Source organism: Streptomyces sp. NPDC088915, assembly GCF_044749825.1.
Lineage (GTDB): Bacteria > Actinomycetota > Actinomycetes > Streptomycetales > Streptomycetaceae > Streptomyces.
The window spans coordinates 1-113,418 of sequence record NZ_JBIVIR010000001.1 but is presented as its reverse complement, the minus strand read 5'-3'; the positions used below and the strand labels follow the sequence as shown (position 1 = coordinate 113,418).

General features: G+C 71.6%; 98 protein-coding genes, 10 tRNA genes, 1 other RNA gene, 1 pseudogene and 1 riboswitch. Of the genes and pseudogenes, 75 read left to right on the top strand and 35 right to left on the bottom strand.

Annotation, left to right across the window (positions count from 1 at the left end):
* Window position 1: 1 nt before the first annotated feature.
* Window positions 2-418, bottom strand: a complete 417-nt coding sequence (locus ACIP5O_RS00550; protein WP_401286783.1) for a hypothetical protein — start codon at window positions 416-418, stop codon at window positions 2-4.
* Window positions 419-1,247: 829 nt separating this feature from the next.
* Here ACIP5O_RS00550 and ACIP5O_RS00545 point away from each other — a divergent pair.
* Complete coding sequence (locus tag ACIP5O_RS00545) at window positions 1,248-2,093, top strand: HNH endonuclease (protein ID WP_401288074.1); 846 nt, start codon at window positions 1,248-1,250, stop codon at window positions 2,091-2,093.
* Window positions 2,094-2,190: 97 nt separating this feature from the next.
* Here ACIP5O_RS00545 and ACIP5O_RS00540 read toward each other — a convergent pair whose 3' ends face one another.
* On the bottom strand, window positions 2,191-3,405 hold the full coding sequence (locus tag ACIP5O_RS00540) for a restriction endonuclease (RefSeq protein ID WP_401286780.1): 1,215 nt from the start codon (window positions 3,403-3,405) through the stop codon (window positions 2,191-2,193).
* Between the two features lie 536 nt (window positions 3,406-3,941).
* Between ACIP5O_RS00540 and ACIP5O_RS00535 the strand changes: the two genes are divergently transcribed.
* Together ACIP5O_RS00535 and ACIP5O_RS00530 are read left to right on the top strand one after the other, a co-directional pair.
* Window positions 3,942-5,120 carry a Fic family protein gene (locus ACIP5O_RS00535; protein WP_401286777.1) on the top strand — a complete coding sequence of 393 codons (1,179 nt, stop codon included), beginning with the start codon at window positions 3,942-3,944 and terminating at the stop codon, window positions 5,118-5,120.
* A gap of 854 nt (window positions 5,121-5,974) precedes the next feature.
* Window positions 5,975-6,619, top strand: coding sequence for an HAD family hydrolase (locus tag ACIP5O_RS00530; protein ID WP_401286775.1), 645 nt, complete (start codon window positions 5,975-5,977; stop codon window positions 6,617-6,619).
* On the opposite strand, the gene ACIP5O_RS00525 is transcribed toward ACIP5O_RS00530, so the two are convergent.
* The 4 genes from ACIP5O_RS00525 to ACIP5O_RS00510 form a co-directional block, all read right to left on the bottom strand.
* Window positions 6,602-7,471 (bottom strand): DUF1932 domain-containing protein, encoded by an 870-nt coding sequence (locus ACIP5O_RS00525; RefSeq protein ID WP_401286772.1) that lies wholly within the window; start codon window positions 7,469-7,471, stop codon window positions 6,602-6,604. The two genes, ACIP5O_RS00530 and ACIP5O_RS00525, sit on opposite strands and share 18 nt — an antisense overlap.
* On the bottom strand, window positions 7,468-8,058 hold the full coding sequence (locus tag ACIP5O_RS00520) for an AAA family ATPase (protein ID WP_401286770.1): 591 nt from the start codon (window positions 8,056-8,058) through the stop codon (window positions 7,468-7,470). Before ACIP5O_RS00520 ends, ACIP5O_RS00525 begins: the two co-directional genes overlap by 4 nt.
* Window positions 8,055-9,071 (bottom strand): AAA family ATPase, encoded by a 1,017-nt coding sequence (locus ACIP5O_RS00515; protein ID WP_401286768.1) that lies wholly within the window; start codon window positions 9,069-9,071, stop codon window positions 8,055-8,057. The genes ACIP5O_RS00520 and ACIP5O_RS00515 overlap by 4 nt, the downstream gene beginning before the upstream one ends.
* A gap of 231 nt (window positions 9,072-9,302) precedes the next feature.
* Window positions 9,303-9,653: a winged helix-turn-helix domain-containing protein gene (locus ACIP5O_RS00510; RefSeq protein WP_260606637.1), complete on the bottom strand. Its 351-nt coding sequence runs from the start codon at window positions 9,651-9,653 to the stop codon at window positions 9,303-9,305.
* Between the two features lie 693 nt (window positions 9,654-10,346).
* Between ACIP5O_RS00510 and ACIP5O_RS00505 the strand changes: the two genes are divergently transcribed.
* Genes ACIP5O_RS00505 through ACIP5O_RS00485 form a run of 5 tightly spaced genes read left to right on the top strand, consistent with a single transcriptional unit; the run spans window position 10,347 to window position 12,883 of the window.
* Complete coding sequence (locus tag ACIP5O_RS00505; RefSeq protein ID WP_401286765.1) at window positions 10,347-10,613, top strand: DUF6284 family protein; 267 nt, start codon at window positions 10,347-10,349, stop codon at window positions 10,611-10,613.
* Window positions 10,610-10,948, top strand: a complete 339-nt coding sequence (locus ACIP5O_RS00500) for a hypothetical protein (RefSeq protein WP_401286762.1) — start codon at window positions 10,610-10,612, stop codon at window positions 10,946-10,948. The genes ACIP5O_RS00505 and ACIP5O_RS00500 overlap by 4 nt, the downstream gene beginning before the upstream one ends.
* Window positions 10,945-11,943, top strand: coding sequence for a DUF2637 domain-containing protein (locus ACIP5O_RS00495; RefSeq protein ID WP_401286759.1), 999 nt, complete (start codon window positions 10,945-10,947; stop codon window positions 11,941-11,943). Before ACIP5O_RS00500 ends, ACIP5O_RS00495 begins: the two co-directional genes overlap by 4 nt.
* Window positions 11,940-12,560, top strand: coding sequence for a GGDEF domain-containing protein (locus ACIP5O_RS00490; protein WP_401286757.1), 621 nt, complete (start codon window positions 11,940-11,942; stop codon window positions 12,558-12,560). The genes ACIP5O_RS00495 and ACIP5O_RS00490 overlap by 4 nt, the downstream gene beginning before the upstream one ends.
* Window positions 12,557-12,883 (top strand): RRQRL motif-containing zinc-binding protein, encoded by a 327-nt coding sequence (locus tag ACIP5O_RS00485; RefSeq protein ID WP_401286754.1) that lies wholly within the window; start codon window positions 12,557-12,559, stop codon window positions 12,881-12,883. The genes ACIP5O_RS00490 and ACIP5O_RS00485 overlap by 4 nt, the downstream gene beginning before the upstream one ends.
* Before the next feature lie 12 nt (window positions 12,884-12,895).
* Here the strand turns inward: ACIP5O_RS00485 and ACIP5O_RS00480 are convergent, their stop codons facing one another.
* Complete coding sequence (locus ACIP5O_RS00480; protein WP_401286752.1) at window positions 12,896-13,141, bottom strand: hypothetical protein; 246 nt, start codon at window positions 13,139-13,141, stop codon at window positions 12,896-12,898.
* 243 nt (window positions 13,142-13,384) lie between these two features.
* Here ACIP5O_RS00480 and ACIP5O_RS00475 point away from each other — a divergent pair, with 243 nt between their 5' ends.
* The 10 genes from ACIP5O_RS00475 (at window position 13,385) to ACIP5O_RS00430 (ending at window position 22,093) form a co-directional block, all read left to right on the top strand.
* Complete coding sequence (locus ACIP5O_RS00475; protein ID WP_401286749.1) at window positions 13,385-13,762, top strand: DUF6251 family protein; 378 nt, start codon at window positions 13,385-13,387, stop codon at window positions 13,760-13,762.
* A gap of 78 nt (window positions 13,763-13,840) precedes the next feature.
* Window positions 13,841-14,050 (top strand): DUF6257 family protein, encoded by a 210-nt coding sequence (locus ACIP5O_RS00470; protein WP_401286746.1) that lies wholly within the window; start codon window positions 13,841-13,843, stop codon window positions 14,048-14,050.
* Window positions 14,051-14,138: 88 nt separating this feature from the next.
* Window positions 14,139-16,331 (top strand): cell division protein FtsK, encoded by a 2,193-nt coding sequence (locus ACIP5O_RS00465; RefSeq protein ID WP_401286743.1) that lies wholly within the window; start codon window positions 14,139-14,141, stop codon window positions 16,329-16,331.
* Window positions 16,332-16,472: 141 nt separating this feature from the next.
* Window positions 16,473-16,724, top strand: a complete 252-nt coding sequence (locus ACIP5O_RS00460; RefSeq protein ID WP_401286740.1) for a hypothetical protein — start codon at window positions 16,473-16,475, stop codon at window positions 16,722-16,724.
* 115 nt (window positions 16,725-16,839) lie between these two features.
* On the top strand, window positions 16,840-17,028 hold the full coding sequence (locus ACIP5O_RS00455) for a hypothetical protein (protein WP_401286739.1): 189 nt from the start codon (window positions 16,840-16,842) through the stop codon (window positions 17,026-17,028).
* A gap of 91 nt (window positions 17,029-17,119) precedes the next feature.
* Window positions 17,120-17,797 carry an SAM-dependent methyltransferase gene (locus ACIP5O_RS00450; protein ID WP_401286736.1) on the top strand — a complete coding sequence of 226 codons (678 nt, stop codon included), beginning with the start codon at window positions 17,120-17,122 and terminating at the stop codon, window positions 17,795-17,797.
* Complete coding sequence (locus ACIP5O_RS00445; RefSeq protein WP_401286734.1) at window positions 17,794-18,630, top strand: DNA primase; 837 nt, start codon at window positions 17,794-17,796, stop codon at window positions 18,628-18,630. Before ACIP5O_RS00450 ends, ACIP5O_RS00445 begins: the two co-directional genes overlap by 4 nt.
* Window position 18,631: 1 nt before the next feature.
* Window positions 18,632-20,107, top strand: coding sequence for an ATP-binding protein (locus ACIP5O_RS00440; RefSeq protein ID WP_401286731.1), 1,476 nt, complete (start codon window positions 18,632-18,634; stop codon window positions 20,105-20,107).
* A gap of 473 nt (window positions 20,108-20,580) precedes the next feature.
* Window positions 20,581-20,802, top strand: coding sequence for a helix-turn-helix domain-containing protein (locus ACIP5O_RS00435; RefSeq protein ID WP_401286729.1), 222 nt, complete (start codon window positions 20,581-20,583; stop codon window positions 20,800-20,802).
* A 10-nt stretch (window positions 20,803-20,812) separates the two neighbouring features.
* Window positions 20,813-22,093: a tyrosine-type recombinase/integrase gene (locus ACIP5O_RS00430; RefSeq protein WP_401286726.1), complete on the top strand. Its 1,281-nt coding sequence runs from the start codon at window positions 20,813-20,815 to the stop codon at window positions 22,091-22,093.
* A 62-nt stretch (window positions 22,094-22,155) separates the two neighbouring features.
* Here the strand turns inward: ACIP5O_RS00430 and ACIP5O_RS00425 are convergent.
* A tRNA-Ser gene (locus ACIP5O_RS00425) sits at window positions 22,156-22,243 on the bottom strand.
* Between the two features lie 118 nt (window positions 22,244-22,361).
* On the opposite strand from ACIP5O_RS00425, the gene ffs reads away from it, so the two are divergent.
* From ffs to ACIP5O_RS00395, 6 genes are all read left to right on the top strand, one after another.
* Window positions 22,362-22,460: signal recognition particle sRNA small type (gene ffs, locus ACIP5O_RS00420), an RNA gene on the top strand.
* A gap of 151 nt (window positions 22,461-22,611) precedes the next feature.
* On the top strand, window positions 22,612-24,777 hold the full coding sequence (locus ACIP5O_RS00415) for a DNA polymerase III subunit gamma and tau (RefSeq protein WP_401286724.1): 2,166 nt from the start codon (window positions 22,612-22,614) through the stop codon (window positions 24,775-24,777).
* A 61-nt stretch (window positions 24,778-24,838) separates the two neighbouring features.
* Window positions 24,839-26,089, top strand: a complete 1,251-nt coding sequence (gene purD, locus ACIP5O_RS00410; RefSeq protein ID WP_401286721.1) for a phosphoribosylamine--glycine ligase — start codon at window positions 24,839-24,841, stop codon at window positions 26,087-26,089.
* Window positions 26,090-26,352: 263 nt separating this feature from the next.
* Window positions 26,353-28,314 carry a hypothetical protein gene (locus ACIP5O_RS00405; protein WP_401286718.1) on the top strand — a complete coding sequence of 654 codons (1,962 nt, stop codon included), beginning with the start codon at window positions 26,353-26,355 and terminating at the stop codon, window positions 28,312-28,314.
* Window positions 28,315-28,518: 204 nt separating this feature from the next.
* Window positions 28,519-29,979: a N,N-dimethylformamidase beta subunit family domain-containing protein gene (locus ACIP5O_RS00400; RefSeq protein WP_401286715.1), complete on the top strand. Its 1,461-nt coding sequence runs from the start codon at window positions 28,519-28,521 to the stop codon at window positions 29,977-29,979.
* Window positions 29,980-30,095: 116 nt separating this feature from the next.
* Complete coding sequence (locus tag ACIP5O_RS00395; protein ID WP_401286712.1) at window positions 30,096-31,007, top strand: phosphoribosylaminoimidazolesuccinocarboxamide synthase; 912 nt, start codon at window positions 30,096-30,098, stop codon at window positions 31,005-31,007.
* 47 nt (window positions 31,008-31,054) lie between these two features.
* On the opposite strand, the gene ACIP5O_RS00390 is transcribed toward ACIP5O_RS00395, so the two are convergent.
* The 8 genes from ACIP5O_RS00390 to ACIP5O_RS00355 form a co-directional block, all read right to left on the bottom strand.
* Window positions 31,055-31,130: transfer RNA gene (locus ACIP5O_RS00390), tRNA-Gly, on the bottom strand.
* 22 nt (window positions 31,131-31,152) lie between these two features.
* Window positions 31,153-31,761 carry a response regulator gene (locus tag ACIP5O_RS00385; protein ID WP_401286709.1) on the bottom strand — a complete coding sequence of 203 codons (609 nt, stop codon included), beginning with the start codon at window positions 31,759-31,761 and terminating at the stop codon, window positions 31,153-31,155.
* Window positions 31,758-33,278, bottom strand: coding sequence for a sensor histidine kinase (locus ACIP5O_RS00380; protein WP_401286706.1), 1,521 nt, complete (start codon window positions 33,276-33,278; stop codon window positions 31,758-31,760). Before ACIP5O_RS00380 ends, ACIP5O_RS00385 begins: the two co-directional genes overlap by 4 nt.
* 18 nt (window positions 33,279-33,296) lie before the next feature.
* The gene (locus tag ACIP5O_RS00375) at window positions 33,297-34,103 is read right to left on the bottom strand and encodes an ABC transporter permease (RefSeq protein ID WP_401286703.1); all 807 of its coding nucleotides are present in this window, start codon (window positions 34,101-34,103) and stop codon (window positions 33,297-33,299) included.
* A complete protein-coding gene (locus tag ACIP5O_RS00370) occupies window positions 34,100-35,074 on the bottom strand; it encodes an ABC transporter ATP-binding protein (RefSeq protein ID WP_401286700.1) in 975 nt (324 codons plus the stop codon). Before ACIP5O_RS00370 ends, ACIP5O_RS00375 begins: the two co-directional genes overlap by 4 nt.
* 143 nt (window positions 35,075-35,217) lie before the next feature.
* A tRNA-Gly gene (locus ACIP5O_RS00365) sits at window positions 35,218-35,290 on the bottom strand.
* 80 nt (window positions 35,291-35,370) lie between these two features.
* Window positions 35,371-35,442: transfer RNA gene (locus ACIP5O_RS00360), tRNA-Gly, on the bottom strand.
* A 284-nt stretch (window positions 35,443-35,726) separates the two neighbouring features.
* A complete protein-coding gene (locus ACIP5O_RS00355) occupies window positions 35,727-36,089 on the bottom strand; it encodes an Lsr2 family protein (protein WP_401286697.1) in 363 nt (120 codons plus the stop codon).
* Between the two features lie 355 nt (window positions 36,090-36,444).
* On the opposite strand from ACIP5O_RS00355, the gene purS reads away from it, so the two are divergent.
* The 9 genes from purS to purM all read left to right on the top strand — a co-directional run bounded on the left by purS (window position 36,445) and on the right by purM (window position 45,870).
* Window positions 36,445-36,690: a phosphoribosylformylglycinamidine synthase subunit PurS gene (gene purS, locus ACIP5O_RS00350; protein ID WP_015035032.1), complete on the top strand. Its 246-nt coding sequence runs from the start codon at window positions 36,445-36,447 to the stop codon at window positions 36,688-36,690.
* Entirely contained in the window at window positions 36,687-37,367 is a 681-nt protein-coding gene (gene purQ / locus ACIP5O_RS00345; RefSeq protein ID WP_401286694.1) for a phosphoribosylformylglycinamidine synthase subunit PurQ, read from the top strand. The genes purS and purQ overlap by 4 nt, the downstream gene beginning before the upstream one ends.
* On the top strand, window positions 37,367-39,652 hold the full coding sequence (gene purL, locus ACIP5O_RS00340; protein ID WP_401286688.1) for a phosphoribosylformylglycinamidine synthase subunit PurL: 2,286 nt from the start codon (window positions 37,367-37,369) through the stop codon (window positions 39,650-39,652). Before purQ ends, purL begins: the two co-directional genes overlap by 1 nt.
* A 149-nt stretch (window positions 39,653-39,801) precedes the next feature.
* Window positions 39,802-40,311, top strand: coding sequence for an ArsR/SmtB family transcription factor (locus tag ACIP5O_RS00335; RefSeq protein WP_401286686.1), 510 nt, complete (start codon window positions 39,802-39,804; stop codon window positions 40,309-40,311).
* 67 nt (window positions 40,312-40,378) lie between these two features.
* Window positions 40,379-41,218 carry a M23 family metallopeptidase gene (locus ACIP5O_RS00330; protein WP_401286683.1) on the top strand — a complete coding sequence of 280 codons (840 nt, stop codon included), beginning with the start codon at window positions 40,379-40,381 and terminating at the stop codon, window positions 41,216-41,218.
* Window positions 41,219-41,259: 41 nt separating this feature from the next.
* Window positions 41,260-42,048 carry a sterol carrier family protein gene (locus ACIP5O_RS00325; protein WP_401286680.1) on the top strand — a complete coding sequence of 263 codons (789 nt, stop codon included), beginning with the start codon at window positions 41,260-41,262 and terminating at the stop codon, window positions 42,046-42,048.
* Between the two features lie 98 nt (window positions 42,049-42,146).
* Entirely contained in the window at window positions 42,147-42,974 is an 828-nt protein-coding gene (locus ACIP5O_RS00320; RefSeq protein ID WP_401286679.1) for an META domain-containing protein, read from the top strand.
* Window positions 42,975-43,204: 230 nt separating this feature from the next.
* Window positions 43,205-44,731, top strand: a complete 1,527-nt coding sequence (gene purF, locus ACIP5O_RS00315) for an amidophosphoribosyltransferase (protein WP_356548641.1) — start codon at window positions 43,205-43,207, stop codon at window positions 44,729-44,731.
* 59 nt (window positions 44,732-44,790) lie between these two features.
* Entirely contained in the window at window positions 44,791-45,870 is a 1,080-nt protein-coding gene (purM, locus tag ACIP5O_RS00310) for a phosphoribosylformylglycinamidine cyclo-ligase (RefSeq protein WP_401286675.1), read from the top strand.
* A gap of 147 nt (window positions 45,871-46,017) precedes the next feature.
* On the opposite strand, the gene ACIP5O_RS00305 is transcribed toward purM, so the two are convergent.
* Window positions 46,018-46,272, bottom strand: coding sequence for a DUF3073 domain-containing protein (locus tag ACIP5O_RS00305; RefSeq protein ID WP_053648317.1), 255 nt, complete (start codon window positions 46,270-46,272; stop codon window positions 46,018-46,020).
* 288 nt (window positions 46,273-46,560) lie between these two features.
* A complete protein-coding gene (locus ACIP5O_RS00300) occupies window positions 46,561-47,661 on the bottom strand; it encodes a Leu/Phe/Val dehydrogenase (protein ID WP_401286672.1) in 1,101 nt (366 codons plus the stop codon).
* A gap of 155 nt (window positions 47,662-47,816) precedes the next feature.
* Here ACIP5O_RS00300 and ACIP5O_RS00295 point away from each other — a divergent pair, with 155 nt between their 5' ends.
* Both ACIP5O_RS00295 and bldC read left to right on the top strand, forming a co-directional pair.
* Window positions 47,817-48,695 (top strand): hypothetical protein, encoded by an 879-nt coding sequence (locus ACIP5O_RS00295; protein WP_356548638.1) that lies wholly within the window; start codon window positions 47,817-47,819, stop codon window positions 48,693-48,695.
* 660 nt (window positions 48,696-49,355) lie between these two features.
* Window positions 49,356-49,562 (top strand): developmental transcriptional regulator BldC, encoded by a 207-nt coding sequence (gene bldC / locus ACIP5O_RS00290; RefSeq protein ID WP_003949541.1) that lies wholly within the window; start codon window positions 49,356-49,358, stop codon window positions 49,560-49,562.
* 329 nt (window positions 49,563-49,891) lie between these two features.
* On the opposite strand, the gene ACIP5O_RS00285 is transcribed toward bldC, so the two are convergent.
* The 3 genes from ACIP5O_RS00285 to hrpA form a co-directional block, all read right to left on the bottom strand.
* On the bottom strand, window positions 49,892-50,119 hold the full coding sequence (locus tag ACIP5O_RS00285; protein WP_401286669.1) for a DUF6274 family protein: 228 nt from the start codon (window positions 50,117-50,119) through the stop codon (window positions 49,892-49,894).
* A gap of 128 nt (window positions 50,120-50,247) precedes the next feature.
* Window positions 50,248-50,321, bottom strand: a tRNA-Asp gene (locus tag ACIP5O_RS00280).
* Between the two features lie 89 nt (window positions 50,322-50,410).
* Window positions 50,411-54,361: an ATP-dependent RNA helicase HrpA gene (hrpA, locus tag ACIP5O_RS00275; protein WP_401286666.1), complete on the bottom strand. Its 3,951-nt coding sequence runs from the start codon at window positions 54,359-54,361 to the stop codon at window positions 50,411-50,413.
* Between the two features lie 186 nt (window positions 54,362-54,547).
* Here hrpA and ACIP5O_RS00270 point away from each other — a divergent pair, with 186 nt between their 5' ends.
* The 3 genes from ACIP5O_RS00270 (at window position 54,548) to ACIP5O_RS00260 (ending at window position 56,778) form a co-directional block, all read left to right on the top strand.
* Window positions 54,548-54,925: a hypothetical protein gene (locus tag ACIP5O_RS00270; RefSeq protein ID WP_401286664.1), complete on the top strand. Its 378-nt coding sequence runs from the start codon at window positions 54,548-54,550 to the stop codon at window positions 54,923-54,925.
* A gap of 63 nt (window positions 54,926-54,988) precedes the next feature.
* Complete coding sequence (locus tag ACIP5O_RS00265) at window positions 54,989-55,939, top strand: DsbA family protein (protein ID WP_401286662.1); 951 nt, start codon at window positions 54,989-54,991, stop codon at window positions 55,937-55,939.
* Window positions 55,936-56,778, top strand: a complete 843-nt coding sequence (locus ACIP5O_RS00260) for a cytochrome c biogenesis CcdA family protein (RefSeq protein ID WP_401286659.1) — start codon at window positions 55,936-55,938, stop codon at window positions 56,776-56,778. The genes ACIP5O_RS00265 and ACIP5O_RS00260 overlap by 4 nt, the downstream gene beginning before the upstream one ends.
* A gap of 129 nt (window positions 56,779-56,907) precedes the next feature.
* On the opposite strand, the gene ACIP5O_RS00255 is transcribed toward ACIP5O_RS00260, so the two are convergent.
* The 3 genes from ACIP5O_RS00255 to ACIP5O_RS00245 form a co-directional block, all read right to left on the bottom strand.
* Window positions 56,908-56,981: transfer RNA gene (locus tag ACIP5O_RS00255), tRNA-Phe, on the bottom strand.
* Between the two features lie 22 nt (window positions 56,982-57,003).
* Window positions 57,004-57,077, bottom strand: a tRNA-Asp gene (locus ACIP5O_RS00250).
* Window positions 57,078-57,116: 39 nt separating this feature from the next.
* Window positions 57,117-57,189: transfer RNA gene (locus tag ACIP5O_RS00245), tRNA-Glu, on the bottom strand.
* 105 nt (window positions 57,190-57,294) lie between these two features.
* On the opposite strand from ACIP5O_RS00245, the gene ACIP5O_RS00240 reads away from it, so the two are divergent.
* The 19 genes and pseudogenes from ACIP5O_RS00240 to ACIP5O_RS00150 all read left to right on the top strand — a co-directional run bounded on the left by ACIP5O_RS00240 (window position 57,295) and on the right by ACIP5O_RS00150 (window position 76,729).
* On the top strand, window positions 57,295-57,645 hold the full coding sequence (locus tag ACIP5O_RS00240) for a metallopeptidase family protein (RefSeq protein ID WP_053648331.1): 351 nt from the start codon (window positions 57,295-57,297) through the stop codon (window positions 57,643-57,645).
* A gap of 146 nt (window positions 57,646-57,791) precedes the next feature.
* Window positions 57,792-58,508, top strand: coding sequence for a hypothetical protein (locus ACIP5O_RS00235; protein ID WP_401286656.1), 717 nt, complete (start codon window positions 57,792-57,794; stop codon window positions 58,506-58,508).
* Between the two features lie 199 nt (window positions 58,509-58,707).
* Window positions 58,708-60,978: a DEAD/DEAH box helicase gene (locus ACIP5O_RS00230; protein WP_401286653.1), complete on the top strand. Its 2,271-nt coding sequence runs from the start codon at window positions 58,708-58,710 to the stop codon at window positions 60,976-60,978.
* A gap of 222 nt (window positions 60,979-61,200) precedes the next feature.
* Complete coding sequence (locus tag ACIP5O_RS00225; RefSeq protein WP_401286650.1) at window positions 61,201-63,396, top strand: FG-GAP repeat domain-containing protein; 2,196 nt, start codon at window positions 61,201-61,203, stop codon at window positions 63,394-63,396.
* Window positions 63,397-63,536: 140 nt separating this feature from the next.
* Window positions 63,537-63,610, top strand: a tRNA-Lys gene (locus ACIP5O_RS00220).
* A gap of 212 nt (window positions 63,611-63,822) precedes the next feature.
* Entirely contained in the window at window positions 63,823-65,052 is a 1,230-nt protein-coding gene (locus ACIP5O_RS00215; protein ID WP_401286648.1) for a helix-turn-helix domain-containing protein, read from the top strand.
* 76 nt (window positions 65,053-65,128) lie between these two features.
* On the top strand, window positions 65,129-65,575 hold the full coding sequence (locus ACIP5O_RS00210) for a hypothetical protein (RefSeq protein ID WP_401286646.1): 447 nt from the start codon (window positions 65,129-65,131) through the stop codon (window positions 65,573-65,575).
* The gene (locus tag ACIP5O_RS00205; protein ID WP_401286643.1) at window positions 65,572-65,787 is read left to right on the top strand and encodes a hypothetical protein; all 216 of its coding nucleotides are present in this window, start codon (window positions 65,572-65,574) and stop codon (window positions 65,785-65,787) included. The genes ACIP5O_RS00210 and ACIP5O_RS00205 overlap by 4 nt, the downstream gene beginning before the upstream one ends.
* 213 nt (window positions 65,788-66,000) lie before the next feature.
* Window positions 66,001-67,233, top strand: coding sequence for a hypothetical protein (locus ACIP5O_RS00200; RefSeq protein ID WP_401288070.1), 1,233 nt, complete (start codon window positions 66,001-66,003; stop codon window positions 67,231-67,233).
* A 106-nt stretch (window positions 67,234-67,339) separates the two neighbouring features.
* Window positions 67,340-68,662, top strand: coding sequence for a UDP-glucose dehydrogenase family protein (locus ACIP5O_RS00195; RefSeq protein ID WP_401286641.1), 1,323 nt, complete (start codon window positions 67,340-67,342; stop codon window positions 68,660-68,662).
* Between the two features lie 25 nt (window positions 68,663-68,687).
* Window positions 68,688-69,014, top strand: coding sequence for a MazG-like family protein (locus ACIP5O_RS00190; protein WP_401286638.1), 327 nt, complete (start codon window positions 68,688-68,690; stop codon window positions 69,012-69,014).
* Window positions 69,015-69,278: 264 nt separating this feature from the next.
* Window positions 69,279-70,055, top strand: coding sequence for a DUF3761 domain-containing protein (locus ACIP5O_RS00185; RefSeq protein ID WP_401286635.1), 777 nt, complete (start codon window positions 69,279-69,281; stop codon window positions 70,053-70,055).
* Between the two features lie 1,273 nt (window positions 70,056-71,328).
* Entirely contained in the window at window positions 71,329-71,868 is a 540-nt protein-coding gene (locus ACIP5O_RS00180) for a winged helix-turn-helix domain-containing protein (RefSeq protein ID WP_401286632.1), read from the top strand.
* Complete coding sequence (locus tag ACIP5O_RS00175; RefSeq protein WP_401286629.1) at window positions 71,865-72,434, top strand: transposase; 570 nt, start codon at window positions 71,865-71,867, stop codon at window positions 72,432-72,434. The genes ACIP5O_RS00180 and ACIP5O_RS00175 overlap by 4 nt, the downstream gene beginning before the upstream one ends.
* Window positions 72,435-72,688: 254 nt before the next feature.
* Window positions 72,689-72,904, top strand: a complete 216-nt coding sequence (locus ACIP5O_RS00170) for a hypothetical protein (protein WP_217171192.1) — start codon at window positions 72,689-72,691, stop codon at window positions 72,902-72,904.
* A gap of 131 nt (window positions 72,905-73,035) precedes the next feature.
* Window positions 73,036-73,398, top strand: coding sequence for a hypothetical protein (locus ACIP5O_RS00165; protein ID WP_401286625.1), 363 nt, complete (start codon window positions 73,036-73,038; stop codon window positions 73,396-73,398).
* A 393-nt stretch (window positions 73,399-73,791) separates the two neighbouring features.
* Window positions 73,792-74,106: pseudogene (locus ACIP5O_RS00160) on the top strand (helix-turn-helix domain-containing protein); the annotation flags it as partial.
* A gap of 566 nt (window positions 74,107-74,672) precedes the next feature.
* Window positions 74,673-75,134, top strand: coding sequence for a hypothetical protein (locus ACIP5O_RS00155; RefSeq protein WP_401286622.1), 462 nt, complete (start codon window positions 74,673-74,675; stop codon window positions 75,132-75,134).
* Between the two features lie 68 nt (window positions 75,135-75,202).
* Window positions 75,203-76,729 carry an RICIN domain-containing protein gene (locus ACIP5O_RS00150; protein ID WP_401286619.1) on the top strand — a complete coding sequence of 509 codons (1,527 nt, stop codon included), beginning with the start codon at window positions 75,203-75,205 and terminating at the stop codon, window positions 76,727-76,729.
* A 58-nt stretch (window positions 76,730-76,787) separates the two neighbouring features.
* On the opposite strand, the gene ACIP5O_RS00145 is transcribed toward ACIP5O_RS00150, so the two are convergent.
* Window positions 76,788-77,294 (bottom strand): hypothetical protein, encoded by a 507-nt coding sequence (locus ACIP5O_RS00145; protein WP_401286617.1) that lies wholly within the window; start codon window positions 77,292-77,294, stop codon window positions 76,788-76,790.
* Between the two features lie 43 nt (window positions 77,295-77,337).
* Complete coding sequence (locus ACIP5O_RS00140; RefSeq protein ID WP_401286614.1) at window positions 77,338-78,432, bottom strand: hypothetical protein; 1,095 nt, start codon at window positions 78,430-78,432, stop codon at window positions 77,338-77,340.
* Between the two features lie 59 nt (window positions 78,433-78,491).
* Between ACIP5O_RS00140 and ACIP5O_RS00135 the strand changes: the two genes are divergently transcribed.
* The 4 genes from ACIP5O_RS00135 to ACIP5O_RS00120 all read left to right on the top strand — a co-directional run bounded on the left by ACIP5O_RS00135 (window position 78,492) and on the right by ACIP5O_RS00120 (window position 81,883).
* Complete coding sequence (locus ACIP5O_RS00135) at window positions 78,492-78,791, top strand: hypothetical protein (RefSeq protein WP_401286611.1); 300 nt, start codon at window positions 78,492-78,494, stop codon at window positions 78,789-78,791.
* 48 nt (window positions 78,792-78,839) lie between these two features.
* On the top strand, window positions 78,840-79,562 hold the full coding sequence (locus ACIP5O_RS00130) for a hypothetical protein (RefSeq protein WP_401286609.1): 723 nt from the start codon (window positions 78,840-78,842) through the stop codon (window positions 79,560-79,562).
* 67 nt (window positions 79,563-79,629) lie between these two features.
* Complete coding sequence (locus ACIP5O_RS00125; RefSeq protein ID WP_401286606.1) at window positions 79,630-81,531, top strand: FG-GAP-like repeat-containing protein; 1,902 nt, start codon at window positions 79,630-79,632, stop codon at window positions 81,529-81,531.
* A 94-nt stretch (window positions 81,532-81,625) separates the two neighbouring features.
* Complete coding sequence (locus ACIP5O_RS00120; protein ID WP_401288067.1) at window positions 81,626-81,883, top strand: hypothetical protein; 258 nt, start codon at window positions 81,626-81,628, stop codon at window positions 81,881-81,883.
* Between the two features lie 532 nt (window positions 81,884-82,415).
* Here the strand turns inward: ACIP5O_RS00120 and ACIP5O_RS00115 are convergent.
* The gene (locus ACIP5O_RS00115; RefSeq protein WP_401286603.1) at window positions 82,416-83,012 is read right to left on the bottom strand and encodes a dihydrofolate reductase family protein; all 597 of its coding nucleotides are present in this window, start codon (window positions 83,010-83,012) and stop codon (window positions 82,416-82,418) included.
* 393 nt (window positions 83,013-83,405) lie between these two features.
* Between ACIP5O_RS00115 and ACIP5O_RS00110 the strand changes: the two genes are divergently transcribed.
* Complete coding sequence (locus ACIP5O_RS00110) at window positions 83,406-84,773, top strand: diacylglycerol/lipid kinase family protein (RefSeq protein ID WP_401286600.1); 1,368 nt, start codon at window positions 83,406-83,408, stop codon at window positions 84,771-84,773.
* On the top strand, window positions 84,770-85,357 hold the full coding sequence (locus ACIP5O_RS00105; RefSeq protein WP_356549102.1) for a phosphatase PAP2 family protein: 588 nt from the start codon (window positions 84,770-84,772) through the stop codon (window positions 85,355-85,357). Before ACIP5O_RS00110 ends, ACIP5O_RS00105 begins: the two co-directional genes overlap by 4 nt.
* Window positions 85,358-85,428: 71 nt before the next feature.
* Here the strand turns inward: ACIP5O_RS00105 and ACIP5O_RS00100 are convergent, their stop codons facing one another.
* Window positions 85,429-86,403: a sigma-70 family RNA polymerase sigma factor gene (locus tag ACIP5O_RS00100; protein ID WP_401288065.1), complete on the bottom strand. Its 975-nt coding sequence runs from the start codon at window positions 86,401-86,403 to the stop codon at window positions 85,429-85,431.
* 255 nt (window positions 86,404-86,658) lie between these two features.
* Between ACIP5O_RS00100 and ACIP5O_RS00095 the strand changes: the two genes are divergently transcribed.
* The 6 genes from ACIP5O_RS00095 to ACIP5O_RS00070 all read left to right on the top strand — a co-directional run bounded on the left by ACIP5O_RS00095 (window position 86,659) and on the right by ACIP5O_RS00070 (window position 92,265).
* Complete coding sequence (locus tag ACIP5O_RS00095) at window positions 86,659-87,150, top strand: rhodanese-like domain-containing protein (protein ID WP_401286597.1); 492 nt, start codon at window positions 86,659-86,661, stop codon at window positions 87,148-87,150.
* 76 nt (window positions 87,151-87,226) lie between these two features.
* A tRNA-Met gene (locus tag ACIP5O_RS00090) sits at window positions 87,227-87,300 on the top strand.
* 167 nt (window positions 87,301-87,467) lie between these two features.
* On the top strand, window positions 87,468-88,208 hold the full coding sequence (locus ACIP5O_RS00085) for a MerR family transcriptional regulator (RefSeq protein ID WP_401286594.1): 741 nt from the start codon (window positions 87,468-87,470) through the stop codon (window positions 88,206-88,208).
* Between the two features lie 202 nt (window positions 88,209-88,410).
* Window positions 88,411-89,616 (top strand): PP2C family protein-serine/threonine phosphatase, encoded by a 1,206-nt coding sequence (locus ACIP5O_RS00080; protein ID WP_401286592.1) that lies wholly within the window; start codon window positions 88,411-88,413, stop codon window positions 89,614-89,616.
* Between the two features lie 344 nt (window positions 89,617-89,960).
* Window positions 89,961-90,111: riboswitch (cyclic di-AMP (ydaO/yuaA leader) on the top strand.
* A gap of 11 nt (window positions 90,112-90,122) precedes the next feature.
* Window positions 90,123-91,238: a M23 family metallopeptidase gene (locus ACIP5O_RS00075; RefSeq protein WP_401286589.1), complete on the top strand. Its 1,116-nt coding sequence runs from the start codon at window positions 90,123-90,125 to the stop codon at window positions 91,236-91,238.
* A 73-nt stretch (window positions 91,239-91,311) separates the two neighbouring features.
* Complete coding sequence (locus tag ACIP5O_RS00070) at window positions 91,312-92,265, top strand: aldo/keto reductase (RefSeq protein WP_401286586.1); 954 nt, start codon at window positions 91,312-91,314, stop codon at window positions 92,263-92,265.
* A gap of 39 nt (window positions 92,266-92,304) precedes the next feature.
* Here the strand turns inward: ACIP5O_RS00070 and ACIP5O_RS00065 are convergent, their stop codons facing one another.
* The 4 genes from ACIP5O_RS00065 to ACIP5O_RS00050 form a co-directional block, all read right to left on the bottom strand.
* Window positions 92,305-93,633 (bottom strand): PrsW family intramembrane metalloprotease, encoded by a 1,329-nt coding sequence (locus ACIP5O_RS00065; RefSeq protein ID WP_401286583.1) that lies wholly within the window; start codon window positions 93,631-93,633, stop codon window positions 92,305-92,307.
* 66 nt (window positions 93,634-93,699) lie between these two features.
* Window positions 93,700-94,419 carry a tRNA (guanosine(46)-N7)-methyltransferase TrmB gene (gene trmB / locus ACIP5O_RS00060; protein ID WP_356549116.1) on the bottom strand — a complete coding sequence of 240 codons (720 nt, stop codon included), beginning with the start codon at window positions 94,417-94,419 and terminating at the stop codon, window positions 93,700-93,702.
* A 214-nt stretch (window positions 94,420-94,633) separates the two neighbouring features.
* Window positions 94,634-95,818 carry an L-2-hydroxyglutarate oxidase gene (lhgO, locus tag ACIP5O_RS00055; protein WP_383323161.1) on the bottom strand — a complete coding sequence of 395 codons (1,185 nt, stop codon included), beginning with the start codon at window positions 95,816-95,818 and terminating at the stop codon, window positions 94,634-94,636.
* Window positions 95,819-96,027: 209 nt separating this feature from the next.
* Window positions 96,028-97,470, bottom strand: coding sequence for an MFS transporter (locus ACIP5O_RS00050; protein WP_356549094.1), 1,443 nt, complete (start codon window positions 97,468-97,470; stop codon window positions 96,028-96,030).
* Window positions 97,471-98,039: 569 nt separating this feature from the next.
* On the opposite strand from ACIP5O_RS00050, the gene ACIP5O_RS00045 reads away from it, so the two are divergent.
* The 3 genes from ACIP5O_RS00045 to ACIP5O_RS00035 all read left to right on the top strand — a co-directional run bounded on the left by ACIP5O_RS00045 (window position 98,040) and on the right by ACIP5O_RS00035 (window position 104,376).
* A complete protein-coding gene (locus ACIP5O_RS00045) occupies window positions 98,040-100,226 on the top strand; it encodes an asparagine synthase-related protein (protein WP_401288063.1) in 2,187 nt (728 codons plus the stop codon).
* Between the two features lie 27 nt (window positions 100,227-100,253).
* Window positions 100,254-100,889, top strand: a complete 636-nt coding sequence (locus ACIP5O_RS00040) for a Uma2 family endonuclease (protein WP_401286580.1) — start codon at window positions 100,254-100,256, stop codon at window positions 100,887-100,889.
* A gap of 73 nt (window positions 100,890-100,962) precedes the next feature.
* Window positions 100,963-104,376 (top strand): AfsR/SARP family transcriptional regulator, encoded by a 3,414-nt coding sequence (locus ACIP5O_RS00035; RefSeq protein WP_401286578.1) that lies wholly within the window; start codon window positions 100,963-100,965, stop codon window positions 104,374-104,376.
* On the opposite strand, the gene ACIP5O_RS00030 is transcribed toward ACIP5O_RS00035, so the two are convergent.
* Window positions 104,363-106,630, bottom strand: coding sequence for a sigma-70 family RNA polymerase sigma factor (locus tag ACIP5O_RS00030; RefSeq protein ID WP_401286575.1), 2,268 nt, complete (start codon window positions 106,628-106,630; stop codon window positions 104,363-104,365). The genes ACIP5O_RS00035 and ACIP5O_RS00030 overlap by 14 nt on opposite strands.
* Window positions 106,631-106,835: 205 nt before the next feature.
* Window positions 106,836-107,624: a TetR/AcrR family transcriptional regulator gene (locus ACIP5O_RS00025; RefSeq protein ID WP_401286572.1), complete on the bottom strand. Its 789-nt coding sequence runs from the start codon at window positions 107,622-107,624 to the stop codon at window positions 106,836-106,838.
* A gap of 353 nt (window positions 107,625-107,977) precedes the next feature.
* On the opposite strand from ACIP5O_RS00025, the gene ACIP5O_RS00020 reads away from it, so the two are divergent.
* Both ACIP5O_RS00020 and ACIP5O_RS00015 read left to right on the top strand, forming a co-directional pair.
* Complete coding sequence (locus tag ACIP5O_RS00020; protein WP_401286569.1) at window positions 107,978-109,342, top strand: NAD(P)/FAD-dependent oxidoreductase; 1,365 nt, start codon at window positions 107,978-107,980, stop codon at window positions 109,340-109,342.
* A 106-nt stretch (window positions 109,343-109,448) separates the two neighbouring features.
* Entirely contained in the window at window positions 109,449-111,113 is a 1,665-nt protein-coding gene (locus ACIP5O_RS00015) for a SpoIIE family protein phosphatase (RefSeq protein ID WP_401286566.1), read from the top strand.
* On the opposite strand, the gene ACIP5O_RS00010 is transcribed toward ACIP5O_RS00015, so the two are convergent.
* A complete protein-coding gene (locus ACIP5O_RS00010; RefSeq protein WP_401286563.1) occupies window positions 111,100-112,377 on the bottom strand; it encodes an MFS transporter in 1,278 nt (425 codons plus the stop codon). The two genes, ACIP5O_RS00015 and ACIP5O_RS00010, sit on opposite strands and share 14 nt — an antisense overlap.
* A 154-nt stretch (window positions 112,378-112,531) precedes the next feature.
* On the opposite strand from ACIP5O_RS00010, the gene ACIP5O_RS00005 reads away from it, so the two are divergent.
* Window positions 112,532-113,098 (top strand): MarR family transcriptional regulator, encoded by a 567-nt coding sequence (locus ACIP5O_RS00005; protein WP_356549087.1) that lies wholly within the window; start codon window positions 112,532-112,534, stop codon window positions 113,096-113,098.
* Window positions 113,099-113,418 lie beyond the last annotated feature (320 nt).

The window sequence follows — 113,418 nt, the reverse complement described above, 5'->3', positions numbered from 1 at the left end:
GTCAGGGGCGTTCGAAAGGCCTCGGGAAGGAGCAGTTGTCAGGACGGAGGGAGCCGCGGTTCTGGCACACACGGACCTCAGCCGACCTCGTGTACCGAGTGGCTCCGTCGTAGACGATCTTGTCGATCCAGACACTCTTCTTCTGCGTGCCGTTGAAACGGTTCCACCCGTAGCCGTGAACCTTCACCTGCAGATAGACGTTGTGGTTGTCCCTAAAGCCGGCGTCGACCAGCCTTCCTTTGATGTGGAATGCGCCGTGCATCTGCCCCGGCTCCTCCCACTTGTACTTCGCTTCTTCGAACCGTGCTCCGCCCGTCACGAAGTCCTTCGTGCCGTGCCACGCGGAGTCGGCCACGGCCGCCCCCACCCCTCCGAAGAACAATCCGGCGGTAAGCACCGCTGCGGTAATCTTCCTCATCAGTACCCCTGTTGATCGAGTGTCGACTGACCGTCACAGAACGTATCGGCATAATTGCGTGCCGGATGCCGCAGGAACGTGCCTTCCGCTCTTAAACCCTCGATCAAGTGAAGGGGGCCTCTTCTGCTCCTCCTCACCCTGTAGGAGTGGTTCTCGGCACGTCCGGGCAGGGAGGGGCAGGGTGTCGTGGCTGACGAAAAGATTCAGAGTTGACGGCCAGGGTCAACAAGGGAAAGCGCATCGGAAACCGACCGATATGCGGAATCGTTTCTGGGGAAGACGCTGGCAACCGTGGTGGACGTCACAGGTGCACAGCCGGCTTCCCAGAGGGTCTGAGAACGTCGAAGGGCCCCACCGCGAACGGTGGGGCCCTTCAACATCGTGCCCGGTGAGGCACTGGCGGAGGATACGAGATTCGAACTCGTGAGGGGTTGCCCCCAACACGCTTTCCAACTGTGCGCACAGTCGTGCGCGGGGGTTCGCGGGGGTACGCCCAGCAGCTCGGAAGCGGTGTGTGCACGTCGGTATACCGCGGCGTTCGGCTGCGTACTGGACAAAGACCAGAACAACAGCTTGCCAGTGCTAAGCCACCTCGTGACGTGCTTGCCCATAGCTGAGGATCACAGTTCTCGCCGCCGGAAACGAGGTGCGGAGAGGCGATTTTCGACGCCGGAGGAATCGGTAAACATGCAGGTCAGAGCGCTATAGTGAGTTTCGAGCGCCAAGGCGGCATGGGTGTAGTCGCTTGATGAACGTGATGCCGCCCTCTATGGTCTGGTCTGTCAGCCGTCAGGGCTGACGTTCGCTAGGGGAGGCACGAGTGGTGACGATGGGCGAGACGGCGGAACGGGCCCTGCCGGCCTGGGACAGTACGGAGATCGACACGCTGTTTTCGAGCCGCGAGACGGCAGAGGCATGCCGTTTTCTACTGAAGCGGCGCGAGGACCCGCCGACCATGGACGAGTGGATCGAGCGGTCCCGGGAGGTCTTCGGGAAGGGGAACGTGCACACACAGCGCCGTCTGCGGGAAGTGCGTAACCACTTCAAGGTGGATTCTTACCGGCGGGAGGGGGACGCGAAGTGGGTCTACCGGCTTGAGGGGTGGAGCGAGACGCCCGTCAGTGACGCTGGGAAGATCAGCCCGAAGCTTCAGGCGGAGGTGTTCACTGTCAAGGGACGGTTCTGCGCGATGTGCGGTGCCGGGCCGAAGGAAGCACGGCTCCAGATCGACCACATCATTCCGCACTCCTGGGGAGGCGAGACAGAGCTGGACAACCTTGAACCACTCTGCCAGCCGCACAACAACGGCAAGCGCGCCTTCTTCAAGTCGCTCAACCCCTACGGTGACGCACTCGGCCAGGCCATCCGCCGGACGAACCCCTGGGAGCGGATCGGAGAGCTTCTCAAGGCGTTCGCTGACAAGGGGGAGCCGACCCCGGCAGAACTCATCCAGATCGTGGCTCGCGATACCCACAAGGGAGATCCGAAGAAGCGGTTGCGAGAGCTGCGGTTCGTCCTGGGATGGGACATCGCCGCGCACCGGGTCAAGGAGAACGGAGTAACCGCGGTGACCTACGAGCTGCGTGCCTGGAAGCCTTGGCCGACTGAAGGAGCGCCGGAAGCAGTCAAGGCTTACGAGCGGGAGCGCAAGCGCCGTAAGGACACCGAGGACTGACTCCTCTCACAGACCCCTATTCCTGAGAGCCCTTGAAGGCCCGGGCCGACTTTGTGTCGGGCCGGGCCTCCGGCGCAGAGACGATCAGAGAGCCTATCTACCGCTCAGGGAAACTCTGCTGCAGCCAGTCACGCACCGCGGGAACACCGGTCCGGCCGTGCTGCCGGAGTGCTTCGATGATGTCGCGGCCGCAGACAAGCGCGATCGGGTGCCCGTCCTCCTGTACCTCGCTCTGCACCTGCCGGTTGAAGTAGGACGTGCTGACCAGCACGCCGAAGTTGCGGTGCCGGATGCGGGAGATGAGACGCGAGACTTCACGGACTCCGACGCCGTTGTCCGGGCTGTAGCACTTGGCCTCAAGTGCGAAGTCGATGCTGATCGGGCTGGCCGGCGGACCGAGCACGTACGCCCCGACAGCATCGCGTCCTCCATCGCGACTCGGGCGGGTCACATCGACTGCGCCGGTGGACGGAGCGATCAGGCGCCATATGGCCACAGCGCAGGCCTCGAAGTCAGACTCCCGCCCCAGGAAGTGCTGGCGGATCTCTTCCAGCATCGCCTTGCCCGTCTTGTCTGCGGGCAACTGGTCCGCGGTGGAGCGGATAGTGGTTGTGGCAGGAGCCAGCAACGACCGGTAGACGCGGCTTTGCACCCAGGTCTTCCAGACCTCGGGACATCCTCCTTCGAGCACATTGCCACCGCCGAGGACATGGCTGATCCATCTGCGGGAGACCCGCTCGACGTCCAGCACGGTGAAGCGCGAGCGGTAGTTCTGGAACCTCTTCCCCTCGGTTGACCGCCAGATGGCTGCCAGCTCATCGTCTGAGGTCAGCGTGGGCCCACCGGGAGCAAGCAAGCCCCGAAAGCGCACGGCCCGTCCTTTGGCCCGGGCCTTCTCGAAGAGCAGAAAAGGAGGCACTTTGGTACCGCGGTCACCAGCCGTGCCGTGAGAGTGCTCGAAGGCATCCCGCAGAAGGACGTTGCCGTTGCGCGGCGTCTTGTGCAGACCTTTGCCAGGCGTCTTGTTGTCGCCGTAGTAGGTGAACGTCCCCGTTTCGGTGTCCAGGTAGTCAGGCCAGTCCACCTCGCCGCCGCTGGTGTACAGGACAGCGAGCCGGACTGTCCCCTTGGTCGGCGAGCCGGCATACCGGAACCCTCCCTGGTTCCCAGTCCCCGGCAGCAGCCGAGCCAGTGCATCGTCTCCAGAGTGTCCTGACGAGCCACCGGCATAGACGGCATCCAGCACTAGATCAGCCTCGCTGAGCTGATCGAAGGGAACGTCCTGCCCAGGTGCTTGCGAAGGAAGAGCCATACCGCTACTCCTATCAACCTCCGCTGACAGGACCACACGTCGGCCACCGGGGTGCCCCCTGCGTTCGAACGCCGCGGTGGGCCTACTGCCACTACCTCCCTCTTCGGCAACGACCGTGACGGCTTTCAAGACCGACAAGCGAGTGTCTCTATATGTCCGCTCAGCGGCCATTTTGGTTTACAAGCGGAACTCCATGGCCCACGCATGGCCCATGGACCTCTGGAATCTACCTAACGCGGGGATGCTCACAGGCCCTACCCAGCATCTGCTCTTCCGCGGGCGCCTGCCCGGCCCGACATGTGGCGCCCTACCCGCCCGCCCGTACCGACTAGCGGATGAGCGACTCTAGGGACGCTTGCCGCGCCCTCAGGGCGCACAGGCAGCCTGACGGAGATGGCATGTGGACCCACCCTTCCCAACTGGCCGAGTGCTGTATTGCCACCTAAGCGGTGAACAGTAGACTGGACAGAAAGAGGTGCTTAAATCTGTGCATGCGCGCTTGACCTGCACAGATACAACAGAATCAGAGGTCAGTCATGCGGTCATACGAAGAGTCACACCCGTGGATCAACTTCGAGCTGAACCTAGAGAAGCTCAACCACAAGTGCTGGATGCTCGTCGGTGAAGCCGTATCCAAGCTGGACCACATCGCCGGCGTCCCCCTCCAGCCCTCGGTTGCCAGCGAGCTGAACCAGATCTACCTATCCAAGGGCGCTCATGCGACCACCCAGATCGAGGGCAACACGCTCTCTGAAAGGCAGGTGCGACAGCGGGTCGATCACGAGCTGAACCTCCCCCCGTCGCAGGAGTACCTCGGCCAAGAGATCGACAACGTGATCACTGGCTACAACCTGATCGTCGAGGATGTGCTAGAGCGCCATCCCCTGAGCTTGACGGTCGACCGCATTGAAGAGTTCAACCGGATCGTCCTCGAAGGCCTCACTGATGCCGACGCCACGCCGGGGCGGATCCGCACGACGAGCGTGCTTGTCGGTTCCCACTACCGCGGCGCGCCGGCTGAAGACTGCGCGTACCTACTCGACCATCTCTGCAGTTGGTTGGAAGCTATGCGGAAGCGGACCATCGGCACTGAGTACGAGAAGCCCGTCGCAGTCCTGTCTGCCATCCTCGCTCACCTGTACATCGCCTGGATCCATCCCTTCGAGGACGGCAACGGTCGAACGGCACGACTCGTTGAGTTCCAGCTCTTGGTGCGCTCCGGTGCGCCGACAGTCGCAGCGCACGTTCTCGCTGATCACTACAACAAGACGCGCAGCGTGTACTACCGGGAGCTGCGCCGCACGAGCGAATTGAAGCCTCACAGCACAAGCGATTTCATCGCATACGCGCTGCAAGGTCTTGTCGACGGCCTGCGCCAGCAGATCGAAGAGATCCAAAGTCAGCAGCTAGGCGTGACTTGGGTGAACTTCGTCCATGATGCCTTCCGTGACAAGCACACTCCTGCCTGCACACGCCAGCGTCTCCTCATCCTGAGCCTGCCGCCCGGGGAGTGGACGACCAAGGCTTCGATCCGCGAATTGACCCCTCAGCTTGCACTCGCATACGCGGATAAACAGGACAAGTCGGTGACTCGTGACGTCAATGCGCTTGAAACAATGGGTTTGCTCGCCAAGCACAAGCGTGGCACCGTCACGACAGTCCAGCCGCGCCTTGATCGCTTGCGCGCCTTCATGCCACTGGTAGCCAACGACTGACCGCGATGATTGCTTAACGAGCCTCCGCCTAACAGGGTGGGGCTTGTTCGCTTGCGCCGAGCACAGTTAACAAGCTTCAGAACCGGTCAGGACCCAGCAGCTACTAGGGCGCTGACCTGCTCAAGTACTCCTCTGAGGCGCTAGGTCCCTGGTCATGGTCCACGTATGGCCCATGAAGTCTGCAGCGATCCCCAGATCTCCAGCTCAGTTTGCTGACGCACTGAGCAGTACGCTGGGGTGTTGTGACGGCCCGCATAACAAGGGCTCTTCCCGTGGGTAAGACGGGAAGGGCCCTCCCCGTGGGTAAGACGGGGAGGGCCCTCACGCGCAGTACCGAGCCCGGCCGTCTTACATCCGGCCGGGCTCGACTGCTCCCGGCACGGCCGTCTCGGTTCTCGTCACGTTGGAGCTACCGCGCAAGTTCCAACGCCAAGGCGATCACCGCCACAAGCACCCCCAGCGCTGCCAGTGCGACCTGCCACCTCTCCGGACTGGTCCACTGCTTCCTGGGGTCACCTGCTTCGGGACTCACCATCGAACCTCCTGTTCCTCGTACCGGCTCCTCCGATCGGGCCGGGGCACATGGACTCGCGCCTGAACCGCGAGTTCCTGAAGCAACAGGAGCTACGCCTACAAGCATAGGTATTACCGGTGCGATAACTGGTCTACTGTCCACAGGCGTTGTGGATAAGTGCCCTCCCGGTGAGTCAGCCTTACAGTTCGCCTTCGCTGTGACCAGCGGGAACCTGATCCCTCGTGGTTCCTTCTCTGGTTGATCTACATAGCTAGCTACGGATCTCGATCCTTCACCTGTTTTCGGCCGCCCCTCTGGCGGGCTCGCTTACGGTTGCTCTGTGTTCGCACTCTTCGACCTCGACAACACGCTGATCAACAGGCAGAGCGGCTTGGAGAGGTGGGCCCGCCGCTTCGCGTGGTCGCGCTCTCTGCCGCCCGCTGCCGCTCTGATGATCAGCGAGCGGCTGCAGGCGCGGGCGTACCCGGCCGACCTTGCTGCCGTGGGGGCAACGTTTGGGCTGAGTGATCGTGAAGAGGATCTCTGGCAGGAGTATGTGGAAGGGATGACCAGTACCGTCCATTGCTATCCCGGCGTAGAGGATGGACTGCGTGAGCTGCGACGGATGGGCTGGACGCTTGGGGTGGCCACGAACGGCGCGGGCGACATACAGCGTGTCAAGCTCATGAATGCCGGTCTCGTGTCCCTGTTCGACGCGATCTGTGTCTCAGGTGAAGCAGGAGTCCGTAAACCTGCGCGCCAATTCTTCGAGACGGCGGCCTCGCTGTGCGGCATCAATCTGAGCGCTGGCGGCTGGATGGTCGGGGACAACCCCGAGACGGACATCGAGGGCGGGAGAGCTGCGGGGCTGCACACCATGTGGATTGCCGCCGGACGGCAGTGGCCCAAGAATGTGCGCAGCCCCGATGTGGTGGTGGCGGATGTCGCCGAGGCGACGGCAGCACTTTCAGCCCTTGCTCTCTAGCTCCACTCCTTCGACGCTCATCGGTGTATGCAAGGTGGTAAGGGCCTGTTCGACGGTCATGGGCTTGTCCCTGAGCGCGCCCCACCGCTCCATCACGGCGGCGGCGGCCGTCGCCAGTTCCGAGGGCAGCTCCGCCTCATCGAGAGCGCGGGCCACCTCCTCCATCTCGGGAGCCCAGCGCCACGCGCGCGCTGCGGTCTTCGGGAAGTACTCCGTCTCCGCGAGGTAGCTGCTCGCCCGCCCCCTCGCAATGTCGAGTAGCTCTTCCTCGACGCCATGCTCAGCAGCGAGTGCGTACGAGACCGCGGCCAACGCCCGGCTCGCTTTCTGGTAGCTGCTGTAGGACAGCTTGAGTGCGGAAGCCTGGCCGACGGCCCCCGGCAGTTCGTGCACCCGGACCGTTGATCCCTTGAAGAGGGCCGTGACTCGGGCCAGCGCGTCACCGGGACCGGCCGCGTACAGGCGGGGGGACTTCGAGCCCGTCGGAGGGGAGCCGACCACGGCACCATCAACCACGGTCGCGCCGGCGCGCGAGATTGTTTCGGCAATGCGGCGCATGGCGGCCGGGGAGACTGCGTTGCCGTCGACGTAGAGCCCTGAGAAGGACTGGGCAGCAACCGCCGCCGCGACCTCTTCCGCATGGGCAGGGGGACAGATACTCAGGACGATGTCGGCCTGCTCGCTCAGCTCCCGCAGCGCAGCGACTGGTTCGAGCCCGTACTCCTCCGCGCGTTTCCTGCTCGCCGCGCTGCGGCCCGTGGGACACCAGAGCACACGGGCCCCTCTGCTCTTCGCCTGGGCCGCGACCGCCGCCCCCATGCTGCCGGGGTGCAGGATGCCGAGAACGGTCATCCGACAAGCTCCCGGATGTCGCCGCGTACCTTGCTGGCGGAACCGGACGCCCTGGCAAAGTCGATGACCTGGGCAGCCTCGACCGGGCCAACCTCATCGGTTCGGATCACAAGCGTCCATGGTTCTGTCGCATGGTCCAGCAGATCTTGCCGCGTCTCGTGCCAGACCTTGAGACGGGCGTCGACGTCCTTGTCCCCGCGCGCGATGCAACGTTCCCGGGTTGTCTCCTCGGAACACCAGAGCAGCACCTTGACCCAATGCGTGGGGAACGCCTCAACCGCGCGCGCCCCCTCGACCTGCCCCATGTGCAGGACGGGGATGCGGTCCGCTGCCAGGAGAGACCTCACCTCGGCACGATCGATCGCGTACTCGGCTCCGTACCTGGCGTTCCGGTACAGCAGCTCCCCCGCCAGCGCGAGATCGTTGATGTGGTCGGCGGTGGTGAGCCGGTACCCCGTAGTCCGGCCCGGCCCGGCCTTAAGGCGCTGGAAGAGAGTGAAGGCCGGGTTGAGGTGGGAGAGTTCAGCCGACACCGTGTCCTTCCCGGCGCCGGGAGGCCCGTACAGGATCACGCCGGAGGGGGTCACAGTCCTCCCCCGCTCAGGACATCCTTCGCTTCGTCCACCATGGCGACGGCGGCGCCAAGCCGGTTGTCCACCACGAAGTGAGGGCCCTGAGGGCGCATCGAGAAGTCGAGCCCCTTCAGGTACTCATCCCACTCCTGCATCTTCCAAGCGTCCCGGGCTGCACCACGGAACTCGATGTACTCACGCATCGAGTCGGGGTCGCATTCGACCCAGATCGCCGCAACGGAAACTCGCTTCGACCGGCACCGGTTCTGGAATCGCTGCATCCATTCGACCTGGGAGAATTCCGAGATGAAAGGTGCATCGAGAATTGTCGAGATTCCACAGTCGACGTTGTCCCATGCCGCCTCCATGAGGCAGCGATACTCAAGGGGGCGAACCTTCTCCCGGTACAGCTCCGAACTGCGGTCGTTCGCCTCTCCGCCGAGTGCGATCAGGAGCTGATCCACCAATGGGCGGGTAAGCGAATCCTTGTCGAGAATCGGCCAACCGGTGAGGCTGCCCAGAAACTTCGCGAACTCCGATTTTCCGGACCCGGCGTACCCTCCGACCAGGATCACGGACGGTCCGCCCGAGCCTCCGTCCGAGTGGCGACGCCCCCAGGCGTCCATCACGCGATCGATCAGGGCTTCACTGTCGGCGTCCTGGGTTCCCCCCCGAATGCTGCTGAGGGCTTGGCGTACAGCTTGTGGCTGATCAGGAAGGCCTTGGGTTCGGGGTGCGGGTACGGGGACTGAATCCATGGGAGATTCCTCTCCTGGCAGCGCTCGACGGAACCCGAGCTGGGCTTCGTTCCGGCGATAGAGGCGGCAGTAAGCCCGGCGATAGTGCGGGCCGGGGTACACCGCCCCCTTTTCGTGCCCCCAGATGGTTTGGAAGTTGGCCGCAATATTGAAGCCGTGCCGCTCCGCGATTTCTCGGAGCTTTTCCCCCGTGTCTTCCAGCGTGAGTCCAATCTCCTCCCTGTGCTGACGCAGGAGATCAGGATTCCAGTCTGGGCGCTTGCGAGCCATCTACCCCTCCTAGATAGCTAGCCGGAGCCGCGAGTGTAGCTCTCCGGTTAGGTCCATGGAAAACAGTGATAGTGCATGTGTAAGCGGATGTATAAAAGACCTGGCGCTCAATCGAGTAGAGGAACGTGATAACGCCCCGAGGGCCCCTGAGGTGAAAATGGCACACCTACAAGAGAGGTGTCCATGTCTCAGCTCAGCGGCCCGTACAGATCGGCGCGAACCCTACGGAGGTCAGTTGCCTTCGAGCACGGCGACGCGCTCTCGCAGGTCTCCGACCTCACTGCGAAGCTTGGCCACTTCCTCCCGCAGTTCTTCGATCGCCGCGCTCGGGTCGGCCAGCCTGGCCGCAGCCGCGGCATCGCGGGTGAGGAACGCTCCCTTGCCCTGGTGGCTCACGGCGAGCCCGTCGGTCTTGAGCTGACGGATCGCGTCGCGGGCCACGGTGACCGTGGCTCCGTACGCGTCCTGGAGCTCGGAGAGCGACGGCAGCTTCTCCGACTGCGCGAACTCGCCGGCCGCGATCCTCCGCCGAAGGTCGTCGGCCACCTGCTGATAGGCGGGCTTGCCGGTCCACTCGACCATCTTCACCTCGGGTTCTCTCCGTCCCACGCAACGTGGCCTCTGCCTCATAGTGCCGAAGCAGCAGAGAGAGAACCAGCGGCGCGGCCCGCCTTGTTCCCAGACGGGTTGACGAACTCTGCCTCACAGTGCACTCTGAGGCATAGACGCAAGGCCGCTTCCTCCGCCCGAGGGAGCGGACTAACGGCCCTGTTTGACCTGTACATATGACGCCCGGAGAGCCCCGTGTAGGCGGGTCGGCTCGATGGAAGCGCCTGTCACGGTTGAGAACTGAACAGAGAGCTACAGGCATCTGCGACAAGCCGTAGGCCCTGCCGCGCGAGCAGCAAGCACCTTTTCCCAGGCCGCCCTTGTGGGGCGGACAAGTGATCCATGCGTGCGGTGAGACAAGGGCAGAGATCGCGAGCTACACCACGTACCCATGTCCGCCCCTCTCTGGAGGCCGACGTGAAGCGCTTAAGACCCTGGGCGCCATCTCCGCTGGACCGGCGGAGCGGCTACGCCCACCGCGTCACCTGACCACCGGCGTCCCACGGGCGCCGGCCGGTTGCCTCCTCCGCCCGTCCGGGCCCCATTCGCGGGGTGCCGTACGGGCGGGGTTGAGGGGAGCCGGATGGTTCCAAACGGCGAGACCCCCCGGTGCTCGAACACCGGGGGGTCGGTTCGGGCCGTTCCTGTCTGAGAGGAACACACCCAATGTTGTCCATCGCTGCACTTCAGGCCGTTGTTACGGCCACCCCGTTCGACGGTGAACCGTCGGACGCGGAGCTGGACGCGATCGAGACCGAGATGCCGCTGATCCTGGCGGAGGTCGACCTGCTCGACGCGCAGATCATGACCCTGGACCGCCCGGCCACGGTGCTGGACGAGCGGCGGATCCGCCGGGCCCGCAACCGGGTGATGGCGGCCCGCCGGGACCTGACCAACCGCGCCGGTACGGTGCAGTCGGGCGGTGCCGCGTGAGCGGGCTGACGCTGGCGGACCTGTCCGTCCCGCTGTCGGCGCTGCGGCTGCTCGCGGTCGACTTCCCGCATCTGCCGGCGCCGTGCGTGGACGTCACCACGGTCTACCCGGAGCGGCTGTCGCTGTCGTTCCACGACGACTTCGCCGCGTTCGAGGCGTGGCGCGAGGCGCTGAACATCGCCCCGGAGTCGGTCGTTCACCGCGTTCAGCGCGACGGCCGGACCCAGGTCCTGAAAGCCCTCATGGTGTTCGCCGGGGCCGATCTGGAGCTGACCGGCTACACCTCGGTACCGGAGCCGGAGCGGGTGCTTGCGGGTTCGGGGGCGGCGGCGTGAACAGTGTTCAGATCCGTTCGGCCGACCGCGCTCTGTCGGTCGGCACGTGGCTGATCGTGGCCGGAGCGATGCTGTACTCGGTCCTGACCGTCACCCCGCTCGCGTCCCGGCACACCCCGGAAGGCTGGGGCTGGACCGCACCGATTCTGCCCGTGGTCGTGGACGCGGCGGTCGTCATCGTGGTCCGCCTCGACTCGGTCCTGGCCCGCCTGGGCGGGGACGGCGGCCGGTGGCCCATCGTGCTGCGGTGGATGACCGGCGGCATGACGCTCGCCCTGAACGTGGCCGACAGCGCGCTGAAGAAAGACCTGGTCGGCGTCGCGGTCCACTCGGTCGCTCCGCTGCTGCTGATCGTCACCGCAGAGACCGGCCTCGCTTACCGGCGCGCCATCGCTGCTGCTCTGGCCGAGCTGAAAACCAGGGAGCAGGCGGAGCGGGAAGCCCGCGAGAAGGCGGCGGTGGAACGGCGGGAAGCGGCCGAGCGCCGCGAGCGGGAGCGGCGTGAGTACGAAGCCGCGCAGGCCCGTGAACAGCGCGACCACGAAGCCCGGATCGCCCGCGAGCAGGCCGAGCGGGAAGAGCGTGCCCGACGTGAGGAGCAGGAGCGGCGTGAGGCCCGGGAGCGGGCGGAGCGGGAAGGCCGTGAACGCGCTGAGCGGGAGCGTGAACAGCAGGAGCGCGAGCGTGAACGCCGTGAGCGTGAGGCCGTCCAACGCCGCGAGGCCGAGCGGCTGGAGCGGGAGACGACGGCCCGCCGGGAGCGGGAAGAGCGTGAGGAGCGGGCGGCTCGTGAACGGGCCGCGCTGCTGTCCGGCGGGCCGGTGAACGAGAAGCTGCCCGAGAACCGCGCCCGCGCCATCGTGCACGCCGCGTTCGGCGAGGGCCTGCCGGTACGGGCGGCGGCAGAGCTGTGCGGCTGGTCGGTCGGCTGGGTCTCCACCCGCTACCAGGAACACCGCGACGGCGACCTCCTCCTCGAAGGGACCCCGGCATGAGCGCCCTCTTCACCTCCCTCACCGCCGCCGGTCCGCTGGCGGTCGGATGGTCGGTCCACACGGTGTGGCTGCGCCGCTCCTTACGCCGCGCTCGCCGTGACCCGCTCACCGGGCTGCGCACCCGCGACGGCTTCACCCGCCGCGCCACCGCCCTGCTGAAAGACCCGAGAGCGGTGGTAGTCCTCGCCGACGTCGACCGCTTCAAGCAGATCAACGACACCCACGGCCACGCCGCCGGGGACGCGCTGCTCGCCGCGGTCGCCGCCCGCCTCGCCCACGCCGTCACCCCCGGCGGGGTGGCGGGACGGCTGGGCGGGGATGAGTTCGCCGCCGTCGTCATCGACCGCGACGGCACCATGGCCGACCGGCTGCACACCCTCGCCCACGTCCTGGCCCGCCCGGTCGCCACCCACCCCGCCGTGCACACCACGGTGTCCCTGGGATGGGTACGGGCCGCCGACCACCCCGGCGAGGACCTGTCGGTGCTGCTGCGCCGCGCGGATGAGGCCATGTATACGGCTAAGCGCTCCGGCCGCCCCGGGCCCTACCGGGCCCGTCTCGGGCGGCTGCTCGGATCGGTGGCCGGCCGCCGCCCCGGACGGCGCGGCGCGGCATGAGCACCCTGCCCGTCTACCGCTGGCGCCTCGCGCCGGAGGGCCTGGCCACCTTCCGCCAGCTCCGCGCCCTCGGGCTCCGCCCGGCCGGTCAGCCGGTCGTCGCCCAGCTCGAACGCCCCCGCCGTCGGCGCAGGCCGCTGGTCGCCTACCTCTACCGCGTCGACCTTGCCCGCCCGGTCCGGCCCATGACCCCGGCCAAACGGGCGGCTCTGGAGCGGGCGAACGCGGCCCGGCGGGTCTGCCCGGAGTGCGGGCGGGATGCCGGATACCGCATCCCCGCCTCGCTCGGCATGTGCACTCCCTGTGCCTACCCCGGTGGATGAACGGGCCGGGTTTTAGGACGCTTCACGCCCGAGCCACCGGAACTGTTCGTCCGGTTCTTCCCGCCGCTCCAGCACCCCTGCCGCAGCCAACTGCAAGAGCACCTCATGCAGAGCGTTCCCCAGCGGGTTGTCCGTCCAGAACACCCGCTTGACCTGCGTGAACTTCTCGGCCTCGCTGAAGATCCCCAGTGAGCGGCCCACTTCGAAGGCGGCACCGTCCCAGTCATTCCACTCAGCCAAGCCTTCGGAAAGACCCATGAAGCGATCTTTCCAGCACGTGGTCGGACACGGCAAACATTTTCATCCGCAGCGCTAGCCGAAGAAGAGCTCTGCGGCCTCTCCCAGCCAGTACCGCAGGCGATGCCAACGGCTACAGAACCGCTTCGGGCGCCGCCACCGGCTTCGCTCATCGAGCGGTCGCCCGCATTCCCTGCACTGCCTCACACGTCTCTGGTCCCCCATGGGCCGCGACTCTAGCGGTCCCTTGAACAGGGAGAACACGTGAACCACCTCCCCGAACCCGCCCCCGTCGTCCGCCTCCCGGACGGCACCTACGTCTACGCCGACCACCTGCCCGCGCCGGTTCAGCCGGTCGCCCCGCAGGTGGTGCACCAGCACATCCACCAGGCGCCCCCGGACCGCACGGTTCAGCGGATCGCACTCGGCTCCGGCATCGGCGCCGGCACGGTCGCGGCCGGGGTCTACTTCGGCCCGCTGCTGGTCGGCGCATTGACCGCGATCGCGGCGAACCTGGCCCTGCTCGCGTTCCTGGCCGCCGTCCTGGCCTGGGGCGTCGTCACGGTCGTGAAGTCGGTCGGCGGCCCGGACGGCAAGGCCGCCGCCAAGATCCTCACGAAGTCCCGCAAGCGCCGCCGCTGACCGGCTGCCCGCGGCTCCCGTCTCGTACGGGGGCCAAGGGGAGTCGGGACAGCCCCGGCCCCGGAAGGGATCGCGACCGTGGCCAGCAAGAAGGACACCGAGTACGACCCGGACTACCCGCCGCTCACCGCCCGCGAGCACGCCCGGATCGCGTGGAACGTGGGCCGGATGGCGAAGCGGTCGATCAGCCGCCCGGACGCTCGTCACACCGACCTGGAGAGCAACGTGAACCGGGTCATCGACAAGGCCCGCGAGCGCGCCGAGAACAACGCTCGCAAGGGCAAGTAGCTGTGTCCCGGGACGGCCGACAGCCGCCAAGCACCCCGACCGCCCCGGGCCTTTCTCTGTCCCCCTCGGTGTTGGAGAGGACGTTTCAGTGAAGCACCCCGATGACGACAGCGAGCTGTTCGACCGGCTCGAAGCGGAGATGGCCGACGACCGGTCGGCCGGGGCCGAGGTGGTCGACCTCGACAAGGCCCGCGCCGCCCGCGAGACGGCCCCGACCACCGACCCGACCGACCTGGAGGACGAGGAGGCGGCCGGTCGGGTGGTGGTCGACCGGCCGACCCCGGCCGCGACCGGCCCCGGCTACCTCGGTCGGTTGGCCGCGGCCAAGCGCCGGGACGTGGTCCCGCTCTGGCTGCGGTCGGCCTCTGAACTGCGCACCGCGACCGGGTGGGTGGCCCGCCACTACACCCACACGGTCGGCTACCACGCGCTGCGCGCCCCGGTCTACGTCCTGCGCTTCGCACTCCAGTCGCCCGCCGGCACCGCCCGGTTCGTCGGCGGCGTGATGCGCTGGATGGCCGACCGCGAGGGCGAGGCGGTCCGCCTCGCGGCCGTGCGGCGCGAGGACGCGGCCGAGTACCTGCGCCTGTCCTCGCAGCGCGACGCCCGGGTGCGGCTGCGCGGCACCATCGCCGCCCTCGCCCTGTTCACCGGCCTGATCACCGCGTTCGCCCTGTACGTGCTGGCGCCCGGATGGGTCCAAGCAGTCTCCGTGAGCACGGTCCTGATCGCCCTCGGTGCGGCCGGCCGCAAGGCAGACGACCCGGTCGTCCACCGTGCCGTCGAACTGCCGAAGGCGATGAAGCTGACGTCCGACATCGTGCTGCGCGCGCTGGGTGCCCTCGGTATCCCGGCGATCAACCAGGCGCAGGGCAAGGGGCGGGACGGGTTCGAGTTCACCGCCCCGATCACCCGCGACGGCCCCGGCTGGCGCGCGGAGGGCAACCTGCCCTTCGGCGTGACCGTGACCGACATCATCGAGCGCCGCGAACGCCTCGCCTCCGGCCTGCGCCGCCCCCTCGGCTGCGTGTGGCCCGAGGCGGTGCCCAACGAGCACACCGGACGCCTCGTGCTGTGGGTGGGCGATCAGGACATGAACCAGGCCAAGAAGCCCGCCTGGCCGCTGGCGAAGTCGGGCGGGGTGGATCTGTTCAAGCCGGTCGCCTACGGCACCGACCAGCGCGGACGCTGGGTCGACGTCACCCTGATGTACATCGCCGGGGTGATCGGGGCGATCCCGCGCATGGGCAAGACGTTCCTGCTGCGCCTGCTGCTGCTCATCGCCGCCCTCGACCCGCGCGCGGAGCTGCACACCTACGACATGAAGGGCACCGGCGACCTCGACCCGGTCGGCAACGCCGTCTCCCACCGCCACGCCGCCGGCGACGACGATGAGTCGATCGGCTACGTGCTCGCCGACTTCCGCGAGCTGCGTGAGGAACTGCGGCGCCGGACCAAGGCGATCCGGTCCCTGCCCCGGGACATCTGCCCCGAGTCGAAGGTCACCTCCCAGCTCGCGGACAAGGCGTCGCTGCGGCTGCACCCGATCGTGGTCGGGGTAGATGAGTGCCAGGTCCTCTTCGAGCACCCCGAGCACGGCAAGGAGTTCGAGGAGATTGCCACCGACCTGGTCAAGCGCGGCCCCGCGACCGGGATCGTGCTGCTGCTGGCCACCCAGCGCCCCGACGCCAAGTCCCTCCCCACCGGCATCAGCGCGAACGCCGGCGCCCGCTGGTGTCTGAAGGTCATGGGCCAGACCGAGAACGACATGGTCCTGGGCACCTCCTCCTACAAGCGCGGGGTGCGGGCGACGATGTTCGCCTGGGGCGACAAGGGCATCCACTACTTCGTCGGCGAAGGCTCCGACGCCCGGATCGTCGCCTCCGTCTACGTCGACGCCCCCGGCGCCGAGGCGATCGCCGCCCGGGCCCGCACCGCCCGCGAGAAGGCCGGACTGCTCTCCGGCTACGCGGCCGGGGAAGCCGCGGAGGTGGTGACCGGCCCGGCCTACGACCTGCTCGCCGACATCCTCGCCGTCGTCCCCGCCGCCGAGGCCAAGGTGTGGTCCGAGACCGTCGTCGCCCGCCTCGCCGAGCTGCGCCCGGAGGTCTATGGCGGATGGGAGCCCGAGGCGCTGGCCCCGGCCCTCAAGCCGCACGGCATCGCCACCGTCCAGGTCGGCCGCCGGGTGGAGGGCAAGGTCGTCAACCGGCGCGGCATCACCCGCGCCCACATTACCGCCGCCGTCACAGATCGTGACGGAAAGCAGGACGCGGGATAGGGCTTTGGGGCCGCTGTCGCTAGCGGTAGTCCCCGCTAACGTTAGCGGCCCCGCTAGCGCCCCATACGTGTCCTGATCTGGACGCTAGCGGATAGCGGCCCACCTGCGAAAACCCCTGGAAACCGCCTGGGAGGGCCCCGCATGACCCCTGCCCTGCTCGCTATCGCCTGCCTGCTCGCCGTCACCCTCGGTTACGTCGCTACGTGTGCGGTGTCGCCGTTCGGGGACTGCCGCAAGTGCCACGGACTGGGCCACCTGCTCAAGGCCGATCGCAAGGGACGGCCCAAGCGCGGCAAGGACTGCCGCCGCTGCCACGCCACCGGCAAGCGCATCCGCCTCGGCCGCTGGCTCTACAACCGCGCCTCGCGCACCTACCACGCCGGTGCCCGCTGATGCGCCGCACCGCCTGCCTCTCCCTGGCCGGACTACTGCTCGCCTTCACCCTCACGAGCTGCCCGGCCGCCGACCCCGCCCCCTCGCCCGTCACCACCGGAACGGAGCACCACCCATGGCCATAACCGTCTCCCTGGTCGCGCTCTTCGGGCTCGTCCTGTTCTTCCTGCTCCGCTCCAAGACCCTCGGTGCCGGATCGGCGTTCATCGCCGTGATGTTCGGCTTCTTCCTCGCCTCCACCGGCGCCGCCACCACCATCAACCAGCTCACCCAGAGCCTCATCGCCGCCCTCCCCGACCTCTGATCCTCGACAGCACGAAGGGCGGCCCCCGTCTCGGCAAAGTCCGGGGCCGCCCTCGCATCCAGACCGCTACAACGAACTGGAGACACCCAGCATGACTCATCCGATCCTGTTCCGGCGAGAGAGCCGTCGGCCGTTACTCCTGGACGCGTTCTGCTGCCAGGGTGGCGCCGCCGCCGGATACGCGGCTGCCGGGTTCGATGTCGTCGGCGTCGACCTTGCCCCGCAGCCCCGCTACCCGTTCACCTTCATCCAGGCTGACGCGGTCGCCTTCATCCGCGAGTACGGATCCCGGTTCGCCTTCATCCACACCTCGCCCCCGTGCCAGCACGACTCCGAGTGCCAGCGCCTTCAGGGCAACACCCACCCCGACCTGATCGCCCCCACCCGCGCCGCGCTGGAGTCGACCGGGCGGCCGTGGGTGATCGAGAACGTCGGCGGCGCCGTACCCAAACTGCGCGAGCCGGTGATGCTGTGCGGGGCGATGTTCTCCCTGAAGACCTACCGGCACCGCTACTTCGAGACCGGCGGATGGACCCTCACCCCGCCCGGCCACCCGGTACACGTGGCGCCGCAGGCGAAGATGGGCCGCCCCATCCCGCCCGGGCACTACGGCCAGTTCGTCGGCAACTTCTCCGGCGTCGACCACGCCCGCCGCGTCATGGGCGTGCCCTGGATGAACCGCGACGGCATCCGCGAATGCATCCCCCCGGCCTACACCCGCCACGTCGGCACTCACGCCCTGACCGCCCTTACGGGGGTGGTCGCGTGAACAGCATCCCCACCACCGCCCTCGGCCTCGCCGGACAAGGCCTGCCGGTGCTGCCCCTGCGGGCCGACAAGCGCCCCTTTGGCAACTGCCGCGCCTGCGACGACCTCGCCTGCGGCGGACGGCCGAATATGCGGGTCCCCGGCCCGTGCGTGTGCCCGTGGCCGTGCCACGGCTGGGCGGCGGCCACCACCGACCCAAACGTCGTCGGCTCCCCGCAGTGGGCGGCGGCGTGGCGGCGGGCGCGGGCGATCGGCTACCACCCCGGCGGCGCCGGTGTGACCGTGGTCGACCTCGACAACCCGGCCGCCGTCGACTGGGCCCGCACCGCCCTTCCGCCCACCACGACCGTGGCCACCACGCGCGGGCAGCACTGGATCTACCGGGGCACCGTCCGATCGGTGAACGGTGTCCGCGACGGCGTCGACATCAAGTCGCTGATGTCCTACGCCCGGTGGCTCGGATCCGGCACCGGCCCCATGACCGACGTCCCGGCCGCCGTGCACGAGCTGATGAAGGACAGGCCCGCCACCCGGCCCGCACCCCGCGCCGTCGCGGTGCCTGCCCCGGCCGGGGGTGGGCGGTGCCCGCACCGCTCGCCCGTCTACCTGGAGCGCGGGATCGCCATGGCCGAGCAGCGGATCAGCACCGCCACCAGCGGGGTGCACGCGGCGGTGTACCGGACGTTCCTGGCGGTCCTCGCGGCCCATGGCCGGTGCGGTTGCCTGACCGAGGCGCACATCGGCCGCCTTTTCACCGCTGCCCAGGCCCGGGGTGAATCGGCCCGGCACTGCACCGACGCGTGGGCCAACGCCTCCGCTGCTTTGGGGATGTGACATGTCCGAGGACGAGAAGAACCCGGCCCGCCAGATCATCAGCGACTACGCGCGGGAGCACTTCCGCTACTTCCGCACGGTCGACGGCACCGTCTACGCCCAGAAGAACGGCCACCCCGTCGCCCGCCCGATCCGCTCGCAGGGAACGACCGGGAGCCACCGGCAGGAACTCATGGTCGGTCTGTTCCACGACGGGCTCGGCGTCTTCAACGGAACCGCCTTGAAGGAGGCACTGGACTTGATCGAAGCACTCGCGCTCACCGAGGACGTCCAGCCCGTCCACATCCGCGTCGCCCCCGGATTCGACGGCGCCACCTGGCTCGACCTGGGCCGCGACGACGGCCAGTCCGTCCGCATCCACCCCAACGGCTGGGAGATCCGCACTCCCGACCCGCGCGAGGTGTGCTGGCGGCGCACCCAGCTCACCGGGGAACTGCCCCTGCCGGTCAAGGGCACCGATGGCAAGGGCATCGATCTGTTGATGCGGCTGTGCAACTTCGCCAGCGTCCAGGGCGAGGCCCTGGCCCTCGCCTGGCTCGTCGGCTGCCTCGGCCCCGACGCGCCGGTCCCCGCGCCGTTCCTCACCGGCCCGCAGGGCGCGGGAAAGTCCACGGCCGGGAAGATGCTGGTGCGGATCATCGAGGGGATGAGCGGTGACCTGCGCCGGGCTCCGAAGGACGAGGAGAACCTGATCACCGCCGTCGCGGCCGGGTGGATCACCGGCCTGGACAACCTGAGCCACCTCGGCCCGGACCTCTCCGACCTGATGTGCTGCATCGTCACTGGAGCGGAGAACATCAAGCGGGCCCTGTTCACCGACGGCGACGTCGTCCGTTCCCGTTACCGCCGGCCGATGCTGCTCACCGGCATCGACGTCGGTGTTATCCGGCCCGACCTCGCCGAACGCCTCCTGCCGCTGCGCCTGGAGCGGCCGAGGGTGCGGCGGACTGAGGCGGAGCTGTGGGGCGAGTTCGCCGAGGCCCTGCCGGTGATCCTCGGCTCCGTCCTCGACCTGGCCGTCGAGGTTCGCGCCGCTCAGGCCGACATCCCCACCGACCTGCGCATGGCCGACTTCGCCCACCTGTGCGCGCAGCTCGATGCCGCCCGGAACTTCGGGGCGCTGGACGCCTACCGGGCCAGCCTGGACGACCTCAACGACGACGTCATCGAGGGCGACATCCTCGCCCAGACCGTCCTCAAGCGCGCCGCCGACATCGAACCCGGCAGCGAGGTACGGATGACGTCGGCCGAGTGGCTCCACGCCCTCACCCAGCTCTACACCGACGAGGGAGAGTTCCGGCCCCTGCCCAAGGGCTGGCCCACCACCGGCAAAGTCCTCTCCGACCGCCTCAAGCGCCTCCAACCCGTCCTCGCCGCACGCGGCCTCCTGGTCGACTGGGGACGCACCAAGACGGCCCGCTACATCGAGATGACCCGCCCCACGCCGCCGGCCGACGAACAGCAAACGGCGTTCTAGCCCGCACCGCCGCGGCTGCTCGCGCACAAGCAAGAGGAGCACGCCTCGCCCCGGCGCCGGGGTGCTCCTCTTGCTCTTCGGCGGCTTGCCGCCGCCCAAAGGGCGTGCCGCTCCGCGGCTCCCTCTTCACGCCCGAAGGCGCGCACAACAACAGAGACAACCCCCGTCTTTTTCCTAAGTGGAAAGACGCTGCGTCACCCGCGTCACCACACCCCCGGAAACCGCACCTGACCTGCACGGACGAGGGTGACGCAGAGCCCGAATCTCTGCGTCATCCTGCGTCATCCGCGTCACCCCGGTGACGGACGCCTGCGTCACGGATGACACACGCCTCCAATCCCTGCGTCACCTGAAACCACAGGTCAGGCCCCCGAATGACGCAGATGACGCGATGACGCAGAAATTCCCACCTCGGACACACACGCCACCTGCACCCCGCAGGCCGTCCCCTCTCGCCCGGAGGAGTGCACCGAATGAATGACCGAGACCTCGACTCGCGAGAAGACCACACGCTCGTCCTGCTGAAGGTCGAGGAGGCCGCCCGCCGCCTCCAGATCGGCCGAACCCTCTGCTACCGCTACATCCGCACCGGAGAGCTGGAGTCCGTACCCGTCGGCCGACTCCGCCGGGTCCCCGCCGACGCCGTCATCGAATTCGCCGCCCAGCTTCGCCGTGCCCACCGGCCGGCCGCCTAAAGGGAACACGATGGAAGAACAGAAGAGGCGAACGCGCCGAGCCAATGGCGAATCGGCTATCTACTTCGGCAAGGACGAGCGTTGGCACGCCCGAGTGCCGATGGGCTACAAGGACGACGGAACGCCTTACCGCCGTCACCTGACCCGCCCGACGCGCAAGGAATTGGTGGACGAGGTCCGCCGATTGGAGAAGCAGCGCGACGAAGGTTCGGCGCGCCAGCCCGGTAAGCCGTGGACCGTCGAGAAGTGGCTTCTCCACTGGATCGAGAACATCGCCAAGCCGGTCGTGAGCGAGAACACCTACGACGGCTACGAAGTCGCTGTCCGCGTGCACCTCGTCCCCGGCGTGGGAAAGCACCGCATCGACCGCCTGGAGCCCGAACACCTGGAAAGCCTGTACCGCCGGATGCAGAAGGCCGGCAGCAAGGCAGGCACCGCCCACCAGGCGCACCGCACGGCCCGCACCGCGCTGGGCGAGGCGGTGCGGCGCGGCCACGCGAGCAAGAACGCGGCCGCGCTCGCCAAGCCCCCGCGGATGGAGGAGGACGAGGCGGAGGTGGAGCCGTACTCCGTGGAGGAGGTCCAGCGCCTGTTGCTCGAAGTGAATAAGCGGCGGAACAGCGCCCGCTGGATGCTCGCCCTGGCCCTCGGCCTGCGGCAGGGCGAGACGCTGGGCCTGCGCTGGGAGGACGTCGACCTGGACAACGAGTACCTGAAGCTGCGCCGGAACCGGCTTCGCCCGAAGTACGCCCACGGCTGCTCCGACTCCGCCCCCTGCGGGCGGAAGGCAGGCTACTGCCCGGATCGGGTGCAGACCCGGCGTGAGACCAAGAACACAAAGTCGAAGGCGGGCCGTCGGGCGGTGCCTCTTCCCGGGCCGCTGGTCGCGATGCTTCGCTCCCACCAGGGCGAGCAGAAACACGAGCGGAAGATCGCCGGTGACCTGTGGTCGAAGTCGGACTACGTGTTCACCAAGCCCCTGGGCGGGCCTCTGAGCCCGAACACGGACTACCACGACTGGAAGCGCCTCCTGGAGGACGCGGCGGTCCGTGAGGGCCGCCTGCACGACGCCCGGCACACCGCCGGCACGGTGCTGATGCTGCTGGGCGTTCCCGATCGGGTGATCGATCAGATCATGGGGTGGGAGCCGGGCGGGGCCGCGCGGATGCGGGCGCGGTACCTCCACGTCCCCGACCACCTTCTGAAGGAAGTGGCCCGGAAGATCGGCGCGGCGATCTGGGGAGCCCCGGAAACAACCGCTGTGGACAAAAACCAGGACAACGGGAGTTGAGAAACGTCGAAGGGCCCCACCGCGAACAGTGGGGCCCTTCGACATCGTGCCCGGTGAGGCACTGGCGGAGGATACGAGATTCGAACTCGTGAGGGGTTGCCCCCAACACGCTTTCCAAGCGTGCGCCCTAGGCCTCTAGGCGAATCCTCCGCCGGGAACATTACATGACCGAGGGGGGTGCTCGCGAACTCGATCCCGGACGGGGCCGGCGGGGGGTTCCGGGCGGGGGAGGCGGGGTCCCCGTGCCGTCGGCATCGGGTAGTCTGGGCGCAGCCCCTCACGCGGCGCTATCTGACTGAACTCCCCCAGGGCCGGAAGGCAGCAAGGGTAGGTCGGCTCTGGCGGGTGCGTGGGGGGCGCTTGCGTTCCCGGGAGCGGTGGTCGGCAGCCGGCCCCGTCGGCAGCCGGAGCTCGGTCCTCGCCCAAGAGCCGAGGAGCCCAGGAACCCAGGAGCCCGCGAGACCCCGCCCCCGGCCGTTTTTCCCGGGTTGTCGGTGCACGCCTATAACCTCGTACACGTGTCGTCTCTCGCGCTCTACCGCCGCTATCGCCCCGAGTCCTTCGCCGAGGTCATCGGGCAGGAGCATGTCACCGACCCGTTGCAGCAGGCCCTGCGGAACAACCGGGTCAATCACGCGTACCTGTTCAGCGGACCCCGTGGCTGCGGCAAGACGACCAGCGCGCGCATCCTCGCCCGCTGCCTGAACTGCGAGCAGGGCCCGACCCCCACCCCCTGCGGCGAGTGCCAGTCCTGTCGGGACCTCGCGCGGAACGGGCCCGGGTCGATCGACGTCATCGAGATCGACGCCGCCTCCCACGGTGGCGTGGACGACGCCCGTGACCTGCGGGAGAAGGCCTTCTTCGGGCCCGCCTCCAGCCGGTACAAGATCTACATCATCGACGAGGCCCACATGGTCACCTCGGCGGGCTTCAACGCCCTCCTGAAGGTGGTCGAGGAGCCCCCGGAGCACCTGAAGTTCATCTTCGCCACCACCGAGCCCGAGAAGGTCATCGGGACCATCCGGTCGCGGACCCACCACTACCCCTTCCGGCTCGTGCCGCCCGGCACCCTCCGGGACTACCTCGGCGAGGTCTGCGGGCGCGAGGGCATCCCCGTCGAGGACGGCGTGCTGCCGCTCGTCGTGCGCGCCGGCGCCGGGTCCGTGCGTGACTCCATGTCCGTCATGGACCAGCTCCTGGCCGGTGCCGCCGACGACGGCGTGACCTACGCCATGGCCACCTCCCTCCTCGGCTACACCGACGGCTCGCTGCTCGACTCCGTCGTCGACGCCTTCGCCGCCGGCGACGGCGCCGCCGCCTTCGAGGTCGTCGACCGCGTCATCGAGGGCGGCAACGATCCCCGCCGCTTCGTCGCCGACCTCCTGGAGCGGCTGCGCGACCTGGTGATCCTGGCCGCCGTGCCGGACGCCGCCGAGAAGGGGCTCATCGACGCCCCGGTCGACGTGGTCGAGCGCATGCAGGCGCAGGCATCCGTCTTCGGGGCCGCCGAACTCAGCCGGGCCGCCGACCTCGTGAACGCCGGGCTCACCGAGATGCGGGGCGCCACCTCGCCCCGGCTCCAGCTGGAGCTGATCTGCGCGCGCGTCCTGCTGCCCGCCGCCTTCGACGACGAGCGCTCCCTCCAGGCGCGCCTGGACCGGCTGGAGCGCGGCGTCACGACGGCCGCCGCGTCCGCGCCCGCGCCCGTCTTCACCCCCGGGCCTTCCGGGCCCCCCGCGCCCGCCATGGGGTACGTCCCCGGGCCCGACGCCCACACCCCCATGGCCCCGCCCCCGCCCGTACAGCAGCCCCAGCAGGCCCCGCAGGCGGCCCGGCCCGCCCCCGTACAGCACGTGGAACCGCAGTCCCCGGCGCCCGCCGGGCCCCGGCCCGGTGCCTGGCCCGGAGCGGCCGCGCCCGGCGGCGGCAGCGCCCCCGGCGCCTGGCCCGGCGCCGCCACGTCCGCCCCCGCACACGCCCCGCACGCCCCGCAGGCCCCACCGGCCCCGCAGGCCCCCGCCCCCACCCCCGCTCCCTCCGGCGGCGACACCTCCCAGGTGCGGAACCTCTGGCCGCAGATCCTCGACGCCGTCAAGAACCGGCGCCGCTTCACCTGGATCCTGCTCAGTCAGAACGCGCAGGTGGCCGGGTTCGACGGCACCACCCTCCAGCTCGGCTTCCTCAACGCCGGCGCCCGGGACAACTTCGCCAGCAGCGGCAGCGAGGACGTCCTGAAGCAGGCCCTCGCCGAGCAGTTCAACGTCCAGTGGAAGATCGAGGCGATCATCGATCCCTCGGGCGGTGCCGCCCCGCCGCCCGCCGCCGCCAACTTCGGCGGCCGTCCGGTGGCCCCCGCCCCGGCGCCCTCCTTCCATCAGGCCCCTCCGGCCCCGTCCCCGTCGCCCGTACAGCAGGCGCAGCACGCACAGCACGCGCCACAGCCCGCGCAGTCGGCCCCCGCCCCCGCACAGGCGCAGCCGTCCGGGCCCGCGAAGGCGTCGGCCGCATCCTCGTACGCCCCGTCCGCGCCCGCGTACTCCCCGCCCGCGCCGCAGCCCGTGGCGCCGGAGGACGACGTTCCGGAGGAGGACGACCCCGACCTCGTCGACTCGGCCCTCTCCGGGCACGACCTGATCGTGCGCGAGCTCGGCGCCACGGTCGTGGAGGAATACACGAACGAGTAGGGGCGTCTCGCTCGGTGGCCCGTACGAAGGGCATCCCGTTCCGCGGGCTACTCTGGCTGGCGTGAAGGTCCTCGTCATCGGCGGCGGCGCCCGCGAACACGCCCTGTGCCGCTCTCTCTCCCTCGATCCCGACGTCACCGCTCTGCACTGCGCGCCCGGCAACGCCGGAATCGCGGAGGTCGCCGAGCTGCACGCCGTCGACCAGCTGGACGGCGACGCCGTCGCGCGCCTCGCCACGGAACTCGGCGCCGAGCTGGTCGTCGTCGGCCCGGAGGCCCCGCTCGTCGCCGGCGTCGCCGACGCCGTGCGCGCGGCCGGCATCCCCGTCTTCGGCCCCTCGCGGGAGGCAGCGGAGCTGGAGGGCTCCAAGGCCTTCGCCAAGGACGTCATGGCCGGCGCCGGCGTGCCCACCGCCCGCAGCTACGTCTGCACCACCCCCGAGGAGATCGACGAGGCGCTCGACGCCTTCGGCGCCCCGTACGTGGTGAAGGACGACGGCCTCGCCGCCGGCAAGGGCGTCGTCGTCACCGACGACCTCGACCGGGCCCGGACGCACGCGCTCGCGTGCGACCGCGTGGTCATCGAGGAGTACCTGGACGGCCCCGAGGTCTCCCTCTTCGCGATCACCGACGGCACCACCGTCCTGCCGCTCCAGCCCGCGCAGGACTTCAAGCGCGCGCTCGACGGCGACGAGGGCCCCAACACCGGCGGCATGGGCGCCTACTCACCGCTGCCCTGGGCCGACCCGAAGCTGGTCGACGAGGTCCTGGAGACCGTCCTCCAGCCGACCGTCGACGAGCTGCGCCGCCGCGGCACCCCCTTCTCCGGCCTGCTGTACGCCGGTCTGGCGATCACGAGCCGCGGCGTCCGGGTCATCGAGTTCAACGCCCGCTTCGGCGACCCCGAGACCCAGGTCGTCCTGGCCCGGCTCGCGACCCCGCTCGCCGGCGTCCTGCTGAACGCCGCCGACGGCACCCTCGCCGACCAGGCCCCGCTCCGCTGGCGGGACGACGCCGCCGTCACCGTGGTCGTCGCCTCCCACAACTACCCGGACACGCCGCGCACCGGCGACCCGATCACGGGCCTGGAGGAGATCGCGGAGCAGGACGCCCCGCACGCGTACGTGCTGCACGCCGGTACGAAGCGGGACGGCGACGCCGTGGTGAGCGCGGGCGGCCGCGTCCTCTCGGTCACCGCCACCGGAACGGACCTGGCGCAGGCCCGCGAACGCGCCTACGCGGCGGTCGGCCGCATCCGGCTCGACGGCTCCCAGCACCGCACGGACATCGCGCGCAAGGCCGCCGAGGCCTGATCCCTCACCGGGCCCTTCCGGGATTTCCTCGCGCGGCCGTGCGGTGGACCGTACGGCCGCGCGAGCGCCATCACCTTTGCCCAAAGCCATTCCATCGAGTGACGGATGAGCCATCCGGATGACGCCCGCCACCACCCCAACTAGGGTGCGGCGCAGGCGTTCCGGCACTTGGCCCACCGGCATTGCGATGTCAGTGACGGGTGCCACAGTGGGGGAGTGACCAACACCGCCACAGGCAGTCCCGACCAGGGCAGGAGGGGATGATGAGCGGCGTGTCCGGCACCGGTTCCGCCGTCGGCGAGGAGTGGGGTGCGCGCGCCGCGCGCTCCCGGGCCCTCGCCGTCCTCCGCGTCCGCGGCAGGGCGCTGGGCCTCGCGGTGCTCCCCGCCGCCGTGGCCGTCGTGCTGTACGCGGGCGAGGTCACCGGCCACTTCTCGGGTACGGGATGGGGCACGGCCCGCTGGATCGTGACCGCCCTCGCGGTCGTCGTCCTCCTCGCCTCCGCGGCCGTCGCCCTCGTCGTCGCCCGCGCCCGCCCGGCCGCCACGCCGACGGTGGAGCTGGCCGAGACCGCCGCCCCCGACCTGTACCGGCTCGTGCGGGACCTGGCCGACCGGCTCGGCGTCCCGGCGCCCGCCGCGATAGCCCTGACCCCGGACTGCGACAGCTGGCTGGAGGACCGGACCCACCGCACCCATCGCACCCACCGCTCTTCCGGGACCGGCGGCGACGGCGCCCCCGTCCTGGTCATAGGCTCGCCCTTCCTCTGGTGGATGCGGGTCGGCGAACTGCGGGCGGTCCTCGCCCCCGTGGTCGCCGGCACGGGACCGGCCGCCCACCCCGACATAGCCGCCGCCCGCCGCTTCGTCCGCGGTCTGGACGCCGCGATCGCCGTGCCCCGGGACCCCGGCCTCGACCCGGTCCGCCGCCTCGGCGCCCACGGCGTCGGGCAGGTCGCCCGCGTCCTGCTGCGCGCCTGTCGCGGACACGCCGCCGAGATGGAGCGCGGGGTCGCCGCCGCGGGCTCGGAGCGCGCCCAGGAGGTCGACTACGGCGTACGGATCGTGGCGCAGGAGCAGGTCGGCCTGGCGTACGCGGGCTGGGACCGCCTCCTGACCCGGGTCGCGCTGCCCGCCTGGCGCATGGGCCGCTGGCCCGCCAAGCTCGACGCGGGCGTGGTCTCCGCCCTGACCGAGCTGTCCCGTCGCGACCGGCTCGCGGACGGCTTCTCCTCCCGCCTCGGCGAGCGGCCCGCCTGCGACCTCCTGGAGGAGCCGGGCGCGGTCGACGAGGCCGCCTCGCTGCTCGCCGCCCGCCTCTTCCACGGCGGCCCGGCCGCGCCCGGCCCCGACTGGTCGCCGGTGGAGTGGAGCCAGTACCCGGAAGAGGTCGTGGACCGGAAGTGGCGCACGGACGCGGCCCGCCTCCACCGGGTCCTCGACGGCATCGACGCGGCCGCCGCCACCCCCGGCGCCCCGCCCCCGGCCGACGGCCCGACCCTGACCCGCGTGATCGACCGCCTGACGGCGGCGCCGGCCCCCGGGGCGAACGCCGGATCCGGCACCGGCACCGGCACCGGTACGGACACCGGTGACGGCGCGGGCGTCCGTACGCCCGGCGGTCCCGGCCCGGGCGGCACCGACCCTGACGCCCCCGGCGACCCTGACGCCCCCGGCGCCCCCAGCGACCTCTCCGACCCGGACCACTCCGCCCGTCTCGACGACCCCGACGTCCCCGACGATCTCGACGACCCCCTCGACGACCCCGACGACGACCCCCCGGCCAACCCCGCCGCCGACGCCCTCGCCGGGGCGCTCAGCGCCCTGCTCGCCCGTGAGGAGGCCGCGCGGGAGGCCCGGGTCGCCGCGGAGAGCGCCCGGGGACGGACGCCGGCCGACTCCGCGGCGGATCCGGCCGCCGCGTACGGAGGCGTCAGCGGCCCCGACGGCCCCCTGCCGCTCTTCCCGCTCCAGCCGCCCCGCAGCGGCCGCGACCTGCTCGCCGACCACGTCACCGCGATGGTCTGCTGCGCGGCCGTGGACACGGCCGAGGCGGCCCCCGGGCTCGACTGGCTCGACGGCCCCGCCCTGCTGCTCGGCGGCGAGCGGACGACGGACCTCGGTCCCCGCGTCCTCTCCCTCGTCGAGGACGGCGACCCCGAGCCCCTGCGGGACTGGCTCGCACGCACCGGCGTGCGCCCCGAGAAGCCCGTACGGCTCGTCTGACCCACCATCGGAGCGCGCCCCCGGGCGCGGGCCTCCGGCATAGACCGACGGCACATGCGGAGGCCCGCCTTCCACTCTCGTCAATTCACGACGAACGGTGACGGAGTGCGTGCGTTATGTGATGTGCTGGAGGCCATCACTGACAGAAGCACGAATCCACGGGCACTGACCGGCCGACCGGGGGAGTCGAGGGAGGGGCGCAGCATGGGGGCGGATCAGATCAGGCGGTGGGAGTCGGGTGCGCTCGCGCACGCCGTCTCCGACCCCTTCGGCCAGGGCCCGCTGCCCTGGCTGCGCGGCTCGGAGAACTACTTCGACGACACCGGCCAGATGGTCCCCTGGTACGCGGACGAGGTCCTGGCCCGGGGCGGCAGCGGCGGCCCCCGCACGGCCGACGACGTCCGGCGCCAGATCAAGGGCTTCGCGTCCGGCGGCGCCGTCACGCCGGGCGATTCGATCGACTTCCACATCACGGTGGACCCGCCGCAGCAGTTCTCGGTCGACATCTACCGGATCGGCCACTACGGCGGTCACGGCGCCGCGAAGATCACCACCAGCCCGCGCCTCTCCGGGATCGTCCAGCCCGCCCCGCTCGTCGTCGACCGCACGGTCTCCTGCCACAACTGGTGGCAGTCCTGGCGCCTCCAGGTCCCGAGCTACTGGGCGCTCGGCGCGTACGTCGCCGTCCTCACCACCGCCGACGGGCACCGCTCCCACGTCCCCTTCACGGTCCGCGACGACCATCCGGCGGATCTGCTCCTCGTCCTGCCGGACGTGACCTGGCAGGCGTACAACCTCTATCCGGAGGACGGGCGCACCGGCGCCAGCCTCTACCACGCCTGGGACGAGGACGGCCGACTGCTCGGCGAGGAGGAGGCGGCCGTCACGGTCTCCTTCGACCGCCCCTACGCGGGCGCGGGGCTGCCGCTGCACGTCGGGCACGCCTACGACTTCATCCGCTGGGCCGAGCGCTACGGCTACGACCTGGCGTACGCCGAGACCCGCGACCTGCACGCGGGCCGCGTCGATCCGAGCCGCTACCGGGGCCTGATCTTCCCCGGCCACGACGAGTACTGGTCGGCGCCGATGCGCCGGGCCGCCGAACGCGCCCGCGACCTGGGCACCTCGCTCGTCTTCCTCTCCGCCAACACCATGTACTGGCAGGTGGAGCTGGGCCCCTCGGCCTCCGGCGTGCCCGACCGCCTCCTCACCTGCCGCAAGCGCCAGGGACCCGGCCGGCCGGCGCTCTGGCGCGAGGTCGACCGCCCCGAGCAGCAGCTCCTCGGCATCCAGTACGCGGGCCGGGTGCCCGAACCGCACCCGCTGGTCGTGCGCAACGCCGAGCACTGGCTCTGGGAGGCCACCGGCGCCGGGGACGGCGACGAGATCCCGGGCCTGGTCGCGGGCGAGGCCGACCGGTACTTCCCGCGCACCGCGCTCCCCGAGCACGAGAGCCGCATCCTGCTCGCCCACTCGCCCTACCGGGACGGCGACGGGGTGCTGCGCCACCAGGAGACCTCGCTCTACCGGTCCCCGTCCGGCGCCTGGGTCTTCGCCTCCGGCACCTTCGCCTGGTCACCCGCCCTCGACCGGCCGGGCCACGTGGACTCCCGGATCCAGCGCGCCACCGCGAACCTCCTCGACCGCATCTGCAAGAGGGACTGACCGCGTACGGGGGCCTCGTACAGGGGGAGGGCCCCGTCCGGAGAGGCCGCCCGCCGGTGATCCACGCCCGTGCGAGAGAATCGAAGGGCTCCTGGATCAACCTACGCGGAGGAACCGTGTCCGGATTCGTAGAAAAGCCCGAGCCCGTCCAGGTCCCGGGCCTCACCCATCTCCACACGGGCAAGGTGCGCGACCTGTACCGGAACGAGGCCGGTGACCTCGTGATGGTGGCGAGCGACCGCATGTCCGCGTACGACTGGGTCCTGCCCACCGAGATCCCCGACAAGGGCCGGGTCCTCACCCGGCTCTCCCTGTGGTGGTTCGACCGGCTCTCCGACCTGGTCCCGCACCACGTCCTCTCCACCGAGCTTCCGGCCGGCGCCCCCGCCGACTGGGCGGGCCGCACCCTGGTCTGCAAGTCGCTGAACATGGTCCCGGTCGAGTGCGTCGCCCGCGGCTACCTCACCGGCTCCGGCCTCGTCGAGTACGACGAGTCCCGCACGGTCTGCGGCCTCGCCCTTCCCGAGGGCCTGAGCGACGGCTCGGAGCTGCCCGCCCCGATCTTCACCCCGGCCACCAAGGCCGCCGTGGGCGACCACGACGAGAACGTGTCGTACGAGGAGGTCGCCCGCCAGGTCGGCGCCGAGACGGCCGCGCTGCTGCGCCAGACGACCCTCGCCGTGTACTCCCGGGCCCGGGACATCGCCCGCGAGCGCGGGATCATCCTGGCCGACACCAAGTTCGAGTTCGGCTTCGAGAGCACCCCGGACGGCGACCGGCTCGTCCTCGCCGACGAGGTCCTCACCCCGGACTCCTCGCGCTTCTGGCCGGCCGACCAGTGGCAGCCGGGCCGCGCCCAGCCCTCGTACGACAAGCAGTTCGTACGGGACTGGCTGACCTCCCCGGCCTCCGGCTGGGACCGCAAGAGCGAGCAGCCGCCGCCGGCGCTCCCGCAGGAGGTCGTGGACGCGACCCGCGCCAAGTACATCGAGGCGTACGAGCTCCTCACCGGCACCACCTGGAGCTAGCCGAGGAACGAGAAAGCCCCCGGTCGGATCGACCGGGGGCTTCTTCGTGGAGCGGACGACGAGATTCGAACTCGCGACCCTCACCTTGGCAAGGTGATGCTCTACCAACTGAGCCACGTCCGCATGCGCCGTAGCGCGGAGCCCACTATACCCAACCTTTCTCCCGCGCGAGGCGCACCGCCGCATGACGGTTCTCGGCACCGACCTTCGCGGCGGCCGAGGAGAGGTAGTTCCGGACGGTCCCGGGGGAGAGCGAGGCGCGCCGGGCGATCTCCGCGACGGGGGCCCCGTCGGCGGCGAGTTCGAGCACCTCGGCCTCCCGCACGGTCAGCGGCGAGTCCCCGGACGCTATGGCATCGGCGGCCAACTCCGGGTCCACGTAACGGTTTCCGGCGTGCACGGTACGGATGAGCTCGGCGAGCCGCTGGGCGCTGACGGTCTTCGGCGCGAAGCCGCGGACGCCCGCCGCGAGGGCCCGCTTCAGGTGCCCGGGGCGCCCGTGGCTGGTCACGATCATGGCGCGGCAGTCGGGGAGTTCGTCCCGCAGGGCAGTGGCGACCCTCACACCGTCCATGCCCGGCATCTGGAGATCGAGCACGGCGACGTCGGGGCGGTGGGCGCGGGCCATGGCGAGCGCCTCGGGCCCGGTCGCGGCCTCGGCGACCACCACGAGGTCGTCCTCCAGGGCGAGCAGGGCGGCGAGCGCACCCCGGATCAGATGCTCGTCGTCGGCGAGCAGCACGCGTACGGTCACGCGACCGTCCCCTCCTTCTCATGGCTCTCGCGGTTCTCGCGACTCTCGTACGTCTCACACAGCTCGGGCAGCTCACGCAGCGCGTGCGGCTCGTGCTCCTCGTACGTCTGGCACGCCTCGCGCTCTTCATGCGTCCCGCGCTCCTCGGGCGACTCGTGCAGGCCGTGCGGCTCGTACAGGCCGTACGCCTCGCGCACCTCGCGCACCTCGCGCTTCTCGGGTACGGGGCGCACCGAGGCCACCGGCGTCCGCGCGGGCCCGTTCCGCCCCGTGCGGGGCAGCGGGACGCGGGCGGTCACGCGGAACGAGTGCGGGGCCGACGGTCCCGCGTCCAGGGTGCCGTCCACCGCGCCGAGCCGTTCCCGCAGCCCGGCGAGTCCGGACCCGGGCCCACGTCCCGCCCGGTTCGAGGCGTCGGTCGCCCCGGCCGTGGCGTCCCTCTCCTCCGCCCCGTCGTTCTCGACGGTGAGCAGCACCGCCCCCGGCTCGGTCCGGAGCACGATCGCGCACCGGCGCGCGTCCCCGTGGCGCAGGACGTTCGTCGTGGTCTCCCGGACCACCCAGCCCAGGGCCGACTGGACCTCGGGCGGCAGGTCGAGCGCCGGGGCGTCCACGGCACAGGCGATCCCGGCGGCCCCGAGCACTCCGCGCGCGCCCTCCAGCTCGACCCGCAGGTCGGCCTCGCGGTAGCCGCGTACGACCTCGCGCACCTCCCGCTGCGACTCCTGGGCGATCCGCTGCACCTCGACCATCTGGTCCACGGCCTCCGGGCGCCCGCGCCGGGAGAGCTGCACCGCGAGCTCGCTCTTGAGCGCGATCACCGACAGGTTCCGTCCCATGACGTCGTGCAGGTCCCGTCCGAAGCGGAGCCGCTCCTCGGCGACGGCCAGCCGGGCCTTGAGGTCCCGGGAACGCTCCAGCTCCTGCACGATCCGCAGCAGCCAGGAGGAGAAGCCGCTGGTCGCGGAGATGAAGACGCCGCCGATGAGGATGCCGACCGCGGAACCGGCCGCCACGTCCACCCCGTTGCCGGCCACCGCCATCGGGACGCCGGTGGCGAAGGCGGTGCCGAGCACCGCGTACGCCATGTGCCGGACCGGGCCGAGACAGAGGACGAGCGCGCAGAGCGTGAAGATCGAGGTCCCCGCGATGACGCCCACGTTCACTCCCGGGTCGGGCAGCACTCCGCCCGCCCACAGGAGGTTCAGGAAGAGGTCGGCACAGAAGGTGGTGCCGACCACCGTGGCCGCGAGCCGGACCGGTCGTTCCCGCTTCCCGGTCGTGTGGTCCAGGGCCCGGGAGGCGAGGAAGGCGCAGAGCACGGAGTGGACCCCGACCCACAGGACCAGTCCGGCCGCGGCCTCCGTGGAGAAGGAGCCGTGTTCACCGCGGCTGAACGGACTGCCGCCGAGCACGAACAGCTCGATCGGCACGAAGAGGTGGAAGGTCCACCGCGTGTACAACTCGACCTTGCCGGCACTGCTGCGCCGGGACCACCATCCCGTCAGCCTGGACATCAGGCCCCCTCCCGATCTCTAGCGCCGCGGTTCCCAGCGGAACCACCGGCGGACCGCCCACCCCGTCAGGACGCCCCAGGCCACTGTATTGAGCCCGGCACCCAGCAGGCTCTCCGCTTGCCCGGTGCCGAGCCAGCCCGCCCGTACGAACTCCATCACGCCGCTGAGCGGCAGCAGCCCGCAGAGGTCGGCGGCGAGCGGGGGCAGGGCGTCGCGGGGCACGAAGAGACCCGAGCCGAAGCAGGAGATCAGGAAGAGCGGCAGGGTCGTCAGTCCGGCGCTCTCGACGGACCGGGTGATCACGGTGGTGAGCGCGGCGAGCCCGGCGAGCAGGGCGATCGCGATGGCGACGCCGAGCAGCAGCAGGTCGGGACGGACGGGGGCGGGCACGTCGAGGACGGCGACCCCGCCGGCCGTGAGGACGGCGCACTGCACGAGCGTGATGGCGGTGGCGGGCAGGGCGCAGCCGGTGAGTATCTCCGCGTCGCTCGCCTCGCCGGTCCGCAGCCGCTTGAGGACGAGTTCCTCGCGGCGGGCGACGAGCGCGGAGACGAGGCTCATGTAGGCGACGAGGAGCAGGACCATGCCGGTGCCGCCGATGAGGGTGGCCGCCCCGGCGCCCATCGGCAGGGCGTCCCTGTCGAGCTGGGTGAGCGAGGAACGCAGCAGGAAGACCATCAGCAGCGGCATGAGCAGCGCGATGAAGAGGTTGTTCCGGTTGCGCAGGAGGAGGGTCAGCTCGGCCCGGCCGAGGGCGGTGAGCCTGCTCCGGACGGTGGAGGCGGGCCCGGTGGCCCCGGGCGTGAGGGTGGTGGTGCTGCTCATCGGGCGTCGGCCTCCTGCCGGTCGGTACGGACTGCGGTGCCGTGGGGCGGGACGCCCTGCGAGGCGATGTCGAGGAACGCCTCTTCGAGGGAGGCGGACCGGGCGTCGAGCCCGTCGAGCCGTATGCCGCCGTCCCCGGCCCAGGCGAGGAGCACGGCGAGGTCCTCCTGGAGGTCACGGGTGCGGATCTCCACGCGGCCGCCGGTCTCCGCGGCCCGCAGGCGCAGCGGGAGGTGTGCGGCCAGGACGCCCTCGGGGAGGGTGAAGCGGATCCGGGCGGGGCGGGCGGCGGTGACCTCGGCCGGCGTGCCGGAGAGGACGATCTCGCCCCGGTGCATGATCGCGAGGCGGTCGGCGAGGGCTTCGGCCTCTTCCAGGTAGTGCGTGGTGAGGAGCACGGTGGTGCCACCGTCCCGCAGTTGCCGGACGAGGTCCCAGGTGTCCCGGCGGCCCTCTGCGTCGAGACCGGTGGTGGGCTCGTCGAGGAAGAGCACCTCGGGTCGGCCGAGCAGCGCGAGCGCCAGGTCGAGTCTGCGCCGCTCACCGCCGGAGAGCTGCTTGATCCGGACGCGCTCGCGCCCGGCGAGGCCGGTGGCGGCGAGCGCCTCTCCGACGGGGCGGGCGCCGCTGGTGCAGCCCGCCCACATCCGTACGGTCTCGGCCACGCTGAGGTCGGAGGGGAAGCCGCCCTCCTGGAGCATGATGCCGATCCGGGGGCGGACGGCGGACCGCTCGCGGTACGGGTCGTGGCCGAGGACGCGGGCGGTGCCGGCGCTGGGGGCGGCGAGGCCCTCCAGGAGTTCGACGGTGGAGGTCTTGCCGGCGCCGTTGGTCCCGAGGAGGGCGAAGATCTCGCCCCGGGGGACGGCGAAGGAGATTCCGCGCACGGCCTCGAAGCCGCCGCCGGCTCTCCGGCCGGATCCCTCGGCGTACGTACGGCGCAGGTCGGTCGCCTCGATCGCTGGTGTCATGCGTCCAGACTCCCGGCGGTCCTCGCCCGTCGGCAGTGCGCGCTGTCATGATCCCTGCTGACAAATGTCATGAGGAAGCGGGACGGTTGAAGGGAAGCACGACGAAGGCCCCGGTTCCTGAGAACCGGGGCCTTCAATCCCTGAGCGGACGACGAGATTCGAACTCGCGACCCTCACCTTGGCAAGGTGATGCTCTACCAACTGAGCCACGTCCGCATTGCTCCCGACCGGCTTTCACCGGGCGGTGCGAGCACCACTGTACCTGATCCACAAGAGTGACCGGTAATGCGATGCAGAGCGGGTGACAGGAATTGCACACTGCGCCTTCCCCCTGGAAGGGGGCTGTTCTGCTACTGAACTACACCCGCACGCTGCTCGGGTCGGTGCCTTTCGGCCTCGCCCCTCGGCGTGATCCAGACTCTAGCCGATCACCCGGGGTGCAATGCAAATCGGCTCGGCCCGCGGCGGCGGACGTCCCGTCTCCGTAGCGACGGACACCCCGCCCTCGCGGCGGCGGACACCCTGCCCTCGCGGCGGCGGACACCCTGCCCTCACGGCGATGGACGCCCTGCCCTCGCGGTGGCGGACGCCCCCACCTCGCGACGACGGGCGCCCCGCCCCGGAGCGCCCCGCCCCACCCCGGAACCCCGGTTCAGCTCGCCTCGCGGAACGCCTCGTAGACCCGCTTGGGGATCCGGCCCCGGGCGGGCACGTCCATCTTGTTGGACTGGGCCCAGGCACGGACCGCCGCCGGGTCGGGGGCGAGGTCGGTGTGCGTGTAGGCCGCGGCCGAGGTCCCGCCCCGGCCGCCACCGGCGCCGGCACCCGCGCCGATCCGCGCGGGGATCTTGCGCCCGGCCGCGAGGTAGGGCGCGAGGGCCTTGCGGAGTTTCTTTGCATTGGCAGCATTCAGGTCGATCTCGTACATCTTCCCGTCGAGGCCGAACGCGACCGTTTCCGCTGCTTCTCCGCCCTCGATGTCATCGGAGAGGGTGACCACCACACGCTGAGCCACGGATATCGGTCCTTTCCTGCGGCCGCCGGGGTCGTCCGGGGTGCTTGTGGCGCCCCTGACGTGCGACGATGCCGACCGTTCGGCTGTGCCGGAACAATGCTGCTTTCTTCTGGAAACCTTTCTACAGCGGCAGGCGTCGCATTGTGAAGCCCTGCCAATTGTTTCAGCGTGTCCCGGTGCAATGCGGTCCGCAATATTTCACGTGAATTTTGCCCGGGAGGGTTCGGCGGGGGCGCGGTCGCGGAGGCCTCCGAGAACCCGCCTTTTGTAGGATCCTTCAGATCTCTACCCGCGTAGAATTTGGAGGCAGGTACGCTGAAGGAACCGCCCACGCAACACACCACCGGGAGTGCCAGTGGCACGCGTCGTAGTCGACGTCATGCTCAAGCCGGAGATCCTCGACCCCCAGGGGCAGGCGGTGCAGCGTGCACTGCCCCGCCTGGGATTCGCCGGAATCGCCGACGTCCGTCAGGGGAAGCGCTTCGAGCTGGAGGTGGAGGGACCGGTCGACGACGCCGCCCTCGCCCGCATCCATGAGATGGCCGAAACCTTCCTCGCCAACACCGTGATCGAAGACTTCGTCGTGAAGGTGGAGTCGTGACCGCACGCATCGGCGTCGTCACGTTCCCCGGAACGCTCGACGACCGGGACGCGCTGCGTGCCGCCCGCCTGGCGGGCGCCGAGCCCGTCTCGCTCTGGCACCGCGACAAGGACCTCAAGCAGGTCGACGCCGTGGTCCTGGCCGGCGGCTTCTCCTACGGCGACTACCTGCGGGCCGGAGCCATCTCCCGCTTCTCGCCGGTGATGGAGACGGTCATCGAGCAGGCGAAGGCGGGCATGCCCGTCCTCGGCATCTGCAACGGCTTCCAGATCCTCACCGAGGCCCATCTGCTGCCGGGCGCGATGCTGCGCAACAACCACCTCCACTTCATCTGCCGCGACCAGAAGCTGCGGGTGGAGAACGCGGAGACCGCCTGGACCTCGGACTACACCGAGGGCCAGGAGATCGAGGTCCCGCTCAAGAACATGGACGGCCGGTACGTCGCCGACGAGCGCGTGCTCGACGAGCTGGAGGCCGAGGGGCGGGTGGCCTTCCGCTACCTGGACGTCAACCCCAACGGCTCGCTGCGCGACATCGCGGGCGTCACCAACGCCGCCGGCAACGTGGTCGGCCTCATGCCGCACCCCGAGCACGCCGTCGAGCCGCTGGTCGGCACCGGCAAGACGGACGGCCTCGGTTTCTTCACCTCGATCCTCAAGAAGCTGGTCAACGCCTGATGCTGTCTTCTTCCGGGGGACGACCCCCGCACCCCCGCGCCTTCGACACCGTCAAGCACGCGAGCGAGACGCCGGACAGCGAGCAGCCCTGGAAGGAGCTCGGCCTCAAGGAGGACGAGTACGCGCGCATCCGCGAGATCCTCGGCCGCCGTCCCACCGGCGCCGAGCTCGCCATGTACTCCGTCATGTGGTCGGAGCACTGCTCGTACAAGAGCAGCAAGGTCCACCTGAAGCAGTTCGGCGAGAAGGTCCCCGCCAACGACGCCATGCTCGTCGGCATCGGTGAGAACGCGGGCGTCGTCGACGTCGGCCAGGGGTACGCGGTCACCTTCAAGGTCGAGTCGCACAACCACCCCTCGTACATCGAGCCCTACCAGGGCGCGGCCACCGGCGTCGGCGGCATCGTCCGCGACATCCTCGCCATGGGCGCCCGCCCGGTCGCGGTCGTCGACCCGCTGCGCTTCGGCGCGGCCGACCACCCCGACACCAAGCGCGTGCTGCCCGGTGTCGTCGCCGGCATCGGCGGCTACGGCAACTGCCTCGGCCTGCCCAACATCGGCGGCGAGGTCGTCTTCGACTCCTGCTACCAGGGCAACCCCCTGGTCAACGCCGGCTGCATCGGCGTGATGAAGCACGAGGACATCCACCTCGCCAAGGCCTCCGGTCCCGGCAACAAGGTGATCCTGTACGGCGCCCGCACGGGCGGCGACGGCATCGGCGGCGTCTCGGTCCTCGCGTCCGAGACCTTCGACGACACGAAGCCCACCAAGCGCCCCGCCGTCCAGGTCGGCGACCCCTTCCAGGAGAAGCTCCTCATCGAGTGCACCCTGGAGATCTTCCAGGAGAAGCTGGTCGCGGGCATCCAGGACCTCGGCGGCGCCGGGCTCTCCTGCGCCACCTCCGAGCTGGCCTCCGCCGGTTCCGGCGGCATGCGGGTCGACCTCGACCTGGTGCACCTGCGCGACGCGACGCTCTCGCCCGAGGAGATCCTCATGAGCGAGTCGCAGGAGCGCATGTGCGCGATCGTCGAGCCCGAGCACGTCGAGCGCTTCCTGGAGATCTGCGAGAAGTGGGACGTCATCGCCACCGTCATCGGTGAGGTGACCGAGGGCGAGCGCCTGGAGATCTTCTGGCACGGCGAGCAGATCGTCGACGTGCCGCCGCGTTCCGTCGCCCACGAGGGCCCGACCTACCACCGGCCGTTCGCGCGCCCGGACTGGCAGGACGCCCTCCAGGCCGACGACGCGGGCAAGCTGCCCCGGCCGCAGAACGGCGAGGAGCTGAAGGACCAGGTCCTCAAGCTCGTCTCCTCCCCGAACCAGGCCTCGAAGTCCTGGATCACGGACCAGTACGACCGGTTCGTGCAGGGCAACACCGTCCTGGCGCAGCCCGAGGACGCGGGCATGGTCCGCATCGACGAGGAGACCAACCTCGGCGTGGCCATGGCGACCGACGGCAACGGCCGGTACGCCAAGCTCGACCCGTACGCGGGCGCGCAGCTCGCGCTCGCGGAGGCGTACCGCAACGTCGCCGCCTCCGGCGCCAAGCCGCTCGCCATCTCGGACTGCCTGAACTTCGGTTCGCCCGAGGACCCGGCCGTGATGTGGCAGTTCGCCGAGGCCACCCGTGGTCTCGCGGACGGCTGCCTCCAGCTCGGCACCCCGGTGACCGGCGGCAACGTCTCGCTCTACAACCAGACCGGTGACGTGGCGATCCACCCGACGCCCGTCGTCGCCGTCCTCGGCGTGATCGACGACGTCAACCGCCGCACCCCGATCGCCTTCGCGGAAGAGGGCCAGCTCCTCTACCTGCTCGGCGACACCAAGGAGGAGTTCGGCGGCTCGGCCTGGTCCGAGGTGATCCACCAGCACCTCGGCGGTCTGCCGCCGGCCGTGGACCTCGACCGGGAGAAGCTGCTCGGCGAGATCCTGATCTCGGCCTCCCGCGACGGCATGGTCGACGCGGCGCACGACCTCTCCGACGGCGGTCTCGTGCAGGCGGTCGTCGAGTCCTGCCTGCGCGGCGGCAAGGGCGCCCGTCTGGTCGTCCCCGAGGGCCTGGACGCCTTCACCTTCCTCTTCAGCGAGTCGGCGGGCCGCGCGGTCGTCGCCGTCCCGCGCAGCGAGGAGCTCCGCTTCACCGACATGTGCGGTGCGCGGGGTCTGCCGGCGGCCCGGATCGGCGTCGTCGACGGCGACGCGGTCGACGTGCAGGGCGAGTTCGCGCTCTCCCTGGAGGAGCTGCGGACGGCCCACGAGGCGACGATCCCGGGCCTGCTGGCCTGATCGCCTCGAAGGAGCGGCAGTACGTACGGGAGCCCCCGTCCGGACCATCGGGTCCGGACGGGGGCTTCGTCGTTCCCTTCCGAGCCCCCTTCGAAGTCCCCCTCCGATTCACCCTTGCACGGAGTTACGTAGTTACGTAATCTGTACCCATGGAGCTGGAAGAGCGGTTCACCGAGCTGGAGCGGCGCATCGCGGCGCTGGAGGGCATGGAGGCCCCCGAGCGCCCCGAGACCGCCGGAGGGGATTTCTGGGCCCTGGAGGGGTTCAAGGCCGAGCTGGCCGAGGCGGGCCCGCGGGGCGCCGACGGCGGAGTGCTGTTCACGGGCTCGGTCCGACTGCCCACCGAGGAGCGGTACGAGTGGCAGTTCGGCGCGTTCACCGAGCGGCTGCTCGACGACGACTGGACCGAGACCGCGGACTCCTTCGCCGCCCTCGGCCATCCCGTACGGCTGCGGCTGCTGCGGGAGATACTCGGCGGCCGCCGCACCGCCGCCGAGCTGGCCGAGCTCCCGGAGACGGGCACGACCGGCCAGATCTACCACCACCTGCGCCAACTGACCGCCGCGGGCTGGCTCCACACGACCGGACGCGGCCGTTACGAGGTTCCGGCGGCCCGGGTCGTTCCGCTCCTGGTGGCCTTCACGGCGGCCCACCCGTAGCCCTTCGACCACAGCCGTCGGTCCTCCGACCACAGCCGTCGACCACGATCGTTCAGGGGGAACGCTCATGTTCACGCGCAAGTCCGCGGTGGTGCTCCACCGCACGCTCTGGCTGCTGTTCTTCGTCCAGGTGATCGTCTCGTTCACCGCCGGACTGCCCTACTCGTACGCCGTGAGCTGGCTGCCGCTGGTCGCCGCCACGGCGGTCGGGATCGCGCTCGCCCGGCACACCGGAAAGCAGGTCGGGGCGGCGGCGCGGCCCCCGGTCGAGGTGGACCCGCCGGTCGCGGGGCGCTGGTCGGCGCTCAACAGCCCGGCGGACCGGACGCCCAGCTACGGCACCCACCAGTACGGCCAGACGTACGCCATCGACATCCTGGTGGAGACGGGAGACGGGGAGCGGCCCCGTCCCTCCTTCGCGTGGCTGTGGCCGGTGGCCCGCCGGAGCGAGGACTTCCCGGCCTTCGGCGCCCCGTTGTTCGCGGTCGCCGACGCGACCGTCGTGCACGCCGAGGACGGCCAGCGCGACCACCTCAGCCGCAACTCGCTGCCCGCCTTCCTCTATCTGCTGGTCTTCGAGGGCGTCGCCCGCGTCCTCGCGGGAGCCCGGCGGATCGTCGGGAACCACCTGATACTCGACCTCGGGGACGGCACCCACGCGGTGTACGCCCACCTCCGGCAGGGTTCGCTCGCCGTCCGGGCGGGCGACCGGGTGACGGCCGGCCAGGAGCTCGCCCGGTGCGGAAACTCCGGCAACTCCACCGAACCGCACCTGCACTTCCAGCTCATGAACGGCCCCGACCTGGACACGGCCAGGGGCGTGCCCTTCACCTGGCGAGGTGTCGGCGTCCCGAAGAACAAGGAGGCGTTCGAGGCGATACCGGGCACGGCCCGCCCGGCGGCCTGAGCTCCGGCCCCGACGCACCCGCCGCCGACTACCCTCGCCCCATGCCACCGGCCAAGAAGCGCACCCGCAGCTACGACCCGGTCAAGACCCGGGCCGCCGTCCTCACCCAGTTCCGGCACGTACGGGACGCCGTCGAGGCGTTCACGCCCGTGCAGCTCGACGGGCCGACCCGGCTCGGGGAGTGGACCGTACGGGACCTGGCGGCGCACGTCGCGTGGATGCTCGACTCCGTGCCGCAGCTGCTCGCCACGCCCGCGCCGGCCGCGCGCGAACTGGCCCTGCTCGACTGGCCGTCCAGGACCGCGTCGGCAGCCGAACGGATCGACGCGCACACGCGCGGGATCGACGCCACCGACCTGCACGGGCTCTACGCACGCGTACAGGACGAGTACGAGGAGGCGGTGGCGGGCGCGGCCGACGAGCGGCTCCTGCCGCTGAGCTTCGGGGCCATGACGCTCGGGGACTTCCTCGTCACCCGGACCGTCGAACTCGTCGTCCACACCGACGACCTGAACGAGGCGACCGGCGCCGGCATCCCGTACGACCGGCAGGCCCTCGCCGCCTGCACCCGTCTGCTCGCGGACGCGCTCGCGGCGAAGGCACCGGGCGGGGCGGTCGAGGTCCGGGTCCCGCCGTACGCCGTCGTCCAGTGCGTGGAGGGCCCCCGGCACACCCGGGGCACCCCGCCCAACGTGGTCGAGACGGATCCCCTGACCTGGATCCGGCTCGCGACCGGGCGCGTGGAGTGGGCGGCGGAGCTGGACGCGGCCCTGGTGAGCGCGAGCGGCGAGCGCGCCGACCTGGCGGACCTGCTGCCCCTGATGGGCTGACCGCCGGCCGCCGACCACCGGCCGCGGGCCACCGCAGGACCGTACGGGGGCGGGAGGGGCCCGTGGAACCGACTCGTCCGGTCGTCCGTCCCATCTCCATGTCGAAGCCACGAGCACTCGTCGCCCTGGTCCCGCTCCTCCCCGCCCTGCTGCTCACCGCCTGCGGTACGGAGGGAGGTCGGGGATCCGGGTCCGGTGCGGGCACGGTCTCCCCGGACCTCCCGCTCACCGGCACGCACTGGACCGTCGACAAGGTCACCGTCGGCGGGAGCGCGTCCGACGCCCCGGACGACGCCGGCGTCACGTTCGAGAAGGACGGCCGGGTCGTCGGCCGCGGCGGCTGCAACACCTTCAACGCCACCGTCGCCGTGAAGGGCGACACCCTCACCGCCACTCCGGGCCCGATGACCGAGATCGCCTGTTCCGAGGACCGGATGCGCTTCGAGAAGGAGCTGGTCAAGGCCTTCTCCGGGGAGCTGAAGGGCACGCTGGAGAACGACAGGCTGACCCTGACCTCGCCCGACGGGCAAAACGTCCTCGCGCTCACCGCCGAGCGGCCCGCCCCGCTGCGCGGCACCGCGTGGAAGGTCGACGGCCTGCTCTCCGGGAAGACGGCCTCCTCCCTGCCCGCCGGCAGCGAGGGCAAGGCGCGGATCGTCCTGGGCGAGGACGGCAAGGTCACCGGCAACCTGGGCTGCAACAACTTCTCCGCGACCGCGAAGGCCGACGCCACGACCCTCACCGTCGAGGGCCCGGCGGCCACCACCCGGATGATGTGCACGGGCCCGCAGATGAAGCTGGAGACCAGGCTGTACGAGCTCCTCGACGGACCGCTCACCTACCGGATCGACCACCGGACCCTGACGCTCACCGACTCCTCGGGCGAGGGCCTCACCGCCATCGCCGAACCGGCCGGACGCGCGTAGCGTCCGGCGGCCGGACCCGCTCCGGTTGCGAACTCCGTCACATCGCGGGACGGCTCCGGGCCTGGTACGAGCGTCCGCTCGCCACGGCTCCGGAGCCGGAATCCCTTCCCCCGCCTGGTTTGTAGCCCTCTCCAAGCACGAGATGATCATTTCGTGCGATCGCACGAGGGGAGCCGACCCCGGATTTCCTCAATTCGGACCAGTGGTCGAGCCCGTCTACACTCGGAAACGTGCCACGTGGTGACGGTCGACTCAATCACGACCTGCTTCCCGGCGAGAAGGGCCCTCAGGACGCTTGCGGCGTCTTCGGGGTCTGGGCTCCGGGTGAAGAGGTCGCAAAGCTCACGTACTTCGGGCTCTACGCCCTCCAGCATCGGGGCCAGGAATCCGCGGGAATCGCGGTCAGCAACGGCTCCCAGATCCTCGTCTTCAAGGACATGGGCCTCGTGTCCCAGGTCTTCGACGAGACCTCTCTCGGTTCCCTCCAAGGTCACATCGCGGTCGGTCACGCCCGCTACTCGACCACCGGGGCCTCCGTGTGGGAGAACGCGCAGCCGACGTTCCGGGCGACCGCCCGCGGCTCGATCGCGCTCGGCCACAACGGCAACCTGGTGAACACGGCGCAGCTCGCCGAGATGGTCGCCGACCTGCCCAAGAAGGAAGGGCGCGCGACCCAGGTCGCCGCCACCAACGACACCGACCTGGTCACCGCGCTCCTCGCGGGCCAGGTGGACGAGGACGGCGCGCCGCTCACCATCGAGCAGGCCGCCGCGAAGGTCCTCCCCGAGGTCCGGGGCGCCTTCTCCCTCGTCTTCATGGACGAGCACACGCTCTACGCGGCCCGCGACCCGCAGGGCATCCGCCCGCTGGTCCTCGGCCGTCTGGAGCGCGGCTGGGTGGTCGCCTCCGAGTCCGCCGCCCTCGACATCTGCGGCGCCAGCTACGTCCGCGAGGTCGAGCCGGGCGAGCTGATCGCGATCGACGAGAACGGCATCCGTACCTCTCGATTCGCGGAAGCGAAGCCCAAGGGCTGTGTCTTCGAGTACGTGTACCTGGCCCGCCCGGACACCGACATCGCCGGCCGGAACGTGTACCTCTCCCGCGTGGAGATGGGCCGCCGCCTCGCGAAGGAGGCGCCCGTCGAGGCCGACCTGGTGATAGCGACCCCGGAGTCCGGCACCCCGGCCGCCATCGGCTACGCCGAGGCCTCGGGCATCCCCTTCGGCGCCGGCCTGGTGAAGAACGCCTACGTCGGGCGCACCTTCATCCAGCCCTCCCAGACCATCCGCCAGCTGGGCATCCGGCTGAAGCTGAATCCCCTCAAGGAAGTCATCAAGGGGAAGAAGCTCGTGGTCGTCGACGACTCGATCGTCCGCGGCAACACCCAGCGGGCCCTGGTCCGGATGCTCCGCGAGGCCGGTGCCGCCGAGGTCCACATCCGGATCTCCTCCCCGCCGGTCAAGTGGCCCTGCTTCTTCGGCATCGACTTCGCGACCCGCGCGGAGCTGATCGCCAACGGCATGTCGGTCGACGAGATCGGCAAGTCGCTGGGCGCGGACTCGCTCTCGTACATCTCCCTGGAGGGGATGGTCGAGGCGACCACGATCCAGAAGCCGAACCTCTGCCGCGCCTGCTTCGACGGCGAGTACCCGATGGAGCTGCCGGACCCCGAGCTGCTCGGCAAGCAGCTCCTGGAGACCGAGCTGGCCGCCGGCCCGGCCGCCACCGCGGCCTCCGACGCGCTCCGTCGCCCGTAAGACCCCGCCGCAAACCGCCGCAACCGCTGCAACCGCGGTACGACACGAAAGTTCCCAGCATGTCTGAGTCCCTCAGTGCCGAAGGCGGCGCCAGCTACGCGTCCGCGGGCGTCGACATCGAGGCGGGCGACCGCGCGGTCGAGCTGATGAAGGAGTGGGTGAGGAAGACGCGGCGCCCCGAGGTCCTCGGCGGCCTCGGCGGCTTCGCCGGCCTCTTCGACGCCTCCGCCCTCAAGCGCTACGAGCGTCCGCTGCTCGCCTCCGCGACCGACGGCGTCGGCACGAAGGTCGACATCGCCCGCCAGATGGGCGTGTACGACACCATCGGCCACGACCTGGTCGCGATGGTCATGGACGACATCGTCGTCTGCGGCGCCGAGCCGCTCTTCATGACCGACTACATCTGCGTGGGCAAGGTCCACCCGGAGCGGGTCGCGGCGATCGTCAAGGGCATCGCCGAGGGCTGCGTCCTGGCCGGCTGCGCCCTGGTCGGCGGCGAGACCGCGGAGCACCCGGGCCTCCTCGGCCCGGACGACTTCGACGTCGCCGGTGCGGGCACGGGCGTCGTGGAGTACGACCGGCTGCTCGGCGCGGACCGCATCCGTACGGGCGACGCGGTCATCGCCATGGCCTCCTCCGGCCTTCACTCCAACGGGTACTCGCTCGTGCGGCACGTGGTCTTCGACCGCGCCGGCATGACCCTCGACCAGCGGGTCGAGGAGCTCGGCCGGACCCTGGGCGAGGAGCTCCTGGAGCCCACGAAGATCTACTCGCTCGACTGCCTGGCCCTCACCCGGACCACGGACGTGCACGCCTTCAGCCACATCACGGGCGGCGGACTCGCGGCCAACCTGGCCCGGGTGATCCCGGACGGCCTGCACGCCACCGTCGACCGGTCGACCTGGGCGCCGGGCGCGATCTTCGACCTGGTCGGCAGGGCCGGACGGGTGGAGCGCCTGGAGCTGGAGAAGACCCTGAACATGGGCGTCGGCATGATGGCCGTCGTGCCGGCCGAGTCCGTGGACGCGGCCCTGGCCACCCTGGCGGACCGCGGGGTCGAGTCCTGGGTCGCGGGCGAGATCACCGAGCGCGGCGACCGCGCCACGGGCGCCGAGCTGGTCGGGGACTACGCGAACTGACCGCAGGAGTCATGGATCGGGGGCGTCCTCAGGGGCGCCCCCGATCGCCGTCTCCGCCGCCGTTTCCATACGCGTACGGCCGTGCGTACGCGGACAGCACAGAAACCCGGCCGGGTGTACCGGACCGGGTTTCGGTGGTTCAGAAGGTCAAGCGCGACGCGGAGACGAGGAGGGACCGGACTGGTCGTCCTCGTCCTCGTCGTCCGTGTTGTAGAGATCCGCGTACTGGGCGTACGGGTCGTCTTCCTCGTCGTCGTCCTCGAACGGCTCGCCATTCGGCGGCTGGCTCGAAGTCGAAGCGCCCAGCTCATTGGCCAGACGCGTCAGGTCCGTCCCGCCGCTGCTGTACTTCAGCTGGCGGGCGACCTTGGTCTGCTTGGCCTTTGCCCGGCCGCGCCCCATGGCTCGACCCCCTCGGTGACGGGGCTCGATGGCCCCAGAGTCTTGACACGCGTTCATGATGCGGAACGGACTCTCGACAGAGAGACCGGCCCGTAGGGCTTCAACGGTACCTGTTTCCGTGGGTCTACGGTACGCCGCGCGCATCACATACCCCGGTACAGAACCTTCGAGGTGCCCTTTCCTCGCTGGTCAGTCGCGATTTTAACCTCTTCTGGGGGTACGACCCGCCGAGAAGGGTGAGGGAAGTCTCCCCGCGCCCCTTTCGCGGCGGGCCGTTCCCGGCCCGGCTCAGCCGCGCCGCGCCTCCGCCATCCGCTGCTCGGCGATCCGGTCGGCCGCCGCGGCCGGCGGGATCCCGTCCTCCTTCGCACGTGCGAAGATCGCGAGGGTGGTGTCGAAGATCTTCGTCGCCTTCGCCTTGCACCGGTCGAAGTCGAAGCCGTGCAGCTCGTCCGCGACCTGGATCACGCCACCGGCGTTGACCACGTAGTCGGGCGCGTAGAGGATCCCGCGCTCCTCCAGGTCCTTCTCGACGCCGAGGTGGGCGAGCTGGTTGTTGGCCGCGCCGCAGACGATCTTCGCGGTGAGGGCCGCCACGGTGTCGTCGTTCAGGGCGCCGCCGAGCGCGCAGGGCGCGTAGACGTCCAGGCCCTCGACGCGGATCAGCGCGTCGGTGTCGGCGACCACCTTCACCTGGGGGTGCCTGTCGGTGATCCGGCGCACCGACTCCTCGCGCACGTCGGTCACGTACACCTCGGCGCCGTCCTCCAGGAGGTGCTCGACGAGGTAGTGGCCGACCTTGCCGACCCCGGCGACGCCGACCTTGCGGCCGCGCAGCGTGGGGTCGCCCCACAGGGTCTGCGCGGAGGCGCGCATGCCCTGGAAGACGCCGAAGGCGGTGAGGACGGAGGAGTCGCCGGCGCCGCCGTTCTCGGGGGAGCGGCCGGTGGTCCACCGGTTCTCGCGGGCGACGACGTCCATGTCGGCGACGTAGGTGCCGACGTCGCAGGCCGTGACGTACCGGCCGCCGAGGGAGGCGACGAAGCGCCCGTAGGCGAGGAGGAGCTCCTCCGTCTTGATCTGCTCCGGGTCGCCGATGATGACGGCCTTGCCGCCGCCGTGGTCGAGGCCGGCCAGGGCGTTCTTGTACGACATGCCGCGCGCCAGGTTGAGCGCGTCGGCGATCGCCTCGGCCTCGGTGGCGTACGGGTAGAAGCGGGTGCCGCCGAGGGCCGGGCCCAGGGCGGTGTCGTGGAGGGCGATGACGGCCTTGAGGCCGGTGGCGCGGTCCTGGCAGAGCACGACTTGCTCGTGGCCACCCTGTTCCGAGCGGAAGAGGGTGTGCAGCACGTCTGCGGGATCGACAGGAACGCCGGTCACATCGGTCACGGTGGTGACTCCCAAGTACGAAGCGGCGGGTTCGGACCTCCCTGCGGGTGGGGGAGGGACCGGTTCGGCAAGAGGGTAAGCGCTACCAGGGCGTAGATCAGCCGCAGTGCGCAGGATCACCCCCCGGGGGAGTACCGCCGTGGAAGGATCGCGACATGTCGGTCGCCTCCTCGGTCCTCGTCCCCTACGCGTCCTATCTGCGGGTGTACGAGCCGCTGGCCGCGTTCCCCGAGCCGGAGCGGTCCCACTGGGCCCGGTACGCGCGGCGGCCCCGCACCCCGGGGGCGCAGGAGGAACTGCGCCGGTCGCTCGCGGACCTGCTGCCGACGCCCCCGGTCCCGGTGCCGGTCCACGAGAGCGGCGAGGCGTTCGTCGCGCACCTGGACGGGGCGGTGGTGATCTGCCCGTGGCGGACCCGGCTGCGCGGCTGGCTGGCCCTGGAGGAGCTGGTGGCGGAGGGGTATCCGGGGCCGGTGCTCGACGCGATGCTGCCGCCGGTGGTGCGCGCCCAGGTGGCGGCGGACCACGAGCGCTGGCTGGCGCGGAACCCGGACGCGCGGCCGTGGATCCGTACGGCGGTCTGGCAGGTGCCGGTGCGCTGGTTCGCCCTCTTCGGTGACGAGGACCGGCAGTACGAGCCGGGCGCCCCGGAGGAGGGGGCCGGAACGGAGGGCGCCGGGGCGGGGCGGGCGCCGGTGCTGCGGTACCGGACGACGATGGCCCAGGCGCGGCGCCGGCTCGCGCGGGCCCTGCGGGCGCTGCGGGAGTCGATCGACGACGGTCCCATGACGGAGGGTCTGATCGAGGTGGGGCGCTGGCTGGAGGAGTTCCATCCGCGCGCCCTGGTGGAGCTGGACTTCGGCGGCCTGGTGCACGTGGTGTCGGAGGAGTGGCTGGCGGAGGAGCGGTCGGCGGCCGAGCTGGCGGCGGGGCTCGCCGCGCTGCGGGCGGGGGACGGGGAGGCGGCGAGCGACGCGTACGGGCGCCTGGCCGAGCGCTGGCGGGCGATCAGGGACCTGCGGTTCGCGAACTGACGGCCCTTCGAAGGGTCACGGGCGTCGGGAATCGGCAACCGTGGCCGGAAGCTCCCGTGTGCGAACTGACATCAGTCGGGCATCTTCGTCAGGTCGGTATCGACAAGACATGTCCGACCGGTGTAAATGATCTTCGAGGCCTTCGGAGCCGACGGCTCCGGGGCTCCTCCGCGCCCCCTCCTCCGGTCCACGGGTCCTTCGGCTCCCGTCCGGTGGGGACGTTGGTCCCGATCCGGGCCTTTGGCTCAAGCGTGACGGACAGCACTTAACGCACCCTTGCGCCGATCACCCATCCTCGTGCCAAAATAGGACAAGGAGTCCGGGGAGGGTTCCTTCCGCCCAACTTTGGGCGGAACGCTCAGCATTGCACTCTATGGGGGGTCTGAGGACTCCTGATCGCCCTGTGACTGATCGTCACAGACGCGTGACTGTCCGTTATGGCATGGTCCATCGACTTCCGCCGCTGATGAACACCTGCGAGGGCAATTCCATCGGTTTGGCCGACGTGGCTGGACGGATGGTGTAGTTGTAGTGCCGAGGACAAGCCGTTCGTCCTATAACCGACTCGGCCCGCTTCTGCCATTTCGGGCAACGCGGGTCAAGGTGCAGAATTTAGAGGAAAGAACCGAGATTGGTTCGGTTCTCCCGAGGAGGCCGCTCATGACCGCTCGCACCCCTGATGCCGAGCCGCTGCTGACCCCTGCCGAGGTCGCCACGATGTTCCGTGTGGACCCGAAGACGGTGACCCGTTGGGCCAAGGCGGGCAAGCTCACGTCCATCCGCACCCTGGGTGGGCACCGCCGGTACCGCGAGGCCGAGGTCCGCGCGCTGCTGGCGGGCATTCCGCAGCAGCGCAGCGAGGCCTGAGGTCGCGTGACACCCCGCAGTACCCCGTAACACCGGGCCCTTCCGGATCCCCCAATCCGGTGGCCCACCCCTAGCTCTGCCGGCGGACACCTGCCCCAACAGGTCTTCGTCGAACGATCGCGCTGGACTCCGCCGGGTCCAGCGCGATCTTTTTGTGCCCGGCGCCGTCCGGCGGTCGATCGTGCAATTGCACCGATTAAATCGGACTGGTGTAGGGAGGGTGTAAGTGAAGGGGTTTCTGAAACTCTTTCAGTGACACCCGTCACACGAGCGATCCCTTGCCAAGGTCAAGGCTGCCACTCCCGGGAGGGCGTCCGGTGCGCCGTCGGTCACGGGTCGACGGGACCTTCGTCCTCCGCCGCCGATGCCCGTTCCTCGGCGTCGCAGGCCTCCGGGACCTCCGGGACCTCCGGGGTCTCCGGTACTTCCATGGCGAGCCTCAGCAGGCGGTGGCAGACCACGCAGTGGCGCGTGAGGTGCCCGTACCGCGACGCGGCCGCCAGATGGGCGCGCAGCAGTGCTCGTGTGTCGTGCCGTGCTGCGGACGCCGCGGCCATGCGCGACCACCTCCAGTCGGGGCCCCCGATTCCCTGAAGACCGGAGTACCGGCGGGCGTGGGGCCCCGTCAAGACACGGGAACGCAACGAAGGCCCGCATCTCACGATGCGGGCCTTCGACTTCGAGGCGATCCTGACGGGACTTGAACCCGCGACCTCCACCTTGACAGGGTGGCGAGCTAACCAACTGCTCCACAGGACCTTGCTCGCAGCCCTCTTTCAAGCGGCTGCGAGAGAGACTGTACAGCAGGTCAGCGGGTCCGGTCGAACTCACCGAACGCGAGGCCCCCGCTACGGGACCATCGCGTCGATCGCCTTCACGATCCGCTTGTCCGAGACCGGGTACGCCGTCCCCAGGGCGTGCGCGAAGTAGCTCACCCGCAGCTCCTCGATCATCCAGCGGATGTCGGTGACCTCGGACGGCACCGGCCGCCCCTGGGGGAGCTGTTCGAGCAGCCAGGCGTACTCGTCCTGCATCTCCCGGACCTTCTCCATCCGGGTGGTGTCCCGCTGGGCCCCGGTGGGCATCTGCTGGAGCCGCCGGTCCACCGCCACCAGGTAGCGCATCAGGTCCGGGAGCCGCTTCAGACCCGTACGGGTGACGAAGCCGGCCGGCACCAGCCAATTCAGCTGCTCCCGCACGTCCTGGAGGTTCGGGAGGAGCGCCGGGCTGCTCGTGGCCTTCAGGCGCCGCTCGCAGGCCTGCCAGGCCGCCAGGATCTGCTGGACCTGGCCCACCGTCCGCACCGTCGTGTCCACCAGGTCCGCGCGGACCTTGTCGTACAGCTTCCGGAAGGACTCCTCGTCCCAGGCCGGCCCGCCGTGATCCGCGATCAGCTTGTCGGCGGCGGCGGTCGCGCAGTCGTCGAAGAGGGCCTGGATCGAGCCGTGCGGGTTCGAGGACAGGGCCAGCTTCTGCTGGTTGGTCAGCTTGTCCGAGGCGAACTTCGCCGGGTTCACCGGGATGTTCAGCATGATCAGCTTCCGGGTGCCCCGCCACATCGCGAGCGCCTGCTCGGCCTCCGTGTCGAAGAGCCGCACGGCCACGCCGTCGCCCTCGTCGACGAGCGCCGGGTACGCCTTGACCGGCTGGCCGGCCCGACGGGTCTCGAAGACCTTCGTCAGGGTGCCGATCGTCCAGTCCTTGAGCCCCGAGCGCTCCAGGGAGGGCCCGGAGCCGTCCGGGCCGCCCGTGGCCGCCGCGGCGGCCTTGGAGAGCGCCTGGCGGGCCTTGGGCCGCAGTTCGAGCCGCAGCGTCTCCAGGTCCTTGGCCTCGGCCAGCTTCCGGCGCCGCTCGTCGACGATCCGGAACGTCACCTTGAGGTGCTCGGGCACCTTCGCCCAGTCGAAGTCCTCGGCCGTCAGCGGGACGCCGACCATCCGCTGGAGCTCGCGCGCCAGCGCCGTCGTCAGCGGCTCCTGCACGGGCACGACCGAGTCGAGGAAGCGGGTCGCGAAGTTGGGCGCCGGGACGTAGTGGCGGCGGATCGGCTTCGGCAGGGAGCGGATCAGCTCCGTGACGACCTCCGCCCGCAGACCCGGGATCTGCCACTCGAAGCCCTCGTCCGTCACCTGGTTGAGCACCTGGAGCGGTATGTGGACGGTCACGCCGTCCGCGTCCGCGCCCGGCTCGAACTGGTACGTCACCCGGAACTTGAGCGGGCCCTGCCGCCACGAGTCCGGGTAGTCGTCCTTGGTGACCGCCCCCGCCTTCTCGTTGATGAGCATCTCGCGCTCGAAGTCGAGGAACTCCGGTTCCTCGTGGCGTTTGTGCTTCCACCAGGAGTCGAAGTGGGCGCCGGAGACGACGTGCTCGGGGACGCGCTTGTCGTAGAAGTCGAAGAGCGTCTCGTCGTCGACGAGGATGTCCCGGCGCCGGGCCCGGTGCTCCAGCTCCTCGACCTCGGTGAGCAGCTTGCGGTTGTCGGCGAAGAACTTGTGGTGGGTGCGCCAGTCGCCCTCGACGAGCGCGTTCCGGATGAACAGGTCCCGGGAGACCTCCGGGTCGATCCGCCCGTAGTTCACCTTGCGGTCGGTGACGATCGGGACGCCGTACAGCGTCACCTTCTCGAACGCCATCACGGCCGCCTGGTCCTTCTCCCAGTGCGGTTCGCTGTACGTCTTCTTCACCAGGTGCTGGGCGAGCGGCTCGATCCACTCGGGCTCGATCCGGGCGTTCACCCGGGCCCAGAGGCGCGAGGTCTCCACCAGCTCGGCGGACATGACGAAGCGCGGGGGCTTCTTGAAGAGCGCGGAGCCGGGGAAGATCGCGAACTTGGCGCTGCGGGCGCCGAGGTAGTCGTTCTTCGCCCCGTCCTTCACGTCCTTCAAGCCGATGTGGGACAGGAGTCCCGCGAGCAGGGACACGTGCACGGACTGCTCCGGCACGGCAGTGTCCGCCGAGGGCTCCTCCAGATGGAGCCCCATCTGCTTCGCGACCGTCCGCAGCTGGGCGTAGATGTCCTGCCACTCGCGGATCCGCAGGAAGTTCAGGTACTCCTGCTTGCACATGCGGCGGAAGGAGCTGGAGCCCCGCTCCTTCTGCTGCTCCCGGACGTACCGCCACAGGTTCAGGTACGCGAGGAAGTCGCTCGTCTCGTCCTTGAACCGGGCGTGCTGCTGGTCGGCCTGCGCCTGCTTCTCCGCCGGCCGCTCGCGCGGGTCCTGGATGGAGAGCGCCGCCGCGATCACCATGACCTCGCGGACGCAGCCGTTCCGGTCCGCCTCCAGGACCATCCGGGCGAGCCGGGGGTCCACGGGGAGCTGGGACAGCTTCCGGCCCTGCTGGGTGAGCCGCTTCTTCGGGTCCTTCTCGGCCGGGTCGATCGCGCCCAGCTCCTGGAGGAGCTGCACGCCGTCCCGGATGTTGCGGTGGTCCGGCGGGTCGATGAAGGGGAACTTCTCGATGTCGCCGAGCCCGGCGGCGGTCATCTGGAGGATGACGGAGGCCAGGTTCGTACGGAGGATCTCGGCGTCCGTGAACTCGGGACGGGACAGGAAGTCGTCCTCCGAGTACAGCCGGACGCAGATGCCGTCGGACGTACGGCCGCAGCGGCCCTTGCGCTGGTTGGCGCTGGCCTGGCTGACGGGCTCGATCGGCAGCCGCTGCACCTTGGTCCGGTGCGAGTAGCGCGAGATGCGGGCGGTGCCCGGGTCGATCACGTACTTGATGCCGGGGACGGTCAGGGACGTCTCGGCGACGTTCGTGGCGAGGACGATCCGGCGGCCGGGGTGGGCCTGGAAGACGCGGTGCTGCTCGGCGTGCGACAGGCGCGCGTAGAGGGGCAGGACCTCGGTGTTGCGCAGCTTCCGCTTGAGGAGGGCGTCGGCCGTGTCGCGGATCTCGCGCTCGCCGGAGAGGAAGACCAGGATGTCGCCCGGCCCCTCGCCCTGGAGCTCGTCGACGGCGTCGCAGATCGCGGTGATCTGGTCGCGGTCGGACTCCTCGGAGTCCTCTTCGAGGAGGGGGCGGTAGCGGACCTCGACGGGATACGTGCGCCCGCTGACCTCGACGATCGGGGCGTCCCCGAAGTGACGGGAGAAGCGCTCCGGGTCGATGGTCGCGGAGGTGATCACGACCTTGAGGTCGGGGCGCTTGGGAAGGAGCTGGGCCAGGTAGCCGAGCAGGAAGTCGATGTTGAGGGACCGCTCGTGGGCCTCGTCGATGATGATCGTGTCGTACGCGCGCAGCTCGCGGTCCGTCTGGATCTCGGCGAGCAGGATGCCGTCCGTCATCAGCTTCACGAAGGTCGCCTCGGGGTTCACCTGGTCGGTGAACCGGACCTTCCAGCCGACGGCCTCGCCCAGCGGGGTCCTCAGCTCCTCGGCGACCCGCTCGGCGACCGTGCGGGCGGCGATCCGGCGGGGCTGGGTGTGCCCGATCATGCCCCGGACGCCCCGGCCCAGCTCCAGACAGATCTTCGGGATCTGGGTGGTCTTCCCGGAGCCCGTCTCACCGGCGACGATCACGACCTGGTGGTCGCGTATCGCCTCCAGGATCTCGTCCTTCTTCTGCGAGACGGGGAGCTGTTCGGGGTACGTGACGGCGGGCACGCGCGCGGCGCGCGCGTCGACGCGTTCCTTGGCCTTGGCCGCCTCTGCGGCGATCTCGTCCAGGACGGCCGCGCGGGCCTCGGGCTTGCGGATGCGGCGGGCGCCTTCGAGACGGCGGCCGAGCCGGTGGGAGTCCCGCAGCGAGACCCCGGCCAGGACGGACTGGAGGGCGGCGAAGGAAGTAGACATACGGAATCCAGGATCGCACCTGCGGACGAGAAGCGGCGAACCGATTTACGGACGGGCGGGGAGCGGCCTCGTGCGGGGGCGGGGGCGGGGGCCGGGAGCGGCTGCGCGGGGGAGCGGGATGCGGCTGCGCGAGGGGGCGGGGTGCGTACTATTTCGGGCACGCCGACCGGACCGGAGGGGTTTCGCATGTTCTGCACCACCCGCGCGCCGGCGGCGTTCGCCGCGGTCCTGGGGGTGGTGCTGGGGCTGCTGGTGTGGGGCGCCTCGGGGGAGCGGGCCGCTTCCGCCGCTTCTGCAGGTCCCGCGGTCTCCGTGGTCTCCGCTCCCGGGGCCGCCGTGCCCGGCTGCGATCCGGGCCGTCCCGCCGAGGCGGGGGCCGACGGCCCCGTCGTACCGCCGCGCGCGCACGGCTTCGCGGAGCTGCTGCCCGCGCTCGCCGCCGACCGGGTGCCGGGCGGGGCGCGGACCGTGGTCGCGGCCGGCGCCCGGGCGGCGGCGCCGGGGCGGGAGCCGCCCGACCTCGTAGCGCCGTCGCCGGTGGAGCTGTCGGTCCTGAGGGTGTAGACGGACGGCCGCCTTCCGCCGTCCTCCTCCCTCTGTTCCCGTCTGTTCCAGGAGCGCTTCCGCATGTCCACATCCACCTCCTCCAAGTCCTCCCCCAAGTCCTCCCCCAAAGCCTCTTCCAAGGCCAGGCCGGTGGCGGTCGTCGCCGGGGTGGCGGCCGCCGCCGTGCTGCTCGGCGTCGTCTCGTACACCGCCACCAAGCCCGCGTCCCCCGGCGCCTCCGGTTCGTCCGCCGTCGCGGAGGTCTCCGCCGACCCGGCCGCCGGGGTCTACCCCGAGCTGGAGGCGTACGCCCGCCGCGACGCCTCCGACGGGCTCGCCCTGGGCCGGGCCGACGCGCCCGTGGTGCTCATCGAGTACGCCGACTTCAAGTGCGGCTACTGCGGGAAGTTCGCCCGGGACACCGAGCCGGTCCTGGTGGAGGAGTACGTGAAGGACGGGACCCTGCGCATCGAGTGGCGGAACTTCCCGATCTTCGGCGAGGAGTCCGAGGCCGTCGCCCGCGCCTCCTGGGCGGCCGGGCAGCAGGGACGGTTCTGGGAGTTCCACAGGGCCGCCTACGCGGAGGGCGCCAAGGAGAAGGGCTTCGGGAAGGACCGGCTCGCCGCCCTCGCGAAGGAGGCGGGCGTCCCCGACGCGGTCCGGTTCGCGAAGGACGCGGAGGGAGCGGCGGCCCGCGCGGCCGTCGGCAAGGACCAGGAGCAGGGGTACGCGCTCGGCGCCACCTCCACCCCGTCCTTCCTCGTCAACGGACGCCCGATCGCGGGCGCGCAGCCCCTGGAGACCTTCACGGAGGCGATCGAGGCGGCGGCGAGGACGGCGAAGGACGCGAAGAAGCCCGCGAAGCCTTCCGGGTCCGAGACCGGGTCCGGGGCTGATTCCGGAGCCGAGACCGGTTCCGGGTCCGGTTCCGGTTCCGGGGCTGATTCCGGGTCCGAGACCGGTTCCGGGTCCGAGACCGGTTCCGGGGCTGACTCCGGGTCGTCCGAGACCGGTTCCGGAGCCGGGCGGTGACCTCCGGCATCGGTTACTTCGCCGCCTTCCTCGGCGGACTGCTCGCCCTGCTCAGCCCGTGCAGCGCCCTGCTCCTGCCGGCCTTCTTCGCGTATTCCATCGACACGCGCGCGAAGCTGGTCGCCAGGACCGGCATCCTCTACGCGGGCCTGGCGACCACGCTCGTCCCGCTCGGCGCGGCCGGCTCCTTCGCGGGCCGGTTCTTCTACGGCCACCGGGACCTGCTCGTCACGATCGGCGGCTGGCTGATCGTCGGGCTCGGCGTCCTCCAGGTCCTCGGCCTGGGCTTCGCCTCCCGCCGGATCGCGGAGGCGAGCGGCCGCATCCGGCCCACGTCGGCGCTCTCCGTCTACGCCCTGGGCCTGGTCTACGGCCTCGCGGGCTTCTGCGCGGGCCCGATCCTCGGCAGCGTCCTGACGGTGGCGGCGCTGAGCGGCAGCCCGGCGTACGGGGGTCTGCTCCTCGCGGTGTACGCGCTCGGGATGGCGGTGCCGCTGTTCGTCCTGGCGCTGCTCTGGGAGCGGTACGACCTGGGCCGGCGGCGCTGGCTGCGCGGGCGGCCCCTGCGGGTCGGCCGGCTCACGCTCCACTCGACCTCGGTCCTCTCGGGCCTCTTCTTCGTCGCCCTGGGCACGCTGTTCCTGGTCTTCGACGGGACGACCGCGCTGCCGGGCCTGCTGTCGGTGGACGACTCGTTCGCCGTGGAGGAGCGGGTGGCCTCCCTGGGCCGGGCGGTGCCGGACTGGGCGCTGCTCGTCGCGGTCGTGGCCGTGGTGGCGGCGGCGCTCGCGGTGCGGGGCCGGCGGGGGAGCCGTACGGAGGAGCGCGAGGAGGCGTGACGGGTACGGGGGAGGGGCGCGGGCCCCTTCCCCGTACCGCCGTCGCCTTTCGGGGCTTCCCCAGGCGTTTCCCCGGGCTTCCCCGGACACGACGAAGGCCCCGTTCTTTCGAACGGGGCCTTCTGCCTGTGGCTGGGGCCGGGGTCGAACCGGCGACCTATCGCTTTTCAGGCGATCGCTCGTACCAACTGAGCTACCCAGCCACGAGACCGTTTCCGGTCTCGGCGATCCTGACGGGACTTGAACCCGCGACCTCCACCTTGACAGGGTGGCGAGCTAACCAACTGCTCCACAGGACCTTGCTTGTGTCGAGACAAGTCTCGCACACGTTTGAAACGTGCCCCCAACGGGATTCGAACCCGTGCTACCGCCTTGAAAGGGCGGCGTCCTGGGCCACTAGACGATGAGGGCTAGGGGCTCACCTGGGCGCTTCGTCAGCGCGTCGGGGACGTGAGAAGCATATGGGATGCCGGCCGCTATCGCCAAAACGGTTTCCGCCCGGGGGAGAATGGACGCGTGCTGGAGATGACGCGCGAGGAGTTCGAGGAACTCGTCGCCGAAGCCCTGGACCGGATCCCGCCGGAGCTGACGCGGCTGATGGACAACGTCGCCGTGTTCGTGGAGGACGAGCCGCCCTCCGACGATCCCGAGCTGCTCGGGCTCTACGAGGGGACGCCGCTGACCGAGCGGGGCGAGTGGTACGCCGGGGTCCTCCCGGACCGGATCACGATCTACCGGGGGCCGACGCTGCGGATGTGCGAGTCGCGCGAGGACGTGGTCGCGGAGACCGAGATCACGGTGGTGCACGAGATCGCCCACCACTTCGGCATCGACGACGAACGGCTGCACGCGCTGGGGTACGGCTGACGGTCGCGGCCGGAGAGGACCGCGGGGCGCGCGGGAGCGCGGGTTCCGTTTCCCTCGTACGGGGGCCCGTGTCCCTTGCGGGGCCGGGGGAGTTGGGCAGTGCGACGCGTTCCGTTCCTGCCCGTTGTGTCCTGGAGGTGCCCCCCGTGCGCCATTTGCCCACCCCGGTGAGATGGGTCGCCACCGCGCTGACCGTCGCGGCCTGCGCCGGTCTGAGCGGCTGTATGAGTGTGAGCGACGACGGGGCGAAGCCGGGGCCCGGCGCGTCCGGGGGGAAGCGGGGCGTGGCGGCCGAGTCCGAAGGCGGCACGGGGCTCCCGGACGGGGGCGGCGGCTCCTGGAACGGCCGGTCGGACGGGAGCGGGCCGGACGTGACCGGGTCGGGCAAGGAGACCCCCGTGCCGAGCGGCTCGCCGTCCGGCAGCGCGCGGTCCACGGAGGGTCCGCTCGTGCCGGGCGTCGGCCCCTCCGCGGGCACGGCGAAGCCGCAGCCGACCGGCGGCGGCCATGAGGAGCCGAGCGGCAGTGCGGGCGGCAGCGGCGGGAACGGCGGCAGCGGGGGAAGCGGGGGCGGGAGCACGGGCGGCGGCGGGAACGGCGGCAGCGGCGACGGCGGGACCGGAGGACCGGGCGGCGGCGGGGGCACGCCCACTCCGGAGCCGACGCAGCCGCCCGTCGAGCCCACGCCGGAGCCGCCCGTTCCGACCCCGGAGCCGACGCCCGAGCCGACCTCGGACCCCACCGAGCCGCCGGCGTCCGGCCCCGACGTCCAGATGGGCGCCGTGCGGGCCGCGGGGGCGGAGGGGGAGGGCGCGGACGTGTCCTCGGAACCGGTGGCGTCTCCGCAGGTGGGACCGGTGTGAGGGAGTCCGATTTGCCATAGGTGGGGGAGAGTGCGTATGGTGGTAGATCGTTTGATCCCATTGCCCGGCGCCGACACAGAAGAGCGCCGTGTGGCGCGTACTCTCCCTAGCCGTGGCTGGACCGCATCGAGGCGGTCGATTTGCGAAAACACGGAGTTGACGGGCGCGTGCCGAGACTCCGGAAGGTTTCGCATTTCGCATGTCCATTTTCAGTTCTGACCACGCCGTCATGCCCGAGAACGACGAGATCGTCGAGGCCGCGGAGGCCACCGAGACCGTCGAGATCGAGGCCGAGGCCCAGGCGCTCGTCGAGGCCGACACCCTCGCCGAGGCCGAGGCCGAGATCCTCGCCGACGAGATCGAGGGCGACGACTTCGACGAGGAGTCCGAGGAGCCCGCCGAGCCCACGATCACCTTCGCGGACCTCGGTCTGCCGGAGGGCGTCGTGCGCAAGCTCGCGCAGAACGGCGTGACCACCCCCTTCCCGATCCAGGCGGCGACCATCCCGGACGCCCTGGCCGGCAAGGACATCCTCGGCCGCGGCCGCACCGGCTCCGGCAAGACCCTCTCCTTCGGTCTGCCGCTCCTCGCCACCCTGGCGGGCGGCCACACCGACAAGAAGAAGCCCCGCGGCGTCATCCTCACCCCGACCCGTGAGCTCGCGATGCAGGTCGCGGACGCCCTCCAGCCCTACGGCGACGTGCTCGGCCTCAAGATGAAGGTCGTCTGCGGCGGTACGTCCATGGGCAACCAGATCTACGCCCTGGAGCGCGGCGTCGACATCCTCGTCGCCACCCCGGGCCGTCTCCGCGACATCATCAACCGCGGCGCCTGCTCCCTGGAGGCCGTGAAGATCGCGGTCCTCGACGAGGCCGACCAGATGGCCGACCTGGGCTTCATGCCCGAGGTCACCGAGCTGCTCGACCAGATCCCCGAGGGCGGCCAGCGCCTCCTCTTCTCCGCCACCCTGGAGAACGAGATCGACAGCCTGGTCAAGCGCTACCTGGTGAACCCCGTCACGCACGAGGTCGACCCGTCCGCCGGCGCCGTCACCACCATGACCCACCACGTCCTCGTCGTGAAGCCGAAGGACAAGGCCCCGGTCACCGCGGCGATCGCCGCCCGCAAGGGCCGCACGATCATCTTCGTCCGCACCCAGCTCGGTGCCGACCGCATCGCCGAGCAGCTCCGCGAGTCCGGCGTGAAGGCCGACGCGCTGCACGGCGGCATGACCCAGGGCGCCCGTACGCGGACCCTGGCCGACTTCAAGGACGGTTACGTCAACGCGCTCGTCGCGACCGACGTCGCCGCCCGGGGCATCCACGTCGACGGCATCGACCTGGTCCTGAACGTGGACCCGGCCGGCGACCACAAGGACTACCTGCACCGCTCGGGCCGTACCGCCCGTGCCGGCCGCTCCGGCGTCGTGGTCTCCCTGGCCCTGCCGCACCAGCGCCGCCAGATCTTCCGCCTGATGGAGGACGCGGGCGTCGACGCCTCGCGCCACATCGTCGGCGGGGCCGGCGCCTTCGACCCGGAGGTCGCCGAGATCACCGGCGCCCGTTCGCTGACCGAGGTCCAGGCCGACTCCGCGAACAACTCCGCCAAGCAGGCCGAGCGCGAGGTCGTCGACCTCACCAAGCAGCTGGAGCGCCTGCAGCGCCGTGCCGTCGAACTCCGCGAGGAGGCCGACCGCCTGGTGGCCCGCGCCGCCCGCGAGCGCGGCGAGGACCCGGAGGCGGCCGTGGCCGAGGTGACCGAGGCCGCCGAGGCCGAGGTCGCGGCGGCGGCCGTCGAGGCCGAGCGCGCCGCGAAGGCCGAGGAGCAGCAGCGCCGCGAGGAGCGTCCGTCCTTCCGCGACGAGCGGGGCAACTTCGAGCGCCGCGACCGTGGTGGCGACCGGGGCGGTTTCCGTCGTGACGACCGCGGTGGCGACCGTGGCGGCTTCCGTCGTGACAATGACCGTCCGTCCGGTGGTTTCCGTCGTGACGACCGTCCGTCGGGCGGCTTCAACCGTGACGACCGCGGCGGCCGTTCCTTCGAGCGTCGTGACAATGACCGTCCGTCCGGTGGTTTCCGTCGTGACGACCGTCCGTCGGGTGGGTTCAACCGCGACGACCGCGGTGGCCGTTCCTTCGAGCGCCGTGACAACGACCGTCCGTCCGGTGGTTTCCGTCGCGACGACCGTCCGTCGGGCGGCTTCAACCGCGACGACCGTCCGTCGGGCGGCTTCAACCGTGACGACCGCGGCGGCCGTTCCTTCGAGCGCCGTGACGACCGCCCCTCCGGCGGCCACCGCGGCAGCGACCGTCCGTTCAACCGCGACCGTCGTGACGACCGCCCGGCCGGCGGCTTCCGCTCGGGCGGCGACCGTCCGTACGGCCGCCGCGACGACCACCGCGGCTCCGGCCCGGCCGGCGGCTCCTTCGGCCGCCGCGACGACAAGCCGCGCTGGAAGCGCAACGGCTGACATCGCGTAGAACGCTGAGCAGGGCCCGTACGACACTTCGGTGGCGTACGGGCCCTGCTGCTTTGAACGGGTTCGAAATTGCTTCCGGCAGGCAGGGGGCGGCTGTTAGCATCGGCGCACTCGCACGGGGGGCGGTGCGGCCGGGGGGCCGCGAACCTGCTGTTCAGCACGCATGCCGTCGTCCTCCCCGTGCCTCTTCACCGATCCTCAGGGGGGACCCGAGTGCCTCGTAGCGCTCTTCTACGCCATTCCATCGCGGCCGTCGCCGCCGCGACCCTTCTCGCCGGCGTCGGCCCGCTGGCCGCGACGGCGACCGCCGCGCCGGTCGCCGCCGCTGCCGCTTCCGCCGCGGCGATCGACCCGTGGTCGGCGTCCGCTCCGCTGACGGACGGCACGTCCGTCCTCAGCCTCAGGGACCTCAAGACCGCCAAGGACGGGACGGTCGTCGCCCTCTGGTACCGGACCACCGCGGACCACAGCACGAACGAGCTCGTCGTCTCGCACCGTCCGGCGGGCAGTTCCGCCTGGAGTGCGGCGCACGTCCTGCGCACGCTGCCGGGCCTGCGCTCCGACGCCGCCCTCACGGTCTCGGCCGACGGGTCGGTCACGGCGGCCTGGATGGAGTACCCGAACGACCGTGGGCCGGAGGACGAGAAGCCCGGCGGTGTGTTCCGGATGGCCACCCTCGCGGCCGGGGCCACGACGTGGTCCGGCACGACGGACATCATGAGCGACCCGGGCTGGGTGCACAGCGGGCAACTGGCCGGTTCGCCGTCGGGCGAACTCGTCGCCGTCTGGGCGAGCTTCTCGGAGGGGAGGGTCGGGGTGTACTCCTCGGTCCGCGCCGCCCCGGACGCCGCCTGGTCGCAGCCGGTCCGCCTCGACGAGCCCGCGGCGGACGCGGGGCTCAACGGCTCGCCGCAGCTCGTCCACTCGGCCCGGGGCACGACCACCGTCGCCTACGTCCAGGGCGGCGCCGAGACCGGTGAGGTCAAGGTCACCGACCGGGCGGCGGACGGGACGTGGTCGAAGCCGGTCACCGTCTCCAAGCCCGGCACCTACCCCACCGGCCCCACCCTGACCATCGGCAGCGGCGGACACGCCGCGCTGGCGTGGAACTCGACGGACGACCCGACGTCCGGGACCCACACGCAGGTGATCGCCGTGCGTCCGGCCGACAGCCCGACCTGGAGTGCCGAGGAGCCCGCCAACGGCTTCCAGACCGGTGCCTGGCGCAAGGTCGCCATCAACCCGCGGGGTGACGTCACCCTGCTCGGCGTCGCCTACGCCGAGGGCGCCGGGTTCGCCGCACAGACGACCACCCGGTCCGTCTCCGGAACCTGGTCCGCGCTGAAGGTGATCTCCACCGGCTACGTCCCCGACGACCAGTTCGACCTGACGGCCGGCCCCGACGGCACCTTCCACGCCGTCTGGACCCAGGGGAGCACGAGCCGGAAGCTGATGGCCTCCGCGCGCGTCGACGGTGTCTGGTCCGCGACCCCGACGCCGCTCTCCACCAACACCAGCGGCTATGCGCTGGGCCTGGTCACCGTCGACGCCGCCAACCGTCCCGTCGCCGTATGGGAGCAGTCCACCGGCGACTTCACCAACCAGCTGCGGGCCGCCACCACCGCCCCCGCTCCCGTCAAGCCGCTCCCCAAGTGGCGCGACTTCAGCGGCGACGGCAAGGGCGACCTGCTCGGCCTCACCCCGGCCGGGGCTCTGACCGTGCGGACCGGCACGGGCACCGGCGGCCTCGGCACCGGCGCCTCGGCGACGGGCTGGCCGGCGACCTCGACGGTGGTGCCGTTCGGGGACCTGTCGGGCGACCGCTGCAACGACCTCCTGGTGCGGGACGCCTCGGGCACGCTGACCCGGTACGACGGCGGCTGCGGCAAGGCGTTCGCGCCGGACGGGGCGAAGACGGTGATCGGCGGCGGCTGGCAGGCGTTCAACAGCCTCACCGCCCCGGGCGACCTGACGGGCGACGGCCGGACGGACCTCCTCGCGCGCACGCCGGCCGGCGATCTGTTCCTGTACCCGGACAACGGCGCGGGCAAGTTCGGGACGCGGACGCTGATCGGCGGCGGCTGGCAGACCTACAACACGGTCGTCGGCGCGGGCGACCTCAACGACGACGGGATCGGCGACCTGCTCGCCCGGGACACGACCGGCGTGCTGTGGCGCTACTACGGCACGGGCAAGGGCAAGCTGTCGGCCCGGACGCAGGTCGGCGGCGGCTGGCAGGCGTACGACTCGCTCGTGGGCGTCGGCGACTTCACCGGCGACGGCAAGGCGGACCTCGTGGCCCGTGACAAGAACGGCGTGCTGTGGCGGTACGCGGGCACCGGAGCGGGCCTCTTCGCCGCCCGGGCACAGGTCGGCGGCGGCTGGCAGATGTACAAGACGTTGTCCTGACGCCGGGTCCGGGCCCGGTACGGACGTACCGGGCCCATGGGCCGGACGCCCCGCCGATCGGCGCACGGCACGGCCTGTGTCGGATACCCGATCGGCTCCGGGGATCTCTCGGGCTATGCTGCACGGGTGTGCTTGTCCACGGGCCGTTAGCTCAATTGGTCAGAGCAGCGGACTTTTAATCCGTTGGTTGTGGGTTCGAGTCCCACACGGCCTACCGAAAGGCGGGCCAGGGGAAACCCCTTGGCCTGTGGCGGAGCGCCCCGACTGGTTTCCACCAGTCGGGGCGCTCCGTCGTTTCAACGGGACCATCAGCTCTGCAACGTCCTCACGCGCACGCAGCGTCCTCGGTACCGTGCTGGTGACGAACTCTGCACGGACAGACCGGCGCACCCCGCACGGACGTCCGACGGTTGGGGAGGTGTCCTGATGCTGGAGGAAGCCGAGGAGATCGGCCGGCGCGTTCGCAGGGCGAGGCTGCGGCTCGGGATGCCGCAGGCCGACCTGGCGGCGGCCCTGGGGAAGTCGCAGGGCTGGGTGTCGAAGATGGAGCGGGGCCTGATCGAGCTGGACCGGGTCGGACTGCTCAACCAGGTGGCCGCCGAGCTGCACGTCCATCCGAACGACCTGATCGGGCGCCCGTACAGCAGCTCCCCTGACGACAACCAGTGGCAGGTCGCCGCCTCCTCGATCCTGCGCGAGCTGCGCCGCTACGACCTCGCCCCCGTCTTCGACGGCACGCCCCGGCCGGCGCCGCAGTTGTGGCGGGAGGTGACGCGGCTGCACCGGCTGCGGGACACCGCCTCCAACGTGGCGATCCTCCGCATCCTGCCCGACCTGTTCCGCGAGGCCCGGGCCCTGGCGGAGGTGTCGGAGGGGCACGGGCGGGAGGAGGCGTACGCGATCTACGCGGTGTGCTGCAAGTTCGCCCACACAGCCGCACACTCCCTCGGCCACCCCGAGCTGGTGGCGATGGCCTGCGAGCGGGCCGCGTGGTCGGCCCGGCTGTCCGGTGACCCGGTGCTGCCGGCGGTCGCGGACTGGATGCGGGTCTGGGACATGTGGGTCACGGCCGATTGGGCGGACGCGCTGACGCTCTCGGACAAGGCGATCGGGTCGGTGCAGCAGGCGTACGAGCAGGGCGATCCGCTGGCCGTACGGGCCTGGGGCACGCTCCAGCTCCGGGCGGCGGTCTCGGCCGCCCGTGCAGGCCGCGCCTCGGAGGCGGAGGGCCGGATCGGGTACGCGAAGGACGCCGCCGAGCGGATGGACGCGTACGCCGGGGCGCCGGTGTACGACCGGCATTCGCTGACGTTCTCCGCCGGGAACGTGCAGATTCACGCGATCAGCATCGCCCTGGAGATGGGCGAGCAGGGCAAGGCCCTTGAGATCAACCGACGCACCAGCCCCGAGCTGGTCGGGGCGCTGCCCCACTCCCGCCAGGGCCACCACCACATGGACATCGCGCGCGCGTGGCTGTGGGACGGCAACCGGGACAAGGCCCTCGGCGAGCTGGAGCGGGCCGAGCGGATCGCGCCCCAGCTCGTACGGAACCACCCCATCGCCCGTTCGACGCTGCGCGGCATCGTCTACGCCGAGCGGGCCGCCACGCGCGAGAAGCTTCGGCGCATGTCCGACCGCTTCCACCTGGACGGATAGGGGCGGACGGGAGGCGGACAGGGGTCGTATTCCTCCGGCTCATATTCAGGGGTTCTCCCGTCCCTACCTTCGGGACATGACCGGACGACTCCTTCCCCATCTCCCCTCGCAGGGAGCCGAGTTAGGGACAGCGGCTCCCTTCCTCCCCCAGCTCGGAGACCTCGCCGCCGACACCGCCCGGGACGGCCGTGTCGGCGTCGTCGTCGCGCTGCCGGGCGAGGGCTCCGCCACGACCTACCACCTGCGTCCGCCCGGCGGCGGGCCCGCCTGGACCGCCCCGGCGGACGGCACGACACTGCGCCCGGTACCGGCGCGGACCACCCACGCGACGCTGACGCCCGGCCGCGACGCGATCTACGACCCGCGCGCCCGCCAGGGCTCGGTGCCCGTCGAGTTCCACTTCGAGGACGGCTCGACCTGCGAGGCGGCCCTCGTCCTCACCTCGGTGGAGCTGGAACGGCTGTACGCGCAGACCAGCCGCCTCCTCGACGCGCACGAAAACGCGCTGGGCGGCACCTCGTGAGCGGGACCCATCGCCGTCAGGCGCGGTCTGCCACCCCCGTACGGCATGACCGCAGCGACCGGTTCGCGCTCGCGTTCCTGGCCCTCGCCGGTCTGGTGGGGCCGGCCTGGGCCCTTCGCGACCAGGCCGTCCAGCTCGTCGGCGACATGAGCCACCGGCCCGCCGTCGCGGCTCCGGACGTGAGCTTGCCCCACCTCGCACCCGGACGCTGAGACGCGCCTTCGGCCACTGAGACCGCTCCGGCGCCCGAGCCACCTCCCCGTACCCGGCCGCCGGAGCCTTCCAAGCCGCCCTCCCGTCCGGGCGGCGCGCAGGAAACCGCCCCGCTCCCGTGCGGCCCCGTGGCTTCGGCTGCCGGGAGCGGGGCGGCTCGTACCTCTCGCACGGTCCTGGAACATCCACGCGTGATCCCCCAGGGAGGGTTCGTGGACATCCCGTACATCGTCGTCGACCAGCTCGACCCCGACCAGCAGCAGATCTGGAAGACGTACTTCGGCGACGCCGACCGCCCCCGCTACGTCGAGGAGGGCATCTGGCGCCGCACCCAGGAGAAGGCCACCGCCGGCCAGTCCGGCTGGGCGGACCCCGGGGACGCCCGGCGGCGGATCATCCACTACCGGTACCGGTACGGCCTGGTGCCGACGCCCGCCGCCCCGGCGATCGGCCTGACCGACCTCTACCTCTACCACTCCGCGTCCGCTCCGGCCGGGGAGATCACCGCCCACTACGACGCCCTGCGGGCCTCGCTCGCCGTCGGCGGCTGGAAGAAGGCGCCGGGCGGTGCCCTCTGGATGCGCCGGGACCTGCGGTGCCGGATCACCGAGCACGACGTCCACCCGCAGGACGCCGCCGCCGGACGCGCGCTCCCGGGCGGCTACCGGACGCTCGACGTACGGATCACCTCCGCCGCGTACGCGCCCCCGCCCTCGGTCCGGCAGCTCCCGTGGAACGTGCTGTCCACCGGGATCAGGGCCAAGGACCGGCCGGGGACGGCCACGCGGATACCGGACCTGTCCGTGCTCGCGGACCTGCGGCCGTTCCAGGTGGAGATCGGCTGCGGTACGTCGGTCGAGGCGGGCATTCCGCCCCTGCACCGGCTCCACGAGATCTACCGGGTCACCGACCGGCAGGGACACGAGCCGCGCGAGCACCGCTTCACCCTCTCCCCGACCGCGGACACCCTGCTGCACGAGGTGCTGACCGAGCCGGAGGAGAAGGCGGCGGAGTTCGTGGAGATGTTCCGCGCCTGCTTCCTGGCCGAGCCGACCCCGGCCCTGTGGGCGCTGAGGGAACTGAAGGACGCCGGCCACCTCGTCGGGCCGGTCATCACCCACAACTTCGACGTTCTGGCCGCCCGCGCCGGGCTCGACGAGTGCTTCATGCGCCGCTACGACCAGGCCGTGCCCGACGTCGAGTGGGTCGAGGGCGCCAAGGCCCTCCTGGTGGTCGGCCTGCACGCCGACCGGCGCAGGGTCCAGGCCCGTGCCCGCGAGCGCGGCATGAAGGTCGTCTACCTGGACCCGGAGGGGTTCTGGCACGACGGCGCGTTCCTGCCGTACCCGCTGGAAGGGCCGCAGGACGGTGACCTGGTGTGCTGGGCGACCGCCGCCGAGGCGCTGCCCGCGCTTGTCAACCTCCTGAAGCAGCCGACCGGTTGATTCACCTGCACGAAGAGGGCCGCGCCGGGTGCGGGCGCTAGCGTGACGCACCCGGCCGGCCCGGACTCCCCGGGCGGGCGAGAACAGGGAAAGGAGCGTCGGCCCCATGCGCGTATCCGTCATCGGCTGCGGCCACCTGGGCATCCCGCACGCCGCTGCCATGGCCGAGATCGGCCACGAGGTCATCGGCGTGGACCTGGACCAGGCGAGGATCGACCGTCTCAACGCCGGCGAGAGCCCCATCTACGAGGAGGGGCTGCCCGAACTCCTCGCCGCCCACACCGCCTCCGGGCGGCTGCGCTTCACCACCAGCCTGGTCGAGGCCGCCGAGTTCGCCGACGTCCACTTCCTCGCCGTGGGCACCCCGATCGACGCCGACGGACGGAGCTACGACACCGGCCAGGTCTTCGGCGCCGCCCGCGTCCTCGCCCCGCACCTGACCCGCCCGACCGTCATCATCGGCAAGTCCACGGTCACCGTCGGCACCACCCGCGACCTCGCCGCCCTCCTCGCCCGGCTCTCCCCGGCCGGCGAGGAGGTGGAGGTCGTCTGGAACCCCGAGTTCCTGCGCGAGGGCCACGCCATCGACGACACCCTGCGGCCCGACCGGATCGTCGTCGGCGTCCCCTCGCCCCGCGCGGAGGACGCCGTACGCGAGGTCTACGCACCGCTCCTGGCCAACGGCATCCCGCTGTTCGTCACCGACCCCGCCACCGCCGAACTCATCAAGGGCGCCGCCAACGCCTACCTCGGCATGAAGATCTCCTTCATCAACGGCGTCGCGGACATGTGCGCCGCGGCCGGAGCCGACGTCCAGCAGCTCACCGAGGCCATCGGCCTCGACCCGCGCATCGGCCGCGGCGGCCTGAACGCCGGACCCGGCTACGGCGGCGGCTGCCTCCCCAAGGACGTCCGCGCCTTCACCGCCTCCGCCCGCACCCTCGGCGCCACCGAGGCGGCGACCCTCCTGCGGGCCGCCGAAGAGGTCAACGAATCCCGCCCCAACGCCGCCCTGAAGCTCATCGAGCAGACCCTCGGACGGCCGGTCGACGGCGTCCGCGTCACCGTCTGGGGCGCCTCCTTCAAGGCCGGCACCGACGACGTCCGCGAGTCTCCCGCCCTGGCCGTGGCCGCCCTGATGCACCAGCGCGGCGCCACCGTCACCGTCCACGACCCCCACGCCGTGCACACCGCGCTGCGCCGCAACCCCGAACTCGACTACGCCGACACCCTCGACGACTCCGTCCGGGACGCCGAGCTGATCGTCCTGGCCACCGAGTGGCCCCACTTCCGCGAGGCCGACCCCAAGGCCCTCGCCCCCCTGGTCGCGGACCCGGTCCTCGTCGACCTCCGCAACCTCATCGACGCCGACGCCTGGCGCATGGCCGGATGGACCGTACGCCAGCTCGGACGCCCCGCCCAGCAATAACCGCCCTAGCAACTGGAGGTCCACCGTGGACACCCTGTGGGACGACATCGAGAAGCTCTCCGCCGTCTGCCGAACGGCCGACGCCCACCTGCCCGACGAGGAGCTCAAAAGCCTCCAGGTCGGCAAGGTCGCCGAGGAGGCCGGCGAGGCCATGCACGCCCTCCACGGCCTGAAGGGCCTCACCACCTGCGGCGACGACCACGCCTGGTCCGAGGTCCAGAACGACCTCGTCGGCGCCGTCATCGCCGCCCTCCTGGCCATGCACTACATCGACCCCACGGGCGCCCGCGCCACCTTCGAGGAGATCTTCCACCGGCGGACGCGCAGGGGGCGGGAGGCGGCTGCGGCCTGACAACCCGACCGCATCACGCCGGTGGCCGAGCCTTACGGGGCTCGGCCACCGGCACGTGTTCCTGGAACAGATAGCAGTGGTAGCGCGGGGACACTCTCCAGTCCCCTTAATTTCGTTGAACGGTCACCTAGGCGGCCATACGTGGCTAAAGTCGTCGCCCTGACAGCTCCTGCTCTCCGCTGTACAGGGGTATCGGCCCACGGCCGAAGCAGGGCGATGCGCGCGGGGGGAACGCGCGATTCCTAGCAAGGGGGGAACCCGTAGGTGGCCCAGAACCAGAGACCTCAGCCGACGGCGGAGGACAAGAAGAACACCCGAATAGGCTGCGGCATCATGCTGGCCGCGCTGCTTGTGGTCGGCGGATGCAATGCCCTGATCAACGACGACAACGACTCGTCGTCCACTTCTTCTTCCACCTCGTCATCCGCGTACGACGACAAGGTGACAACCCTCGAAGTCGGTGACTTCGTCGGCATGGACCTCCAGACGGCGCAGGACTCGGCGCAGGCTGGCGGCATCTACCATCTCGACTCGACAGACGCGAGCGGCCTGGGCCGCCAACAGCTCCTGGACCGCAACTGGACGGTCTGCGCCCAAGTGCCCGCGGCCGGCATGACCATGAGCGCCGACGCCACGCTGACGTTCGACACCGTCAAGTCCAGCGAGGGCGAGACCTGCGACGACCCCACAGGGATCGGCGGCAGCGAGGAACCCGTCACGGATGATTCCTCCCCTACCTCCGGCGCAGAGGACCCCGGCATCTGGGACGGCTCCGACGAGGCGAGTTCCTCCACCGGTACCGACACTGGAGACGCCTCCAGCGACGACTCGTCCGGTAGCGGGTCCAATTCATCAACAGGCGGCACATCCTCACCGGAGAGCGACTCCGGCTCTTCTTCGACCCCGGACGACTCACCACAGGCACCCGCGGGCGCCACCGCCCAATGCAACGACGGTACGTATAGCTACTCTGCACACCGACGGGGCACCTGCTCACATCACGGAGGCGTCGCCGTCTGGCTTGCCAGCGTTCCTTCGTAAAGAGGGAAGCCGACACGATCGGGGCGTTCCCCTACGAGCCGGTCTGGGAGCCATTTGGGTTTGATCCGGTCAGCCCGGGCCGCAGCGAGGAGGAACCCCTGCCTTACACGGGTGTCGTGGAGGTTGACCCGCTTGGTCGTAGTAGTCAGGTGGGCGTTACAGAGATCGTCGCCGGTCTTTATGGCGACCTGTTGGCCGTACGTCAGCGCCGTATGGAAGATCAAAATTCAGTTAGCCGAATGGTGCTCGCGGCTGAAGTCGCTCAAGCAGGCCAATGGTCAAGGCGAGACGGTCGCGTCGGCCGCAATGTCATGAGGCTTGCAGGTTATGCGTCTTCCTCAGATACTTACCCCGCTTACTGAAGGATCCCGCTTTGACGCCCTCGCCACAGAGCTTCCCTATCGGATCAATCGCCCTGTATATGGGGAACCGCGCGAATGTCACCGGCTATACAGCCGACGGTAGCGTTGAGATACGCATGCTCAACACGGGAAGCGAGCTCTCCGTCCCTCCGGGGAGGCTGTCACCTCTGACACCTCCTACTTCTACCCAGCCAAGGTCCACTCGGATTGGATTGGTCTTCGGCGTCGGAGTAGTCGGTGTACTCGTCCTGATGGTGGTCTATGGACCATCCGACAGCGACACCAGCGAGTCCAGCCCAGCAGTTCCGCAGGCGTCACCGTTGACGGAAGTGCCCGTCTCCTCTTCAGAGACGGCGCCGACAGTGGCGGAAGACTCTCATTCCGCTGACGCCCCACCGCCTGACGCCCCACCGTCTGCGGCACCTAGTTATGGAACTGGAGTGCCCACATGGGTCAAGCGCCTCCGAGACGTCAAGGCGGCATATATCCAGCCCGGTAACCCCGAGGAAGCAGATCCGGCCGATCACCGAGACTCGATTCAGATCGATTTCACTAGTGGTGATGCAGGCCAACAGTGCATCGCTGCGAGGGCCCTGGCCGGTGCTGAGTACGGCATCATCGTCACCACTCCCACTGGTATTGCAGTGGACTCGAACGACTGCCTCAGTGTGAACCTCGAACCATCCTGAAGGCTATGATCGCAGTCCCGGCGTCCTCTGAGCCTCCGCAGACCGGTTGCAGCCTGCGGCACTGACAGGGTTGGTGAATTAGCCGAGTCCCACACGATGGGTCCATCCGATGAGGTGTCTCGCGGGAGCGATCTCGGCTATGCCGCAGCGCTACTGAACTTGATTGGGTGATGTCGGACCGTTCGCCTGACGGTGGTCGGTCCGTTCCGGTAGCCCTGAACTGTGAGATACGCGCAGGGCGGCGGGTTGACCGACGTCGGGAGGGCCGCGAGGGAGCGGGTCCGGTTGCAGGCCGTGACACGCTTCCGAGGCGGGCAGAAGAACAGGGAGATCGCTGCGACGCTGCGGGTCAGTGAGCGGTCCGTGGAACGGTGGCGCGGTCAGTGGCGCGAGCGCGGTGAAGCGGGGGTCCTGTCGAAGGGATCGCCGGGGCGGCCGAGGCTCAGCGAAGCACAGATCGCGAGGCTGGAACGGGAACTGGAGCGTGGGCCGCTGGTCCACGGCTGGGCCGACCAGCGGTGGACACTGGCCCGGATCAAGACGCTGATCGGCCGGCTGTTCCACGTGAGCTACACCGTGGAGGGCACGTGGCTGCTGCTGAAGCGGCACGGCTGGTCCTGGCAGCAGCCGGCTCGGCGGGCGATCGAGCGTGACGACGCGGCGGTCGAGGTCTGGAAGAAGGAGACCTGGCCGCGGGTAAGAGCACCGCGGCGGCATGTGACGGCTGGATCGTCTTCGAGGACGAAGCCGGGCAGTCGATGACGCCGCCGCGAGCGAGAAGCTGGGGACGCAAGGGCTCAACGCCAGTGGTCCGGGTCCGTGGCCGGGTGTCCATAGCCGGGTTGACCTGCTACAAGCCGGGGAAGCGGTCCCGGACGTTCTACTCGGTCCGCGAGTACCGGGGCCGCAAGGGCGAGCCGAAGGGCATCGGCTGGCGCGACCTGTGCGACCTGCTGGTCAGAGCACACATCCAGCTCGGCGGCCCGATCGTACTGGTCTGGGACAACCTGCGCATGCACCTGGTCGAGGCGATGCGCCGATTCATCGCCGACCACGCGGACTGGCTCACCGTCTTCCAACTTCCGATTTACGCACCGGACTTGAACCCGCAAGAGGGCATCTGGTCACTGGTCAAACGCGACATCGGCAACCTCGCCGCAGCCGACCTCGGCCAGATCACTCGCGCCGTCAAGCGCAGGCTCAAGCAGATCCAGTACCGTCCGGACCTGGTCGACGGCTGCCTGACCAGCACCGGCCTGATCACGGACGACTGGCCGACATCACGCATTCAAGCTCAGGCAGTAGCTTCGAGCGTTTCTAGACAGTGACTAAAATTCGCCCTTGAATGACAGTGTGGCGGTCAGTAAATTGAGCTACCCGCCGGACTGCTGTCCGGCGTCGTAGGCCGATATGCAGGGAGACAGGGATGCGCAGCAGGTTTCGAACCTGCCGCTGACTCGTGAAACGCGGGCCCGCGGGGTTCTTCATTAGCTTGGTTGCCCTGATAAGGCACCGTCCGAGGGAGACGTATGCCCTCAGTCGGACACCAGGTGACCCCGCTCGCGTATCCGAGGAGTGCACCTTGCTGGACCGTTTGATCGACCTCCTGTCTCAGACCCGGACCCTCCGCGCCCTGCTGGACTTCTGCACCATCGTGGTCCGTCTGCTGCCCGCGTTGGTCGTGATCGTGGCGCTCATCCCCTCGTTCGTCGTCTTCGCGTTCATCTCCGCCGGGGCACGCAGGTCGGTTCTCGACATCGTGGACCGCCTCACGAACTGGACCCTCGCCCGCTACTGAACTCGATTGAGTGATGTCGGTGCCGTTCGCCTGACAGCTGGCCGGCGGCACCGACCTGGCCCTGTCAGCGTCGGGTCGACGGACCCGAGATTGGTCGAAGCCCGAAGCTGCTGGTCAGCTACGGTGGCGGCATGCCTGAAAGTCTGCTCGAGGATGTAGCTGACGTGCTTGGCCTCGTCCTGAACCCGGACGAGCCGATTCACGTCGCTCTCCGACGGCAGGTGCCCCAACTCAGGGTGCGATCCCGCTGCAAGTGTGGGTGCGGCACTGCCTACTTCGACCTTGACGCCGACGCGTTGGAGCCCGCGCCAACGGGCCCCGGCACCGTCGTGACTGCCGACGTACAGCTGTTCACCGAAACCGGCGAGTGCCCTGGTGAGGTCTTGGTCTTCGCGCAAGACGGCTACCTCTCATGCCTAGAGGTCTGTTCTTGGAGCGATGACGTCGAGGTGAACCTCTCCGCGCCGCGGCGCTGGCTACAGCCGTCGTCCTGAACCCGAGCCGGTAACAGCCGACGTCTCGGACCCTGACGCCGCCACCACAAATCGACCGACATCACGAGTTCAAGTTCAGTATCTATGCGTGAGCGATGCGTGAGCGGACGCTCCGGCACAGTCCGGTTCCGTCCGGATCGCGCGGCACCGGACAGCCCGTCCGACCAGGCCGTTCCGGACGGAGCGACATCGGCCGACACCAGCCACCCAGCCCTGACCAGGACTTTTAATCCGTTGGTTGTGGGTTCGAGTCCCACACGGCCTACCGACAGCAGGGCAGGGGAAGCCCCCTGACCTGTGGTGGAGTGCCCCGACCGGTTTCGACCGGGCGGGGCGCTCTGTCGTTCGGGGGTGAGTGCGTGAGCGTCTGCGTCTCCGGCGCCCGGATTCCTGATGTTGGAGGAGATCGAGGAGATCGGTCGGCGCGTTCGCAGGGCGAGGCTGCGCCCTGGGATGCCGCAGGCCGACCTGGCGACGGCCCTGGGGAGGTCGCAGGGCTGGGTGTCGAAGAGGGAGCGGGGCCTGATCGGGCGTCCGTACAGCAGTTCCCCTGACGACAACCAGTGGCAGGTCGCCGCCTCCTCGATCCTGCGCGAGCTGCGCCGCTACGACCTCGCCCCCGTCTTCGACGGCACGCCCCGGCCGGCGCCGCAGTCGTGGCGGGAGGTGACGCGGCTGCACCGGCTCCGGGACGCGGCCTCGAACGTGGGAGGACAGGTTCCGGCACGACTTCTGTGGTGCGACCGAGCTGGACGGGGTCGTACCGCTGGTGGCGCCGGGCGTCGGTTCCGAGGGCGGGTGCGCGTCTGCTCGGTGTACCGCGTCCTTTCACCGCTCCTCTCGAAGGGTGCTACCGGGTCATCCACACGAACCGCGACCACAGGTGGTGGCCGGTCTCCTGGTTGTCTGCCTTCAGGGGCTGTCCACCCGGATCGGGGTAACGGTTCTTCTCACGGACATAGGTGCCGCCCTCGCCGTTCGGGTGGCGGGTATCGAGTCAGATCCGTACGGCGGAGGGCTGGACGGACGCGCTTCACGACGCTCTTGAACTCGGAAGCCGAATCGATTCTTTGATCGCTTGAGTAGCGATCGAGGTGGATTATGGCCTTTTTCGACACCTTCGGGGAAAACGCCGGAAAGTCCTCCCGCCGATTCGCTGTCCGAATGGTTTCGTTCGAGCGGTTCACGTTCCAGTGTGAGGAATCGCGGCTTCGCCCGGTGGGGAGTCCTCCGCGAGACATCGCTTCTTGCCGTCGACGCAGAGGAACCGCGCCATGAGCACCTCCACCCTTACCTCCCTGGCCACCAACCGGGCACCGGACGACACCCTCCTCGTCTGGGACGAGGCCCGCTGGGAGGCCGCCGTCAGCGGTTGGACCGAGCTGCCCGGCGCCGCCATCGACCTGCGGATCGGGCAGGGGGCCGCTTCGTACGGAGCGATCTTCGTGGCGACGTTCAGCGCCGAAGCTCTCGCCTCCCACCCCAGCAATAACGCGGTCGTCAACGCCACCGTGTTCTTCGGCGGCGACCCGGCCGCGCCGGTCAGCGCCAACCACCGGTTCGTGACGGCCCGCGGCAATCCGGAGTGGTCCTCCCACACCATGATCCGCGTCGCCGAGTTCCAGCCCGCCTTCCCTGCTCGGGACGTCACCGCCCGCGTGAAGGTGAATGCCTCGACCGGTGCGACGGCGGGCTTCCAGAACTGGGTTCTGAAGGTCGACCGGTACAACCTCTGATCCGTGGTCTTCGGCCTTCCAGAAGTGGAACACGACCTTGTACAGCGGGGGCAGGTGAAGGGACGACCATGAGTACTACCCACGCGGAGTCCGTAGACGCCGAGGAGTCCGCCCCTCCGATCAGCACGATCGCCGGGACCGGGACCGGTGGGTTCGGAGGGGACGAAGGGCCCGCCGTTTCGGCCCGGTTGAACTACCCGTACGGAATCGCGGTGGACGGCGCCGGCACCCTCTACTTCTCCGACCACGGCAACCACCGGATCCGGAAGGTCACAGCCGACGGGACGATCACCACGATCGCGGGCACCGGGATCGCGGGTTACAAGGGGGACGACGTCCCGGCGGCCTCGACGCAGTTGAACTGGCCGCGGGACGTGGTGGTGGACGGCGCGGGCACCGTGTACATCGCCGATTCCAGCAACCACCGGATCCGGAAGGTTGCGGCGGACGGGACGATCAGTACAGTCGCCGGCACGGGCAGGGCGGGATTCGGCGGTGATGGCGGCCCCGCCGCTTCCGCCCAGTTGAACAACCCGTTCGGGCTGGCGGTGGACGGTACCGGTGTCCTCTACGTCGCCGAGTACAACGGCCATCGAGTACGAAGGATCACGACCGACGGGAAGATCAGCACGGTCGCGGGGACCGGGGTCGCGGGATCCAAAGGCGACGGCGGGCTTGCGACGTCGGCCCAGCTGAACCGCCCCCAGGCCCTGGCCGTGAACGGCGCGGGCGACCTCTACATCGCCGACAGCGGCAACCACCGGATCCGGAAGGTCGCGGTGGACGGGAGGATCAGTACGGTCGCCGGAACGGGCACCGCGGGCTTCGGCGGCGACGGCGAGCAGGCGACCTTGGCCCAGCTGAACTCCCCTCTGGGAGTGATGGCGGACGGTACGGGCGCCCTCTACATCGCCGATTCCAGCAACCACCGGGTCCGGAAGGTCGCGCCGGACGGGACGATCAGCACGGTCGCCGGCACGGGCGCGGCGGCGTTCGGCGGCGACGACGGCCCGGCGGCCTCGGCCCCGCTGAACAACCCGGTGGGGCTCGCCGTGGACCGCGCCGGCGCCCTCCACATCGCCGACCACGTCAACCACCGGATCCGGAAGGTCGCGGCGGCGAGGGCGCCCGGGCTGCCCGAGTCGGGAACGGTGGTCTCCTGGGCCAACGTCCGCAGCAGGCTGCGGATGGGGGTCTTCCGCGAGTCCACCAAGGACGGGGCCGAAGTCCACCTGTCCCTCGCCACGCCCCGGGACCACCAGCGGTGGCGGCTGGTCGAGGTGGGCCAGGACGGCGCCGACGTCCTGTACCGGATGGAGAACGTACGCAGCGGCAAGGTCCTGGAGGTCGCCGACGCGCGGGAGACGGCCGGGGCGGTGCTCGCCCAGCGCGCCTACGAGGGGGAGGACGCGCACCACCAGCAGTGGAGGCTGGTCCCGGTGGGGCCGGTGACCGACACCCCGCAGGTGTTCGAGATCGCGAACCGGAACAGCGGTCTGCTGCTGCGGGCCGACACCAACGCCCGGACGGCGGTCAGGCAGTACGGGGCGGACGGCGACCACCGGAGCCACCAGTGGCAGATGCTTCCCGCATAGCGCGCGAGGGGGAGGGGCCCACCCCTCCCCCTCGCGATGCGGTTCCCGCCCGGAGTTCCTACTCGGAGCGGGACGGCTTCTCCGCCGTCGCCTTGGGCGCCTCGGGGGTTTCCGGGGCCTTCGGGGCGTCCGGGGTCTTGGGCGGCTTGGTGTAGTCGCTCTTCTTCGGCCTGCTCTCCAGGTCCTCGTCCTTCTGGAGGTCCCCGTTCTCCGCCACCGTCGTACTCGCGTCCTGCATGCCGGCGGAGGCCGCCCTGGTCACCGAGCCGGGGTCCTGGGCGTACTGGGCCTGCGCGCCGGCGGACGCCTGGGTGGTCCGGATGAAGGAGCCGAGGAAGCCCAGGACGGCCCGCGCCTCCGGAGAGGTCTCCTGCACGATCTTCGCGCGGGAGGAGGCGCCGTGGATCGCACTGTGGAACAGGCTGGGGCTCGTGTCGTCGTACGTGTCGTCGTCGGAGTCCTCGAAGTCGACGCCCTCGCCCGGTCGGGGCTTCGTGCCGTCGGTGGTCACGGAGAAGAGCCCCGCGCCCTTGCCCGCGGAGTTGAAGACGTTGTCGAACACCATGATCGTCACCTCTGGTCGTCGTCGTGGCGGCGGCGCCGCGCGGTCAGGGCTGCTTGTGCAGCGTCTGCTCGCTGACGGCCAGGCTCTCGCCGTCGAGCATCGTGTGGTGGACCTCCAGGTCGGAGACGACCTCGGCCAGTCCCTTCATGCGGAAACCGCCGGGCGTCAGGTCGATGTCGCCGATGTCGCGGGCGACCATCCGTTCGAGGCCGGGGTAGGTCCCGGGCTGCGGGGGAGACAGGACCGCCACCGGCACGGCGTACTGCACCGCGATCAGCCCGGAGAAGGTCACCGGGATCTCGTAGGCGTACTGCTTGCGGGTGCGCCGCTGCGAGACGAAGACCTCCACGCGCGAGTTCGCCGGCACTTTGCCGGAGATCTGCGACTTCGAGGCCCAACTGGTGTTCAGGGAGCCGCCGACGGTGGCCGCGATGCCCAGGGCGAGCTGTGCGTTGAGCGAGGCGTTGCCGGTGGCGCTGCCCGTGGTCGTGAACCCCACCGAGTTGGTCATCCCGGTCGATGCGGAGTTCGTCGCGGAGCTGCTCACGGACGTCTCGGTGGTGTTGGCGTTGTCGACGCCGACGCTGTCCTTGCTGTTCTTGTTGGTCACCGTGTTCGCGTTCTTGTTCGCCGTCCCGTTCTGGCAGGACGCCGCGAGCTGCGACTGGAGGTCCAGACGGAGCTGGTTCTGCAGTTGAAGCTGGAGCGACGCTCCGACGCTGCCGCCGAAGGTGAGCTTCGCGTCCCCGTGGAGCGACCACGTGACCCCGTTCGACACGGTGAAGTCGACCGAGTCGGTGAAGGTCATCTCGGACTGGCTGCGGTTGACGTAGGTGCGCGAGGAGAAGGTGTCGGGCGGAGGCCGGCCGATGTCGCTCCGTACCTCGATCAAGGGCTCCCCGAGGTTCATGTAGGCGAGCCAGCCCAGCTGGAAGGCGGTGCCGGGGAAGTCGCCGAAGCTCGACTTGTTCACGGAGAACCCGACGGGTTTGTGCTTCGCCCCGTAGGCGTCGACGTAGACCAGGTTGGGGTGGTCCAGGACGGACTGCCAGGTCTGCTCGATGTTGAGTTCCCGCAGGTTCTTCTTCGTCAGCGGCTGACGCTTGGCCTGTACCAGGCTGTACGCGTTGGAAGGCATCCACCCGTCCTCGACTAGTTCCGGCCGCACCGCGCTCGGTGAAATGTAAACAGAGATGCGTGCATGTTCCGGTGGGCGAAACTATCGCGTTCTTCTTCGCCCGGGAAGACGCAGGAGAACCTCACGCTCAATCGAGTGAGCGATTTCAAGAAACCGCTTCCGAAACGCCGAAGGAGTTTCCTTTCTTCGCTTCCCGTCACTCGATCGATGAGTTTTCGGTTCCCGTGCTCGTGGGTAGCGTGAGCTCGGACGTTGCCGCAGGTGGGGCTTCCGTTCCGGCCATTTGCATGGTTTCGGACACCTTCTCGCAGAAGGCGATCGGGATTCCGGTGATGTCGCACGACAGGCCGCTGCAATGAGCGTCCGAGGCGTTGTTCTCCGCAACCAGAACGAGTGAGGTTTCCGCGATGTACACCCAAGAGCGCACGGCGATGTCCAATTTGGTGGTCGGCGGCCCGGTGGCGGTGAACAGCTACGACAACGCGATCGTGGCGGCGCTGGTGGAGAACCGGCCGGTCATGCTCGTCCACGCCTTCAACGGCGGCTACCTGCGGCCCGCCGAGCTGAGGGAGGAGAGCCACGACAAGGGCGTCCAACTGGCCACGGCCCTCGACCCGGCCACCAAGGAGGCGAAGGGCCACCTCTGGTACGTCACCCCCGCCGGTTTCTTCGGGCAGCGACCGCTGTACGTCATCGAGAGCGCCGCGGGCCAGGTGACGCCCGAGCCGTCGGTCGGCGCGGGCGTCACCGACGCCGGACGCGGCGACGACGGCGTGCCCAAGCCGCGGCGCAGGCGCGTCACCGTCCACCAGGACGCCCCCCAGAGCACGGCCGACACCGTCCAGGTCGGTCTGCCCGACAAGGTCGGCGACAAGTGGCGGGGGAAGAACGGCGCGCCCGAGGACACCCAGCTCTGGATCGTCACGGTGACCCCGTGGGGCGGGATCACCTTCGTGCCCATCACCCACCCCGACACCATCCTCGGGTTCAAGGACCACGCGGTGACGGCCAACAGTGAGGCGCGCCTCACCTACAACTGGGGCGGGGACTTCACCGGGACGGTCATCAACACCTTCTACCCGCGGCTGCCCAGCGACTGGGACGTCCCGTACCACCACGTCTTCACGTGATCCGCGGCCACCGCCCCGCCCCACCCGTCCCGAACCGACACCCGCACCGCTTGGAAGAGGCACCACGATGCCCGTGCCCACGGAAGAACTGAAGCTGGAGATCGTCAACGCCGCCACGGGGAAGACCCTCGGCGCCGGGGCCGCGCCGGGCGCGGAGGGGGCGCTCGTGGTCCGCGGCCTCCCCGACGGCGGTCCGAGTCCGGAGCAGTGGCAACTCGTCCCCGTGCAGGCCGCGCAGGCCACGCAGGACGATCAGGGGTATGTGATCCGCAACGTGGTCAGCGGCAGGGTGCTCGACGGCCCCGCCGCCACGGCTCCCGCTTCGGCCTCCGCCACGAATCCGGCCGCGCGTCCCGCCGCTGACCGTGCTGTCCGTCAGGGGGACGCCGCCACCGGCAAGAAGGGCCAGCAGTGGCACGTCGTCCCCGTCGACGGCGAGCCGGGCCTCTACTTCATCGAGGGCGCGGCCGACGGCGCCGTCCTCGACCTCGCCGATCCCGGCGAGGAGAAGGGCGAGGACACCCTGGTCGTCCTGCGCGCGCACGACGACGGCGCGGAGAGCCAGCGGTGGCGGTTCGTCCCGGCGGAACCCGAGCGTGTCAGCGACCTCGTACTGCGCTGGGGCTCGCTGAGCCACTGGAACGGCCGCCGGTCCTGGCGGCTGGTCCGCTCGGCCGCGCTGCGGCCGGTGCCCGGCGCGACGCCCTCCTTCAGCGACATGCTGTTGGTCCTCGAGGAGTTCGGGAGCGACCAGGACGCCGGGGGATGGCGGAGCGAGGGGGCCGACCGCCCTCCCGGCGGGCAGCCGGGATGGTGGGCCGGGCTCGGCGCGAGGTTCCTCGCCGACACCACGGGAGAGGGACGCCAGGACATCGTCGGCCTCAAGCCCGGGAAGGGGGCCGTGACGGCCTCCTGCAGGGGCGACGGCACGTTCGACGACGACGGCGAGCGCGTCCTGCACCGGCCCGCGCCCTCCCCGAGCTCCGCTGACCTGTGGACCCTCGCGGACACGACCGGCGACGGCGTGCCCGGTGTCGTCGTGCTCACCGCCGACGGGGTCCGGGTGTCCTCGCGGGACGAGGACGGGACGTTCACGCCCGCGGACGGCGAGCCGGCCCTCAAGGCGTTCGGCCACGGCGAGCAGGCCGGCGGGTGGCTCGCGGACAAACACCCCCGTTTCCTCGCGGACACCACGGGTGACGGCAGGCTCGACGTCGTCGGCTGCCATGACGACGGCGTCTGGATCTCCCTCCAGGACGAGGAGGGCACGTTCGCGCCGCTCGCCGACGAACCCGCCCTCCGGGCGTTCGGCCACGGCGAGGAGGCGGGCGGCTGGCTGGTGGAGAAGCACCCCCGTTTCCTCGTGGACACCACGGGTGACGGCAGGCTCGACGTCGTCGGCTGTCATGACGACGGTGTCTGGATCTCCCTCCAGGACGAGGAGGGCACGTTCGCCGAGCCCCTGTACGTCCTCGACGACTTCGGGACCGAGCAGGGCTGGGTCTCGGCCGTGGAGCACCCCCGCTTCCTGGTCGCGACCACGAACGACGGAGCGGTGGACGCCGTCGGGTTCGGTCCACAGGGTGTCGTCGTGGCGCGCGGCCTCGGCGACGGCACCTTCGAACCGTCGAAGCTCGTCCTGAACGACTTCGGCACCGAACAGGGGTGGACGGGCGAGAAGCACCTCCGCCTCCTCGCCGACGTCACCGGCGACGGCACCCCCGACATCGTCGGTTTCGGCGACGAGGGGGTCTGGGTGGCGCACAACCTCGGCGACGGCCGGTTCGAGCAGGCCCAGCTCGTCTGCCGGGGCTTCGGGCACGACGAGGACGCCGGTGCCTGGCGGGTCGACCACCACCCCCGCTTCCTCGCCGACGTCACCGGCGACGGACGCGTCGACATCGTCGGCTTCGGCGGCCCGGGCGTCTACGTGGCCCGGAACCTCTACCGCCGGTTCAGGACCCGGTGACGCCCGGCGGACCGATGCCCCTCGGCCGGGCCCGGTCCTTTCCCGTTCGGTCGATCGCCACGTGACCCGCGCGAGCGGGGCACGTTCACGGGACATACGAAAGATCATCACCTGCGGCATGCTGGCCGCCGCGGCCCTCTCCGCCGCCACGCCCGCCTTCGCCGACAACGACAGCGACTTCGGGAACGGGGTCAACGCCGCGAACAACTGGAACTTCACCGCCGCCGACGTGTGCGTCCAGGAGCTCGCCGTGGTCCCCGCCCTGAGCGACTGGACCGGCAACCACCAGAACAACTGCTCCAACGGCAACGTCATCGACCACTCCGACGCCGCCCGGCCGCCAGGCCACTGACAACCCCGCGGAAACGGAGCCCCGCTCGGTGCCGGTCCCCCTATGGTCGGGGCGGCCTTGCGCCACTGTGGGCGGAGCCGTGTCCGCGACAGGAGCGAGACCGCGTCGAGGACGTTGTCGCCCGTCCGCCCGTCCGCCCGTCCGCCCGTCCGCCCGTCCGCCCGTCCGCCCGTCCGCCCGTCCGCCCGTCCGCCCGTCCGCCCGTCCGCCCGTCCGCCCGCTCGGACCGGCGCCCGGCAGAAGGAGTGGGCTTCGTCGACATGTGTGAGCGATGCGTGAGCGGACGCTCCGGTACGGTGCGGATCCGTCCGGACCGGGCGGCACGGCTCACCCCGTCCGACCGGGCAGTCCGGGACGGTGCGGCACGGCCCGGCACCGCCCACCCGTTCCCGACCAGGACTTTTATCCGTTGGCTGTGGGTTCGAGTCCCACACGGCCTACCGAAGGCGGGGAGGGTTCTCTCCGGTCCGCCGAGAAGCGCCCCGCCGGTTCCGACCGGCGGGGCGCTTCGGTGTGTCCGGGCGGGGGCCGGTCAGCGAGTCTCCGGGCGGCGGTAGACGCAGACGTTCACGCCGTGGGGGCTGGTCGTGGTGGAGGCCTGTTCGAGGGTGCGCAGGGCGCCGTCCGCGGGGAAGATCGACTTCCCGCCGCCGAGGAGCACCGGCATGACGACCAGGCGGAGTTCGTCGACCAGGTCCTCGGCCAGGAGTGTGCGGACGAGGGTGGGGCTGCCCAGGACGAGGAGGTCGCCGCCGGGGGTCTCGTGGAGTTCGCGGAGGCGGTCCAGGGCCTTGTCGCCGTGGACGAGCCGGGTGTTGTGCCAGCTGAGGTCGGCCTCGCCGAGGGTGTTCGATACGACGTACTTCGGCAGCGCGTTCATCCGGTCGGCGAACGGGTCGCCGGCCCGCTCCGGCCAGGCGTTCGCCATCGTCCGCCAGGTGCGGCGGCCGAAGAGCAGGGCGTCCGCCCGCTCCGTGGCCTCGGTGAACGCGCCGCCCACCACCTCCGGGTCGAAGAAGGGGTGCGACCAGCCGCCGTGGGCGAAACCGCCGTCGGTGTCCTCCTCCGGGCCGCCCGGTGCCTGGACGACGCCGTCGAGGCTGATGAACTCGCTGATGACGATGCGCATGGGGTCGGTCTTCTTCCTGGGGATCGGTGGTTCCGGTGCGCCTGATAGTTCTTGTGTTCTGCGGTCCGGTGCCGGGACTGGTGCTGGTGCCGGCCGCGGTCCCGGTTCCCGGTTCCCGGTTCGTCGGGAGTTCCGGGTTTTCCGGGGGCCCGAGGCGCCCGGGCCCTCCGGGTACCCCTGGAGCTTCCCTGATTCGCCGGGCTTTCCGGGTGCCTTCCCCGCCTCGGGGTAGGAAAGCCGCGGGGTACGAGAGGGAAGACGGCCCGGCGGTCGGGAAGTCATCGCTCCCGGAAGGTCTTTCCTCCGCGGACCCCTTCCGCCGAACGGCTTCGTCCGGGACGCGGGGCCCGGAGGGGTGGGGAAAGGTGGAGACGGAACGTGGAGGTGGGGACGGTGACGGCGAGCGGAACCGCTGGTCCGGCGAGGACGGCCCGACGGCTGGCGCGCTGTGCGCTGCTCGCGGCGGTGAGCGCGGTCGTGGTGCTGCTGATAGCGCTGGGCGGCGGCGGGGCCCTGATCCTGGTGGGCGGACTCGCGGGGCTCGCCCTGTCGGCCGTGGGCATCTGGTGGTTCCTCGCGCACCGGGGGCCGCTGCGGGCGCTCGGCGCGCTGCTCGCGGTGGCCGCGCCCGCCACGGTCCTCACCCTGTACGTCGTCGGGGGAGTCTGGGTGAACGCCCTGGTGGCCCTCGCGCTCTGGGGCGTGGCCCTGCTCTGCGCCCGGTCCGCCCTGCGCCGCCCCGAGGAGGACGGGTCCGGGACGATGCGGGGCGAGCCCGCGATCCGGCCCGAGAAGCCCGTCCTGATCATGAATCCGAAGTCCGGGGGCGGAAAGGTCGAGCGCTTCGGGCTCGTCGAGCGCGCCGAGGAGCTGGGCGCCCGGGTGATCCTCCTCGACCCGTCCGCCGACAACGACGTCACCGCGCTCGCCGAGCGGGCCGTGGACGAGGGGGCCGACCTGCTCGGCGTGGCCGGCGGCGACGGCACGCAGGCGCTGGTCGCCGCCGTGGCCGCCGAGCACGACCTGCCGTTCCTCGTCATCTCCGCCGGCACCCGCAACCACTTCGCCCTGGACCTCGGGCTCGACCGCACCGACCCGTCGACGTGCCTGAACGCCCTGGCCGACGGCGAGGAGCTCCGGGTCGACCTCGGTTCGGTCTCCGGCCGGGCCTTCGTCAACACCGTCTCCTTCGGGGTGTACGCGGACGTGGTCCACCACCCCGAGTACCGCGACGCGAAGGCCGGCACCGCCCTCGACGCCCTGCCCGACCTGCTCCAGGGCGGCGACGGCGACCGCATCGACGCGACCGTCGACGGCGCCCTGCTCGACGCGCAGCAGGCGCTCCTGGTCAGCAACAACCCGTACGCCACGCCCGATCCGCTCAGTGCCGACCCCGCCCGAAGACCCCGTCTCGACGGAGGCGAACTCGGTGTGATCGGCGTCCGGGTGGAGGGGGCGATGCAGGCCGCCGAGCTGGCGGTGCGGGGGACCCAGGCGGCCGCCCTGAACGTCCTGACGGCCCGTAGGGTCGAGGTCACCTGCGACAGCGGAGACGGCCCCATCTCCGTCGCCGTCGACGGCGAGGCCCTGACCCTGCCCACCCCGGTCGTCTGCACCCTCCGCCCGCGCGCCCTGCGGGTGCTCGTGCCCCGCGACCGGCCGGGCACCATACCCCCGAGACCGCCCCTCGACTGGCGGCGCATCACCGAACTCGCCTTCCACACCCACCATCCCCGACGACCTCCGAGGAGCGGCGCATGACCCACGACACGCCCACCGAGACCGCCCAGGCGGTCCTGCACGATCTCCGGGCCGTCGACGGTGCCGTGTACGCCGCCGTGGCCGCCACCCCCACGCCCACCCTGGACACGGCCCTGCGCCGGCTCTCCAGGACGGCCGACCACTCCAAGATCTCCCTCTCCGTGGCGGCCGTGCTCGCCCTCTTCCCGGGGCGGCCGCGCCGGGCCGCGCTCGCCGGGGTCGGGGCGGTCGCGGTGGCCTCGGCCACGGCGAACCTGCTGGGCAAGCGGCTCGTCCGCAGACCGCGGCCGGACCGGGAGGCGGCCCGGGTGGTGGCGGGCCGGCACGTCCCCATGCCCGACTCGGCCTCGTTCCCCTCCGGGCACACCGCGTCGGCGGTCGCCTTCGCCACGGCCGTGGGGGTGGTGCTGCCCGCCGCCGCGGCGCCCCTCGGGCTCCTGGCGTCGACGGTGGGGTACTCCCGCGTCCACACCGGTGTGCACTACCCGGGCGACGTCGCCGCGGGCGCCGTCCTCGGCGTCGCCAGCGCCGCCGTCTCCCTGACGGCCGGTGCCTCCCTGGCCCGCCGCCGAGGACGACGGTAGCGACCGGGGGCCGGGGACAGGGCGGGACAGGGCCAGGAGGGGCGGGAGGGAGCAGGGCGTCGGGGGGAGGGTCAGTACTCCGCCCGCGACAGTTCCTCCTCCGTGAGGTCGAGCGTCGCGATCCGCTCCGGGTCCGCAAGGATGTGGAGCTGGACGATCCGGTCTCCGGCGACCGTGAACACCATGAGCGCGGTCGGGCGTCCGTCGACGACCGACAGGACCGCGGGCTCGCCGTTGGCCACGACCCGCAGCACCGCCTTGCGGAACCTGGAGTACGCGAGGGCCTGCGCGACGACGGTCTCGGCGCCCCGCACCAGCTTGGAGGCGCCGGCCATGAGGCGGCCGCCGTCCGCGCGCAGCACCACGTCCGGGTCGAGGACCGCGAGCAGGCCGTCGAAGTCGCCGCCGTTCGCCGCGGCGAGGAAGGCGTCCGCGATCTCCCGGCGGCGCCGCTGGTCCGGGGCGGGGCCCGGGGAGGCGTCCCGCACCCGGCGGCGGGCGCGGCTGGCGAGCTGGCGGGTCGCGGCCGGGCTGCGGTCCACCACCTCCGCGATCTCGTCGAAGGAGACGGCGAACATGTCGTGCAGTACGAACGCGAGCCGTTCGGCCGGCGACAGGGCCTCCAGGACGACGAGGAGCGCGAGGCCGACGGAATCGCCGAGTTCGGCCGCGCGCTCCGGATCGCCGGCGCCGGCGGAGTCGGCGGTGTCCCCGACCCGGACCACCGGGTCGGGCACGTAGTACTCCAGCGGGGACTCGCGGCGCGAGCCGCGCGAGCGCAGCATGTCCAGGCAGACGCGGCCGGTGACGGTGGTCAGCCAGCCGCTGAGGTTCCGCACGCCGGAGACGTCGGCGCGGCTGAGCTTGAGCCAGGTCTCCTGGACGGCGTCCTCGGCCTCGCTCAGCGAGCCCAGCATCCGGTAGGCCACCGCCCGCAGATGACCCCGGTCGGCGTCGAAGCGCCGGGCCAGGAGCTCTTCGTCGTCCCACGCGTCCACGTCCGCGTCCACACCCGCGCCCCCGTCCACACCCGCGCCCCCGTCCATACCCGCGCCCTCCTCCACGTCCACGTCCACGTCTACGTCCCCGTTCACGCCCACTGCCCGGCCTCCCCCGTGCGTGCCGTCATGCCTGCATGACGGATTGGACCGCGCCGATGTGACAGGACGGGGCAGGTCAGGGGCCCATTGCGTGAGATCCCCGGTGCCCCGCCCCGAACGCACGGGAATCCCCGGCCGAAGCCCTCGACCACCGTGGTTCTCCCCTTCAGCGCGGTGCTCTTCAGGCCTAATTTGATCAGCATGACGACGACACCGCAGGTCAATCCCGTACTTCGCACCCCGCCGGCCTCGCCCACCGCCGCTGTCGCGTACTTCTCCGCGAGCCTCGCCTTCCACGCCGACGTCTCCGACGTGGCCTCGGCCCTCGCCACCGCCGCGGCCGAGGGCACCGACCCCGGCTTCGTCCTGGTCGACACGCGGTCCACCGCCTCCTGGGACCAGGGGCACGTCCCCGGCGCCGTCCACCTGCCGACCGCGCTCATTCCCGAGCAGGCCGAGGCGCTGCTCGACCGGTCCGTGCCGGTCGTCACGTACTGCTGGGGACCCGGCTGCAACGGCGCCACCCGCGCCGCGCTCGCCCTCGCGGAGCGGGGCTTCCCGGTCAAGGAGATGCTCGGCGGCTTCGAGTACTGGGTGCGGGAGGGCTTCGCGTACGAGACGTGGGAAGGGCCCGTGGAGAAGGCCGCCGACCCCCTGACGGCCCCGGTCGACGCCGACGACTGCGGTTGCTGAGACAGGGGCCGGAGCGGGGGCGGGGAAAACCGATTTCAGGATCGCCCCGGTCATGGCGTACAGTCGTGTTTACCGACGCGGGGTGGAGCAGCTCGGTAGCTCGCTGGGCTCATAACCCAGAGGTCGCAGGTTCAAATCCTGTCCCCGCTACTCAGTAGCGAACGAAGGCCCGGATCCGATGCACTCGGATCCGGGCCTTCGTCGTTCCCCCGGACCTTCGTCGTTCCCCCGAGCCTTCCTCGTTCCCCGGGCCTTCGACGTCCCTTCGGACGTTTCCGGTTGACCTTGACGCAACGTCAAGATCTAGCGTTCTCGTCATGGAGTGGTCGATCCAGGAGATCGCCAAGAAGGCCGGCACCACCAGCCGCACCCTCCGGCACTACGGGGAGCGCGGACTGCTGGAGCCGAGCCGGATCGGCGCGAACGGTTACCGGTACTACGACCAGGCGGCGCTCGTGCGGCTGCAGCGGATCCTGCTGCTGCGCGAGCTGGGGCTCTCGCTGCCCGCCATCGCCGAGGTCCTCGCGGGCCAGCGGGACACCACCGCCGCCCTGCGCACCCATCTCGCCCTCCTGGAGCAGGAGCGCGAGCGCATCGGACGTCAGATCATGTCGGTGCGGACCACTCTCCAGAAGACCGAGGACGGAGAGGAAATCATGGCAGACGAGATGTTCGACGGTTTCGACCACACGAGATACGAGGAGGAGGTCACCCACCGCTGGGGCCGCGAGGCGTACGAGCAGGGCGACCGGTGGTGGCGCTCGCTGGACGAGGAGCAGAAGCGGGCGTTCATCGAGGAGCAGGCCGGCATCGCCCGCGACTTCGGGAGGGCGGCGCGGGACGGCCTGGCCGCCGACAGCGACGAGGTGCAGGCCCTCGCGCGGCGCCAGGTCGCCTGGCTGTCGACCACCACGACGCCGACCAAGGAGTACGTGATCGGCCTCGGCCGGATGTACGTCGACGACCCCCGCTTCACCAAGAACTACGACAGGTACGGCGAGGGCACCGCGGTCCTCGTCCGGGACGCGCTGGCGGTCTACGCCGAGCGGAACATGTAGCTCCCGGCCCCGGCTCCCGCCCCCCGGCCCCGGGTTCCGCCCAGGCCCCGGGCCCCGCCCAGGCGCCCAGGTCCCGCCCGGCCCCGGGCGCCGCCCCCGTACGCCGGTCGGCCGTGCGGAGTCGCCGTCCGCCGGGGCGGCGGCCACTCTGGAAGGGCGCGGTACGGGGCCGCGGGCGGGCGGACCGGGCAGGAGAGAACAGGTGGGGCACCCCCTAGGAGCGGCGGGCCGAGGGAGGCGGGGCGGTGAGGGCCGTCCCGCGTACCGGGGCGCCCGGCGGTTCATCCGCGCGCTGCCGCCGATGATCATCGTGGGCGGCATCCTCTTCGACGTGACGACCCCCGCCCCGTACACCGCCTCCCCGATGCTCGCCGCCGCCCCGCTGGTCGCCGCGCCCTTCTTCTCCCTGCTCACGACCCTCCTCACCGGGATCGCCGCCGTCCTCGCCTCGGTCGGCCTCTACCTCTTCAGCGACGACGTCACCCGCGCCCCGGCCGTCGCCGAGACCCTGACCGTGCTCACCGTCTCCGGGCTCGCCCTCCTCATCAACCGGGTGGTGCGCCGCAGCGGCGAGCGGCTCGCCTCGGCGCGGGTCATCGCGGAGACCGCGCAGAAGGCGGTGCTGCCGACGCCCGCCGAGCGGATCGGCGGGCTGCGGTGCGCGGCCCGTTACGAGGCGGCGCAGGCGGACGCGTTCATCGGCGGCGACCTCTTCGCCGTGCAGGACACCCCGCACGGGGTGCGGCTCGTGGTCGGGGACGTGCGGGGCAAGGGCCTCGAAGCGGTCGAGGCCGTCGCCGTCGTCATCGGGGCCTTCCGGGAGGCGGCCGAGCAGGAGCGGACCCTGGAGGGCGTGGCGGAGCGGCTCGAACGGGCGCTGGACCGGGAGGGCACCCGCCGGGACAGCCTCGACGCCGTCGAGGGGTTCACCACCGCCGTCCTGGCCGAGATCCCGCGCTCCGACGGCAGCGGCACCTTCGACGGCTTCGTACGGGTCGTCAACCGGGGGCATCCGCCCCCGCTGGTGCTGCACGGGGACGGGCGGGTCGAACCGGTCGATCCGAGCCGGCCGGCGCTGCCCCTCGGCATGGGGGACCTCGCGTCGTGGCCGGACCGTGCCGAGGCCCGGCCGTACCCGCCGGGCACGACGCTGCTCTTCTACACCGACGGCCTCTCGGAGGCGCGGAACGCGCAGGGCGTCTTCTACGACCCGGCGGAGCGGCTGGCGGGGCGGATCTTCCCCGGACCCGAGGAGGTGCTCGACGCACTCGTGGACGACGTACGGCTCCACACGGGCGGCGGGGCGACGGACGACATGGCGCTGCTCGCGCTGAGCCGCCCGGCGGCGGGGCAGCCGGAGAGGCGCCGGACGATGCCGGTGGTGCCGCCCGGGAGGCCCCGCCACTGACCGCCCCCCGGCCCCGCGCGGCCCCGCCACCGACCGCTCCCCGGCTCCGCGCGGCCCCCGCCACCGACCGCCCCCCCGGGCCCCGCGCGGCCCCGCCACCGGCCTCCCGGCGGCCCCCGTCACCACGGGTAGTCGGAATATCTCCCTGCGATAACAATTGACGTAACGTCAGGTCGCAGGGGGTTTGCCGCTCCCGGAGCCCGCTTTGCTGAAGGGGGGTCAAGTCGGACCATTCCCTACCAATTCACTGAATGATCAAGGGGAACGGCTTGGAATCGGGACCCCCTGTCTATTAACGTTCGATAACGCAGCGCGGTCGTCCCAGCCGTCGCAAGAGACGGCACCGTGCGCACGCGCCGAATCCCGCAAGGGAACCGGGGAACCACCATTTGGGGTGAATCGAGCCCTTCGCACCCACCCGTGCGACCGGGCCCGTAGGAGACCTTCCTGCTCCGAACCCGTCAGCTAACCCGGTAGGCGAGAAGGAAGGAAAGGAGCGCGCCTCCGTGGCGTCCAACACCCCTGCCCCCGAAGCCCCCTTCGATGCCTTCGGCGGCGGTGCGGCCCCCTCCGCCCCGGACACCGAGTGGAACCCCACCGAGGATTCCCTCCGCTCCCAGAACCGCTCCGGCGGCCGCCACCGGGTCGTCAAGCAGCGCTCCAACTTCGCCCGTTCCTCCACCGTTCTCGGCGTCGGCGTCATCGCGGCCGTCGGCGCGGGCGGCCTCGCCACCGCGCAGGACAAGCCCCCGGTGGCCATATCCCTCCCGGACCTCCCGGACCTGAACCTGCCCGACGCCCACGACCTCCCCGGCGTCGGCGCGCTCCTGCCCGGCCAGGAGGAGCGGGAGACGGTCCCCGCGGACCGCGCCAACCCGAACCCGCTGACCTCCGCCACGTACACCACCGAGGCCGACGACCGGGCCGCGCGGACCGGGCAGGTCACGCGGGCGAGCCTGACGACCGCGGACGCCCCGAGCGCCGCCGACGCCGGTGAGGCCCTGCGCGCCCGCATCCTCCAGCAGGCCGAGCAGCAGCAGGCCTCCGCCGACGCCGCCGAGAAGGCCGCCGCCGAGGCGAAGGCCAAGGCCGACGCCGCGGAGAAGGCCGAAGCCGAGGCCAAGGCGAAGGCCGCGGAGAAGGCCGAGGCGGAGGCCAAGGCCAAGGCGGAGGCGGAAGCCCGGGCGAAGGCCGAGGCCGAGCGCCTCGCCGAGCTCGCGGCCAGCTACTCGATGCCCCTCTCCTCGTACACCCTCACCGCCACCTACATGCAGTCCGGCTCGATGTGGTCCTCCGGCCACCACACCGGCCTCGACTTCGCGGCCCCCACCGGCACCCCGCTCAAGGCGGTCCACGGCGCCACGGTGAAGTCGGCGGGCTGGTCCGGCTCCTACGGCTACCGGATCGTCCTGGAGCTGGAGGACGGCACCGAGGTCTGGTACTGCCACCTCTCCTCCATGACGGTCTCCGCGGGCCAGACCGTGGGCACCGGCGAGACGATCGGCCGCGTCGGCGCCACCGGGAACGTCTCCGGCGCCCACCTCCACATGGAGGTCCACCCCGGCGGCGGCGACGGCGTCGACCCGGCGGCCTGGCTGCGCTCCAAGGGCCTGACGGTCTGACCCCGCCGAAGCCGCGCGAACCACGCACGGCACGCACGGAATAGGTCCGGTGGCGGAGACCGTTGATCACTCCATGACCTCTCTCCGTACGCTGGGCACGTCCGACCTCCACGTCTTCCCGCTCGCCCTCGGCGGCAACGTCTTCGGCTGGACCGCCGACGAGGCGCAGTCCTTCGCCGTCCTCGACGCCTACGCCGCCGCGGGCGGCAACTTCGTCGACTCCGCCGACGTCTACTCGGCCTGGGCCGAGGGCAACGAGGGCGGCGAGTCCGAGACCGTCATCGGTCGCTGGCTCGCCTCCCGCGGCAACCGCGACGACGTCGTCGTCGCCACCAAGGCCGGCGCCCACCCCCGGTTCAAGGGGCTCTCCGCCCCCACGATCAAGGCCGCCGCCGAGGAGTCCCTGCGCCGCCTCGGCACCGACCGCATCGACCTGTACTACACGCACTTCGACGACGAGTCCGTCCCCGTCGAGGAGATCGTCACCGCCCTCGACCAGCTGGTGAGGGACGGCAAGGTACGGGCCGTCGCCGCCTCCAACATCTCCCCCGAGCGGCTCCGCGCCTCCCTCGACTTCGCCGAGGCCGAGGGCCTCGCCCGCTACGTCGCCCTCCAGCCGCACTACAACCTGGTCTCCCGCGAGACCTACGAGGGCCCGCTCCTGGAGACCGCCGAGGAGGCGGGGCTCGCCGCCGTCCCGTACTACGGCCTCGCCTCCGGCTTCCTCACCGGCAAGTACCGCCCCGGCACCAGCGTCGACAGCGCCCGCGCCGCCGGGGCCGGCAAGCACCTCGACACCGAGCGGGGCCGGGCCGTGCTCTCCGCGCTCGACGCGGTCGCCGGGGCGCACGGCGCCGAACCCGCCACCGTCGCCCTCGCCTGGCTCGCCTCCCGGCCGACGGTCGTCGCGCCGATCGCCTCGGCCCGTACGGTCGAACAGCTCCCGGCCCTGGTCGCGTCCGCCGACCTGGAGCTCACGGACGAGGAGCTGACCCTCCTGACCGAGGCGTCGGCGGCCCGGGGCTGACCGGGGTTTCGGCAGCCCGGGGCTGACGCCGGACAGACCCTAACCGCGGTAGGGGTTGTAGCCGCCGTAGTCCAGGTACTGCGGCGGCGTCCACGCCCGGCCCGTCGCCCGGGCCGCGTACGTCAGCGCGGGCGAGGCGACCGCCCGGCGCTGCCACAGGTGGTGAAGCAGCTCCTGCTCGCGGGCCGTGAAGTCGGGCCCGGCGGTGCCGCGCCGGGCCCGGTCCCGCAGGAACGCGAGGGTCGTCGCGAAGGACTCGTACTCGCCGACGGCCCGCGCGCCCCGCTTGCCGTACGTCCGGGCGGCGTAGGAGCGGGCGAGCTGCCGGGCCCGCATCGAGGAGAGCGCGAGCGGCTCGTCGGGGGAGAGCCAGCCGGCCGCCGCGTACGCCGGGAGCTCCCCGGAGAGCGTGCGCAGCTCCCGCTGCCGACTCCACACCGCCAGCCAGGTCAGCAGGCCGAAGGCCGGCATCATGAGCGCCCCGTACACCGCGTAGAAGGCCCAGGGGCCGCCGAAGGTGGCCGAGCCGTTCCAGGCGGCGTGCATGCCCATGGCGAGCAGCAGTCCGGCGAGCGGCAGCAGCACCTTCCGCAGCCGCTTCCCGCGCGGGGCGAGCGCGGCGAGGCCGAAGCCGATGCCGGTGAGCGCGGTGAACAGCGGGTGCGCGAAGGGCGACATCACGACCCGGACGAAGAAGGTCCCGGCGGTCATCATGCCGATGCCGGTGGCGCCCACCTCCTGGTCCTCGCCGAAGGCGTTGCCGAGGTAGAGGATGTTCTCGGTGAAGGCGAAGCCGGTCGCGGTGAAACCGGCGATCACCACCCCGTCGACGAGGCCGCCGAAGTTCCGGCGGCGGAAGAGGAAGAGCAGCAGGATCGCGGCGGCCTTGGCGCTCTCCTCCACCACCGGCGCGATGACGGTGGCGCCGAGGTGGTCGGCGGAGTCCGGGTCGGCGGTGGCCGTGGCGATCCAGCGGACCGCGAAGGAGTTCGCCAGGATCGCGACGAGCGCGGCGGCGAAGGCGCCCCACGCGAAGGCGAAGAGCAGGTTCTTCCACGGTCCGGGCTCGACCCGGTCGAGCCAGCGGAAGGCCGCCATCAGCAGCGGTACGGGGAGCACGGCGAGGGCCAGGCCGACGAGGAAGCCCTGCGTGCCCGTCTGCTCGCGGACCAGCGCCAGGATGACCAGCGCGCAGATCGCGAGCACGGTGACCAGGCATATCGCCCGGACCAGCCGACTGCGCCAGAAGGCCCGGCGCGGCCGGTAGCGCCACTGGGAGCGGTCGGCGGCGGCGGGGAAGGCCGGCTCCTCCGTGTCCCGGTGGGGTACGGGTACGGGGGCGGCTTCGACGGGGGCGGGGTTCGACACGTGAGCGACCCTAACGACCGGGACGGACAGAGGGCGACGCACTTACGAACCGCGTCCCATGCCTTGTCACGTCCTCCTGAAGAGGAGGTCGTGGACGACGTGCCCCTTGTCGAGCCCCTGGCCCTCGAAGCGGGTGAGGGGACGGAAGCCGGGGCGGGGCGCGTAGCCGCCGTCGGCCTGCGTGTTCTCGAAGTCCGGGTGCGCGGTGAGCACCTCCAGCATCTGCTCGGCGTACTCCTCCCAGTCGGTGGCGCAGTGCAGGACGGCACCGGGCTTGAGCCGGGTCGCGAGGAGGCCGAGGAACTCGGGCTGGATCAGCCGCCGCTTGTGGTGGCGGGCCTTGGGCCACGGGTCCGGGAAGTACACCCGGCAGCCGTCGAGGGAGTCACCGGTGAGCATCTCGCGGAGCAGGATGATCGCGTCGCCGTTGGCCACCCGGACGTTGGTGAGGCCGTTGCGGTCGGCGAGGCCGAGCAGGTTGCCCTGGCCGGGGGTGTGCACGTCCACGGCGAGGATGCCGGTGCCGGGGTCGGCGGCCGCCATCTGCGCGGTCGCCTCGCCCATCCCGAAGCCGATCTCCAGGACGACCGGGAGCCCGCCGAACATCTCCTCCAGGTCCAGGACCCGCTTGCCGTCGATGTCGAGGCCCCAGTCGGGCCACCGCTTCAGCATCGCCTCGGCCTGCCCGGCGGTCACCCGGCTGCGCCGCGGCTGGAAGCTCCGGATCCGCCGCTCGTGGTGCGACCCGGCGGGATCGGGCAGGGGCCCCTCTCCGGGGGCGAACATCCGACTGCCCCGCCGCGCGACGGGCTGGGAGGCGGGGTCGGCGACGGGACGCGGGCTGTTCTCAGGCTGCTCAGACACAATGCGGCCGATTCTACGGGTGGGGACGACGCTCCCGCGCGGGCACGCGCGGGCCCACCGGGGGGCCGGGGCCGGTGGCCGGATGGCCGTGCCGGTACGTCCGGCAGTGCCCGGCCCGGAAGCGCGCGATCGACCCCTACAGGAGCGCCAGCGCCCGCCCCGCCACCTCCCGCCCGATCGGCAGCGAGGCCGTCGCCGCCGGCGAGGGCGCGTTCAGGACGTGGACCGTGCGCGCCGCCTCCCGGATCAGGAAGTCGTCGACGAGCGTCCCGTCCCGCAGCACCGCCTGCGCCCGCACGCCCGGCGCGGCCCGCCGCAGGTCGGACTCCTCCACCACCGGCAGGAGCCGCCGCACCGCCTCCGTGAAGGCCCGCTTCGAGAGCGAGCGGTGCAGCTCGCCCGCCCCGTACCGCCAGTGCTCCCGGGCGATGGCCCACGCGCCGGGCCAGGCCAGGGTGGCGCCCAGCTCGCGCGGGCGGACGACGGACCAGCCGTACCCCTCGCGGGCGAGCGCCGGGACCGCGTTCGGCCCGATGTGGACCCCGCCGTCGACGCCCCGCGTCAGGTGCACCCCGAGGAACGGGAACGCCGGGTCCGGCACCGGATAGACCAGGCCCCGCACCAGCGAAGGATCCGCCAGCTCGTAGTACTCCCCCCGGAAGGGGACGATCCGCATCCCCGGGTCGTCGCCCGCGAGCCGGGCGACCCGGTCGCAGTACAGCCCCGCGCAGTTCACCAGGACCCGCGCCCGGACCACCCGCCCGTCCGCCGTCCGCACGGCGACCCCCCAGGGCCGCCGGTCGATCACGGCGGCCTCCGCGCCGTACAGGATCCGCGCCCCGGACGCCTCGGCGAGCCGCTCCGCCACCGCCCCGTAGTCGCAGATCCCGGTCGTGCCGACGTGGATCGCGGCGAGCCCCCGCACCCGCGGCTCGTACTCGCTGATCTGCGCCGGGCCCAGCTCCCGCACCGGGATGCCGTTCTCCCGGCCGCGCTGCACGAGCGCGTGCAGCCGGGGCAGCTCCTCGCGCGCGGTGGCGACGACGAGCTTCCCCGTCACCTCGTACGGAATGCCCCACTCCGCGCAGAACTTGACCATCTCGGCCGCGCCCTCGACCGCGAACCGCGCCTTAAGGGACCCGGGCCGGTAGTAGATCCCGCTGTGGATCACCCCGCTGTTGCGCCCGGTCTGGTGGCGCGCGAGGGCGTGCTCCTTCTCCAGGACCGTGACCCGGGTGCCGGGGGCGGCACGCGTCAGCGCGTACGCCGTCGACAGACCGACGATCCCACCGCCGATCACCAGCACGTCACAGTCGAACACCGGCCCCACCTCCCACCCCCGATACTGCACTGGCCCACTGACAACGCCGTGAAACCTCGCGCGGCCTCATGAGACGCGGTTCACCCGGAGGCGGGTGTTCAACCGGGGGTGGGTGTCCGGCCGGAGACGGGCGCCCGGCCGGGGGCGGGTGGCCGACCGGGGGCGGGCGCCCGACCGGGGGTGGACCCCCGTCCGGGCCCTCGCGGGTCTCACGCCGGGGCGACGAGCAGCGGCCGGGCCCGCTCCCGCAGCTCGATGACGCGCGGCTCGTCCCCGTACGGTTCGAGCCGGTGCAGCAGGTCCCGTACGTACTCGGTCGTCCGCGCCGACGAGATCCGCCCCGCCACCTCCACCGCGCGCGTGCCGGCCGCGCAGGCCGCGTCCAGGTTGCCGGACTCCAGTTCGGCGACGGCGGACACGACGAGCCGCAGGCCGTGCGAGCGGACGAACTCCTCCGTCGGCCGGGACAGCGCCTGCTCGGTGAAGCGGCGCACCTCGCGCGGCATCCGCAGGTCCCGGTAGCACTCGGCGGCGTCGGCGCAGAACCGGTCGTACGAGTAGAAGCCCAGCCAGGTCGGGTCGGAGTCGCCCGCCCGCGACCGCTCCAGCCACCCCTCGGCGGACTTGAGCGCGGCCGCGGCGGCCGCCCCGTCCCCGGCCTTCGCGTGCGCGCGTGCCTCGACGAGCCGGAAGAAGGACATGGTGCGGGCGGTGGCGAGCCCCCGGTTGCGCTCCAGGGCCGCCTGGGCGAGGTCCACGCCCTCGTCGGCGAAGCCCCGGTAGGTGGCCTGGAGGGACATGGACGCGAGCACGTAGCCGCCGAGGGGCACGTCGGCGGCGGCCCGGGCGAGCCGCAGGGCCTGGATGTAGTAGCGCTGGGCGGCCTCCTGCTGCCCGGTGTCGAAGGCCATCCAGCCGGCGAGCCGGGTGAGTTCGGCGGTCGCGCCGAACAGGGCCCGGCCGACCTCGTCCGAGTACGAGCCGAGCAGCAGCGGGGCCGCGTCCACGCGTAAGCACTCGGGGACCATGGACGAACGCCAGTCCCCGCCGCCGTACTTGGAGTCCCAGCGGCGCGCGTCCTCGGCGGCCTCGCGGAGTTTGGTGACGTCGCTGTGGCCCACGCGCGCGTGCTCCGGCGCGGGCGCCGCCGGGGAGCCGGCCGCCGGGCGCGGGACCTCCCGCTCCACCGACGGGTCGGCCGGGGTTATCAGCCAGCGGGACGCGGGCGTGGCGTACGCGCTCACCGCGAACGACCCGGCGAGCGACTGCCAGATGCCGCCCCCGCCGGCCCGCCGCCCGGCGAGGTCGAGCCGGTACAGGTCGGTGGCCGAGCGGACCGCCTCGCCCACGTCGCGCGGGAAGGCGAGACCCACCTCGGGCGCCGGGTCGGCGTCGGCGAGCCCGATCTCGTGCAGCGGCACGGGCCGGCCGAGCTTCTGCCCGATCGCGGCGGCGATCAGGTGCGGGGCGGCGCCCTGCGGCACCATGCCCTTGGACACCCACCGGGCGACCGAGGTCTTGTCGTAGCGGAGCGTCAGTCCCCGCTGCGCACCGAGGTCGTTGACGCGCCGGGCGAGCCCGGCGTTGCTGATTCCCGCGAGGGCGAGAACCGTGCCGAGCTTTTCGTTCGGCCCGCGTTGCTCCCTGGACATGACGCCACCCCTCGACAGCACAGACGGCCGCCACGACGCCGGGCATAGGCGTGCGGCATTCGTAAGCACAGCGTAGTTCGCCGCATCCCTACCGTTAAGGGGCACTGTTCCGTATGGCGAGATTGTTGTGTGACCAATCGGTGCGGGGGGTCGTCGGGGCGGCGCGTGCTCCGGCCGTGTGGCCGTGCGCCCGGCCGTGCGCTCTCGTCCGGCCGACGGGGGAGCGCTTCCATCGGTAGCGCGTGGGTCGGCCCATTCGGCCGGGGTCGGAGTCCCGGACCAGTGGGCTGGGGGACACCGCCGCCCCATTCCCCGCGGGCGGCGGACGGCGCCGGGAGGCGGAAACGCCTCCCGGTCGGCCGGCGGTCCGTACAGAACGGGCCGCTCCTGTTCGTTCCCGCGCGCCTTCTAAACCTTCGCGCGCGGTCGATATTCGGCCGAATGTCGCCGGTGTCCAACTGGCCCATGCCAGGGGCGCATTCGGCTTTCGCGCGCGTGCACCCGCACACCGCCCCGTGCGCCGTTGTCGTGGCAGCATGTCTCCCACCGAAACGGACGTGGAGGCGCCGATGCGATGGCTGGTGGGCTGGAGCAGTGTCGCCGCGAGCTTCGCAACGACCGGGGGAGCACGGGCGGGAGCGGCGAACGGCCCGTACGGCACGGGCCCGGCGGCCCACGACGCGTACGCCCCCTACGGTACGGACCGGGCGACGGCGGCCGAGGGGCGCACGGTGCAACCGGTGGGCGCACAGCTCCTGTGGGACGGCCCCGACCCGCTCTGGGCGGTCGGCGACTGGCGCCCCGACGAGGTCCGGGTCGTGGCCGTCGACGACCGCACCCACATCGCCGTCCTCGGCTGCTGCGCCGCCGGCGACGACGAACTGCGCAGGGGGCTGCTCACCGCGCGCGGGGGCGCCCTGCGACACCTCACGGCCTGGCCGGGAAGCTACACCGCCGTCGTCAAGGCCGGTCGCCGCATCACCGTCACGGGTGACCTCGCGGGAGCCCGGCCGGTCTTCCACACCCCGTGGCAGGGCGGCACCGCGTACGCCACCGCCGCGCTGCCGCTCGCCGACCTCGTCGAGGCCCAGCTCGACATCGGCCACCTGGGCGCCCTGCTCGCCTGCCCCGAGACCCCGGAGGCGCTGCGCGACTCCACCCCCTACGAGGGCGTCCGCAGGGTGCCGCCCGGCCACGCGCTGATCCTGCGGGAGGGCTCGCGCGAGATCACCGGGTACGAACAGGTCGCCTCGCTCGCGGTCGCGACCCCCGAGTCCGACCCCCGGCAGGCCGTCGAAGGCGTCAGGGACGCCCTGGTCGAGGCCGTGCGCGCCCGGCTCACCGCCCCCCGGCACGCGCCCGAGGCCCCGCTGCCGGACCCCGGCCCGGTCCCCGGCATGGGGCCCGCCGACCGGCGCGCCGCCCGGGGCGCGGGCCCGGCCCCCGGCATCGGCGCCGACCTGTCCGGCGGCAGCGCCTCCGGCACGCTCGCCCTCCTGGCGGCCGGGCTCCCGGGGGTGCCCGGCACGATCATCGGCCACGGCGCGGGCGCGGGGGAGCGGCTGCTCGCCGTCACCTTCAACGACCTGGCCACGCGCGCGGGTTCCGGTCGCGCGGACGAGCTGAAGCGGGCCCGGGAGCTGGCCGCCGACCCGCGCCTGCACCACGTGGTCGTCGCCGCCGGCGAGGAGGCCCTGCCGTACGCCGCCCTGGACGGGCCGCTCACCGACGAGCCGGGACCCGCGCTCGTCACGGCCGAACGGCACCGGCGGCGGCTCGCGGGCGGCAGCGCCGACCACTTCACCGGCATGGGCGCCAAGCAGGTCCTGGACGCGCACCCGGCGCGCCTCGCCGACCTCCTGATGGACCGCAGACGCCGCTCCCTGGTGCGTCCCGTCACCGCGCTCGCCAAGGCCTCGGGTCCTTCGGCGGGCGCTCTCCTGGTGCCGCTGACCGTCTACCGGGCGGCCCGCAAGCTGGCCCGCACCCCGTACCGCACGGGCCTGGAGACGGCGGCCCGGCGGGTCCTGGAGGCCAACCGCACCGCCCCCGACGGCTTCGGCCCCCTGGAGGCCTCCCTCTCCGCCCTCGCCTGGTCGCGCCCGGGCCCGGCGGCGCGCTGGCTGACGGGGGAGGCGCTGGCCGAAGTATCGGTTCGCCTGAACCGGGCGGCGACCCTCCCGTCCTCCGTCCAGCGCCCCGGCGAGGCACGCGCGCGTGCGGCCCTCGCCCGCGCCGCCGCCGACCACCGCGTCCTGGAGCAGGCCGCCGAGATCCGCGGCCAGCGGCTGCACGCCCCCTTCCTCGACAACCAGGTCGTACGGGCCTGCCGCGCCCTCCCCGAATCCCTCCGGGTCCAGCCGGACGCCCGCGCCGGCATCCTGCGCACGGTCCTGACCGGCGCCGGCGTCCACGACCTGCCGCCGGGCTGGGGCGCCCCCCACCCGGCCGTCCCGGCCGCCGCCGCCCGCGCGGGCCTGCGCGCCGCCCTCCCCCAACTCCTGGCACTCTTCGACGCCCCGCTCCTCGCGGACGCGGGCCTGATCGAGGCCCGCACCGTCCGCGAGGCCCTGCGCGCCGCCGCCGACGGCGCCCCCGTCCCCCTCGACGGCCTCGCCGACCTCGTCTCCACCGAACTCTGGCTCCGCCGCCTCCTCGCCCGCCGCGGCTCCTGCTGGACCAGCACCACGGAGCCGCGCGCCCACCGCGCGGTCCAGGGACCCCTGGTCCCGGCGTCGCGGTCACTTCCGGCGTGAGTGCTCGCGGGGCGCGAGGATGCCTCCATGACGACAGTGGAGCGACTCTTCGAACTGGGCGGCGCGGAAACGTCCGAGGGGGCGCGGGTGGAGCTGATCGAGGGGGAGATCTGCGTCAGCCCGTTCGGTGACGGGCAGCACGCGGAGATCGTGGCGGAGCTGTGCGACCAATTCACGGACCGTGAGAGGCGGATCGGCTGCTACACCGGCATCGGGCTGAAAGCGCCCGGAGCACCGGCTGGACCGGGTGAACCGGCTGAACCGGGTGGGCCGACTGAACCGGGTGGGCCGGACAGGACGGGTGGGCCGGACAGGACGGATGGGCGTGCGGGACCGATCGGCAACCGCATCCTGCCGGATCTCGTCCTCGCCCCCAGGGGCAGCTTCAAGAACGAACTGGTCTGGCAGTCCCCCGACCCCGTCCTCCTCGTCGCCGAGGTCACCTCCTCCTCCACCGCGAGCCGCGACCGCGTCCAGAAGATCCGGGCCTACGCGCGCGCGGGCATCCCCCTCTACCTCCTGATCGACCGCGAGGCCGGCGAAGCCGTCGTGTGCTCCGGGCCGGCGGGGGACGACTACGACCACAAGTCCGTCCACAGACTGGGGACGCCCGTCCCGATCCCGGCGCCCCTGGGCTTCACCCTGGACACGGCCGAGTTCTGACGCCCACCCGTCTCCGGGTCGAGCCCGGGTAAACCCCGAGGCGTCCGCGCGGGCCTGCGGCCACAATGAACCGGTGCGGTATCTCATCCTCGGCACCACCGAGGCCCTTCGTCCCGACGGCACCCCCCTGCCCCTCGGCGGTGCCCGGCTGCGCGCGCTCCTCGCCGCGCTCGCGCTGCGCGGCGGACGGCCCGTCTCCGTCGGTGAGCTCGCCGACGACGTGTACGGGGACGACCCGCCGCAGGACGCGCCCGCCGCCCTCCAGGCCCTGGTCGGCCGCCTCCGCCGGCTCCTCGGCAGGGAGGCCGTCGCCTCCACCCCCGGCCCCGGCTACCGGCTCGCCGCCGGACCCGACGACATCGACCTGTACGTCTTCGAGCGCCGGGCCGTCGAGGCGGGCGTCCGCCTCGACGCCGGAGACCCCGACACCGCCGCCGCCCTCCTCCGGGAGGCCCTCGGCCTCTTCCGCGGCCCCGCCCTCGCCGACCTGCCCGACCCGGCGGGCGTCCGGCCCGAGGCCCAGCGGCTCGCCGCCCTGCGCCGCCGCGTCGAGGCGGACCTGCGCCGGGGCGCCACCGACGGACTCGTACCGGAACTGACCGAACTCACCACCACGTACCCGTACGACGAAGCCTTCCACGCCCACCTCATCCGCGCCCTGCGGGCCGAGGGCCGCCACGCCGACGCCCTCGCCGCGTACGAGACGGCCCGCCGCACCCTCGCGGACGCCCTCGGCACCGACCCCGGCCCCGAACTCACCGCCCTCCACCGCGAACTCCTCGCGGGCCCGACCGCACCGGAACCGGCCCCACCGGCCGCGCCCTCCGCCCCGGCCGCGCCCTCCGCCCCGGCCGCGCCCTCCGTCCCGGCCGCGCCCTCCACCCCGGCCGAGGGACCCGTCCCGGCCGAGGGACCCGTCCCGGCCGAGGGACCCGTCCCGGCCGAGGGGCCCGCCGGCAACATCCGCCCCCGCCTCACCTCCTTCGTCGGGCGGGAGCCCGAGCTCGACGCGCTCCGGGCCGACCTCGCCGGCTCCCGGCTCGTCACGCTCACCGGACCCGGCGGAAGCGGCAAGACGCGGCTCGCCGAGGAGGCCGCGCTGCGGTCCGGAGGCCCCGCCCCCTGGATCGCCGAGCTCGCCCCGCTCGACGACCCCGGGGCCGTCCCCGGCGCCGTCCTCTCCGCCCTCCGCCTCCGCGAGACCAGCCTGATCGCCCGCGACGGCGCCCCCCTCCAGAACGACCCCACCGCCCACCTCGTGGAGCAGCTCGCCGACCGCCCCCTCCTCCTCGTCCTCGACAACTGCGAGCACGTGATCGACGCGGCCGCCGCCCTCGCCGAGACCCTCCTCACCCACTGCCCCCGGCTCCGGATCCTCGCCACCAGCCGCGAACCCCTCGGCGTCCCCGGCGAGACGGTCCGCCCCGTCGAACCCCTCCCGCCCCACCCCGCCCACCGCCTCTTCGTCGAACGCGCCCGCGCCGTACACCCCTCCTTCGAGCTCACGGGAAACGTGCCTCCGGGGGAGGGCCCCACCGGGGACGGCGACGCGGCCGTCGACGAGATCTGCCGCCGCCTCGACGGCCTGCCGCTCGCCATCGAGCTGGCCGCGGCCCGCCTCCGCCTCCTCACCCCCCGCCAGATCGCGGACCGCCTCGACGACCGCTTCCGCCTCCTCACCTCCGGCTCCCGCACCGTCCTGCCCCGCCAACAGACCCTCCGCGCGGTCGTCGACTGGTCCTGGGACCTGCTCGAACCGGACGAGCGCACCCTCCTCCGCCAGGTCTCGGTCTTCGCCGGCGGCTGGGACCTCGCCGCCGCCGAGGCCCTCTCCCCGCGCGCCGCCGACACCCTGGGCGCCCTGGTCGACAAGTCCCTCGTCGTCGCCACCCCCACCGTCGGCGGCGAGATGCGCTACCGCCTCCTGGAGACCATCCACGAGTACGCCACCGAGCGCGCCGCCGAGACCCCCGACCTGCTCGCCGCCGCCGAAGCCGCCCACACCGCCCACTTCACCGCCCTCGCAGAGACCGCCGAACCCAAGCTGCGCTCCGGCGAGCAGCTCCCCTGGATCGACCGGCTCGAACGCGACCTCGACAACATCCGCGCCGCCCTCCACCGCACCCTCGTCACCGCCCCCGACGAGACCGCCGCCCTCCGGCTCGTCTTCGCCATGGGCTGGTTCTGGTGGCTGCGCAACCACCGCCCCGAGGGCCTGGCCTGGGCCGAGCGCGCGGTCGCCCTCGGCGACGACCCGGAGGACCCGGACGACCCGCGGTACTGGCCGCGGATGCGCCTGCGGATGCTGTACTTCTTCCTCGCGATCGAGAACCACACCGTCGTGGAGCTCCGCGACGACCCCGGAACCCTCGCCCTGGTCCGGCGGGTGCGGTCCGCGTTCGGGGACGAGCCCGGCCCCGAGGCCGCCCGCTTCCCCGGCCTGCTCTGGCCGTTCACCGATGCCCTCGGCGAGATCCCCACCGAGGAACCGGACGACCTCCGCGCCCTCCTCGACACCGCCCTCGCCAACTGCCGCCGTCACGGCGGCGACTGGGAGGTCGGCGTCACCCTCATGTTCCGCACCCACATGGTCGTCGACATGCCCGGCACCCTCGCCGACGTGGACGAGGACCTGGCCGAACTCCGCGCCCTCGCCCGCCGGGTCGGCGACCGCTGGATGGGGGCGCAGATCGCGAGCGCGGCGGCCGAGGCGTACATGATGCGCGGCCGGTACGAGGAGGCCGGGGCGGACTACGAGGAGGCGCTCCGCCTCGCCCGCGAGGTGGGCGCCCACGCCGAGAGCCCCTTCCTCCTCGCCCGGCTCGCCGAGATCGCCTACCGCTCCGGCGACACGGAGGCCGCCGCCAAGGGCCTCGCCGAGGCCTCGGCGGAGGCCGACCGCCACCACGTCAGGGACGCCCGGCCCTTCATCGCCTTCCTCAGTGCCGCCATCGCCCTCCACCAGGGTGAGATCGACACGGCCTGCGCCCACGCGGAGGAGGCGAGCCGCCTGGTCGAGGTCGGCAACCCGCCGCCGCACTTCACGGCCGCGGTCATCGGACTCACCGCCCGCGTCGAGGCGTACGGGGGCGGGGGCGCCGCGGCCGTCGCCTCCGCCGCGTCCGCGCTGCGCGCCGCGCGGGACGCCCGGTGCGCCGACCTCATCGCCGCGGCCCTCGGCCAGGGGCTCGCGATCGCCCTGTCCCTGGCGGACGAACCCGCCTCCGCCGCCACGGTCCTGGCCGCCGTCGACGCCTGGCGCCGCGAACTGCCCCGCTCGGTCCCGGAGATGAAGGAGGCCGAGGAGGTGACGGCCCGCTCGCTCGCCGCCCTCGGCGCACCGGGCCTCGCCGCCGCCCGGACGGTGGGCGAGGGGCTGGACGTCGACGGGGTCCTGTCCCTGGTGGAAGCCGCGTACGCACCCGGGCACGGGCCCGGCCCCGTCGTGGAGGCGGGGGACTCCCCGGACGGGGTCAGGAGCAGCTGATCCGGGACTGCGCCCAGTCGGCGATCGCGGCCCGCCCCAGCGGGCCGGTCTCCTCGACCACGAGCCGGAGCCTGGAACGGCCGGTGATGTCGACGTGCACCGGTACCGGCGGGTCGCCCGCCCCGACCACGCCGGACCGCCAGAGCCGCTCCCCGTCCCCGTGGACGGAGAAGCGGACGCCGCCGACGCCGAACAGGGCGCTCAGGTCGTCGACGCCGACCACCGCGTCGTAACTCGTGCACTGCCGGTTGAGGTCGATGACCACGGAGGACGGCGCGTGGACGCTCACCCCGCGCTCGTACCGGGTGCCGCCGACGGAGAGGCCCTTGCGCTGCCAGAGGAAGCCGCTCTCCGCCAGGGACACCTCGGGCTCGGTGCCGTCGCCGAAGATCCCGTAGTCCAGCTCGTCGACCTGGTAGACGGTCGGCGGCGCGGGCGGGGGCTGCTCGGGGCCCGGCGGCGGCTCGGGCGCCGGCGTCGGCTTCTGGGTCGGCTTCGGGGCGGGCTTCGGGGGCTGCTCCGGACTGGCCGGCGGCGTGGGCCTCGGCGCCGGCTCCGGGGACGGCGCCGCGGGAGGCGCCGGTTCCGGCGTCGGAGTGGGCTCCGGCTTCGGTTCCGGCTCCGGCTCCGGGGAGGGCTTCTCCGGTGCGGACACGGTCGTCGGCGCGGGCGCCGGGGCCTCGGCCTTCACGGGCGGGGACGGCGGTACGGGCTTCGGCGGCGGCGCGGGCTCCTGCGGCACGATCGGGATGACGACCGGCTGCGAGGGCTTGGGCGCGGCCACGGGCTCCGGGTCCCCGGCCATGGCCCAGACGAGCCCGGCGGCCGCGGCGACCGCCATGGCCGCCGCGATCCCGGCCTTGGCCGGGGTGCCGAGCCCCTCGGCGGCGGCACCGCCCGGCGCGGCGCCCCCCGAGGACCCGGAGGCGGCGGCCGCCGCGCCCGCCCCGGCCGCGGCGGCGGTGCCGCCCGCGACGGCCCCGGCCGCCTTGAGCGAGTACCCGGCGGCGAACCAGCCGATCACGGCGACCGGCAGCAGCGCGGGGATCCCGGCGTTCACGTGCGCCAGCTCACCGGCGGCGAGCCGGCACTTGGCGCACTCCTCCAGGTGCTTGCGCAGGCCGCGTTCGGCCCGCATCCGCAGCCCGCCGCGCGCGTAGGCGCCGAGCCGGTCCGCGTACCGGGCGCAGTCGCCGCCCGCCGTCAGGGACTGGCTGACGTGGGCCTGGAGGTAGGCCTGCTTGAGCCCCTCGCGCGCCCGGCTGGCGAGCACGGCCGTGGCGTTGGCGGTCAGCCCGAAGAGCGGGGCGACCTCGCTCGGCGACTCCTCCTCGACGGTGGTGTGCCACAGCACGGCCTGCCACCGCTCGGGCAGCGAGCGGAAGGCCTGCAGGGCGAGCGACTGCTCGGCCTCGTGCATGGCCAGGACGTCCGCGCCGAGGTCCGTCGTGTCCTGGTCGGAAACTTCGGAGGAGCGGGCGGCCTCCGCCGCGAACACCGCGAAGTCCTCGACGAGGTGCTCCCGCTTCTGCGTCCTGGTCCAGTTCGCCGCGACCCGCCGGACGGTGGTCATGAGGTAGGCGCGCACCGCCTGCTCGGGCCCGGCCCCGCCCCGTACGGCCTGGAGGGTGCGGGCGAACACCTCGGCGGTGAGGTCGTCGGCGGTGTGCGCGTCGCGGCAGCAGGTCCTGGCGTACCGGCGCACGGCCTCGGAGTGGCGGCGGAACAGCTCCTCGTACGCCGAGTCGTCGCCGTCCCGCATGAGCTGGACGAGATCGGCGTCGGAGGGCGGCAGGTCGAGGGGCGGCGGAAGGACTCCATCGGCTCCCGCGTCCCCGTCGGTTCCGGCGTCCCCGTCGGCTCCCGCGAACCCGTCCTCAGCGAAGTCGTCCTCAGCGAAGTCGCCCTCAGCGAAGTCGCCCTCCGCGAGGCCGCCCTCCCTTAAGTCGGCTCCGCCGTGCCCGTCCCCGGCCGGTCCGGTCCCGGTGGCCGCCCCCGCGACGACCCCGGCCCCTTCCCCGGCACCCGCCCCGGAGGACTTCCCCTCACGCTGCTGCGGAACGCTCGCGTCGAGCGGCTCGCCGTACCCGGGAGAACCCGGCGGCCCGGCCGGAGAGGTGCCGGTCGAAGGAGCACCGCCCGCCCCGGAGAGCCCCACCGGTCCGCCCTGGCTCGGTACTTGCCGGGCGGGCAGACCCCCGGCTTCCGCGGTGCCGCCGTTTCCCAGCGGCTCGTCCCGACCCTCACCGCTCATCGCGGAAGCCCCCGTACGCATGCTCAGAACCGAACACCGGCCAAGCCTGCCACAGAGCGCGGGCACGCCGAAGCGACCCGTCCACTTACCACTCGTCCGGGGCGACTTCCCGTATCCGGGCGCAACCGCTCACGCGTTCGTGTCATGCTCGTCGGTCCGCCCGGACCACCGGCCACGCGCCGGCGAGGAGGAGGAGCGGCCGTCCCTACCGGGACCGCAGGCCCTCCAGGAGGATGTCCAGGAGCCGTGCCGAAGCCGCCGCCTGCTGCACCGCGTCCGGCAGGGCCGGCGCGGCGGTGGCGATGACGAGGAGGACGTCCGCCACGGTCACGTCCGTCCGCAGCTCACCCGCCTCCCGCGCCCGGTCGACCAGACGCCCGACGACCTCCAGGAGCTCGGCGGCCCCCGCGTCGTCCCGCTCCTCGGCCGGCACGCCGCGCGGGGCGACCACCCGCGCGTCCGCCTGTCCGTCGACGCCCCGCTGGTACGGCACCCGGGCCGCGTCGTCCGCGTCCCCGGCGACGGCCGGCAGCACGGAGTCGTCCACGCCCACCCGCAGCACCTGCGGCGGCAGGAGCCGCCCCGCGCCCGAGGCCACCGAGGTCCGCAGGAACCGGGAGAGCGCCGACCACGGCTCGTCCTCCTGGCCGAGCGCGGTCCGCGCCTGCTCGGTCAGCCGGGCGGTCTCCTCCTCGGCTATCCGGCGCACCAGCACGTCCTTGCTGGGGAAGCGCCGGTAGACGGTGCCGACCCCCACGCGCGCGCGGCGCGCCACGTCCTCCATCGGAGCCCCGTAGCCGAGCTCGCCGAACACCTCGCGCGCGGCCCGCAGGACGTGCTCCAGATTGCGCTGCGCGTCCACCCGCAGCGGTGCGGACCTGCCGCCCGCCGACAGCACGCCGTTGCGCTCGGAGCCCACGGCTCCCGCGGCCCGCGCGTCGTCGACGGCCAGCGCCCCGGCGCCCGGCTGCCAGCGTGAATCCTGCATCTGCATAAGCGTTCCCCCGCTCATGATGTCTCCCCCCGGAGACTCCCCGCCCTGACACGGGGTTTCCGGTCGACGAGCGCTTCGGTCCACGCGCTCCCGGCCGACACCCCGACGAAGTACGAACATAGTTGAGTCGGAGTCAATTCAGAAGGGGGTGTTCCGCACGGTGCGCCCCCCGATCGGAGCAAGGCCCGGTTCCCTCCCGTTTCCCACCCCCCGCCGAGCCCGCCCCGGCCTCCGTGACCTGGGCGGATCACGGCCCGCCGCCCGCGCGCGCCACCCCGCGCCTCCATACCCCTCCGGTCACACAATTCGTCGAGCCTGTGGACAAACAACGGACGGGGGTGCGTCATGGGACAGTGACCGAACCTGCGCGCATTCTCGTGGTCGGCGGTGGATACGTCGGCATGTACACCGCGCTGCGCCTCCAGCGGCAGCTCAGGGCGGAACTCCGATCCGGCGCCGCCGAGATCGTCGTGGTCACCCCCGAGCCGTACATGACGTACCAGCCGTTCCTGCCCGAGGCCGCGGCCGGCTCCATCTCCCCGCGCCACGTCGTCGTACCGCTGCGCCGCGTCCTCGACCGCTGCCGGATCCTCATCGGCGAGGTCCGGTCCGTCGACCACGCCAAGCGGACCGCGACCCTCTCCACCCTCGCCACGGACGAGGAGGGCACGGGCCCGGTCGAGCTCGCCTACGACGAGCTGGTCATCGCGCCCGGCTCCGTCTCCCGCACCCTCCCGGTCCCCGGCCTGGCCGAGCACGGCATCGGCTTCAAGACCGTCGAGGAGGCCATCGGCCTGCGCAACCACGTCATCGAGCAGATGGACATCGCCTCCTCCACCCGCGACCCCGCGATCCGCGACGCCGCCCTCACCTTCGTCTTCGTCGGCGGCGGCTACGCGGGCGTGGAGGCTCTCGCCGAGCTGGAGGATATGGCCCGCTACACCGCGCGGTACTACCACAACATCAAACCCGGCGACCTGCGCTGGGTCCTTGTCGAGGCCACCGGCCGGATCCTCCCCGAGGTCGGCGAGAAGATGGGCCGGTACGCCGTCCGCGAGCTGCGCGCCCGGAACGTCGACGTGCGCCTGGAGACCCGTCTCGACTCCTGCGAGGACCGGGTCGCCGTGCTCAGCGACGGCACCCGGCTGCCCACCCGCACCGTCGTCTGGACCGCCGGCGTCCGGCCCGCCCCCCTCCTCGCCGCCACCGACCTGCCGCTGGACGGGCGCGGCCGGATCCGCTGCACCGCCCGGCTCTCCGTCGAGGGGGTCGAGCACGCCTGGGCCGCCGGCGACGCCGCCGCCGTCCCCGACGTCACCTCCGGCGAACCCGGCGGGGAGTGCGCGCCCAACGCCCAGCACGCCGTCCGCCAGGCCCGGGTCCTCGCCGAGAACGTCGTCGCCTCCCTGCGCGGACAGCCGCTCAAGGAGTACGCGCACGCGTACGCGGGATCCGTCGCCTCCCTCGGCCTCCACAAGGGCGTCGCCCACGTCTACGGACGCAAACTCAAGGGATACCCGGCGTGGCTCATGCACCGGGCCTACCATCTGAGCCGGGTCCCCACCTTCAACCGGAAGGCCCGCGTCCTGGCCGAATGGACCTTGTCCGGCCTGTTCAAACGGGAGATCGTCTCCCTCGGCTCCCTGGAACACCCCCGCGCCGAATTCGAACTCGCCGCCTCCCCGCCACCCGGCGACGACGACGAGCCGTCGTCCTGACATCACTGTCAGTGCACACGTCCACACTGGACGTGTGACCATAGGTGGACCCACACCTGCACAGCGTGACTCTGCACGGCACCGACACCACGAGGCATACAGATCCGTGAACTTCACCCGTTGGAGCGCCCGGCTCCCCGGCACACAGCGCCGCACGGCGCGGGGCACCGAAGGCTCCGTGCCCGCCGCCCGCGGTGAGCACGGGCAGCAGCCGGAGCAGCCGGCCGACGTCGCCGAGGACGTCCCCTCCCTGGAGGACTTCTCCGTACGGGAGCTCCTCGGCCGCCTCCCCGGCCTGGTCGCGCTCGTGTACGGCCCGGAGCACCGCATCGCGTACGTGAACGAGGCGTACGCCGCCGCCTTCGGCCCCCGCACCCCCGGCGCCACCGTCGCCGCCACCTGCCCGGAGGCCGAGGACCTGGGCCTGCCGCCCCTCATGGACCAGGTCCTGCGCAGCGGCAGGCCCCGTACGGTCAAGTCCCGCCGCACCCGGGACGGCGGCTCGTACACGGTCACCTGCCTGCCCGTCGACAGCTCCCGCCTCGACGGCGGCGCCGTCCTCGTCCACGCCGCGGACGTCACCGACCACGCCGAGGCCGCCGAGCGGCTGCGCGCCAGCGAGCGCAAGCACCGCGAGACCGCCGTCACCCTCCAGCGTTCCCTGCTCCCGCAGGAGCTGGAGCAGCCCGACGACCTGCGGATCGCCGCCACCTACCAGCCCGGCGGCACCGACGCGGCCGTCGGCGGCGACTGGTACGACGTGATCACCCTCGGCGCCGGCCGCACCGCGCTCGTCATCGGCGACGTGATGGGCCGGGGCGTCCGCGCCGCCGCCGTCATGGGCCAGCTCCGCACCGCCGTCCGGGCGTACGCGCGCCTGGACCTGCCCCCGCACGAGGTCCTCCAGCTCCTCGACGGCCTCGCCGCCGAGATCGACGCCAGCCAGATCGCCACCTGCGTGTACGCGATCCACGACCCCAACGAGGGCAAGCTGGTGTACGCCTCCGCCGGCCACCTCCCGATCCTCGTGCGGGACGAGGACGGCACCGTCCGCCAGGCCGACGACCCCACGGGCCCGCCGCTCGGCACCGGCGGCTGGCTCCACACCTCGGGCACCATCGCCCTGCCGCCCGGCTCCACCGCCGTCCTCTACACCGACGGCCTGGTGGAGCGGCGCCGCGAGGACATCGACGAGGGCGTCGCCGCACTGGCCCGCGCCCTCTCCGGCGCCAGCGGCACTCCGCAGGTGATCTGTGACCGGCTCCTGCGCTCCCTGGGGGTGACCGCCGACCACGACGACGACGTCGCCGTCCTGGTCGTCCAGCACCCCTCCCGGGAGGGGACGGACGCGGAGCTGTTCCACAACGCCGCCCTGGAACTCCTCGGCGGGGTCGAGGCGGCGCCCCGCGCGCGTGCCTTCGCCTCCGGGGTCCTCTCCAGCTGGCGCTTCCCGGGCGAACTGCGCGACCTGGGGGTCCTGGCCACCAGCGAGCTGGTGGGGAACTCCCTCCAGCACGGCACCCCGCCCATGCGCCTGCGGCTGCGCCGCACCGACCGGCGCCTGATCATCGAGGTGACCGACGGGGACGACCACCTGCCGCGCCGCCGCAGGGCGGAAACGGAGGACGAGGCGGGTCGCGGGATCTCGATCATCGCGACGATCGCCTCGTCCTGGGGGAGCCGCCGCACACCGGGCGGCGGCAAAGCGGTCTGGTGCGAGTTCGCCCTGCGGGACCAGTGCGTCCTCGAAGGACCGTCTAGGACGCCCTGACCGGCACGTCCTGCTCGACCGGCTCGTGCCGGACGACGACCTTCGACGGCCGGAGGGCCAGGGAGGGCTGGTTCTGCTCGGGTGTGAGCTGCCGGCCGAGCCGGAGGGCGAGGAAGGTGATCCCGAGCGAGAAGAGCACGAAGGTCACGATGTACGGACCGTGCAGCGCGGCCCCCATGGGCCCGCCCACGGCCGGACCGACGGCCAGCGCGAGCTGCTTCACCAGGGCGAAGGCCGAGTTGTACGAGCCGACCATCGACTCCGGCGCCAGGTCGGCCACCAGCGGGGCCACGGTCGGCGACAGCATCGCCTCGCCGAGCCCGAAGAGGGCGTACGTGGAGACGAAGGCCGCCGTCGCCATGGTCTGGCTGCCGTGCCCGAGGCCCGCGTACCCGGCGATGATCCACGCCAGGGTCCAGATCAGACCCACGGCCGCGATGACCCGGGTCCGCCGGCGGCGCTCGACGAACTTGAGGACCAGGAACTGGGCCAGCACGATCACCGCCGTGTTGGCGGCGAGCGCGAGGCCGAGCGCGGACGGCTGGATGCCGGCGGCCTCGGTGCCGTACGCGGCGAGGCCCGACTCGAACTGTCCGTAACAGGCGAAGAAGAGGACGAAGCCGAGGACGCAGAGCTGCACCATCGCCTTGTGCCCGAGCAGCGCGCGCACGCCGCCGCCCTTGCCGGCGCCGGACGGGCGGGCGTCCTGGAGCGCGGGGGAGCCCGGCATCCGGACGGTCCCGACGATCCCGGCGAGCACCAGGAACATCGCGGCCTCGATCGAGAACAGCAGGATGAAGCTGCCCGGCCGGCTGGTGTCGACCAGCTGGCCGCCGATCAGACCGCCGACGCCGAGGCCCAGGTTCTGCAGGAAGAACTGCATGGCGAACGCCCGGGTGCGCCCGACGGGCGTCGAGCACCAGACGATCATCGTGGCGAGGGCCGGCTGGAGGACGGCCGTACCGGCGCCGAGCAGCGCCGCCGCCCCCACGGCCGCCGGCACGCTGGAGGCGAAGCCCATCCCCACCGCGCCCACGGCGGCGACGACCGAGGCCACGAGCAGCACGGGCACGGGCCCGCGCCGGTCGATGGCCCGCCCGCTGAAGGGCAGCACCACGAGCGCGGCCATGGCGAAGACGGCGAGGACGATGCCCGCCGTCGCCGCGCCCAGATCCCGCACCTGCGCCACGTACACATAGAGGTACGGCACGGTGAAGCCGAGTCCGAACGCGCTCAGCGCGCTGCCTGCCTGAATCCGGCGCATCTCCGCGCCCCTCGCCTTGGTCACACTCACCCACTTCGGTCGCGGGTTCAGGCCTGTAGCCCTGAACCCTGAAGACTTAAAAGCTAAAGTTAACGTCTCAACTGTACACATGGAAGGACTTCAACGCCAACGGAGGCCGTGGGATACTCGCCGCATGTCCGAGAAACCCGAGCGATCCGGCCCCCAGGCCCTCCAGGAGCCGAGCCTCGACGAGCAGATCGCCGCCTACCAGCGCGAGTTCCGCGACCTCGACCCCCAGGTCGAGAAGGTCGTCTCCGCCCTCGGCCGGCTGAACCGCCGGATGAACGTGGCGTACGGACGCCAGCTCGCCGACCTCGGCATCAGCAACGCCGAGTGGGAGGTCCTCAAGACGCTGGTCCTCTCCGGCGAGCCCTACCGGCTCGGCCCCGGCGAGCTCGCCAAGCGCCTGGGCCTCACCCCGGCCGCGATGACCCACCGCATCGACCGCATGGCGGGAGAGGGCCTGGTCACCCGCGACCGCGACGAGAACAACCGGGTCCGCGTGATCGTCGAGCTCACGGACGAGGGCCGTACGAAGTGGCTGGAGGCCATGCGCATGGCCACGGCCTTCGAGGAGGACCTCCTCCAGGACCTCAGTACGGAGGAGAAGGGCGTCCTCGGCGACGTCCTCATCCGCCTCCTCCGCCGCGTGGAGCACACCCAGCCCGACGCCGGCGGCCGGCTGACGGACCTCGATTGAGGCCGTGGGACCGGGGGTGGAGGGGGAGGTTGACACGCCCCTCCCGGATGCGTAGTGTTCTCCGAGTTGTCACGGAGCCGGAACGGTTCTGCGACAGCCACTCCCGCCGCTGATGCGGCACCTCTACTCAGCACGATCTCCCTCTCGGGAAGAATTTCGGCATGCCGAAATTCATTTCGAAAGACTCGATTATGAGTCGCCGGGGAAATCCGCTAGAGTTTGAGACGTCGGAACGGCCCAACAGCCGGAAAGACAACTCCCGCTGACCGGGAATCAGACGCCGAAAGGATCTGATAGAGTCGGAACCGCCGGAAGGGCCC

Excerpts from the sequence above, each read along its gene's own strand:
- ACIP5O_RS00550 (WP_401286783.1), bottom strand. The coding sequence starts at position 418 with ATGAGGAAGATTACCGCAGCGGTGCTTACCGCCGGATTGTTCTTCGGA.
- ACIP5O_RS00545 (WP_401288074.1), top strand. The coding sequence starts at position 1,248 with ATGGGCGAGACGGCGGAACGGGCCCTGCCGGCCTGGGACAGTACGGAG.
- ACIP5O_RS00540 (WP_401286780.1), bottom strand. The coding sequence starts at position 3,405 with ATGGCTCTTCCTTCGCAAGCACCTGGGCAGGACGTTCCCTTCGATCAG.
- ACIP5O_RS00535 (WP_401286777.1), top strand. The coding sequence starts at position 3,942 with ATGCGGTCATACGAAGAGTCACACCCGTGGATCAACTTCGAGCTGAAC.
- ACIP5O_RS00525 (WP_401286772.1), bottom strand. The coding sequence starts at position 7,471 with ATGACCGTTCTCGGCATCCTGCACCCCGGCAGCATGGGGGCGGCGGTC.
- ACIP5O_RS00515 (WP_401286768.1), bottom strand. The coding sequence starts at position 9,071 with ATGGCTCGCAAGCGCCCAGACTGGAATCCTGATCTCCTGCGTCAGCAC.
- ACIP5O_RS00510 (WP_260606637.1), bottom strand. The coding sequence starts at position 9,653 with ATGGTCGAGTGGACCGGCAAGCCCGCCTATCAGCAGGTGGCCGACGAC.
- ACIP5O_RS00505 (WP_401286765.1), top strand. The coding sequence starts at position 10,347 with ATGTTGTCCATCGCTGCACTTCAGGCCGTTGTTACGGCCACCCCGTTC.
- ACIP5O_RS00490 (WP_401286757.1), top strand. The coding sequence starts at position 11,940 with ATGAGCGCCCTCTTCACCTCCCTCACCGCCGCCGGTCCGCTGGCGGTC.
- ACIP5O_RS00485 (WP_401286754.1), top strand. The coding sequence starts at position 12,557 with ATGAGCACCCTGCCCGTCTACCGCTGGCGCCTCGCGCCGGAGGGCCTG.
- ACIP5O_RS00480 (WP_401286752.1), bottom strand. The coding sequence starts at position 13,141 with ATGGGTCTTTCCGAAGGCTTGGCTGAGTGGAATGACTGGGACGGTGCC.
- ACIP5O_RS00460 (WP_401286740.1), top strand. The coding sequence starts at position 16,473 with ATGACCCCTGCCCTGCTCGCTATCGCCTGCCTGCTCGCCGTCACCCTC.
- ACIP5O_RS00455 (WP_401286739.1), top strand. The coding sequence starts at position 16,840 with ATGGCCATAACCGTCTCCCTGGTCGCGCTCTTCGGGCTCGTCCTGTTC.
- ACIP5O_RS00450 (WP_401286736.1), top strand. The coding sequence starts at position 17,120 with ATGACTCATCCGATCCTGTTCCGGCGAGAGAGCCGTCGGCCGTTACTC.
- ACIP5O_RS00440 (WP_401286731.1), top strand. The coding sequence starts at position 18,632 with ATGTCCGAGGACGAGAAGAACCCGGCCCGCCAGATCATCAGCGACTAC.
- ACIP5O_RS00435 (WP_401286729.1), top strand. The coding sequence starts at position 20,581 with ATGAATGACCGAGACCTCGACTCGCGAGAAGACCACACGCTCGTCCTG.
- ACIP5O_RS00430 (WP_401286726.1), top strand. The coding sequence starts at position 20,813 with ATGGAAGAACAGAAGAGGCGAACGCGCCGAGCCAATGGCGAATCGGCT.
- ACIP5O_RS00405 (WP_401286718.1), top strand. The coding sequence starts at position 26,353 with ATGAGCGGCGTGTCCGGCACCGGTTCCGCCGTCGGCGAGGAGTGGGGT.
- ACIP5O_RS00400 (WP_401286715.1), top strand. The coding sequence starts at position 28,519 with ATGGGGGCGGATCAGATCAGGCGGTGGGAGTCGGGTGCGCTCGCGCAC.
- ACIP5O_RS00380 (WP_401286706.1), bottom strand. The coding sequence starts at position 33,278 with ATGTCCAGGCTGACGGGATGGTGGTCCCGGCGCAGCAGTGCCGGCAAG.
- ACIP5O_RS00375 (WP_401286703.1), bottom strand. The coding sequence starts at position 34,103 with ATGAGCAGCACCACCACCCTCACGCCCGGGGCCACCGGGCCCGCCTCC.
- ACIP5O_RS00370 (WP_401286700.1), bottom strand. The coding sequence starts at position 35,074 with ATGACACCAGCGATCGAGGCGACCGACCTGCGCCGTACGTACGCCGAG.
- purL (WP_401286688.1), top strand. The coding sequence starts at position 37,367 with ATGCTGTCTTCTTCCGGGGGACGACCCCCGCACCCCCGCGCCTTCGAC.
- ACIP5O_RS00335 (WP_401286686.1), top strand. The coding sequence starts at position 39,802 with ATGGAGCTGGAAGAGCGGTTCACCGAGCTGGAGCGGCGCATCGCGGCG.
- ACIP5O_RS00330 (WP_401286683.1), top strand. The coding sequence starts at position 40,379 with ATGTTCACGCGCAAGTCCGCGGTGGTGCTCCACCGCACGCTCTGGCTG.
- ACIP5O_RS00325 (WP_401286680.1), top strand. The coding sequence starts at position 41,260 with ATGCCACCGGCCAAGAAGCGCACCCGCAGCTACGACCCGGTCAAGACC.
- ACIP5O_RS00320 (WP_401286679.1), top strand. The coding sequence starts at position 42,147 with ATGTCGAAGCCACGAGCACTCGTCGCCCTGGTCCCGCTCCTCCCCGCC.
- purM (WP_401286675.1), top strand. The coding sequence starts at position 44,791 with ATGTCTGAGTCCCTCAGTGCCGAAGGCGGCGCCAGCTACGCGTCCGCG.
- ACIP5O_RS00305 (WP_053648317.1), bottom strand. The coding sequence starts at position 46,272 with ATGGGGCGCGGCCGGGCAAAGGCCAAGCAGACCAAGGTCGCCCGCCAG.
- ACIP5O_RS00295 (WP_356548638.1), top strand. The coding sequence starts at position 47,817 with ATGTCGGTCGCCTCCTCGGTCCTCGTCCCCTACGCGTCCTATCTGCGG.
- bldC (WP_003949541.1), top strand. The coding sequence starts at position 49,356 with ATGACCGCTCGCACCCCTGATGCCGAGCCGCTGCTGACCCCTGCCGAG.
- ACIP5O_RS00285 (WP_401286669.1), bottom strand. The coding sequence starts at position 50,119 with ATGGCCGCGGCGTCCGCAGCACGGCACGACACACGAGCACTGCTGCGC.
- hrpA (WP_401286666.1), bottom strand. The coding sequence starts at position 54,361 with ATGTCTACTTCCTTCGCCGCCCTCCAGTCCGTCCTGGCCGGGGTCTCG.
- ACIP5O_RS00270 (WP_401286664.1), top strand. The coding sequence starts at position 54,548 with ATGTTCTGCACCACCCGCGCGCCGGCGGCGTTCGCCGCGGTCCTGGGG.
- ACIP5O_RS00265 (WP_401286662.1), top strand. The coding sequence starts at position 54,989 with ATGTCCACATCCACCTCCTCCAAGTCCTCCCCCAAGTCCTCCCCCAAA.
- ACIP5O_RS00230 (WP_401286653.1), top strand. The coding sequence starts at position 58,708 with ATGTCCATTTTCAGTTCTGACCACGCCGTCATGCCCGAGAACGACGAG.
- ACIP5O_RS00215 (WP_401286648.1), top strand. The coding sequence starts at position 63,823 with ATGCTGGAGGAAGCCGAGGAGATCGGCCGGCGCGTTCGCAGGGCGAGG.
- ACIP5O_RS00210 (WP_401286646.1), top strand. The coding sequence starts at position 65,129 with ATGACCGGACGACTCCTTCCCCATCTCCCCTCGCAGGGAGCCGAGTTA.
- ACIP5O_RS00195 (WP_401286641.1), top strand. The coding sequence starts at position 67,340 with ATGCGCGTATCCGTCATCGGCTGCGGCCACCTGGGCATCCCGCACGCC.
- ACIP5O_RS00175 (WP_401286629.1), top strand. The coding sequence starts at position 71,865 with ATGACGCCGCCGCGAGCGAGAAGCTGGGGACGCAAGGGCTCAACGCCA.
- ACIP5O_RS00165 (WP_401286625.1), top strand. The coding sequence starts at position 73,036 with ATGCCTGAAAGTCTGCTCGAGGATGTAGCTGACGTGCTTGGCCTCGTC.
- ACIP5O_RS00155 (WP_401286622.1), top strand. The coding sequence starts at position 74,673 with ATGAGCACCTCCACCCTTACCTCCCTGGCCACCAACCGGGCACCGGAC.
- ACIP5O_RS00150 (WP_401286619.1), top strand. The coding sequence starts at position 75,203 with ATGAGTACTACCCACGCGGAGTCCGTAGACGCCGAGGAGTCCGCCCCT.
- ACIP5O_RS00145 (WP_401286617.1), bottom strand. The coding sequence starts at position 77,294 with ATGGTGTTCGACAACGTCTTCAACTCCGCGGGCAAGGGCGCGGGGCTC.
- ACIP5O_RS00140 (WP_401286614.1), bottom strand. The coding sequence starts at position 78,432 with ATGCCTTCCAACGCGTACAGCCTGGTACAGGCCAAGCGTCAGCCGCTG.
- ACIP5O_RS00130 (WP_401286609.1), top strand. The coding sequence starts at position 78,840 with ATGTACACCCAAGAGCGCACGGCGATGTCCAATTTGGTGGTCGGCGGC.
- ACIP5O_RS00125 (WP_401286606.1), top strand. The coding sequence starts at position 79,630 with ATGCCCGTGCCCACGGAAGAACTGAAGCTGGAGATCGTCAACGCCGCC.
- ACIP5O_RS00115 (WP_401286603.1), bottom strand. The coding sequence starts at position 83,012 with ATGCGCATCGTCATCAGCGAGTTCATCAGCCTCGACGGCGTCGTCCAG.
- ACIP5O_RS00105 (WP_356549102.1), top strand. The coding sequence starts at position 84,770 with ATGACCCACGACACGCCCACCGAGACCGCCCAGGCGGTCCTGCACGAT.
- ACIP5O_RS00100 (WP_401288065.1), bottom strand. The coding sequence starts at position 86,403 with ATGGACGGGGGCGCGGGTGTGGACGGGGGCGCGGGTGTGGACGCGGAC.
- ACIP5O_RS00095 (WP_401286597.1), top strand. The coding sequence starts at position 86,659 with ATGACGACGACACCGCAGGTCAATCCCGTACTTCGCACCCCGCCGGCC.
- ACIP5O_RS00085 (WP_401286594.1), top strand. The coding sequence starts at position 87,468 with ATGGAGTGGTCGATCCAGGAGATCGCCAAGAAGGCCGGCACCACCAGC.
- ACIP5O_RS00070 (WP_401286586.1), top strand. The coding sequence starts at position 91,312 with ATGACCTCTCTCCGTACGCTGGGCACGTCCGACCTCCACGTCTTCCCG.
- trmB (WP_356549116.1), bottom strand. The coding sequence starts at position 94,419 with ATGTTCGCCCCCGGAGAGGGGCCCCTGCCCGATCCCGCCGGGTCGCAC.
- ACIP5O_RS00050 (WP_356549094.1), bottom strand. The coding sequence starts at position 97,470 with ATGTCCAGGGAGCAACGCGGGCCGAACGAAAAGCTCGGCACGGTTCTC.
- ACIP5O_RS00045 (WP_401288063.1), top strand. The coding sequence starts at position 98,040 with ATGCGATGGCTGGTGGGCTGGAGCAGTGTCGCCGCGAGCTTCGCAACG.
- ACIP5O_RS00040 (WP_401286580.1), top strand. The coding sequence starts at position 100,254 with ATGACGACAGTGGAGCGACTCTTCGAACTGGGCGGCGCGGAAACGTCC.
- ACIP5O_RS00030 (WP_401286575.1), bottom strand. The coding sequence starts at position 106,630 with ATGAGCGGTGAGGGTCGGGACGAGCCGCTGGGAAACGGCGGCACCGCG.
- ACIP5O_RS00025 (WP_401286572.1), bottom strand. The coding sequence starts at position 107,624 with ATGCAGATGCAGGATTCACGCTGGCAGCCGGGCGCCGGGGCGCTGGCC.
- ACIP5O_RS00010 (WP_401286563.1), bottom strand. The coding sequence starts at position 112,377 with ATGCGCCGGATTCAGGCAGGCAGCGCGCTGAGCGCGTTCGGACTCGGC.
- ACIP5O_RS00005 (WP_356549087.1), top strand. The coding sequence starts at position 112,532 with ATGTCCGAGAAACCCGAGCGATCCGGCCCCCAGGCCCTCCAGGAGCCG.